The 115,343-nt window shown below is 40.6% G+C and carries 99 protein-coding genes and 5 tRNA genes (1 of these 104 running past the window's edge); 52 read left to right on the top strand and 52 right to left on the bottom strand.

Translation table 11 applies throughout. The features are described 5' to 3' along the window. Window positions 1-1,008, bottom strand: partial view of a peptidase associated/transthyretin-like domain-containing protein gene (locus DZC72_RS15435; protein ID WP_125223824.1) — the 5' portion only. 159 nt of this gene lie to the left of the window's left edge; 1,008 of the gene's 1,167 nt are visible here — the first part of the coding sequence; its start codon is at window positions 1,006-1,008; the stop codon falls past the left edge of the window. Between the two features lie 28 nt (window positions 1,009-1,036). Next, window positions 1,037-1,711 carry a hypothetical protein gene (locus tag DZC72_RS15430; protein WP_125223823.1) on the bottom strand — a complete coding sequence of 225 codons (675 nt, stop codon included), beginning with the start codon at window positions 1,709-1,711 and terminating at the stop codon, window positions 1,037-1,039. A 255-nt stretch (window positions 1,712-1,966) separates the two neighbouring features. Between DZC72_RS15430 and DZC72_RS15425 the strand changes: the two genes are divergently transcribed. From DZC72_RS15425 to DZC72_RS15410, 4 genes are all read left to right on the top strand, one after another. After that, window positions 1,967-2,596, top strand: coding sequence for an RNA polymerase sigma factor (locus DZC72_RS15425; protein ID WP_243641760.1), 630 nt, complete (start codon window positions 1,967-1,969; stop codon window positions 2,594-2,596). Further along, window positions 2,596-2,784, top strand: coding sequence for a hypothetical protein (locus tag DZC72_RS15420; RefSeq protein ID WP_125223822.1), 189 nt, complete (start codon window positions 2,596-2,598; stop codon window positions 2,782-2,784). The genes DZC72_RS15425 and DZC72_RS15420 overlap by 1 nt, the downstream gene beginning before the upstream one ends. A 7-nt stretch (window positions 2,785-2,791) precedes the next feature. Then, window positions 2,792-3,619 carry a mechanosensitive ion channel family protein gene (locus DZC72_RS15415; protein ID WP_125223821.1) on the top strand — a complete coding sequence of 276 codons (828 nt, stop codon included), beginning with the start codon at window positions 2,792-2,794 and terminating at the stop codon, window positions 3,617-3,619. A gap of 84 nt (window positions 3,620-3,703) precedes the next feature. Further along, a complete protein-coding gene (locus DZC72_RS15410; RefSeq protein ID WP_125223820.1) occupies window positions 3,704-4,252 on the top strand; it encodes a ClpP family protease in 549 nt (182 codons plus the stop codon). A gap of 73 nt (window positions 4,253-4,325) precedes the next feature. Here the strand turns inward: DZC72_RS15410 and DZC72_RS15405 are convergent, their stop codons facing one another. The 7 genes from DZC72_RS15405 to DZC72_RS15375 form a co-directional block, all read right to left on the bottom strand. Further along, window positions 4,326-6,272: an OmpA family protein gene (locus tag DZC72_RS15405; RefSeq protein WP_125223819.1), complete on the bottom strand. Its 1,947-nt coding sequence runs from the start codon at window positions 6,270-6,272 to the stop codon at window positions 4,326-4,328. 28 nt (window positions 6,273-6,300) lie between these two features. After that, the gene (locus DZC72_RS15400) at window positions 6,301-7,206 is read right to left on the bottom strand and encodes a PorP/SprF family type IX secretion system membrane protein (protein ID WP_125223818.1); all 906 of its coding nucleotides are present in this window, start codon (window positions 7,204-7,206) and stop codon (window positions 6,301-6,303) included. Window positions 7,207-7,449: 243 nt separating this feature from the next. Then, on the bottom strand, window positions 7,450-18,435 hold the full coding sequence (locus tag DZC72_RS15395; protein ID WP_125223817.1) for a Calx-beta domain-containing protein: 10,986 nt from the start codon (window positions 18,433-18,435) through the stop codon (window positions 7,450-7,452). A 534-nt stretch (window positions 18,436-18,969) separates the two neighbouring features. Further along, a complete protein-coding gene (locus DZC72_RS15390) occupies window positions 18,970-20,541 on the bottom strand; it encodes a cryptochrome/photolyase family protein (protein WP_125223816.1) in 1,572 nt (523 codons plus the stop codon). A 115-nt stretch (window positions 20,542-20,656) separates the two neighbouring features. Beyond that, window positions 20,657-21,958 carry a DASH family cryptochrome gene (locus tag DZC72_RS15385; protein WP_125223815.1) on the bottom strand — a complete coding sequence of 434 codons (1,302 nt, stop codon included), beginning with the start codon at window positions 21,956-21,958 and terminating at the stop codon, window positions 20,657-20,659. Continuing rightward, the gene (locus tag DZC72_RS15380) at window positions 21,951-22,100 is read right to left on the bottom strand and encodes a DUF2256 domain-containing protein (protein WP_125223814.1); all 150 of its coding nucleotides are present in this window, start codon (window positions 22,098-22,100) and stop codon (window positions 21,951-21,953) included. Before DZC72_RS15380 ends, DZC72_RS15385 begins: the two co-directional genes overlap by 8 nt. Next, window positions 22,101-22,730, bottom strand: coding sequence for a flavin reductase family protein (locus tag DZC72_RS15375; RefSeq protein ID WP_125223813.1), 630 nt, complete (start codon window positions 22,728-22,730; stop codon window positions 22,101-22,103). It abuts the gene before it with no gap. Window positions 22,731-22,860: 130 nt separating this feature from the next. Here DZC72_RS15375 and DZC72_RS15370 point away from each other — a divergent pair, with 130 nt between their 5' ends. Beyond that, window positions 22,861-24,216 carry an FAD-dependent oxidoreductase gene (locus tag DZC72_RS15370; protein ID WP_125223812.1) on the top strand — a complete coding sequence of 452 codons (1,356 nt, stop codon included), beginning with the start codon at window positions 22,861-22,863 and terminating at the stop codon, window positions 24,214-24,216. Here DZC72_RS15370 and DZC72_RS15365 read toward each other — a convergent pair. The 3 genes from DZC72_RS15365 to DZC72_RS15355 form a co-directional block, all read right to left on the bottom strand. Next, the gene (locus DZC72_RS15365) at window positions 24,210-24,623 is read right to left on the bottom strand and encodes a DUF4174 domain-containing protein (RefSeq protein WP_125223811.1); all 414 of its coding nucleotides are present in this window, start codon (window positions 24,621-24,623) and stop codon (window positions 24,210-24,212) included. The two genes, DZC72_RS15370 and DZC72_RS15365, sit on opposite strands and share 7 nt — an antisense overlap. A 70-nt stretch (window positions 24,624-24,693) precedes the next feature. Next, on the bottom strand, window positions 24,694-25,473 hold the full coding sequence (locus tag DZC72_RS15360; protein ID WP_099545754.1) for a zinc ribbon domain-containing protein: 780 nt from the start codon (window positions 25,471-25,473) through the stop codon (window positions 24,694-24,696). A 2-nt stretch (window positions 25,474-25,475) separates the two neighbouring features. After that, window positions 25,476-26,570, bottom strand: coding sequence for a Nif3-like dinuclear metal center hexameric protein (locus DZC72_RS15355; protein WP_125223810.1), 1,095 nt, complete (start codon window positions 26,568-26,570; stop codon window positions 25,476-25,478). A gap of 51 nt (window positions 26,571-26,621) precedes the next feature. On the opposite strand from DZC72_RS15355, the gene lpxK reads away from it, so the two are divergent. After that, the gene (lpxK, locus tag DZC72_RS15350) at window positions 26,622-27,629 is read left to right on the top strand and encodes a tetraacyldisaccharide 4'-kinase (protein WP_125223809.1); all 1,008 of its coding nucleotides are present in this window, start codon (window positions 26,622-26,624) and stop codon (window positions 27,627-27,629) included. Here lpxK and DZC72_RS15345 read toward each other — a convergent pair. From DZC72_RS15345 to DZC72_RS15305, 9 genes are all read right to left on the bottom strand, one after another. Further along, window positions 27,610-29,760 carry a hybrid sensor histidine kinase/response regulator gene (locus DZC72_RS15345; protein WP_317127164.1) on the bottom strand — a complete coding sequence of 717 codons (2,151 nt, stop codon included), beginning with the start codon at window positions 29,758-29,760 and terminating at the stop codon, window positions 27,610-27,612. The two genes, lpxK and DZC72_RS15345, sit on opposite strands and share 20 nt — an antisense overlap. 65 nt (window positions 29,761-29,825) lie before the next feature. After that, a complete protein-coding gene (gene gap, locus DZC72_RS15340; protein WP_125223808.1) occupies window positions 29,826-30,836 on the bottom strand; it encodes a type I glyceraldehyde-3-phosphate dehydrogenase in 1,011 nt (336 codons plus the stop codon). Between the two features lie 59 nt (window positions 30,837-30,895). Then, on the bottom strand, window positions 30,896-31,771 hold the full coding sequence (gene lipA / locus DZC72_RS15335) for a lipoyl synthase (RefSeq protein ID WP_125223807.1): 876 nt from the start codon (window positions 31,769-31,771) through the stop codon (window positions 30,896-30,898). Between the two features lie 103 nt (window positions 31,772-31,874). Then, window positions 31,875-32,426 carry an RNA polymerase sigma factor gene (locus DZC72_RS15330; RefSeq protein WP_125223806.1) on the bottom strand — a complete coding sequence of 184 codons (552 nt, stop codon included), beginning with the start codon at window positions 32,424-32,426 and terminating at the stop codon, window positions 31,875-31,877. Window positions 32,427-32,452: 26 nt separating this feature from the next. Then, entirely contained in the window at window positions 32,453-32,656 is a 204-nt protein-coding gene (locus DZC72_RS15325; protein WP_125223805.1) for a membrane or secreted protein, read from the bottom strand. 148 nt (window positions 32,657-32,804) lie between these two features. Further along, window positions 32,805-33,563, bottom strand: coding sequence for an anti-sigma factor (locus DZC72_RS15320; protein ID WP_125223804.1), 759 nt, complete (start codon window positions 33,561-33,563; stop codon window positions 32,805-32,807). Window positions 33,564-33,678: 115 nt separating this feature from the next. After that, window positions 33,679-34,239, bottom strand: a complete 561-nt coding sequence (locus DZC72_RS15315) for an RNA polymerase sigma factor (protein WP_125223803.1) — start codon at window positions 34,237-34,239, stop codon at window positions 33,679-33,681. Window positions 34,240-34,443: 204 nt separating this feature from the next. Next, entirely contained in the window at window positions 34,444-35,460 is a 1,017-nt protein-coding gene (gene murB / locus DZC72_RS15310) for a UDP-N-acetylmuramate dehydrogenase (RefSeq protein WP_125223802.1), read from the bottom strand. Continuing rightward, a complete protein-coding gene (locus tag DZC72_RS15305; protein ID WP_125223801.1) occupies window positions 35,460-36,650 on the bottom strand; it encodes a pyridoxal phosphate-dependent aminotransferase in 1,191 nt (396 codons plus the stop codon). Before DZC72_RS15305 ends, murB begins: the two co-directional genes overlap by 1 nt. A 149-nt stretch (window positions 36,651-36,799) precedes the next feature. On the opposite strand from DZC72_RS15305, the gene DZC72_RS15300 reads away from it, so the two are divergent. After that, window positions 36,800-38,131 (top strand): aspartyl protease family protein, encoded by a 1,332-nt coding sequence (locus tag DZC72_RS15300; RefSeq protein WP_125223800.1) that lies wholly within the window; start codon window positions 36,800-36,802, stop codon window positions 38,129-38,131. Window positions 38,132-38,179: 48 nt separating this feature from the next. Here DZC72_RS15300 and DZC72_RS15295 read toward each other — a convergent pair whose 3' ends face one another. Beyond that, a complete protein-coding gene (locus DZC72_RS15295) occupies window positions 38,180-38,572 on the bottom strand; it encodes a DUF1573 domain-containing protein (RefSeq protein WP_099545765.1) in 393 nt (130 codons plus the stop codon). Window positions 38,573-38,754: 182 nt separating this feature from the next. On the opposite strand from DZC72_RS15295, the gene DZC72_RS15290 reads away from it, so the two are divergent. From DZC72_RS15290 to DZC72_RS15280, 3 genes are all read left to right on the top strand, one after another. Next, complete coding sequence (locus DZC72_RS15290) at window positions 38,755-41,385, top strand: valine--tRNA ligase (protein WP_125223799.1); 2,631 nt, start codon at window positions 38,755-38,757, stop codon at window positions 41,383-41,385. A 105-nt stretch (window positions 41,386-41,490) separates the two neighbouring features. Next, window positions 41,491-41,658 carry a lmo0937 family membrane protein gene (locus DZC72_RS15285; RefSeq protein ID WP_123803448.1) on the top strand — a complete coding sequence of 56 codons (168 nt, stop codon included), beginning with the start codon at window positions 41,491-41,493 and terminating at the stop codon, window positions 41,656-41,658. 131 nt (window positions 41,659-41,789) lie between these two features. Beyond that, entirely contained in the window at window positions 41,790-42,380 is a 591-nt protein-coding gene (locus DZC72_RS15280; RefSeq protein WP_125223798.1) for a hypothetical protein, read from the top strand. Here the strand turns inward: DZC72_RS15280 and DZC72_RS15275 are convergent, their stop codons facing one another. Further along, window positions 42,381-42,866 carry a hypothetical protein gene (locus tag DZC72_RS15275; RefSeq protein ID WP_207891763.1) on the bottom strand — a complete coding sequence of 162 codons (486 nt, stop codon included), beginning with the start codon at window positions 42,864-42,866 and terminating at the stop codon, window positions 42,381-42,383. Between the two features lie 25 nt (window positions 42,867-42,891). Further along, a complete protein-coding gene (locus DZC72_RS15270; RefSeq protein ID WP_125223797.1) occupies window positions 42,892-44,025 on the bottom strand; it encodes a transporter family protein in 1,134 nt (377 codons plus the stop codon). 263 nt (window positions 44,026-44,288) lie between these two features. On the opposite strand from DZC72_RS15270, the gene DZC72_RS15265 reads away from it, so the two are divergent. The 4 genes from DZC72_RS15265 (at window position 44,289) to DZC72_RS15250 (ending at window position 48,336) form a co-directional block, all read left to right on the top strand. Then, entirely contained in the window at window positions 44,289-45,554 is a 1,266-nt protein-coding gene (locus tag DZC72_RS15265; RefSeq protein WP_125223796.1) for a sensor histidine kinase, read from the top strand. Further along, on the top strand, window positions 45,551-46,252 hold the full coding sequence (locus DZC72_RS15260; RefSeq protein ID WP_125223795.1) for a response regulator transcription factor: 702 nt from the start codon (window positions 45,551-45,553) through the stop codon (window positions 46,250-46,252). The genes DZC72_RS15265 and DZC72_RS15260 overlap by 4 nt, the downstream gene beginning before the upstream one ends. Before the next feature lie 63 nt (window positions 46,253-46,315). Beyond that, window positions 46,316-47,575: a sterol desaturase family protein gene (locus DZC72_RS15255; protein WP_125223794.1), complete on the top strand. Its 1,260-nt coding sequence runs from the start codon at window positions 46,316-46,318 to the stop codon at window positions 47,573-47,575. After that, entirely contained in the window at window positions 47,572-48,336 is a 765-nt protein-coding gene (locus DZC72_RS15250; RefSeq protein ID WP_207891762.1) for a creatininase family protein, read from the top strand. Before DZC72_RS15255 ends, DZC72_RS15250 begins: the two co-directional genes overlap by 4 nt. Before the next feature lie 29 nt (window positions 48,337-48,365). Here the strand turns inward: DZC72_RS15250 and DZC72_RS15245 are convergent, their stop codons facing one another. The 6 genes from DZC72_RS15245 to rsfS all read right to left on the bottom strand — a co-directional run bounded on the left by DZC72_RS15245 (window position 48,366) and on the right by rsfS (window position 53,235). Further along, a complete protein-coding gene (locus DZC72_RS15245) occupies window positions 48,366-48,626 on the bottom strand; it encodes an acyl-CoA-binding protein (protein WP_125223793.1) in 261 nt (86 codons plus the stop codon). After that, window positions 48,601-49,284, bottom strand: a complete 684-nt coding sequence (locus tag DZC72_RS15240; protein WP_125223792.1) for a phosphatidylserine decarboxylase family protein — start codon at window positions 49,282-49,284, stop codon at window positions 48,601-48,603. Before DZC72_RS15240 ends, DZC72_RS15245 begins: the two co-directional genes overlap by 26 nt. Next, on the bottom strand, window positions 49,274-50,077 hold the full coding sequence (locus DZC72_RS15235; RefSeq protein WP_125223791.1) for a phosphatidate cytidylyltransferase: 804 nt from the start codon (window positions 50,075-50,077) through the stop codon (window positions 49,274-49,276). Before DZC72_RS15235 ends, DZC72_RS15240 begins: the two co-directional genes overlap by 11 nt. Before the next feature lie 93 nt (window positions 50,078-50,170). Beyond that, on the bottom strand, window positions 50,171-50,782 hold the full coding sequence (locus DZC72_RS15230) for an LUD domain-containing protein (protein WP_125223790.1): 612 nt from the start codon (window positions 50,780-50,782) through the stop codon (window positions 50,171-50,173). Window positions 50,783-50,844: 62 nt separating this feature from the next. Further along, window positions 50,845-52,848, bottom strand: coding sequence for an ATP-dependent zinc metalloprotease FtsH (gene ftsH / locus DZC72_RS15225; RefSeq protein ID WP_125223789.1), 2,004 nt, complete (start codon window positions 52,846-52,848; stop codon window positions 50,845-50,847). Window positions 52,849-52,857: 9 nt separating this feature from the next. Next, window positions 52,858-53,235: a ribosome silencing factor gene (gene rsfS / locus DZC72_RS15220; RefSeq protein WP_099545777.1), complete on the bottom strand. Its 378-nt coding sequence runs from the start codon at window positions 53,233-53,235 to the stop codon at window positions 52,858-52,860. Window positions 53,236-53,328: 93 nt separating this feature from the next. Here rsfS and DZC72_RS15215 point away from each other — a divergent pair, with 93 nt between their 5' ends. Continuing rightward, window positions 53,329-54,060, top strand: coding sequence for a biotin--[acetyl-CoA-carboxylase] ligase (locus tag DZC72_RS15215; protein ID WP_125223788.1), 732 nt, complete (start codon window positions 53,329-53,331; stop codon window positions 54,058-54,060). Here the strand turns inward: DZC72_RS15215 and DZC72_RS15210 are convergent. Both DZC72_RS15210 and pyrE read right to left on the bottom strand, forming a co-directional pair. Continuing rightward, the gene (locus tag DZC72_RS15210; protein ID WP_125223787.1) at window positions 54,057-54,449 is read right to left on the bottom strand and encodes an SRPBCC family protein; all 393 of its coding nucleotides are present in this window, start codon (window positions 54,447-54,449) and stop codon (window positions 54,057-54,059) included. The genes DZC72_RS15215 and DZC72_RS15210 overlap by 4 nt on opposite strands. Before the next feature lie 3 nt (window positions 54,450-54,452). After that, window positions 54,453-55,094: an orotate phosphoribosyltransferase gene (gene pyrE / locus DZC72_RS15205; RefSeq protein WP_125223786.1), complete on the bottom strand. Its 642-nt coding sequence runs from the start codon at window positions 55,092-55,094 to the stop codon at window positions 54,453-54,455. Window positions 55,095-55,101: 7 nt separating this feature from the next. On the opposite strand from pyrE, the gene DZC72_RS15200 reads away from it, so the two are divergent. Next, window positions 55,102-55,692, top strand: coding sequence for an NUDIX hydrolase (locus tag DZC72_RS15200; RefSeq protein ID WP_099545835.1), 591 nt, complete (start codon window positions 55,102-55,104; stop codon window positions 55,690-55,692). Between the two features lie 33 nt (window positions 55,693-55,725). Here the strand turns inward: DZC72_RS15200 and DZC72_RS15195 are convergent, their stop codons facing one another. From DZC72_RS15195 to DZC72_RS15175, 5 genes are all read right to left on the bottom strand, one after another. Continuing rightward, window positions 55,726-57,480 carry a M14 family metallopeptidase gene (locus DZC72_RS15195; RefSeq protein ID WP_125223785.1) on the bottom strand — a complete coding sequence of 585 codons (1,755 nt, stop codon included), beginning with the start codon at window positions 57,478-57,480 and terminating at the stop codon, window positions 55,726-55,728. A gap of 78 nt (window positions 57,481-57,558) precedes the next feature. Further along, window positions 57,559-57,963: a response regulator gene (locus tag DZC72_RS15190; RefSeq protein WP_125223784.1), complete on the bottom strand. Its 405-nt coding sequence runs from the start codon at window positions 57,961-57,963 to the stop codon at window positions 57,559-57,561. Further along, window positions 57,950-59,800 (bottom strand): PAS domain S-box protein, encoded by a 1,851-nt coding sequence (locus DZC72_RS15185; protein WP_125223783.1) that lies wholly within the window; start codon window positions 59,798-59,800, stop codon window positions 57,950-57,952. The genes DZC72_RS15190 and DZC72_RS15185 overlap by 14 nt, the downstream gene beginning before the upstream one ends. Window positions 59,801-59,974: 174 nt before the next feature. Then, window positions 59,975-60,433, bottom strand: coding sequence for a pantetheine-phosphate adenylyltransferase (coaD, locus tag DZC72_RS15180; protein WP_125223782.1), 459 nt, complete (start codon window positions 60,431-60,433; stop codon window positions 59,975-59,977). A 36-nt stretch (window positions 60,434-60,469) separates the two neighbouring features. Next, window positions 60,470-61,444 (bottom strand): D-alanine--D-alanine ligase, encoded by a 975-nt coding sequence (locus DZC72_RS15175; protein ID WP_125223781.1) that lies wholly within the window; start codon window positions 61,442-61,444, stop codon window positions 60,470-60,472. A 157-nt stretch (window positions 61,445-61,601) separates the two neighbouring features. Between DZC72_RS15175 and DZC72_RS15170 the strand changes: the two genes are divergently transcribed. The 4 genes from DZC72_RS15170 (at window position 61,602) to DZC72_RS15155 (ending at window position 64,518) form a co-directional block, all read left to right on the top strand. After that, the gene (locus DZC72_RS15170; RefSeq protein ID WP_125223780.1) at window positions 61,602-62,189 is read left to right on the top strand and encodes a PASTA domain-containing protein; all 588 of its coding nucleotides are present in this window, start codon (window positions 61,602-61,604) and stop codon (window positions 62,187-62,189) included. Between the two features lie 13 nt (window positions 62,190-62,202). After that, window positions 62,203-63,219, top strand: coding sequence for an RluA family pseudouridine synthase (locus DZC72_RS15165; RefSeq protein WP_125223779.1), 1,017 nt, complete (start codon window positions 62,203-62,205; stop codon window positions 63,217-63,219). Between the two features lie 115 nt (window positions 63,220-63,334). Next, window positions 63,335-64,096, top strand: a complete 762-nt coding sequence (gene yaaA, locus DZC72_RS15160) for a peroxide stress protein YaaA (protein ID WP_125223778.1) — start codon at window positions 63,335-63,337, stop codon at window positions 64,094-64,096. Window positions 64,097-64,152: 56 nt separating this feature from the next. After that, window positions 64,153-64,518, top strand: coding sequence for a hypothetical protein (locus DZC72_RS15155; RefSeq protein WP_125223777.1), 366 nt, complete (start codon window positions 64,153-64,155; stop codon window positions 64,516-64,518). A gap of 2 nt (window positions 64,519-64,520) precedes the next feature. Here the strand turns inward: DZC72_RS15155 and DZC72_RS15150 are convergent, their stop codons facing one another. Next, window positions 64,521-64,649, bottom strand: coding sequence for a 30S ribosomal protein THX (locus tag DZC72_RS15150; protein ID WP_125223776.1), 129 nt, complete (start codon window positions 64,647-64,649; stop codon window positions 64,521-64,523). 184 nt (window positions 64,650-64,833) lie between these two features. On the opposite strand from DZC72_RS15150, the gene DZC72_RS15145 reads away from it, so the two are divergent. Next, entirely contained in the window at window positions 64,834-65,493 is a 660-nt protein-coding gene (locus tag DZC72_RS15145; RefSeq protein ID WP_125223775.1) for a uracil-DNA glycosylase family protein, read from the top strand. Between the two features lie 276 nt (window positions 65,494-65,769). Next, window positions 65,770-68,316, top strand: a complete 2,547-nt coding sequence (locus tag DZC72_RS15140; protein ID WP_125223774.1) for a phosphoenolpyruvate carboxylase — start codon at window positions 65,770-65,772, stop codon at window positions 68,314-68,316. 67 nt (window positions 68,317-68,383) lie between these two features. Here the strand turns inward: DZC72_RS15140 and DZC72_RS17845 are convergent, their stop codons facing one another. The 13 genes from DZC72_RS17845 to DZC72_RS15080 all read right to left on the bottom strand — a co-directional run bounded on the left by DZC72_RS17845 (window position 68,384) and on the right by DZC72_RS15080 (window position 78,857). Then, entirely contained in the window at window positions 68,384-68,527 is a 144-nt protein-coding gene (locus DZC72_RS17845; RefSeq protein WP_165869340.1) for a hypothetical protein, read from the bottom strand. A 96-nt stretch (window positions 68,528-68,623) separates the two neighbouring features. After that, window positions 68,624-70,126: a M20/M25/M40 family metallo-hydrolase gene (locus DZC72_RS15135; RefSeq protein WP_125223773.1), complete on the bottom strand. Its 1,503-nt coding sequence runs from the start codon at window positions 70,124-70,126 to the stop codon at window positions 68,624-68,626. A 154-nt stretch (window positions 70,127-70,280) separates the two neighbouring features. Beyond that, window positions 70,281-70,496, bottom strand: a complete 216-nt coding sequence (locus DZC72_RS15130) for a hypothetical protein (RefSeq protein WP_125223772.1) — start codon at window positions 70,494-70,496, stop codon at window positions 70,281-70,283. Further along, on the bottom strand, window positions 70,493-71,254 hold the full coding sequence (gene trpA, locus DZC72_RS15125; protein ID WP_125223771.1) for a tryptophan synthase subunit alpha: 762 nt from the start codon (window positions 71,252-71,254) through the stop codon (window positions 70,493-70,495). Before trpA ends, DZC72_RS15130 begins: the two co-directional genes overlap by 4 nt. A gap of 2 nt (window positions 71,255-71,256) precedes the next feature. Beyond that, window positions 71,257-72,438, bottom strand: a complete 1,182-nt coding sequence (trpB, locus tag DZC72_RS15120; RefSeq protein WP_125223770.1) for a tryptophan synthase subunit beta — start codon at window positions 72,436-72,438, stop codon at window positions 71,257-71,259. Window positions 72,439-72,450: 12 nt separating this feature from the next. After that, window positions 72,451-73,092, bottom strand: coding sequence for a phosphoribosylanthranilate isomerase (locus tag DZC72_RS15115; RefSeq protein WP_125223769.1), 642 nt, complete (start codon window positions 73,090-73,092; stop codon window positions 72,451-72,453). Window positions 73,093-73,173: 81 nt separating this feature from the next. Next, complete coding sequence (gene trpC, locus DZC72_RS15110; protein WP_125223768.1) at window positions 73,174-73,959, bottom strand: indole-3-glycerol phosphate synthase TrpC; 786 nt, start codon at window positions 73,957-73,959, stop codon at window positions 73,174-73,176. After that, window positions 73,956-74,951, bottom strand: coding sequence for an anthranilate phosphoribosyltransferase (gene trpD / locus DZC72_RS15105; RefSeq protein ID WP_125223767.1), 996 nt, complete (start codon window positions 74,949-74,951; stop codon window positions 73,956-73,958). Before trpD ends, trpC begins: the two co-directional genes overlap by 4 nt. Beyond that, on the bottom strand, window positions 74,948-75,520 hold the full coding sequence (locus DZC72_RS15100) for an anthranilate synthase component II (RefSeq protein ID WP_125223766.1): 573 nt from the start codon (window positions 75,518-75,520) through the stop codon (window positions 74,948-74,950). Before DZC72_RS15100 ends, trpD begins: the two co-directional genes overlap by 4 nt. Next, on the bottom strand, window positions 75,521-76,918 hold the full coding sequence (locus tag DZC72_RS15095; RefSeq protein ID WP_125223765.1) for an anthranilate synthase component I family protein: 1,398 nt from the start codon (window positions 76,916-76,918) through the stop codon (window positions 75,521-75,523). A 238-nt stretch (window positions 76,919-77,156) separates the two neighbouring features. Then, window positions 77,157-77,738, bottom strand: coding sequence for a YceI family protein (locus tag DZC72_RS15090; protein WP_125223764.1), 582 nt, complete (start codon window positions 77,736-77,738; stop codon window positions 77,157-77,159). Between the two features lie 35 nt (window positions 77,739-77,773). Then, window positions 77,774-78,406, bottom strand: a complete 633-nt coding sequence (locus tag DZC72_RS15085; protein WP_125223763.1) for an NAD(P)H-dependent oxidoreductase — start codon at window positions 78,404-78,406, stop codon at window positions 77,774-77,776. 4 nt (window positions 78,407-78,410) lie between these two features. Beyond that, the gene (locus tag DZC72_RS15080) at window positions 78,411-78,857 is read right to left on the bottom strand and encodes a MarR family winged helix-turn-helix transcriptional regulator (protein WP_125223762.1); all 447 of its coding nucleotides are present in this window, start codon (window positions 78,855-78,857) and stop codon (window positions 78,411-78,413) included. A 132-nt stretch (window positions 78,858-78,989) separates the two neighbouring features. On the opposite strand from DZC72_RS15080, the gene DZC72_RS15075 reads away from it, so the two are divergent. The 25 genes from DZC72_RS15075 to DZC72_RS14955 all read left to right on the top strand — a co-directional run bounded on the left by DZC72_RS15075 (window position 78,990) and on the right by DZC72_RS14955 (window position 101,162). Then, a complete protein-coding gene (locus DZC72_RS15075) occupies window positions 78,990-79,301 on the top strand; it encodes a rhodanese-like domain-containing protein (protein WP_125223761.1) in 312 nt (103 codons plus the stop codon). 60 nt (window positions 79,302-79,361) lie between these two features. Then, window positions 79,362-80,642, top strand: a complete 1,281-nt coding sequence (locus tag DZC72_RS15070) for a DUF2851 family protein (protein ID WP_125223760.1) — start codon at window positions 79,362-79,364, stop codon at window positions 80,640-80,642. 9 nt (window positions 80,643-80,651) lie between these two features. Beyond that, a complete protein-coding gene (locus DZC72_RS18005) occupies window positions 80,652-80,879 on the top strand; it encodes a PspC domain-containing protein (protein ID WP_125223759.1) in 228 nt (75 codons plus the stop codon). 2 nt (window positions 80,880-80,881) lie between these two features. Beyond that, entirely contained in the window at window positions 80,882-81,895 is a 1,014-nt protein-coding gene (locus tag DZC72_RS15060) for a potassium channel family protein (protein WP_125223758.1), read from the top strand. Window positions 81,896-81,970: 75 nt separating this feature from the next. Continuing rightward, window positions 81,971-83,644 carry an alanine/glycine:cation symporter family protein gene (locus DZC72_RS15055; protein WP_125223757.1) on the top strand — a complete coding sequence of 558 codons (1,674 nt, stop codon included), beginning with the start codon at window positions 81,971-81,973 and terminating at the stop codon, window positions 83,642-83,644. A 16-nt stretch (window positions 83,645-83,660) separates the two neighbouring features. Then, window positions 83,661-84,536 (top strand): ComEA family DNA-binding protein, encoded by an 876-nt coding sequence (locus tag DZC72_RS15050; RefSeq protein ID WP_243641759.1) that lies wholly within the window; start codon window positions 83,661-83,663, stop codon window positions 84,534-84,536. Window positions 84,537-84,540: 4 nt separating this feature from the next. Further along, window positions 84,541-85,710 carry an acyl-CoA dehydrogenase family protein gene (locus DZC72_RS15045; protein ID WP_125223755.1) on the top strand — a complete coding sequence of 390 codons (1,170 nt, stop codon included), beginning with the start codon at window positions 84,541-84,543 and terminating at the stop codon, window positions 85,708-85,710. Window positions 85,711-85,808: 98 nt separating this feature from the next. Further along, window positions 85,809-86,003: a 30S ribosomal protein S21 gene (gene rpsU, locus DZC72_RS15040; RefSeq protein WP_099545808.1), complete on the top strand. Its 195-nt coding sequence runs from the start codon at window positions 85,809-85,811 to the stop codon at window positions 86,001-86,003. An 87-nt stretch (window positions 86,004-86,090) separates the two neighbouring features. Further along, window positions 86,091-86,984, top strand: a complete 894-nt coding sequence (locus DZC72_RS15035; protein ID WP_125223754.1) for a tyrosine-type recombinase/integrase — start codon at window positions 86,091-86,093, stop codon at window positions 86,982-86,984. 49 nt (window positions 86,985-87,033) lie between these two features. Then, the gene (gene hpf / locus DZC72_RS15030; protein WP_099545810.1) at window positions 87,034-87,336 is read left to right on the top strand and encodes a ribosome hibernation-promoting factor, HPF/YfiA family; all 303 of its coding nucleotides are present in this window, start codon (window positions 87,034-87,036) and stop codon (window positions 87,334-87,336) included. Between the two features lie 102 nt (window positions 87,337-87,438). Beyond that, window positions 87,439-87,512 (top strand) — tRNA-Thr (locus DZC72_RS15025). 143 nt (window positions 87,513-87,655) lie between these two features. Beyond that, window positions 87,656-87,737: transfer RNA gene (locus DZC72_RS15020), tRNA-Tyr, on the top strand. 47 nt (window positions 87,738-87,784) lie between these two features. Continuing rightward, window positions 87,785-87,857: transfer RNA gene (locus DZC72_RS15015), tRNA-Gly, on the top strand. Between the two features lie 74 nt (window positions 87,858-87,931). Next, window positions 87,932-88,003, top strand: a tRNA-Thr gene (locus tag DZC72_RS15010). 56 nt (window positions 88,004-88,059) lie between these two features. Then, window positions 88,060-89,247 (top strand): elongation factor Tu, encoded by a 1,188-nt coding sequence (gene tuf, locus DZC72_RS15005; protein WP_099545811.1) that lies wholly within the window; start codon window positions 88,060-88,062, stop codon window positions 89,245-89,247. Between the two features lie 106 nt (window positions 89,248-89,353). Continuing rightward, a tRNA-Trp gene (locus DZC72_RS15000) sits at window positions 89,354-89,426 on the top strand. A 130-nt stretch (window positions 89,427-89,556) separates the two neighbouring features. Next, window positions 89,557-89,745 (top strand): preprotein translocase subunit SecE, encoded by a 189-nt coding sequence (gene secE / locus DZC72_RS14995; protein WP_099545812.1) that lies wholly within the window; start codon window positions 89,557-89,559, stop codon window positions 89,743-89,745. A 10-nt stretch (window positions 89,746-89,755) separates the two neighbouring features. Further along, complete coding sequence (nusG, locus tag DZC72_RS14990; RefSeq protein WP_125223753.1) at window positions 89,756-90,307, top strand: transcription termination/antitermination protein NusG; 552 nt, start codon at window positions 89,756-89,758, stop codon at window positions 90,305-90,307. Window positions 90,308-90,373: 66 nt separating this feature from the next. Further along, window positions 90,374-90,811, top strand: a complete 438-nt coding sequence (gene rplK / locus DZC72_RS14985) for a 50S ribosomal protein L11 (protein ID WP_125223752.1) — start codon at window positions 90,374-90,376, stop codon at window positions 90,809-90,811. 19 nt (window positions 90,812-90,830) lie between these two features. After that, window positions 90,831-91,520, top strand: a complete 690-nt coding sequence (rplA, locus tag DZC72_RS14980; RefSeq protein WP_125223751.1) for a 50S ribosomal protein L1 — start codon at window positions 90,831-90,833, stop codon at window positions 91,518-91,520. A 25-nt stretch (window positions 91,521-91,545) separates the two neighbouring features. Continuing rightward, window positions 91,546-92,061 (top strand): 50S ribosomal protein L10, encoded by a 516-nt coding sequence (gene rplJ, locus DZC72_RS14975; RefSeq protein WP_094997913.1) that lies wholly within the window; start codon window positions 91,546-91,548, stop codon window positions 92,059-92,061. Window positions 92,062-92,111: 50 nt separating this feature from the next. Further along, entirely contained in the window at window positions 92,112-92,492 is a 381-nt protein-coding gene (rplL, locus tag DZC72_RS14970; RefSeq protein ID WP_099545816.1) for a 50S ribosomal protein L7/L12, read from the top strand. 132 nt (window positions 92,493-92,624) lie between these two features. After that, entirely contained in the window at window positions 92,625-96,434 is a 3,810-nt protein-coding gene (rpoB, locus tag DZC72_RS14965; protein ID WP_125223750.1) for a DNA-directed RNA polymerase subunit beta, read from the top strand. A 57-nt stretch (window positions 96,435-96,491) separates the two neighbouring features. Next, window positions 96,492-100,790 (top strand): DNA-directed RNA polymerase subunit beta', encoded by a 4,299-nt coding sequence (rpoC, locus tag DZC72_RS14960; protein ID WP_125223749.1) that lies wholly within the window; start codon window positions 96,492-96,494, stop codon window positions 100,788-100,790. Between the two features lie 57 nt (window positions 100,791-100,847). Further along, window positions 100,848-101,162: a DUF3467 domain-containing protein gene (locus DZC72_RS14955; protein ID WP_094997917.1), complete on the top strand. Its 315-nt coding sequence runs from the start codon at window positions 100,848-100,850 to the stop codon at window positions 101,160-101,162. Window positions 101,163-101,195: 33 nt separating this feature from the next. Here DZC72_RS14955 and DZC72_RS14950 read toward each other — a convergent pair whose 3' ends face one another. Next, window positions 101,196-102,785 (bottom strand): peptide chain release factor 3, encoded by a 1,590-nt coding sequence (locus DZC72_RS14950; protein ID WP_125223748.1) that lies wholly within the window; start codon window positions 102,783-102,785, stop codon window positions 101,196-101,198. Window positions 102,786-103,091: 306 nt separating this feature from the next. On the opposite strand from DZC72_RS14950, the gene DZC72_RS14945 reads away from it, so the two are divergent. From DZC72_RS14945 to DZC72_RS14925, 5 genes are all read left to right on the top strand, one after another. Then, window positions 103,092-106,964, top strand: a complete 3,873-nt coding sequence (locus DZC72_RS14945) for an Ig-like domain-containing protein (protein ID WP_125223747.1) — start codon at window positions 103,092-103,094, stop codon at window positions 106,962-106,964. A gap of 12 nt (window positions 106,965-106,976) precedes the next feature. Next, on the top strand, window positions 106,977-107,930 hold the full coding sequence (locus tag DZC72_RS14940) for a PorP/SprF family type IX secretion system membrane protein (RefSeq protein WP_125223746.1): 954 nt from the start codon (window positions 106,977-106,979) through the stop codon (window positions 107,928-107,930). Between the two features lie 3 nt (window positions 107,931-107,933). Further along, entirely contained in the window at window positions 107,934-109,886 is a 1,953-nt protein-coding gene (locus tag DZC72_RS14935) for an OmpA family protein (protein WP_125223745.1), read from the top strand. 187 nt (window positions 109,887-110,073) lie between these two features. Further along, window positions 110,074-114,552, top strand: coding sequence for a beta strand repeat-containing protein (locus tag DZC72_RS14930; protein ID WP_125223744.1), 4,479 nt, complete (start codon window positions 110,074-110,076; stop codon window positions 114,550-114,552). A 330-nt stretch (window positions 114,553-114,882) separates the two neighbouring features. Then, a partial coding sequence (locus tag DZC72_RS14925; RefSeq protein ID WP_133306767.1) for a hypothetical protein occupies window positions 114,883-115,343 on the top strand: 461 nt, incomplete at its 3' end.

Genomic DNA, 115,343 nt, shown 5'->3' with positions numbered 1-115,343 from the left:
GTTGCTTTTTATTTTTTCATTGCCAAAACTTTCCGGGGTGTATAAGGTAATTTCCATTTCATAAACATCTGGTTTTGGATGTTTTTCTGTTTTAACCTCTAAGGAAAACGTACGTTTTGCCCTATGCAGATAATAAAGCCCTTTTTCCACATCTTCCTTAAAGTACATGGAGGAACCACCTTTTAAAACATGGGTATATTTCTCCAAATCTGTTTTAGAAGTTTTTTGAGCCCCTTTGAGAAATAATTCAAAAGATAAGATGGCATTATCCTCTTCATTTATAATGTAGTGCCCAGTGGCGCTACTGCCATCCTCTGTTGGTAGCGAATTGAATTCTACCCTAATTTCTTCACTGTTTTCATAGGGCTTTTCAATAACGTCGAATTCTGGACCCATGGCGTTCAACCGCATGAATTCGCCAAAAATATTGTACAGCGAAGGTAGCTCAAAGTTAACGCCATATACATCCCTAACAATCCCCAATTGCCGCATTTCCGCTAATTGTACCTGATAATCCTTTTTTTCCATTTCCAAACCATTGCCGTAAATGGAGGTTTTACGTAGTAGCGTACCTGTCATATCCTGTAGCCGAACCAGGGTGTCGTTTTTTCTGAGCAACGCCCGTATAAAAAACGTTTCTGTATGCGGGGTCAATAAATAATTGGAATTTATTGAATCCTTGATTTTCTGAAGAATCTTTTTGGCGTTGGTGACCACCACCTCGTCCAAGGCCACTACATTTTTTTCTAGGTAAATAGTATCCTTTAAGGATGCTCTTGTGAGCTCTTTTTTTTCGTACCCGTTTCTAAAAAATAGGATGGTATCCAAGGAGGTTCTTAATAGGAACCTACCATCGGTATTGCTTATGGTGCTATGCTTCCTGTTGAATATATGCACGAATTCCAAGGGGATTTTTTCATCGGCATCCATTATGACACCACCAACTTCCGATTGGCCGTGCACAACCACCCCATATAAACAAAAAGTTAGTAGTAGGTACTTTCCCATGGTCCCCATAATTCAATGGAAATTTTGTTTACTCCACTTCAATCCCCGTGAAGTACAATTGGAAATTGCCTTCCCCCATTTTGTGCATGGTGGCGATGTTGAGGCCATCCATTTTTTTGTAGTCCTCCCAACTGGTTATCATTTTGGGTTCCTCTTGGTTGCCTCTTCTAAAGACCCATTCCTTAATGATATAATCGTCCCCAAAATAAAAGTCATAGGCATCCCCGGGGGTGTAGCCACCTTCGTTTCCGTACACAATTGTCAGTTGTTGCATGGTGTCCTTGCTCATGGGGGCCTGTACAGAGTCGGTAAGCGAGTATTGAAAGCTATTTTGGTCCCAGACCAATTGGTAGGGGGCCAGCATCCAATATTTGTCGTTGATGAAACCGGCATCGGTTTTTGCTATCACACTGTCCATTTCCTTACGGTTGTAACGGAGCGTATCTTCATGGGTCATAAAAACGACATCGTTGGTTTTTGGATGCCATTGCCACGTGCGTTCAAAATGCGACGAATCCCTATCCACATTGAACGTGAATTTGATGCGCTCTATATTTTTCCAATTTTCGTAGCCATTGGCATCGGCTATTTTCTCCAATACGGTTCTTTCTCTTTCAATGGTTTCTTCCTGCTTTTTCTCGTTGTTTTTGCAACTTCCAAGTAAAACCAAAAAAAGCATCGGCACAAATAAGCAATTTTTCATAGTGGGTATCATTTAGGTAACAAGATACTATGAAGTAGTTTATACTTTTTCAAATTGGCTAAAAAATCGCACAAATTCACCCATATTTTATCTTTTTCTCACTTCGTAGCCAGCTATGAAGCTCAAAAAAGCCTTCATTTGGGCACAATGCTTTCTCCCAATAGCTATCGGGATTCGCTTCAATTCAAAAAGTTTAAACCACTTCAATAACGGAAACTTTAACCTATTTTTGTTTTTCATAATATCTTTTTGGAGGTGACCTTCTTACGCAAATTGTGTCTTATCATCGTAGGCAACCAATTCAGGACAGAATTGGGTGCCAACGACCCTTACAAGGATATTACCGATGAAGATCTTGTAATGGAAATAGTGGCTAAGAAGGATTCCATGTTGTTTGGTATCCTTTATGATCGCTATGCCAAAATGGTATACAACAAGTGTTACGGTTTTGCCAAATCACAGAAGGAGGCGGAGGACCTTACGCAGGATGTCTTTTTAATGGTATTCGTAAAATTGGCTTCCTTTAAGGGTAAATCAAAATTTTCAACATGGCTTTATTCCTTCACGTACAATTTTTGTGTTAATTATGTCAATAGGGATAAAGGAAGAAAAATAAGTGAGAAATCCAATGAAATAAGTGAAGAGGAATACAGATTGTCCCAAGAAGTGACGGATGAACATTTATTGGAATTGCAAGTAGAGAAACTGAAAAAAGCCTTGGAAATGATTCCCGGGGAGGACAAGACTATCTTAATGCTAAAATACCAGGATGGTGTTTCCATTTCGGAATTGGAATCTACCCTGGAATTAGGTACGAGTGCCGTAAAAATGAGATTAAAAAGAGCCAAAGCTAAAGTGATAGAAGCTTATAATACGTTACCCTAATGTTTGAGCAGGATCAAAATCCATTTAAGCGAATGCAGGGAGACCTTAAGGACGTCCCTCAAGAGTTACGTCAGAAGGTGATGAACGACGTGGCCATGGCCAAACTAATTATGGAAATGGCAACTCTTTTTACTTCCAACTATGGCAGTCTTATAGAAAGCTTATTAAAAACCAAGAAAACTAAATAACTGAACTATGAAAACACTTAATGAACTTAAAGATACCTTGTCGGACAGTTTTGGTAGTTTACTCAAGTCCGCCGCTGAAATGATACCCCAAATCGTGGTGGGAATTATAGGCTTGATTGTAGCTTGGTTGATTATCAAAATCATTCTTTTCATCCTGAAACGGGTTCTGAAAGCGGCCAAGATTGATGTGCTATCCCAGCGCGTCGCCGATGCAAAATTGTTTGGGGACAGGCAACTTAAAATCGATTTGCTCAAGGTAACCTTATCCGCTACAAAAATTCTTTTGATTTTAATGTTTACGGTGGTACTTGCCCAGATGTTAAAATTGAATGCCATTTCCGATGCCATTTATTCCCTATTGGGCTATTTGCCAACCTTTATTAGCGCGTTGTTAATACTTATAGGGGGGCTTTATTTGGCCACGGTAATAAAACAGGCAACGTTAAAACTATTTGAATCTATGGGTGTGGGTGGATCTAAAATGGTAAGTGGCACCCTTTTTTATTTGATCACTTTTTTTGTTTCAATAACCGCTTTGAACCAGGCCGGTGTTGAGACCCAGATCATAACCAGTAATTTTACCTTGGTTTTAGGCGCCTTTTTATTGGCGTTCGCCCTGGCTTTGGGTCTTGGTGCCAGAGAGGTCGTTGGCGATCTTCTACGCACTTTCTACTCAAGAAAAATATACGAGGTAGGGGACCAGGTCAAAATTGGTAAAATTGAGGGAAAGGTAGAAGCCATTGACAACATTTCCATGGTCGTGAAGACCAAATCGGGCAAGTTGGTCGTACCCATCAAGAAAATTGTGGAAAGTACCGTGGAGGTAAGTGACTAATTTTGAACGATTTTTTGCGTGTATCAAAATAAGAGGGATTCATAATTTATTCCTTAATTTTGAAGCTGATTAAAAATAATACATATGAGTTCTAAAAAAGGAAAAATACAGGAAGTTATAGATGAGAAAATGTTGGCCGAAAGAAAGGTCTTTCTTTGGGGACAGGTAGATGATGATTCCGCCAAACATGTGATAGATAGACTTCTGTATTTGGATATGCAAAACCATAAGGAAATACAATTGTATATCAATAGTCCTGGCGGATATGTAACTTCAGGATTTGCTATGTACGATACCATAAAATCGCTTAAAAGCCCGGTTTCTACCATTTGTACAGGTTTGGCAGCCTCCATGGGCTCTATTTTGCTGTCTGTGGGAAAAAAAGGAAGACGGTTCATACAGCCTCATGCCCAAGTAATGATACATCAGCCAAGTGGCGGTGCAAGGGGGCAGGCGTCCAATATTGAAATTCAGGCTAGGGAAATTATCAAGACCAAGGAATTGAGCGCAAAAATACTGGCGGACAATTGTGGTCAGTCCTTTGATAGGGTATTAAGGGACTTTGATAGGGATTATTGGATGAATGCCGAGGAATCCATCGAATATGGCATTGTTGATGGTATCCTTGAGTAGGTACAGGAAATATCATAAGAAATGAATAAACCCCGCTTTTAGGCGGGGTTTTTTGTTAAAAGTCATAAAAGGGTTATTTAGCCAATTGTTTTCCCTTTTTTATCTGTAAAATAGGGAATTCCGTTCTTCGGTTGAGCTCCAAGTCCTCCGGACTACAATCCTGGAAACTGGTACAATCGTTGACCGGTCTTCGTTTTCCAAAACCTTTATAGGATACAATTCGGTTTTTTTCAATACCGTTGTCTATGAGGTACTTATAGGTAGAATAAGCCCTTCTTTCCGATAGGTCGTCGTTATATTCGTGGGTTCCCATTGGGTCCGTATGGGATTCCAGGGCAATGATCATATCCGGATAGAGATCGTTCATTACATGGATTACCTTGTCCAATTCCACGGCCGCATCCGGTCGGATATTGCTCATATCAAAATCAAAGTAAATCTTTTTAAGCCCTGCCAAAAGTTTCAAGTCCAGAACGGGATCCAATACGATATCCTGCCTAAGGGTCTTTTGACTAAAAGAAGCCCTTGAGGTATCAAAGAACACGTTCTTGTGTGGGTGCGTACTACGAACCGCTTCGATCATGTAAGGCGTTTTTCGCTGCAAGGGAAATTTGTAGTATCCTTTTTCATCCGAAAAGGTTTGGGCAATGATAGTATTGGTCTTTTGGTCGAACAAGGTCAACTGTACACTGTCCAAAGGTTTTAGGTTGATACCGTCCGTCACGTAGCCTTCCACCTCAAGGGCAGGAGAGAACCTAAATCGGTAGATATCATCTGATCCCACCCCGCCCTCTCTGTTAGAGCTAACATAGCCGTCTATCCCATTAGGGAAGCCATAGTAGGCAAAATCGTCCGCTGGGCTGTTTATTGGCGTTCCCAGATTAATAACATCCACAAATTCGCCCTCCTCGTCCGTAATGGTGGAGAATACGTCCAACTGTCCAAAACCTACATGGCCTTCCGAGCTGAAGAACAATTGTCCTTCCTCGTTTATGAACGGGAACATTTCGTTTCCTTCGGTATTTATTACCGGTCCCAGGTTAACGGGTTTACCGATGCCTCCCCGTTCGTGAATTTCTGAATAATAAATATCGGTTCCACCATATCCACCAGGCATATCGGAGGTATAATAAATTCTTGTCCTTTCTTTATTTACCGTGGGGTGCCCGGTTGAATAATAGTCGCTGTTGATGGGCAAGCTTCTATCCTCCATCCATTTACCGTCTTTCCTTTTGGCACTGTATATCTTCAGGTTTATCTCGTTCTCCGCGCCGTAAGCCGCTTTTTTGTCAAAGTAATTGTTCCTTGTAAAATAGATGATGGTATCCTTTGCATAGTCCGTTGAATAGACCGGCGAGCTTTCATGGAACTTGGAATTTACGTTCCCCTCCAAAGGCTCGGGATCGTAAAACGGGATGTCGTCATAGACCCAGAAAATGTCCAACCAAGGTTCGTTGTTCCAACCATAATTGCCCTTGGTCAAGTGATTTGTTCTACCTGAGGCAAAATATAGCTTGCCTTGGTGTAAATAGGCGCCAAAATCACTGTGTTCCGAGTTAAAAGTTACGATGTCCAATTGATACCGTTCCTGACTGTTGAAAACGATGGAGGCCAGGTTTCCTTCCTTCAGGAACCTATTGACCCTGGAGTCGTTCTTGTTGTACTTTTTGTATTTTTTAAGCCATTCCTCCGATGCTTCCAATTGGCCATCGCTGTAAAGAGCCATGGCATATTTGAAGTACTGATCCTTGGAAATGGCATCACTATGGATTATGGCCTCAAAATGGGGAATGGATTTTTTAAAGTCCCTCAAAAGCAAATAGCACTCCGCCAATTGCTGATGGGCATAACTGGTGTTAACACCTCCATTGAGCATGAGTTCATATTCTGGAATGGCCTTGGCGTAGGAAAATTTACTGAAGTAATAATCCCCACGTTGCTGGGCCCCATATTGGGCACTGACCAAGGAGCAACCAATCAATAGTGCAAACAAGGCGATGTATGCTTTTGTAGGTTTCATTTTTGATAAGATTAAGCGGGTGTTTTTATTAGAAATATCTGGGAGATTTTATACCTCCGGGTTTTCTTTTGAACACTTCGTATATTAGAATAATTTCATGGGTACCTCCCGTATAGGGCCTCACCGTTGAAGTAGGTAGGTCATAGGCATAGCCCAAACGAAAGTCCCTGGATACCTGGTAGTCCATCATGGCCCCAAAATTGGAGGCATCGTTGATCCTGTAGGAGGCCCCTATCCAAAACTTTTCATTGAAAAGTAAGTTGGCCGTAAAGTCATATGTAGCGGGTGCACCGTTCGTAATCTTGGCAATGGAGGTAGGCTTGAACTTAATGCTGGGGGAGATGTCCACGACCACGCCACCAATGGCGTAATAGCTGTTTCGTTCCAATGCCTCAAACTCCCCGTCGTTGAGGTCCGTATTGGATATCCTTGGCGATGAAATACCAAGATACCACCTGTTGGAGCCTACATAGATACCCGCCCCGAAATTTGGTTTCCATGCATTGAAGTTGGCATTGAAAAAAGGATCGTTGGGATCTGGATTGTTTAGATTATAGTTGGTAAACCCAGCCTTGAGCCCAAAGGACATCTTTACCTTGGGATTCAATAGTACGGAATAAGAAAAGTCCCCATACACGTAGTTTGTGCTTTCATCGCCCAACCTGTCATTTATATAAGATACTCCTACACCTATCCGGTTATTTCGAAGCGGTGAGTGTACCGATAGTGTATTGGTCCTTGGGTTTCCTTCCAAGCCTGCCCACTGGTTCCTGTGCAATAGGGTCACGTTCAAGGTTTCCCTGCTACCCGCATAGGCCGGATTCACGGAAATGGTATTGTACATGTATTGCGTAAACTGCGGTAGCTGTTGCGCGCTAACAAACGTAGTCAGCAGCAATGCCAATAGGGATAGGTATTTCGTGTAAACGTTCATGGTTTGGGGTTTAAACGTTTTTACTAAAAAATAAGTAGGTTTATCAAATGCAAAGTTAAATTAGTAATACCCCTATTTGGAATTAAATCGTTTAACATCGATTTATTCTCGATTTTAAAATATTTCGTCGTTCAATAACAATTTTTATAGACGACGGTAAGTTCCTTTTAATCCCTTGATTCATCCAAAGTACCATCAATCCAATACCTTGGATGAATAGGGTTCAGGACCTTTTTGTTTTTTTTATTGTGTTCCGATATAAATATATCCATTGATCTGTTCGGTTTTTTCGCCTATTACGTTGATAATGTAATAGTAGGTACCCGTTGGCAAGAATCCGGATTGTCCAAGGGCATTGTCAGGAGCATATCCTCCCCAGTCGTTCTGGTAATCAGTAGCCTCGAAGACCTTGTTCCCCCATCTATTGAAGACCATCACATCGAAGGTACTTTCACAGAACTCCGCACCCCTGATTTCGAACAGATCGTTGATGTTGTCCCCATTGGCGGTAATGGCCTTGGAAATGGTGAAATCATCTACATTACAGGGTACGCAGTCATTGTTCACCGTTATGGTGAAGTCCACGAAGTACTTACAGTCGCCAGCAGTGGAGCTGTATTCCACAAGGTATTCCTGTAACTGGTGTACCATTGGGTCGAATACGCTACCGTTTAGTACCGCACCCTCAGTTATCGCGGTAAAGGTACCATTGGTATCAAAGCCGACAGGCAGATAGTCCGCAAGGTCAATGGGCGCGTCCTCGATACAGATATCGATGGCGACTTCCTCGAGTTGTGGCTGCATCACGAACACGATCTGTTCAAAGATGGCGTTGTTGCCGCAGGCATCGGTGACGTTCCAGGTCCTAATGATCATATAATCATCGGAATCCGATGCATCCTGCCTCATCTCGTCGTAAACCACCGTGTAGTTTCCGCATCCGCCTATAAAGGTCAGTTCCGGGGCAGGTGGCAGTTCATCGCCACACATGATGGTCATCTGCTCTTGGTATGGACTGGGCATAATATCGTTGTCAGTAATGGTACCGATACCGTTGCCATCGAGCATGTTCACACCCATTGGTGGAACCGCGTCAAATCCGAGGCTAATGGTTAGGTCTTCAGTTGTTTCCGCAATCATATCGTCCACGATGCTGATGGTCACCACCTGGGTATCGCCGTTGGTGGTAGCGGCAGGGAAGGTGACCGTACCGGTCATGGTAGCTGTATAATCGTCCGGGCTTGTAGCGGAACCGTCCGTCACCGTGAAGTTGACGTTGAAGGCATCCTGAACGGTGTTCCCGGTGTAGGATATTACGAAGTCCACGGTGCCCACACTTTCATCGACGGTAAAGTCGGTCACGGAGATACCCTCCAAAGGACCGTTTCCGTCGTTATCCGTAATGGTACCTACTCCATTACCGTCCAACATATTGATGGCCGGGATGGAGATGTTGGACAAGGTGACGTTCAGGTTTTCCGCACCTTCTAGTATCATATCGTCCACTATGTTTACGGTTACTATCTGTGTATCGCCGTTGGCGGTACCTGCGGGGAAAGTCACGGAAACACCCACCGTTGCCACGGAGAAATCGTCCGGATCAATGGCCGTACCGTCCGTGATAACGAAATCAACCGTAAAACTACTGGCCACTGTAGGACCGGTATAGGTAATGACAAAATCCGCCGTACCCACACTCTCGTCCACTGTAAAGTCAGCCACGGAGATACCCTCTCCGGGCCCGGAACCGTCGTTGTCCGTAATCGTTCCTATACCATCGCCATCCATCATGTTGATGGCCGGGATGGAGATGTTGGACAGGGTAATGTTCAAAACCTCCGAACTTTCGATGATCATATCGTCCACGATGTTGACGGTGACCACTTGGGTATCGCCATTGGCGGTACCGGCAGGGAAGGTCACTTGCGTGCCTACTGTTGCTACGGAGTAATCGTCCGGATTTAAGGCCGTACCATCGGTGACAATAAAGTCCACTGTAAAGCTGCTCGCCACTGTAGGACCGGTATAGGTAATGATGAAATCTGCTGTACCTACGCTCTCGTCCACGGTAAAGTCCGCCACGGAGATTCCCTCGCCCGGACCTGAACCGTCATTATCGGTTATGGTACCGATACCGTCACCATCCACCAAATTGATGGCCGGGATGGAGATGTTGGACAATGTAATGTTCAAGTCCTCGCTACCTTCGATGATCATATCGTCCACGATGTTGACGGTCACTACTTGGGTATCACCGTCCATGGTCCCCGCAGGGAAGGTCACGGAAACGCCCATCGTTGCCACGGAATAATCATCGGGGTCGATGGCCGTGCCATCTGTCACCAAGAAGTCCACGGTAAAGGCATCCTGTACGGTTGGACCGGTATAGGTAATGACGAAATCCGCCGTACCTTCGCCCTCGTCCACGGTAAAGTCGGCCACCGAGATTCCCTCGCCAGGCCCCGAACCGTCATTGTCGGTAATCGTTCCGATACCATCGCCATCCACCATGTTGATCACAGGGATGGAGATGTTGGACAATGTAATGTTTAAATCCTCCGTGCTTTCGATGATCATGTCGTCCACGATGTTCACGGTCACCACTTGGGTATCGCCATTGGCGGTACCGGCAGGGAAGGTTACTTGTGTACCTACCGTTGCCAAGGTATAATCGTCCGGATCAATGGCAGAACCATCGGTCACGCTGAAGTCCACGGTAAAGCTACTTGCAACTGTCGGACCGGTGTAGGTGATGACGAAATCCGCCGTACCTACGCTCTCGTCCACGGTAAAGTCGGCCACTGAGATTCCCTCTCCGGGCCCGGAACCGTCGTTGTCCGTTATGGTTCCTATACCATCACCATCGACCATGTTGATGGTTGGGATGGAGATGTTGGACAGGGTTATGTTGAGATCTTCGCTTGGTTCGATGATTAGATCGTCCATGATGTTGATACTTACCAACTGCATATCACCATCGGCGGTGCCCGCCGGGAAGGTCACGGAAACACCCACCGTCGCTACGGAGTAATCATCCGGGTCGATGGCAGAACCATCGGTCACGGAGAAATCTACCGTAAAGGCGTTCTGAACGGTAGGACCCGTATAGGTAATTACAAAATCGGTGATGCCCACGCCTTCATCGACTGTGAAGTCGGTCACGGAAATCCCTTCTCCAGGTCCCGAACCGTCATTGTCGGTAATGGTACCTATACCGTCTCCATCAACAACGGCAATGCCAGGATTCGAGATATTGGACAGGGTGATATTCAAGTCTTCGCTACCTTCGATGATCGTATCGTCCACTATGCTGATGGTCACCACCTGAGTATCGCCATTGGCTGTACCGGCAGGGAAGGTCACTTGGATACCCACCGTCGCTACGGTATAGTCGTCTGGATTAATGGCAGAACCATCGGTTACGCTGAAGTCCACAGTAAAACTGCTCGCTACGGTAGGACCTGTATAGGTAATGACAAAGTCCGCCGTACCAACACTTTCGTCCACAGTAAAGTCCGCCACAGAGATCCCCTCTCCGGGACCGGAGCCGTCATTGTCGGTAATGGTACCAATTGCGGTATCACTGATATCGCCGGCAAAGTCATTACCATTGGTCATACCAAAGGTAAAGGACTCTGTTGGCTCTATGATCGCATCGTCCAGTGCGGGCACGTTTATGGTCACCGAAATGGCATTTGCCGGAAGGGTACCATTGGCTATGGCCGAATAATCCGAAGCCGTGGTGGAAATATCGATATAGGTCAGATCAAAAGTGATGTCCTGATTTACCACGTGCGATGGGGTGATGACAAAGGCCAGGTTTCCACCTTCTACTGCCGTTACATCCTCCACGCTCAAGTTTGGTCGTACAAAAAGGTCTGCAGAAGCACTGGTGTATGTATCGCAATTGTTATCGGAAGAGGTTATCACCAATCGATAGTCGTTGTCGTGTTCGGGAATTCCTACTCCTATCAAGGTTAGACTGTTGGTGTCCGTACCGGAATAGATACCTGCGTTTGCAATATCGTTCCAAGTGGCACCATTGTTCGTACTTTCCTGCCATTGGTAGGAAAGTGTCGCACCACCGGAAGCCGCAGCAGTAAAGGTCACGTTACCGCCAATATTCGCTATTTGGTCGCTTGGTTGGGTATTGATGACCACAGGTACAAACGCAGTGGTCACATTGGTATTGGTGCCCGTATACCCACCTTGGCCTGTAACCTGTCCGGCGTTGTCAACCGTCACGGGCGAGTTGCCCAAGATGCCATCGTTGTCACCATCTGTATGGCCGGCCTCAACGGTATCGAAACAGCCGTCGTTGTCGCTATCCAAATCAAGATAGTCAGGAATGTTATCATAATCTGAATCTGGACAAAAGGAAAAAGTAAAACGTCCTGAATTTACACTATCGGTTGCACTGAAGCTTGCTTCGTGATATACGATAATACCTTCTGAGGTACCTACTGTAACTATATCAAATTCTGCATATGGACTATTGCCAAGATTTCCAGAATTTGTATCACCTTCAATCGTTAATACGTTGGATGCAATGGTAATGTTGGCCGCAAAGCTTGAGATCACTCTCCATTGAAAATCTGGTGAAGGGTTAATAGGTGTTATTACAAATCTATCGGATTGATTAATATTGGAATTACCAAGGGTGTTATTAGCCCCAAACCTGAATGAGGAAGGCTGGGAAAATGTTAGATCAACTGAATAACCGGTTCCGGCTATTACTTCGCCAGAATCTTCAAATCGAAGTATAGATCCACCGTTTTCCGAAAACACCCGAGAATCATTGGCTCCATTTTCTTGTATATTACCAACGCTAAGTGTAAGAGGAAGCGGGCTACCGGTTGTATAACTTGAAAAACTAGTAGCAGGGTCACCTAGTAAAATGGCATTTCCACTACCTAAAATGGTGCTGAAATCTACAGGTGTAATTGGACACTCGGAAATATCTTGAATTCCATCATTGTCATCATCCAAGTCACAGAAATCACCAATTCCATCACCATCATTGTCCGGATCACCTGAGTTTAATGCTAAATAACAATCGGGGTCTTCACAATCCACAAGTCCGTCACCGTCGTTGTCAACGCCGTCGTTACAGATTTCCGTGTCATTGGCGTTGATGGTAACTGTCCCAGGATTATTTGAGAATACAATATTCTGTGCCAAAGCGTTTGTAAAGGACGGGGGTATGCCGGTATACGTTCCGTTCACGTTAAAATCCTCTGAAGGCTCACTAATACCATCATCTACAATGCTTAAAGTAATGCTTTGGACCTCACCATTATTTCCATTAAAGTTTAGTGTCCCATTGGTATTTCCGTAATCGCCAGGTGCGATAGCAGTATTATCAATGGTCGTGTAATCAATGGAGAATGGGTCCTGGGTAGTACCGGATAGGGTAAAGTCATAGCTGATGGTACCCACATCCTCATTTACCGTTATATCTAGTTGGGTTATCGTTGCCGTGTCGTTATCATGGATCCTTACTATTCCTCCCGGGCCTGCCAGACCAATACCAGATATAGACGGATTGGAAAGACGCTGAATTACTCTTTCTGAGGGTTCAACAATTGCATCATCCAAAATGGTCAGCGGAATAAAAAACTCAGTACCTGCTGGTGAATATGCCGGGAAAGAAATTGTGGCCGTTGTGGAAGTATAGTCGGAACCATCAGTTGCTGGGAAACTAAGTAAATTACTATTTACCGTTACATCTACCGTAAACGCACTTTCTACACCTACTCTTCCACTGCCATCTGAAAGAAATACTCTTAGTTGTACAACACCTACATCTTCCAAAACATCATAGTTAGCCGTAGAAACAGTGGCTTGATCGGTATCTAAAATCGTTCCCCTTCCAGTGTCGTCCGTAATGTTGGCCGTTCCGGAACTTAAGGCAATCGTCAAGTCAAAAGTCTGTGTGTTTTCAAACCAGTCATCGTCCAAAGCTGCCACATTAAAGCTGACGCTTGTACTGTTGGCCGGTAAGGTTACCGTTGAGGGTCCTGAGTAATCGGCAGGTATGGTGGTTATATCTGTGTAGGTCAAGTCAAATACCAGATCTGTAGGGGAAGGCTGACTTGCGGTAATTGTAAAGACTAGATTATCTCCCTCACTGGCCGTTGCATCGTCTATGGTGATACCGGCCAAATCGTTGTCCGTTATGTTCACAGTGGCCTGTGGATCTAAAATGTTTATTGCACCTAATGAAGGATTTGACAGGTTCACCAAAAAGTTTTCAGTGCTTTCTATAATAGCATCGTCCAAAATAGGTATAGTAATGGTCTGTATCTCGCCATTGTTACCTGCAAACGTTAAGCTTCCCGTTGTGGTCACATAGTCCTGAGCGGAAACCGCCGTGTTATTCAAGGTGGTAAAATCCATCGTGAATCCGCCGGGTGCATTTCCATTGAAAATCACCTCCAAAGTAGCCGTCCCTGCAGCCTCGTTCACCGTTATATTATCGTTTACAAAGGTCACGTCACCAGAGGCGGGCGAAGGCGTACTGGCAATGACCACAGAAAGTACATCGCAGAAACAGTTGCTGGTACCCGGTGCAAATTCCACAACAATATTACTGTTGTCCCCGCAATAGGTACTACTGTTGAAAGAAAAGCTTTCTTGGATGCTGACACCCACGGGAATACCCTGACTTAAACTTCCTGTATGGATGGCACTGCCAGTTTTGACCCCGGAGCCATCGGCACAGAATACCTCATAGGTCATGCCCGACGCCAAATCTACGGAACCCGTATTTTCCAGACCTATTTCAATGGAATAGTTCGTATTAGGACCTGCTATGGCATATTCCGCGGTCGCCGTAAACGAAGATTCCTCAAGTACCCCTTTGGTAATGGTCAGTTGGGTACCGGCGTTACCGGTTTCTACTTCAGTATCCCCACATGACACCCCACCACAGGTCAAGCCTGATACGGTTACATAGGTACTCAGATTTATATCATAGGTACCCGCGCAGATGCTCGCCGTACTTTCTATATCAAAGTCATAGGCAATACGTTCCGTGGTTCCCGCGCCTGCTGGAAGGGCGATTTCTATTTCTTCATGGTCTCCCACTACAATAGTGGTGACATAGGTGGCGGTAACCGTTCCGGTGGATACAAAAGATCCCGGTACGTACACTAATCCTGGGGGTAGTACTAACCTGGTATAGTCATTGCTTCCTGTAGTACCATCTACAATATAGGTCTCAACGGATACGGTTTCAGTATCACATCCAAAAATATTGGGGGTACTCACCGCCACGCTGTTCGTACTATACGGTGGCTCCGCACCGGTAATGATTACAGGGTCACTGGCCAAGCGGCTGCCGTTACCCACTGCGGGCGTACCACAGGGATTGTTTCCATACACAACGTATTCCGTTCCCGTATTGGAGCGATAGTTACACTGCGGGTTCAAGGTCATGGTAATGATGGCAATTTGCTCGTCCAAGCCTCCCGCGCCATAGGAACCAGAAATACCGTTTTCAGTATTGATGACCGAATGCTGTAACAGGTCGATGGTAACCGTATTGCCCGTAATGGATGGGGTTATACTTTCAATATTCCCAGAATTCCTTGGATATTCAATTTGTAGGTCCGTAAAGTTAAGACCGGTTATATCCCCGGGAATATCAAAGGTTACCATTGGGTTTACCAAGTCACCTTCTCCCGCGTTTCGTACCTCCAATACCACATCATAATCCGTACAGGTATCCACGGTGGTGGTAGGCTGACTTAAAATGTCCAATTGGATTGCCGCTGGTACCGGTTCCAGACTAAATGTTTGCTCGTGAAAATAAGGTAGTCCAGTATAACTACTGGGATACCCGATACAATCATAGTTTTGTGACACTTTTATATCCTGTGGACCGCAATCGTTAAACGTTCCTTCAAAACGAATGATTTTAGTGTTATCCACATATCCCTCCATGGGGCCGAATTCTATAAAATAGATACCGGCTTCTTCTACAACGTTCAATGGAGACTCAACACCGCCATTTTCTATATACGCTGCAGTGATATTATAACCAGATCCTGCATCAACACGTAGCCAGTTGTGATTAATTGCCTGAACGCTACCATTGCTAACATGGACGGTAAAGCTGGCCAATTCCGAATTGCCAATGACAACAGGTTCTGGGCTGCTTATAGAGTAAGATTTATTATAATAGTTGAATTCTTGTGTCCCTGACTCTGTTATTGAAACAGCATTGTCAGAATACGCATAGTCTATATAGGTAACTGATACACTAGGATTCGATAAAGCTGGAGTTGCACTTGTGGCTATTACCGGGATTTGAATCTGTGGAAAATTATTACTTCCTTGGTCCCAATTTACAAATCTAGTAGTGGGTGTTATGGTCACCATATTTCCTGAAACGGAAAAGTTTAGTCCTCCATTCGATGATGAGGGTTGTTGGTTTTCCGGTTGTATATTGGGGAAGCCCCAAACAACTGCCTGATTATCAAAATACATCCCTGGTGGAATTTCTAAAGTGGCCGATTGGAATAGAATAGGCGGTCTATATTCATCTGGAAATTTATCGCCAACACCGGAAGATGATTCCAAAGTCAAGTACAGCCAGCGAGTATCACAGCCTGTAACAGTGTTGTCATTATGAAGATTTAATCCTACACTATTATCAAAGAAAAATGCACGTTCACTGTAAATCTCGCAGCTCCTTTTGGAGCCTCCACCATCAAAACCATAAAATTCACCTGAAAATTCATAAAACTGATATAACCTGTTTTCTTCAGGGAAGGTGTCCTTAAATCTAAAATGAAGCTCCAATTCAATTTCATCCTGTTCAAAACCCTCTCCATATTGGTAGCTTGGCGATATAATGGATCGATAACTGGAAAGGTCAAAAGTCATTCTATTATCATTGCCCCCAAATGTGTTTATTGTTGGTGCCACGGTTATGGCAGTTGTTTGGGTTCCTGAGGAAAGATCGTTGATGGTTATGGTTCCACTTTCGAAATTGATGATATCGGCCATATTTTGACCAGTATCCGTTACATACCTCATTTCTAAATAGAGATTGTCCTTTACGTCATTGATCATCACAGCAGACGTAGTGACCACCATTTCATCATTGGACATGTAATATTTTGTAGCGTGTATCGATGGGTCCAAAGTAACCTTGGTAGTCATGGTATCATCGGTCCACCCCGCTGTAACCCTATTCGCCTCAAAAGAATTGGTGGTAGGACCTGTACACCCATCTGGACAATGGGTAACCACATCAAAAGTCCCGCAGTGAATCTCACGGCTAAAGCAAGAGCTTTCGTAGAAGGTTGAAAAAGCTATTTGCATGGTTTCAGGTCCACTATACAATGCGCAGTCAATATTCAACGGAAAGCTGATAGGAATGCGCAAGGAATAACTACTTTGAAAGAAGTCGGCCAAGTTGGTCTCAACAAATTCGATTGTATTGCCGGATTGAGAATAGCGAGGGTCCGCAGAAGCATCCAGGGTAACCCCATTGGGTACTACTATCTCTGCTACATACGAGGTACTTAGGTCATTCCCGAACATTTCAACACCATTACAGGTGGGTTCCTCGTAATGACCGTCCAATCTACCCACAAAGTTGAGGTTGAATATCTCTCCGGGTATGGCATCCAGGTCATAGGATTCTGGATTCGACCAGTCGAACAAGGATGGGGCGTTTACTTCACTGGAATTTAAGTTCTGCCGTTTTGTATCCGTGGGATTGGTACATGTATTTACGGACCAAACCTCAATACGCAACTGTTCATTGTTTAAAAAGGTTTTTCCCCATTCATCACAAGCTGGCGTTGCTGGCAGCATAGTCATATCAAAAAGGACATCAAAACTTTCCCCTGGCGCCAAATCATCGTAATAGCCATCCCCGTCCAGATCGTCCAAACCTCCTGGCCCATCTGGGTCAAAAGTCAAAACATTGGAATCCAAAAAGTAAGAACCGGCACCTGTACCTGGTTCAACAGAATGTACCCATCTGGAAGGGGTAAAGGAAGAACCGCCTGCAAACCTAAAATTATCCAGTTGTCTTTGATTGGTTCTGTCATCTCCCCATAGGTAATTAGTTCCTTCTGTTGACCTTTCTCCATACCACCCATAACCAATATTGATATTAATGTCATAGGCGTTTTGTGCCGCGGCATTGTTGGCAACCCTATTGGTGTAAGTAACGGGGGCATCCCATCTTGGAATAGTGGGATAATTAATTCTTTGTAAGGTTAAATCCGGATTTTCTACTATGGTACTGAATGATCCGGAAATTTCTGTTCCAACCTGGCAGTAAGTGCCAGCGGAACATCCCCATCTTGGACTATGATGCGTACTTTTGTTCCATCCACACTCATCCATGGACAATTGCTCCACTAAGGTAATACTCTCATTTTCAAAAAGGTTGTCTCCATCACCTACTTGACCTGCAAATGGTGCACTGTTCAAATCGATGTTGTAAGTATAAATTCCACCTGAAATACTTGCAGGTGTTAGTGGGGTTCCGTTAAAGGATAGTTCATAATTTGGCCTTAAGGAAACATTTACTGTTACTTGGTGGTCGAAGCTCTGAACACTTCCATTACCTGAATTTCTAATAACAATATCTCTGTATTGAACTCCACCGACTATGTCAGAAACATTTGGAATATCATCTACCGCCAAAAATGCTCTAAAAAGATTATAGGAATTAACACTTAAGTCATTGTCGCTGGCAGTTTGGGCTCCTTGATGGTCATTAAACGTAATCGAGTGGGCATCTTTGAACAGACCACCATTATAGGAATATTGTACGGCATCACAGTCGGCCGTTTTTTGATAGGTAAAAGTAACTTGATCGTTGATTTGCCACGGGGCATTTCCTGGTCTTTCCAACCTAAAAATAGGTTGGTTCAGGTTTGTAATATCCACTTCAGAAAAAGTGAAATCCCCTGAACCCGTTTGAACGGTGATCGTTCCAGAACCCGCTTGGTAATAAACACCATCTGGTAAATCAAAGGCTATTTGAAAATCGGTCGTAGTAGCCTGCTTGCTCTGCACGGTTACCGTACTCAGGCCATTGTTGGTGTCGCTACAGGCCTTAAAACTAAGGGAAGAAAGGTCTACACGAATTTTATTGGTATTGATTTGGGCATTTAAAATATGGGTTACACCAAAGACCATAAGTAATAGAAGTACCAATGGTTTTAGCACAGAAACAGAAGAGTATTGTTTCTTCATAGGTTAAGATTTTGAAACATTAGTTCCAAAAACGAAACCCATGGTAGCCATCCTAAGCCGACTTAACCGACCATGTGACCTTCCCGTAGGTTGCGTTTTAAGAATTTGATTTTGAACAGATTTGGGGTCATATTCGCCCGCGAAATTACTTCCAGAAACTATTAAACCACTAATTTTCACGTTTTTAATGTTAGAATAATCGTTGAGTTACCTTAATACGAAATAACGCCAACACTATGTGCTTTATGTAATTATTGTTGTGAGCGCCTTACTTTTTGTGGTTTAAGCGCCCTAATTGTGGCTAAGCCCTTTGGTAACGGGCATTATTTGGGATTCTGGTGCACGTAAAATACGTAGTAAAACGTAAGAAAATACATTGGAATCCTTTGTTTTAAAGGAGTATTTCCAAATAAAAAAGCTCCTTCACAATTTTCTTATGAAGGAGCTTTTTGGATATATAGACGCTTGCGCGGAATAGTCTACTTATCTACATAAAAGATACAATATTTTGTTAACTTCAAGTTTAATTATTTGTTAAAATGTATCTGGATTTTCAATGATTTCGGCCGATTTTTTTCTAATATAATCCATTTCCGAAGCGCTCTTCTTTTCAAGCAAACTCATCATCATGTTCATGCGTTGATTGTCCTTAAAATGTGCTTTTTTGGCATCCAAAAAATTCCAGTAAAGGACATTGAAAGGACAGACATTTTCCCCTTCCTTTTGGGTATGTTTATAATGGCAGGAACCGCAATAATCGCTCATTTTGTTGATATAGTTGGCGCTGCTCACGTAGGGTTTGGTGGCAACGATTCCTCCATCGGCAAATTGGCTCATACCCCTTGTGTTGGTAATTTCCACCCACTCGATGGCATCTATATATACGCCCAAATACCATTGGTCCACTTCATCAGGATTCAATTGGGCCAACAAGGCAAAATTCCCTATGACCATAAGTCGTTGAATATGATGTGCGTAGGCATCGGAGAGGCTTTGCCCAATGGCATGCTTTAGGCAGTTCATTTTGGTGTTCCCAGTCCAGAAAAAATCGGGAAGTGGGTTGTGGTTTTCCAGTTTGTTCAATTGAGCATAACCGGGCATTTCCTTCCAATAAATACCACGCATATATTCGCGCCAGCCCAATATTTGCCTTACAAAACCTTCTACTTGTGAAATGTCGATAACTTCCTTGTTTTCATGGAAATGTTCCAGAACCTTATCAATAACTTCCTTCGGACTTATAATTTTGGCGTTCATTGCGAAGGACAATCTTGAATGAAAAAGGTATTTCTCCTCCGTATGCATGGCATCTTGATAATCGCCAAAATGAACCAACAGTTCCTTGCAAAAATAGTTCAGGACCGAGAGGCAATCCGACCTACTTACGGGCCAATTGAACTTTTCCGGGTCAATTTCCCCAAAGTTTTTTACACCGGATTCCTCTATTTCCTTCAGTAAATCGGTGACATCCTTTCTAAATCCCCGCTCGTGAGGAATTTCCGGTGTTCCCTTCCATTTTTTTCTGTTGCTCTGGTCGTAGTTCCATTTTCCGCCATCGGGTTGCCCGTTTTCGACCATGATACCATGCTTCTTCCTCATCATCCTGTAAAAGGATTCCATCAGAAGCTGTTTCTTACCCGAAAAGAAGTTTTTTAGTTCATACCTACTCGTATAGAAATGTTCCGTATCCACCGCATGGGTGTCGATTTTCAGGGATTTCGCAATTTGTTTTAACTGGGCATCCAAGCGGTATTCGTCCGGCAATTGGTATTCAAATCGCACTGCATCGGTAGCATCGCAATACGTTTCTATAATCTTGGCCAGGTCCTGTGGATTGTTCGGGTCACCAATTTTAAGGTAGATGAATTGATGTCCCTTTTCGCTCAGTTCTTCCTTAAAGGTTCGCATGGCAAAGAAGAAGGCCGTTACCTTTTGAATATGATGCTTCACATAGTCCGTCTCCTGGCGCATTTCTGCCATGAGGTAGGTAACATTATCATCTACCGAGTCAAACCAACTGTGTTTTTGGTTTAGCTGATCTCCTAATATCAATCGTAAGGTGGCCCCTCCCGACCTCCCCGAAGGGGAGGAGTTCTCATTAGTCATTTGTTAGGTTTAAATTATTGATAGTCAGATTTCTATTTTTGGTCGTTCCTGGTTTTTTAATCAAGTCCCAATGAAAAATTTGGACATCAGAAAACATAAAAAACGATGCTATTTATTATTGGTCAAATAAACACCCTTGTAACCATTGTTTTTGAAATTTTCCATTTGGGTCATAGCGTTCTGCCTGTAATTTGGTGTTGAATTTTCGGTCCCGTGGGTCGTTGCCTACTCCACTATTGTACATCCAGTTGCCCCAATTGCTGTGCACGTCATAATCGATAAGCATACTCTCAAAATAAGCCGCACCATAGCGCCAGTCCTGCTCCAGTTCCTTAGCCCAAAAGCTCGCTACATTTTGTCGGCCCCTATTACTCATCCATCCCGTTTTTTCCAGTTCCTTCATATTGGCATTAACAAAAGCATCGGGCGTATTCCCTAGCATCCATTGGTCAAGTAGTGATTTGTCCAGTTGCCAGTCGTACTCCTTGTCCAAAATTCCATCTAGCCGAAAGATTTTAGGACCATGTTTAAGGGAAACATATTTGAAAAAATCCCGCCATATCAGCTCAAAAACCAACCAATAGGTATCCTCGTTCTTTTTAATTTCCTTCTCGAATTTTTTTACTTCCCAATAAATGGTACGTGCCGAAATACTTCCATTTGCTAACCAAGCCGAAAGTTTGGAGCTATAATCGGTACCCAACAGCCCGTTTCTTGTTTTTTTATAAAACGCCAATTTTTTGGTTTCCCAGAAATAGTTTTCAATCCTTTTTGCGGCCTGAATCTCTCCGCCCTTAAAAGGAAAGGCGGTCCTACTGTCTGGTATCGGCTCCGATAATCCCAAATCGGTCAATGAAGGTATCTTCGTATGGTTTTCCACATAGTTTGTCATAGGAAAATGCTTTTCAAAGGTAACTTCAGGACGAACCTTACAGTATTTTTCGCACTTTTTCCTGAATTCGGTAAAAACCTTTGGGATATCTTCAAATTCCGAGTAAGGAATATCCTCAGGATGAAAAAGAAACTGGTCGTAGCACTCCTTAAACTGTGCGGCTTCGCCCACCTCCCTTTTTACCGAATCCGATATAAAAACCTCGTCGCGCGTCCATTCTTTTTGAAGATAAATCGTATCAATTTCATGTTTCTTTACAAGCTGTGCTATATGCTCCGATGATTTCCCCACATAGACGAATAACGGGATATTGAATTTTTTCAGATTTTCCCGTAATTCCTTTACGGATTCAATCAAAAACTTGGCCCGGAAACTTTCTGTTTTTTTAAAACCGAATTCTCCCTTTTCAAAATAAAGGGTGTCAAAACAATACACTCCAATAACTTTTTCAGCCTTACTGGCTTTTAGAAGTGAGATATTGTCCTGTACCCTTAAATCGTTCCTGAACCAAACTAAACTAGTCATGTACATTGTTTTTGTTTCTCCTACACTTTTCACTGCAATATTTTACATCATCCCAATACCTTTCCCATTTTTTTCTCCAAGCAAAGGAAAGTCCACAAACAGGACAAATTTTTGAAGGGAGATGTAGTTTTTTATGGCCCATTTATTTTTCGGTCGTATTCTCGATTGGCCGGGCATAGGCGAACCTTTTCAATAGTTTTGGTAGGGCATATCCGTCCAGGCCAATATTGGCGATGCTCTTGGCAGTTTCTAGGTTGATGGTGCCATCCTCGAACAGGGCATCGTCTGGAACGTACAAATGATTTATGGCCCCAATGACCAGCACGCAGCCGTTTTCTTCAATAGTGTATTCGTTTATATAGGAACAGCCCAATTTTATAGAACTTTCCTTTACATAAGGTGCGTGGAATCCATCCAGGTACTCTTCTGTCAGGCCTGTTTTAATAAATTCCGATTCATTATCCCCGTATTTTGCGGAAGTTTGATGACTTTGTTCAAGTATGGAAGCGTTTACGTGGTTTACGGTAAAAAGGCCGGTTGCCTTTATATTGTCATAAGTATCCCTTCGGACCGTAAGCGGTCTTAAAACGAAACCGAGCATGGCAGGTTCGCTTCCAATATGTGAAATGGAGTTGAATACGGCCAGATTTGTAACGCCCTGATCCGATTTTGTACCTAAAAGGTTGCTAGGTCTGTACCCTGTGGAACTATTGATTAAATTTGCCCTGAATCTATTGGGGAGGTTTTTTAAGTCCGAAAGATTAAAATGCATTCCTTCTATATTTATTGTTTAATAAAATTAATTATTGACTAAACAAAAAGAGTTAATATTAAACTAAAACCTAAATTAATTTCTATTTTACCTTCCCAAATACTTTTCAAATAGACCAAGCAAACCGTTTATGACCCAGACAAAAAAGAATGTTGCCATTATAGGATCAGGGCTCGTGGGCTCTTTATTAGCCATTTACCTAAAGAAGTATGGGCATACGATTACCGTTTTTGATCGAAGACCCGATATCCGCCAGGTCGAGTTTTCCGGAAGGTCCATTAATCTTGCCATGAGTAATAGGGGGTGGAAGGCCTTAAGGGAAGTTGGCATTGATACCGAAATACGGAAAATAGGCATTCCTTTGGATAAAAGGGCCATTCATGTAATAGGAAAACCAGAATATTTTCAAAAATACGGGAAGGACGGAGAGGCTATTTGGTCTATTTCAAGAGGGGTGCTCAATAAAAAAATGATCGACTTGGCAGAGCAAGCCGGAGTGGAATTCAGGTTTGAAGAAAAGGTATGGGACGTAGATTTGCCAAATGCACAGGTATTTACCGGAGAAACTGAAAAAGGTGCGTGGACGGCCTATGATTTTGATCTGGTGTTTGGTTGTGATGGTGCTTTTTCCAGGGTACGCCATAAAATGCAGCGAAGGAGTCGGTTTGATTACTCCCAAGATTTTATCGATGTAGGCTACAAAGAGTTAACGATACCGCCCAATGCCGATGGTTCGCACAAACTGGACAAAAACTCCTTCCATATTTGGCCTAGGGGCCAATTTATGTTCATTGCCATGCCCAACTTGGACGGAAGTTTTACCTGCACACTGTTCATGCCTTTTGAGGGTGCCGTTTCCTTTGAAAGCATAAGGACCAAAGAGGATGCCGTACAATTTTTCAGCACCTATTTTCCCAATGTAAGGAAGGACATAGAAAATCTGACCCATGATTTTTTCAAGAACCCTACCAGTGCCATGGTGACCATGAAATGCTTTCCTTGGACGTATTGGGACAAGGTGGCCCTTGTAGGCGACTCCGCCCATGCCATTGTCCCATTCTATGGACAGGGTATGAATGCCGGTTTTGAGGATATTTATGTCTTAAATGAGCTCATACGGACGCACGGTGACGATTGGGAGACCATTTTCAGGAACTATCAGGAAATGCGCAAGCCAAATGCCGATGCCATAGCGGAATTGAGTTACCGAAATTTTATGGAAATGAGCAGCAAGACAGCGGACCCCCTGTTTTTATTACAGAAAAAAATAGAGAAACGCTTTGCTGAAAAGCATCCCGAAAAATGGATTCCGGCATATAGTAGGGTGACTTTCTCAGACCGACCCTATGCAGAGGCGTTGGCAGAGGGAGATTTTCAAGAGAAAATTATGAAAGACGTAATGGCAATGCCCAATATTGAGACTATTTGGGATAGCCAAAAAGTTGAGGACAAAATATTGGAAGCCTTGAAAGATTCGGTTCATTGATTTCTTTCCTTCATTTCCGACCTTCTCATGGGCATGCCATCAATACAATCAAAGACCTTTTTTGGAATCAAGGGATATTTTTCATTTATCTTGATTCTCCCATCCTTACCTATCAACAGGTAGCCGTTGAATTTATCAGGAAGTTCCATCACGTATTTTATTTTTTCATCCTCCAAGGTCGTCAATACTTTGTTCGCCAAAAATAACACGACTACATCCCTTTCTTTCCAGGCATCTATCTGCGATGTAACTTGCTCGAATGCCAATTTGGAATCCCTTCTATCCACGCCAGCATCCGAAAGAATCAAAACCCTGTTTTGCCATTGATAATCGGAAAGGTCTTGGGAATGGGACATTTGTATGTTCATTAAAAGGATACTTGCAATTATTTGGACCAATTTCTTCATCTATTGATAAATTAAACAAAAAAAGGCCATCTTCAAAAGATGGCCTTTTTTCTGTAATTTTCTTTGCGAATTATAATTTGGCGAAGAGTTTTTCCATTTTTTCCTGCTCTTCGTCCGCAAGAGCAGGGTCTACCAAAATCCTACCGCTATGCTCATCGGTGATGATCTTTTTTCTGGAAGCGATTTCAACCTGTACTTGTGGTGGTATCGTAAAGAAGGAACCGCCAGAAGCTCCCCTTTCAATGGGTACAACCGCAAGTCCGTTTTTAACGTTGCTTCTGATTCGGGCGTAGGCCTTCACCAATCGTTCCTCAATTAAATCCTGATATTTCAAGGATTCTTCAAGCAGGGCTTTTTCTTCTTTTTCGGTCTCGGCCAAAATGGCGTCCAACTCACCCTTTTTGTGTTTTAGATGCGTTTCGCGTTCCGTCAACTTCTCCTTCGTTTCGGCAATAACTTCCTTCTTCTGCTCAATCTGTGCCTTGTATTCCTTGATATTTTTTTCGGCAAGTTGAATTTCCAGTTCTTGAAATTCCAATTCCTTGCTTATGGAATTGAATTCACGGCTGTTCCTTACGTTCTTCTGTTGCTCCGTATATTTTTTTATCAAGGCCTTTGCCTCCTCGATAAGGTTTTTCTTGGCCCCTATTTCGTAATTTATAGTTTCCAAATCGGTCTTAAGCTTATCCATTCTTGTTTTAAGGCCAAGCACATCATCCTCTAAATCCTCCACTTCCAAGGGTAGTTCTCCACGTACATTTCTTATTTCATCTACTCTGGAATCAATCAATTGAAGGTCATACAGCGCCCTTAACTTTGCTTCTACAGACGAATCTTCTTTTTTTGCCATATTTAAAAATACTTGATAGGATTTGTTATACTTTCCGATAAATGGATTGCAAAATTAGGAATTTTTTTCGTAAGATAATCAACTAAAAGGTTTTTTGTAAATTGCTCAGTTTCAAAGTGTCCAATGTCCGCAATCACCATTTCATTTTCGGCTTCATAAAACTGATGGTATTTAACGTCGGCGGTCACGAAAACATCGGCTCCTGCAGCTTTCGCCGCTCCAATGGCAAATGCCCCACTACCTCCTAAAACCGCTACTTTTTTAACGGGTTTGTTCCGTAGTACCGAATGCCTTACAACCTGGGCGCCCATTGTCTTTTTTAAATGCCTTAAAAAGGATAATTCCGGTATGGCTTCATTCAACTCACCTATCATTCCCATGCCAATATTTTGGTTTTGGTTTTCCAAGGAATACACTTCATAGGCTATTTCTTCGTAGGGATGGTGTTTCATTAGGGCATTCAAAACATTATTTTCCGAAGACTTAAGATAGGTCACATTGATCATGGTTTCCTTCTCAAAGTGGGTCTTTCCTATTTCCCCTATCGTAGGATTACTGTGTTCGCCTGCTTTGTAACTGCCGGTCCCCTCAAGCGCGAAGCTGCAATTACTATAGTTTCCAATGTTTCCAGCTCCGGCCTTGAAAAGTTTTTCTTTGAGATTGTCCGCTTCCGCGGATGGGATATAGGTGGTAAGTTTTCTGATCGTATCTTTTTTGGGTATCAGTATCTTGGTGCTGCCAAGACCCAAGACCTCACAAATCTTTGCATTGACACCGTTAAAAGTATTATCCAGGGCCGTGTGGATGGCATAAATTGCAATATTGTTTTGAATCGCTTTTATAACGGTGCGTTCCACATAGTTTTTGCCGGTAATCTTTTTTAATCCGCTAAAAATAATCGGATGAAAACTAACAATGAGATTGCAATGGTTTGCAATCGCCTCGTCCACTACAGATTCCAAAGTATCTAAGGTCACTAAAATTCCGCTAATCTCCATGGCACTGTCGCCCACCAAAAGGCCTACATTGTCAAAATCCTCCGCGTGTTCCAAAGGGGCTAGTTCTTCTAGGATTTGGGCAACCGATTTAACCGTCATTTTCAATAAATTATAAGGTTTTCAAAGATAAATTATTATAATTTCGTTCTGATGCAACTTTTAAGAAAACTTCTGTTTCCATTTTCTTTGGTCTACGCCCTTGTGGTTTACTTGCGGAACTTCCTGTATGACATTGGTCTTTTTTCCTCCCAAAAATTTGATGTGCCCATTGTGTGCATTGGTAATTTAAGTGTTGGTGGTACTGGAAAAACCCCTATGACCGAGTTCTTATTGGAGCTATTGAAGCCTCATTATAAAATAGCGGTTTTGAGTAGGGGCTATAAGCGCAAATCCAAGGGGTTTTTAATCGCTGACGCCAATGTTACTGTCGAAAATCTTGGGGATGAACCTTATCAGATACATCAAAAATTCGCGGATGTTACCGTCGCAGTAGATGCAAATAGGAGGGAGGGAATCCGCTTATTGACCAATAGCGTAAAACCGGAACTCATTGTTTTGGACGATGCTTTCCAACACAGAAAAGTAACACCTCATGTTTCCGTTTTATTGACATCCTATGGGGATCTGTATGTGGATGATTGGTATTTGCCCACTGGTAATCTGAGGGATAGCAAAAATGCCGCGCAACGGGCCAATTTTATAATTGTGACCAAATGTCCTCCAAATTTAAATGAGGAAGAACAAAATCATATTGCACAGAAACTGAAACATGGAATTGACCAAAAAGTACTCTTTAGCTGCTTGGCATATGATGGGATTTTATATGGTCTGTCAAACCAAATAAAAATGGATGCGCTGAAAGATAAAAAATTCACATTGGTCACAGGAATCGCCAATCCTGCTCCACTAATACTACATTTAAAGTCCCAAGGATTTACTTTTGAGCATTTGGCCTTTAAGGACCATCACTTTTTTACCCAAAAGGAAATCGGTTTTCTCAGTAAAAAGGAATTGATAGTCACCACTGAAAAGGACTATATGCGATTGAAAGGTCATCTATCCAACCTTTCTTATTTGCGCGTAAGCCATCGGTTTATTGGAGATGGCAAGAAAATTATTTTTGATGCCTTATCACAATTTATGACAGCGAGGTCCTAATCTTTTTATCAAAAATATTTTCCCCTATTTTTTGATAGAAAATCTCCGGTTTAAAGGGTTTTGTTACCACATCGTTACAACCCGCGGCATAGAAGCTTTCTACGCTATCGTCCAAAGAGATGGCTGTTAAAGCTATTATGGGGGTTGTTTGGTCGAACGTTCTAATTTGTATTGTTGCCTCTTCACCGCTAATTCCTGGCATATGGATATCCATCAATATGGCATCATATGTGTTTTCTTTGGCCAACATTACCGCCTCTTCGCCACTACTTGCAATGTCGCAAGTAATTTCCTTTTTGTTGAGCATTTTCTTGGTTATTACCTGATTGATCTTATTATCCTCAACAACCATGATGTGAAGCCCCTTGAAATCATATTCCCCTTTTGTAATTTCAAAGACTACCTCGTCCATGAGTTCCTCCTTACTTTTCATATCGATTTCAAAAATGAAGGAACTGCCTTCGCCTAGGGTACTTTGTAATTCTATTTTACTTTCAAAGAGACCTAATAGGCTTTTTACAATGGTAAGGCCCAGTCCGGTTCCACCATATTCTCTATTGATTTGTATGGAGCCTTGCTCAAAACCATCAAAAATGCTTTGCTGTTTTTCCTTGGAAATACCAATTCCGTTGTCCTTTACCTCAAAATAAATGGTAACATCTTCCCCGTTCTTTTCCTTTAGTTTACAAATTACCTCAACGATTCCACCCCTAGTAAACTTAATCGCGTTACCAATGAGGTTCATAAAGACTTGGGAAAGTTTTAATGGGTCGCTCATCAAATGTTTTGGAATTTCATTGTCGTAATCCAAAATCAATTTGGTCTTGTTTTCCTTGGCACTTTGCTGTAGGGAATCCATCACTTCATTAATGACCTTTTTAAGGTTGAACTCCATATTCAGTGGCTCCAGTTTATTGGCATCGATTTTATTGATATGAAGAATATCATTGATAAAGTTCAAAAGATAATCCCCAGAAAACTTCAAGGCTTTTAAATGTTCTTTTTGATGATCGGATGGATTTTCTTCCAAAAGTAGGTGGGTGAGTCCCGTTACGGCATATAGGGGAGTTCTTAATTCATGGCTCACAGTGGAAAGAAAGTTCGTCTTTGCCTCCATGGCCTGTACCGCCCCATCCCTGGCGACTTGTAACTCCCTGTTTTTTGTCTGTAAAAGATCGTTTGTCTTTAATTTAATCTGGTTGTTTCTATACAGGGAAACTGCCAATAGTGAAATTATAATTAGAAAGGCCGATGTTAAAATAGCTGTTAATTCTGACCTATTTTGGGACTCTTTCAGTTCTTGGATTGTATTGTCCTGTCTTGCAATCAGTTCAGTCTTGTAGTCATCCCTTATTTTATCGGCTGTTTTGGCTTCTACCTTTACCTTGTCAATGGTAAATAAGGAGTCTTGGATGTCCAATAAATTCTGGCTATTGGCCCATGCCTTTTGGTAGGCTCCCAATTTACTGTACACTTTTGATAAAAGTTCATTTGCCTGCCTTACCTCCAAAAAGAATCCATTGTTGTTGGCCAGGGCCAAAGCCTCTTCCCCATGTTTGGCACTCTCCTCAAAACTTTCCTTTTGGTAATTTAATTCGGATAAGCCTAAATGAGCCCGGGTGGATAAATAGTCCTTTTCGTAAATATCTGAGTTGACTATCAAGGAATTGAGGTTTTTGGCGGCGCTTTCATATTTTTCCAACTTCATATATACCATTGCTTCGGTAAGTAAAATATTGTTGAAAAAATTTCTGTCGTTGTTCAACTGTTTCGCTTCGTTCAACATAAACAAGGCCTGGTAGCTTTGATCTGCCTGAAAGAGCAGAATTGCCTCAATGTATTTATGAATGGCATCCCCGTAGGGATAAGCTATATCCGAAAGTAAAACACTGGCACGATCCCAATAGAATTGGGTATCACTTTCTTTATCCAATTTAAGATAGAGCAGGGCCAGCTCGTGATAACAATCGATCAATCCTTTTACATCTTCATCTTTTTCTGCCTCTTCCGCGGCTTTGTCCAAGGTCTCTAGGGCCAGGTCGATCTTATTCTGATTTCTGAGTTTTCTGGCCTCATCAAAATAGGGGTCCATATTACGAACGGGAACTGAATCTTGAGAATAGAGGGACACTCCCACTATTAGAAAAAGAAAAAGCGGGAAAAAATTGAAAAGTTTTTTATGAAAGCAAGTCTTTCTCAAATGTACTTTTTCGTTGCCATTAAATGAATAAGGTCGATAATTCTACTGCTATATCCGGTTTCATTGTCATACCAGCCAATTATTTTTACCATTCGCCCAATAACCGAGGTCATTAGAGAATCAAACGTACAAGAATAAGAACTATTGTTTATATCCACAGATACAATAGGGTCTTCCGTGTAATAAAGAATGTTTTTTAGTTCATTTTTTGACACTTTTTCAAAAGTATCATTAATTTCCTGTATTGTGGTATTTCTTTTAACATTGAAAGTAATATCTGTCAATGAGCCATTTGGTACAGGTACTCGTATTCCGCAACCGCCAATGACCTCTTCCAATTCTGGAAAGATCCTGGTCAAGGCTTTTGCCGCTCCTGTAGTTGTGGGCACTATAGATTGGCCCGCGGCCCTTGCCCTTCTTAAATCCTTGTGGGGTTGGTCGTGCAAGCTCTGGTCTGAAGTATAGGAATGGATAGTTGTAATATAGGCTTGTTCAATACCGCAGAGGTCATTGATAACCTTTATCATGGGCGCGGCATTGTTCGTAGTACAGGATGCATTGGAAATAATATGGTCCTCTTTTGTTAAGATGGACTCGTTTATTCCATATACGATCATTTTGATATCCTGCTCTAAGGGGGGTACGGAAAGGATAACTTTTTTTGCACCATTTTTAATATGGTGTTCCAAAACCTCCAAGGTTTTGAATTTTCCGGTACTTTCAATTACTATGTCGACTAGATCATTACCCCAATCAATATCTTTTGGATGCGACTGGTTGGAAAGTTGCACTTTTTTACCATGTATCATCAAATGGTTTTCGCCATGATGGACCGAACCCTTGAAAATACCATGGATACTATCATACTTTAGAAGGTGGGCCAATGTTTGCGCATTGGCTAAATCATTTATGGCTACCACTTCTAAATCTGGGTGGGCTTGAACCAACCTAAGAAATGTCCTGCCAATTCTTCCAAATCCGTTGATTCCTATTCTAATTTTTTCCATTGAAGAGACAATCAAACCATAATCCTCATAAGTCGCAATTTATATAAGGAAATCATGATTTAATCAATGTGTTTATGTGCCTTGTAGGAAGATCGTACCAAGGCACCACTTTCTACATGTCTAAATCCCATTTCAAGACCTATTTCCTCGTATTTTTTGAACTGTTCCGGGGTAATGAATTCTTTTACGGGAAGATGTTTTTTTGATGGCTGTAAATACTGTCCTATGGTAACCACGTCCACATTTGCATCCCTTAGATCTCGCATTGTTTGAATTACCTCTTCCTCAAGTTCGCCAAGACCTAGCATTATGCCGGACTTTGTCCTGTTGACGCCATTGGCGCGCAAATAACGCAATACCTCCAAGCTACGTTCATATTTTGCCTGTATTCGTACTTCCCTTGTTAATCGTTTAACGGTTTCCATATTGTGGGAGACCACTTCTGGGGAAACTTGAATGATTCTGTCTAAGTGCTTTTCTACACCTTGAAAATCGGGAATAAGGGTCTCTAAAGTGGTATTGGGGTTCATTCTTCGAATGGCTTTGACCGTTTCCGCCCAAATGATGGACCCCATATCCTTGAGGTCGTCTCGATCTACGGAGGTAATTACCGCATGCTTAATCCCCATGATTTTAATGGAACGGGCCACTTTCTCGGGTTCGGCCCAATCCACATGTTCCGGACGTCCCGTTTTGACTCCACAGAAACCACAGGATCTAGTACAAATATTACCCAGAATCATGAAAGTAGCAGTGCCCTCTCCCCAACATTCACCCATGTTTGGGCAACTACCCGATGTACATATCGTATGCAAATCATACTTGTCCACCAAACTTCTAAGTTGGGTATACTTCTTACCCGTTGGAAGTTTTACCCTTAACCATTTAGGTTTTCCCTTAGGGGGAGCTACATTTTCTTTTACTGCTATGGACATGCCTAATTTTTTTACAAATATACGAAGTAAATAGTGTATTATTCAATCGTCGAAATCGATGCTCATAATGCCAATTTGTAGCAGAGCTAAAGGTATGGGGGAACTATCTTTTGTCTCTAATAACTTCGGCCAGGAGCTTTTTGGCCCGAAGAATCTTGACCTTGATATTGTTAATGGGTTCGTTCAGTTTTTCTGCGATATCTGCATAGCTGAGCTCATTGAAATATCTAAGATTTATTACTTCTTGATAATGGGGTTTTAAACTTTTGATATCACGTAACAAATCTGCTAGATTCTGTTCTTGGATAAGTTGGTCCTCCATGGATGGGGCATCGTCATGGACACCTTTTATGGCATCATCGTTTCTTCGGGAATCCAAAAGGTTTTTCTTTCTTTTTCTCACCAAATCAATGTGAATGTTTTTTGATATTGTAATCAACCAAGTCTTAAATGTGAACTGATCATCGAAGGTGTCGATTTTATCAAAAGCCTTGGAAAAGGTTTGAATGGTAATATCCTCCGCATCATTTTCGTTTTCAGTACGTTTTAACTGAAAACCATAAACATCGTTCCAAAACCTGTCCAGTAACCTACTAAATGCTATCTGATTACCTTCTTTGGCCTTGATGATAATGTCATTGATTTCGTCTGTCAATAGTTCTTGGATTATTTAAAAATCCCTTACATGGAGGTGGCTTCTTGTTTGCAGTCCTGTTCTTCGGGCAATTTACCGCACATGCTGCACGCTTGTCCGTCCTTATTAAGATACGGACTCTGGCTGGCACAGGTTCCTGCAAATTTTCCGTCTTTTTTGGCCCATATTTTTATGGCTATTCCAGAGAAAGCCAATGCCAAAAGTCCAACTGTGAGGAGTATAAGTTTCATTTTGTATTTTTTGTTCTGCTATATGAAATGGGTTTCTTAAACCCAAGTTGTAAAATGTGGGTAATAGACCGCTCTTCCCAATAAGGATACAAAGGTAAAAAAATAAAGCCCCAATTTGGGGCTTTAAGACTACTTTATAATTTATCGACTAATAGGCAATATTTGCTACAATATTGTCAACCGTAGGGATTTGATTACCACCTTTAGGTTCTATGGTAATATAACCCATTGCATTTTCAGCATAAGGAAGTGCCAACAGTTTTTGACTGTCACCCGCCTCTTCGATAATGCCCAAATTCAACATTTCGCCATTAACCTCTGCCCACATCTGAAAACATTGGTCTTCTGGTAAATGGGGAAGGTTGCTTACGTTGATATAGGATAACTTCTTAACGGGGTTAATGTAGGCCACGGCTTTCAATTCCTTAGCCTTTTTGTTGCCGTTTACATTGTATTTTCTAGTGCTTGGATTGTTAAGAACGATGAATTGGTTTCTAACATCTTCCAATTGTTGTTTCATATCCGCTTCAAGCAATTTAATCTTGTTGCTGACCATGGAATTTTCCTCCTGTAAATTCTGGTTTTGGTCCCAATAGAAGTAAGACGATCCTGCGAATATCATTGCCACGATACTTGCAGCGATGGCAAACCTGAAGAATTTCTTTCTTCCTACCTGTTCTGATTTTATGCGCGCCGTAATCTTTTCCTTTAGGCCTTCAGGAGATTTAATGGCGTGCAGTTTGGCGAAAATTTCCAAGCTTTTCTGCAATTCATTATAAGCTTCACGTACCTCTGGATACATAGCTATGTATTGTTCCACCTTCATGGTTTCCATTTCCGTAGTGGTACCCAGTAGATAGCTCTCCAATAAATCGCCCTCCAAGAAATTTTTAATTTTATCTTTCATCTGTTTATTTTTTGTATTTCATAGGCCATACCTTGGTTTCGTTCAGCATAGGTATGCTTATTGCCAATCCCCAAATTTCTTACTACATCAAGATTTCTATAGACTTATTTCATAGTTACACGATATTCAATAGAAGCAAAAGTACCGCAGGCCCGTAGACTTTCCTTAATTCACGTAAGCCAATTTTTAACCTGGATTTAATCGTTCCCAAAGGAATGTCCAATTCTTCGCTTGCCTCCTGCTGCGTCATTCCTTGGAAAAACAAAGCATCTAAAACGATTTGATACTTTTCCTCAATTTTATCCAGATGTTCTTGAACGTCCATGAATTCCGGTCTTGTACTTTCAACACCTAAATTATATACGTCAGAAACGTCTATTTGGATTTCCTTATCCGATTTTGTGTTCAAACTTCTCAATTTATCAATGGCCGTATTCCTGGTAATACGGAACAACCATGTAAAAAGCTTAGCCTTCGTGGGATCGTAGGAGTCGGCCTTTTTCCAAATTTTCACGAAGCTCTCCTGCAAAACATCTTGGGCAAGTTCCTCGTTTCTAAGGACCTTGTTGGCAACTCCCAGAAGTGTATCCCCATAGTTGTCATAAAGAAGGGAAATTGCTTTATCGTTCCGCTCCTGCAATAGTTCAACAATATGTTTTTCCAGTAGTATGCTCATAGCGATTAGAGGATGCTTATTTTATTTTGATTTGCAAGATCCAAGGAAAGGTTTCAGTCCGTATATCCATAAACGCTAATTTATAAAATTGATTGCTAAAGCGGCGTTATCTAAAAAATTATGTTATAAGTGAGCAGCTGGTAACTGCCACTTAGTTTTTGGTTAGTTTGGTTTGGTATAACCCCTAGGATTTTATTCTAGGGGTTATTTTATTAGATTAACCTCGGGTTGAATGGTAATGCCGAATTTAGACTTCACATCCGCAATAATTTTATGGGCCAAATTTAAAATATCAAGCCCTTTAGCATTGCCATAATTCACCAAAACCAACGCTTGTTTCTTGTGTACCCCGGCATCTCCGAACCGTTTGCCCTTATAGCCACTTTGTTCAATGAGCCAACCTGCAGGAATTTTAAATTCTTCTTCCGAAACTTTATAAAAGGGAGCTTCAGGGTTTTTAGCGATGAAATCCTCAAATACTTCCTTGGATATGACAGGATTCTTAAAAAAGCTTCCGCTATTGCCCAATTCCTTTGGGTTGGGCAATTTACTGTTTCTAATAGTTATGACAGCGTTCGAGATGTCGACTATACTTGGGTCCATGTTGTTGTTCCTTGCCAATTCCTCGCTAATGGCACCGTAGTTCGTATTTAGTACGTGGTTCTTTTTGGTAAGCTTTAATGTTACCGAAGTAATCACGTACTGATCCTTTCCTTCGTTCTTAAAAAAGGAATCCCTGTACCCAAATTGGCACTCTTCCTTTGTAAAATGTACCAACTTTTGGTCTGCCATTCGTATGGCCTCGCAACTTACAAAAACATCCTTTAGCTCCACTCCATAGGCACCAATGTTCTGAATGGGTGCGGTACCCGTATTTCCTGGTATCAAAGACATATTTTCAAGACCTCCAAAATTATTTTCAAGGGTCCATAACACCATTTCATGCCAGTTTTCACCGGCCATTACCTTAATTTTTACAAAGTCCTCATCCTCATTTTGAATATGAATCCCTTTTATGTTGACATAGATGACCAAGGCATCTATATCCTGTGTGATTAGCATATTGCTTCCACCACCCAAGATAAATTTATTTTGATAAGTGTCATCGGCCAGAATGTCCTGGAGTTCTTGAACCGAGTTTATTTCAATAAAGAATTTTGCCTTGGCATCAATACCAAAGGTATTGTAGTCCTTTAGGGAATAATTCTTGTATATTTCCATCAACCGATGTAGGTTTTAAGTGCCTCGCCCAGAATGTGAACGGCCCTTTTAAGGGTGGGACGGTCGAGAACGTAGGCAATCCGTATTTGGTTCTTGCCAAGTCCTTCCGTGGCATAAAACCCCGCAGCGGGAGCTACCATGACAGTTTCATTATCAACCCTAAAATCCTCCAATAACCATTGGGCAAAATCGTCCGCATCCTCAATGGGAAGTTCCGCGATGCAATAAAAGGCTCCTTGTGGTTTGGCCACCACTACGCCGTCCAGTTTTTCAAGTTCGGAAATCAGCAGGTTCCTTCTGGACTCATATTCCGTTTTTACCTCGTCAAAATAACTTTGGGGTGTTTCCAAAGCAGCTTCGCTCGCTATTTGGGCATAGGTTGGGGGGGAAAGTCTTGCCTGTGCAAATTTTATGGCCGTTGAGATTACCTCTTGGTTCTTTGATACCAGGAAGCCAATACGGGCTCCGCACATACTATATCTTTTGGAGACTGAATCCACTATGATCCCATGATTCGCCAAAGATGGTTCCTGTAGAATGGAATAGTGCTGCCTGTCGTCGTACACGAACTCTCTGTATACCTCATCGGCAATAAGAAATAAATCATGCTCTACTACGATTTTTGCCAGCTTTTTGATTTCCTCCTCGCTATACAGGTAGCCTGTGGGATTGCCAGGATTGCAAATGAGAATTGCCTTTGTTTTGGCTGTAATCAATTTTTCAAAATCCTCTATGGGCGGCAGTGCAAAGTTATTCTCGATTTTGGATACAACCGGAACCACCTTAATACCGCTTGCCGTGGCAAAACCATTGTAGTTGGCATAGAATGGTTCTGGAATGATAACTTCATCATCCGTATCCGCTATACTTCCCATGGCAAAGGAAAGTGCTTCGGAACCGCCAGTGGTAACTATAATATCATTGGCCGTAACCTCGATTTGATTCTTATGGTAGTAGGCCGCTATTTTCTCCCTGTAACTTTCAGAACCCTCCGTCCTGCTGTACTCCAACACCTTAATATTGTTTTTTTTAACCGCATCCAAGGCAATTTGAGGGGTCCTAATATCAGGTTGTCCAATATTCAGATGGATCACGGTTGCACCTTTTTTTTTGGCACTTTCCGCAAAGGGAACCAATTTTCTAATGGGGGATTGCGGCATGGCCAGCCCTTTTTGGGAAATCTTAGGCATACAAATTACTTTTTGGCAAAATTGGTGAATGATTGGGTAATCTACAATTTATGGACGGTTTATTTCCGGTTTTTTTAGGAATGTTAAAATTCAGGTGGGTGAAATAATAATTTTGTATCTTGATGAATGTCAATCAATTGTAAACGAATATGTTAGCAGAAATCAAACATTTTTTTCTTATTCTGTTACTGGTACTGCCAATCTACGGCGTTGCACAGGGCTATTTCCTTCCCGATAATCAAAGGTTTGAGAAAATCAGGTTTGAGTTGATAAACAACCTGATTGTTATTCCAATCGATGTCAATGGAACCCAATTGTCCTTTGTCTTGGATTCTGGTGTAAGCACCCCAATATTGTTCAATCTTGCCAACAAAGACTCCTTGGAATTAAAGAATGTATCTGAAATCACCATTAACGGGCTGGGCGAAGGGGAACCCATAAGTGCGTTGAGCTCGCAGGGAAATTACTTTAAGTTGGGGAATGTTCGGAATTTTTCTCAAAAACTATATGTTGTGCTGGATGCAGGAATCAATTTTTCCCCAAGTTTGGGAGTTCCCATTCATGGAATAATAGGGTATGATCTATTTAGGGATTTTCTAGTCGATATCAATTATTCCGGCAAGACAATCAAGTTCTATAACCCCGAAAGTGCGGGACCAAAATTGGGAAACCGCTTTGAAACGCTCCAAGTGGATATTATCAACAGAAAGGCTTATATGAATGCCCATGTTTCCTTAAAGGGAGCCAAGGATATTCCCATTAAGATGTTATTGGATACAGGTAGTAGTGATGCAATTTGGCTCTTTGAGGATGAACGGATAAAATTGCCCAAGGATTATTATGAGGATTATTTGGGAAAGGGTCTGGCTGGTGATATTTTTGGCAAGAGAACCAAGGTGGAAGCAATCAGAATTGGTGATTTTGATCTATCCGATGCAAAAGCAGCTTTTCCTGATATGCTCTCTTATAGTAGCATTAAGGATTTGGGAAATAGAAACGGTAGTTTTGGCGGTGAAATGCTAAAGCGATTTAATATTGTTTTTGATTATCCTAACGGCAAAATCAGTCTTCGAAAAAATTCAAACTTCAAAAAACCATTTCATTACAATGTAAGCGGCATTGACCTACAACATGCCGGGGTACGATATGTATCCGAAAGAATAGCCGATGTGAATGGAATCGTGGAAAGCGACCATCGCTCTTATGGGAACGTACAAATTTTGCTGGAAGGCGCAACCCGATTAAGTCTTGTGCCTGAAATTGTGGTTTCCGGTATTCGATCCGGTAGTCCGGCGCATTCGGCAGGATTACAGGAAGGGGATATAATTTTGGCGGTCAATGGGAAAAGAATACACCGGTATAGGATTCAGGAAATTATGGAAATGTTAAATGAAAAGGAAGGCAAAAGGGTAAAAGTACTTGTGGAAAGGGCCAATAGCAATTTGTTGTTCAGTTTTGTCCTGAAAGACCTCTTCAAATAAAAAGCCCTCACGTATTGGGAGGGCTTTGAATTCTTTTGGAATTAGGGGTTACTTGGTTCCACTTGTGGCTTTTACTTCCCCTTTAATCTTTAAAATCTTTGTTGGGGTATCCGCATTAGAAGTTACGGTAATCGCCTTTCTTATGGGTCCAACACGATTGGTATCATATTTTACCTGGATTTCACCGGTTTTGCCTGGCATGATTGGGTCTTCCGGTTTTTTAGGAATCGTACATCCACAGCTAGAACGTACATCACTTATAATCAAAGGGGCACTTCCTGTATTAGTGAATTCAAACACACGAACACCGTCCGTACCTTTTTCGATTTCACCGTAATCCACGGTTTCCGATTTAAACTCAATTTTTGCCGCGTTATCTTGGGCCTTTAAGCTCATTGTAACCAATCCGACAAACAATACAAGTACAATTTTTTTCATCATTTTTAATTTAGGATGAACTTCAAAATTAATTCTTTTCAGAACAACTCCAAAATCCTTTTGTTATACTCTAACGTTACTTATTTTTGTTTCGTATTTTATTTTGGAAAAAACGGTACGGATATAATAAATATCTATTCCGTTTTGTTTTTTCCTCCCAACTCAATTCAAAAACTGTTCCAAAAATGGAAATTCCATCAAAATATGAGCCAATTCAGGTAGAAAATCGTTGGTACGATTACTGGATGCAACATAATTACTTTCATTCCACTCCCGATGAAAGAGAAGCCTATACCATTGTAATTCCGCCTCCCAATGTGACAGGGGTGCTTCACATGGGGCACATGCTGAATAATACGATACAGGATGTATTGATAAGAAGGGCCCGCTTGAAGGGAAAAAATGCTTGTTGGGTACCTGGAACTGACCATGCATCCATTGCAACCGAAGCCAAGGTTGTGGCCAAGCTTAAAGAACAGGGAATCCATAAAAGCGAGATTTCTAGGGAGGAATTTCTTAAACATGCTTGGGATTGGACGCATGAATACGGTGGTGTTATCCTTGAACAGCTCAAAAAGTTAGGTTGTTCCTGTGATTGGGACAGAACGGCCTTTACCATGGATAAAGTGCGCTATGAAAGCGTTATCAAAGTATTCGTTGATCTTTATGAAAAGGGACTTATTTACAGGGGATACAGAATGGTCAATTGGGACCCAGAGGCCAAGACCACTTTATCCGATGAGGAGGTAATCTATGAAGAGAAACAAGGCTTGTTATATTATTTGGAGTATTCCATTGAGGGGTCAGACAAAAAAGTAACGATAGCAACTACCAGACCGGAAACGATCCTTGGGGATACGGCCATTTGTATCAATCCCAACGACGAACGCTACGCCCATTTAAAGGGAAAAAAGGCCATTGTGCCTCTGTGCAATAGGGTAATACCCATTATAGAGGATGATTACGTGGATATTGAATTTGGAACAGGTTGTTTAAAAGTAACTCCGGCCCACGATGTGAACGACAAGGCTTTGGGGGAGAAGCACAACTTGGAAACCGTTGATATTTTTAATGACGATGCAACGCTAAATTCCTTTGGTCTGCACTATGAGGGCAAGGACCGTTTTGTCGTACGAAAGGAAATAGCCAAGGAATTGGAGGAAAAGGGGTTTTTGGTAAAAACGGAACAACATCTCAATAAAGTAGGGACCTCAGAACGCACAAAAGCAGTGATAGAGCCCCGGTTGTCCGATCAGTGGTTCTTAAAAATGGAGGAATTGGTAAAACCTGCCATAAGGGCAGTTTTAGAATCGGAGGAAATTAAGTTTTTCCCAAAAAGGTTCGATAATACCTACCGACATTGGATGGAAAATATTCGGGATTGGAACATTTCACGACAGCTTTGGTGGGGACAACGCATTCCGGCCTACTATTTTGGTGATGGTCAGGAAGATTTCGTGGTGGCTATGGATGAGGAAGATGCATTGGCAAGGGCCAAGAAAAAATCTGGAAACAAAAATCTGGCCTTGACAGATTTAAAACAGGACGCAGATGTTCTGGACACCTGGTTTTCTTCGTGGTTATGGCCCATAAGTGTGTTCAATGGAATTTTGGAACCGGAAAATGACGAGGTAAATTATTATTATCCTACCAATGACCTGGTCACAGGACCTGATATTATTTTCTTTTGGGTGGCACGTATGATCATTGCCGGTTATGAATACCGGGATTCCAGACCGTTTGAAAACGTTTATTTCACTGGTTTGGTACGGGATAAGCAGCGCCGTAAAATGTCCAAGCAACTGGGAAACTCCCCAGATGCCTTACAATTAATCAAGGAGTATGGTGCAGATGGAGTTAGGGTGGGATTGTTGCTAAGTTCCGCCGCCGGCAACGATTTAATGTTCGATGAAGATCTGTGTCAGCAAGGAAAGAATTTCGCCAATAAGATTTGGAACGGGTTCCGTCTTTTGAAAGGGTGGGAAGTAGCGGATCTGCCACAACCGGATGCATCCAAACTAGGAATCGAATGGTACAAGGCAAAGTTCAACCAAACCTTGAAGGAAATCGAGGACCATTTTGGGAAGTATCGTATTTCCGATGCCTTAATGGCCATTTACAAGTTGGTTTGGGACGATTATAGCTCTTGGTTGCTAGAAATTATCAAGCCCGCATACCAGCAACCCATCGATAGGAAATCCTTTGAGGAAGTCATCCATATTTTTGAACAAAACCTAAAGTTATTACATCCCTTTATGCCATTTTTAACAGAAGAGGTATGGCAGCATATTTCGGAAAGAGATCCTTCCCAAGCTTTGATCATATCCAATTGGCCTGAACTTTATGCTGCGGATGATACCCTTGTAGGCCATTTTGAATTTACCACTGAAGTGGTAGCCGGAATAAGGACCATTAGAAAGGAAAAGAACATTCCCATGAAAGAATCTTTGGAACTTTTGGTGTTGAACGAGGAAAATAGGGTTGCTGATTGGGATTGTATTATAGGTAAATTGACAAATCTTTCCTCAATCTCCTATGTGGGCGATACGGTAGATGGTGCCTTGTCCTTTCGGGTAAAATCCAATGAGTATTTTATTCCAATGGGTGGTGCCATTGATGTGGATGCCGAAAAAGCCAAAATAGAGGATGAATTGAAATATATCAAAGGATTTTTAATTTCGGTAAAGAAAAAGCTTTCCAACGAAAGATTTGTAAACAACGCCCCGGAACAGGTCATTGAAATGGAACGAAAAAAACAGGCCGATGCCGAGGCTAAAATTGAAACCTTGGAGAAAAGCCTTGCCAACTTGGGATAATAGGGAGTCATTGGATATCCAAATGGGTTAATAATCAAAGTGTTTAAGTTCGATAGTTGAATCATTATCAGCTAATTTACCATCGAATCAAAAACACTGAAAATTATGAAAAGTCTATTATGGTTAGTTGCGGTAATTTGTATTATCATTTGGTTATTGGGTATGTTAGGTGTAGTGCCAGGCCTGGCAACGGGTAGTTTGCTTCACATTTTATTGGTTATTGCCGTTATCGTTATTCTTTACAATATTATATCGGGACGTAAGCCGCTTTAAAAAATTTAAACCATTTGATGGACCAATCCTAAAGTAGGATTGGTTTTTTGTTTTAGGCCATTGGGCATCGTTTCGGACTACGAAATTTGAACACATTATTTTGTATCTTGAAAGGATAAAATCGACCTATTATGAAATATATAGTAGTATGCCTTGCACTTTTTTCTTTTGCAGGGCTATTTTCCCAAGACGGAACAGGAAAAATTTTACCAAAGGAAATTCAGATTAAAACGGCCATTTTACCGGTACCCAAAGGCAGCAGTACGGATACCATGGTTTATGGCTACAATGAGAATGGGGGCTTGGTAGTTCTTCGTGAGGGTACAAGCAATATGGTCTGTTTGGCCGATGATCCCAATAAGGAAGGAATCAGTGTTTCCTGTTACTCTAAAAAATTGGAACCATTTATGAAAAGGGGACGGGAGCTCCGGTCCCAAGGAAAGGATGTTATGGAAATACGGGAAATTAGGGGAAACGAGATATCCCAGGGAACTTTGGATATGCCCAGGGAACCTAGTATGATGTACGTATATTATGGCACGGATGCCGATTATGACGCAACTACCGGGGAGCTGGCAAACGGACAGTTCAGATATGTCATCTATATTCCTTATGCTACAACGGAATCCACAGGGCTGCCCGATAAACCCCATGCCAAAGGGATGCCATGGTTGATGGATCCGGGCACCCATAGGGCGCACATCATGGTGGGACCTAATTGATTATCTGAATCTAAAGATTCTTCTTAGGGACAATTCCGGATCAATATTTTCCTCTTTTGTTTTTTCGATAGGGGTCTCTTCCTCTATCGTTTCCATCCAAAGCACACCCAAAGCTCCCATGATTATCAGGTTTTTGATGATATATTGCCCTAAGAGCGTAAGGGTCAATAAACCTTCATTAAAAATAAGTTCCGGGAAGTAAAGCAGTGGTGTAAACGTAAGAAGCATGTGTACCATCGCTAACCGAACCGTACCCCTTTTTTGAAGGTTAAAAAGAAAAAATACTCCTACTAGGACTTCCCAGAAGGCCAAAAGCAGTATTGAAATATTGGAAGGTATCAATGAAAAGGTGAGTTCGTCAATGGTGTTTATGGCCAGTTCTTCTGCCGGACTAAGATTAGGAAAGAATTTAAGTCCCCCGAACCATAAGTAAACAAGTCCTATGGATATTTGTAAATAACGTTTTTTGATGTTTTGAATTTTCATTTGGCAGGTATTTAGACTGGTTAATTTATTTAAAACTGTCTTGAAGTTCTGGCGCTATTTTTACTTTGCTATTGGCAAAACGATAGGAAACCCCTAGGTTTATCACATAATCGGAAAAGGCGGCATCCCCGTTCCTTGGGGTGCCCGTAAGCTGTTGGCTCTGTAAGTCCGTGATACTTTGTGGCCGTTCCCTGCGAACCGCAAAAGGCACATTGAGGTTGATTACAAAATTACTTTTCATAAAACTTACCCCGGGATCCACGGAGAGTACATTCCCAGGCCTTCTGAACCCTTCGTTCCCGCCGAATAAATCCTTAACCGGGACACAATCAAATCGGGCACCTAAGGAAGATGAAAAGGTTGGAGAGATGTTGTAGCTCAGGCCGGCTCTCAGCGAATATTGGTCCGGTACGGCCATAATGGCCTCGTTTTGCAGAATGGGGCTCAGCGTTTCCCTGAAGGTCCTTACCCCATTGGTTTCCCTAGGGTTGATGAGATAAAATCCGCTTGCATAGCTAAAAACATTTGTGGTTATTTTTTGATAGAATTGAAAGTCGATTGTAACGCCAAAACCTCCATCACCGGGTTGAATGGACTGGTCCACAGGCCTTGTTTGAGGTTCCCCATTGGGTCCTACATTATAAAAAATATCCGATGCGTTGTAGTTACCCGTTGGGAGTTTTACGCCCAAACCCAAGGCCAGATTTCCGTTCGGAGATTTTTCCATATCAAATAACCAATAGCCAAAACCAAACCTAATATCTGCCAGCCCCCTAGAAAAAGTTACGTTCCTTTCGTTGCGCCCGTGTTCATATAGCGAGGACCGTGTATTGATAACCTTTGGAATCGTAATACTGGCGTATACCCTTTCACTGATACCATATGTCGCAAAAAAGTCCCAAGCATGGGAATGGTTAATTACTTCCGTATTGTTGGCGAGTCTATCAGGTTCTTCCTCAGTACCCCTAAAATGTCTAAAGGATTTAAAATAACGGTAGTTGACTCCAATTTGTAAATCTCCGGTATTCAACAAGTTGTTCTCAAGATTACTGCCCACACAGGAAGAAAAATGCCGTATGGCGACACAGCCTTGGGCATTTATGTACTTTAACGGATAACATAAGAATAGAAGAACGATGAAGTATTGATTTCTTTGCATGATTGAAATTATATTTAGTTGGTTGTTAGGAATAGCGGAGGTAAAAAGCCAACTCCACGCTACAAGGAGTTGGCCTTTAAAACAATATGTAATAAACAATAACTAAACTCAAGATTAATTTCTTAACATTGACAAACTTAGTGGATTTGGGAGCCCATAAGGATTAAGTGCAGGGTAAAGAGGTTTAAGAAAAGGTTAATGCGATTAATGGAATATTAATTTTCAATAATAAGCATAATTATTTAGGTTAATTCGTAAGGATTTTGAAGAAGAGATATATTTATATAGCGTTGTTTTTGGTATCAATCGTAGGTTTAACAATTGTTCAATATAAATATTTACGGATTGGTCTTAGTCTGGCGAAAGTACAGTTTGGGACTAAGATTGAGAAGGTCGCAGAGGTGGTGAAGGAAGGTTTAAGGGAACATAATAGGCTCACGTTTTTAATGGGCAGTGCCATGGAAAGAGATACTTCTTTTTTTAGGGTTTCCGTAGATAGCCTTGAAAAAGTTTCCAATATGTTCCTAGAGGACTTTATAAGGGAACAATTGAAGTATCAGGAAATTGAATCTGAATTTTCTTATACCCTTTTTTCCAAGGATAGCGTTTATATTATAAATTCATCAAATGAACTCGAATTGGGCGAAAGCGCAGTCTCTTATCCGATTGAATTGGAAGGTTATTTTCCCGAGTTGTTGGGGAAACCCATCGTATTGGATCTTAAATTCGAAAATCTTCATCAGTATTTTTTAGCTAAATTAAATGGATTAACATTTCCCAGTATATTATTCCTGATAGGTATTTGTGTGACTATTTTCTGGGTTTTGCGCACCTATTATTGGCAAAGTAGTGTCATAACCACGACCAATGAGTTCATTAATAATCTTACCCATGAATTAAAGACCCCTGTATTCTCTATTGGTTTGGCGACCAAAATCCTGGATGAGACCGCCACCGAAAAACAGAAGCCCGTGTTGGGAATTATCAGGCAACAGGTGAACCGTTTGTCCGGCCACATAGAAAAGGTTTTGGAGCTGGCCAGTTTAGAATCTGGTAAAAGTGTGATTACCTTAACAAAAGTAGACTTCAAACCATATTTGGAGACCCTATGTTCTGAATTCAGAACATTGGTAGCCATAGAGAACGGATCGTTTACATATGATTTAGAAGGAAAGGAATATATGGTAAATGCTGAAGTCTTTCATTTGGAGAATGCGATCAATAACATTTTGGACAATGCGAAAAAATATTCTTCCAAACCTGAAATATCTTTGAACGCCTATCAAGATGGCAATCGGCTGATTATAGAAGTGACCGATAATGGGATAGGGATTTCAAAGGACGATGCGCATAGGGTGTTTCGCAAGTTTTATCGAGTGACGAATGGCGATCTTCATAATGTAAAAGGGTATGGCCTTGGGCTTAGTTATGTGAAAAAAGTAATAAAAAAACATGGGGGGCGGGTACACATCGCTAGTAAGGAGATGAAAGGAACAAAAGTCAGTATAACAATTCCAATGTTGAAATGATGGCAGAAAAAAAAAGAATTTTATTGGTCGAGGATGACGATGCCGTAGGGTATTTATTAACTGAATATTTGAGTATGAAGGGTTTCGATGTTTCCTGGGCAAAACATGGAAAGGACGCCTTGGTAAAATTGGACCAAACCAAATATGACTTGGCCGTATTGGATGTAATGATGCCCCAAATGGACGGTTTTACCTTGGCAGAACGGATAAATGAAAATTTTTCTGAATTACCCTTCATTTTCCTAACGGCAAAGTCCCTAAAAGTAGACGTACTTAAAGGGTTTTATTTGGGTGCGGTGGATTATCTCAAAAAGCCAATAGATGAAGAGGAATTGGTCATACGGATCGAAAACCTTTTGTCAAGATTGGAGAAACCGGTCAATACAGGAAAAGCTATTGAAGTATTTACAATTGGTAAATATGAATTCAACTCCTTAAACCAGGAATTAATGGTAGAAGGCCAAAAGATAAAACTAACCGTTAAGGAAAGCGAACTGCTTAAATATTTGGTGGATAAAAGAAATCAGTTGTGCCCTCACAAGGATATTCTCATCAAGATTTGGGGTAAAAATGATTACTTCAACAAGAAGAGTCTAAACGTTTTTATCACTCGATTGAGAAAATTTTTGGAAAGGGATGGCAATATTAAAATCGAGAATGTTCATAGCAAAGGTTATATTCTACGATATGAACCTTAAGAACAGTTTGTATATTGGATTTAATATAGGAGTTCGTATCTTTTAATTATCAATTTTAAAGTCTTGGAAACCTACGCAACCGCATTGTTATACGCCATACCTTTTTTTATGCTCCTTATGGTACTGGAAATGGTTTATGGTCATTTTGTAAAAGACCAAAAGTATACGGTTTTGGATACTGTTTCCAGTATAAGCTCCGGACTGACCAATATAATAAAAGACTCCTTAGGCATTGTATTGGTTTTGATATCCTATCCATTTTTACTGGAGCATCTAGCCATTGCAAAAATTGAAACTACCTGGTTAACATGGGTTATTGGATTTATAGCCATAGATTTTGCAGGGTATTGGAACCATAGATTGAGCCATAAGGTCAATTTTTTCTGGAATCAGCATGTGATTCATCATAGCAGTGAAAGATTTAACTTGGCCTGTGCCTTAAGACAATCCGTTTCCAATTTATTGGGCTATTTCCCTTTTTTATTAATACCTGCGGCCCTGCTAGGTGTCCCCAACAAGGTAATAGCCATTTTAGCCCCCATTCAACTTTTTGCCCAATTTTGGTACCATACGCAACACATAGGTAAAATGGGTTGGTTGGAATATATTTTCGTAACCCCATCACAGCACAGGGTGCACCATGCCATAAATCCTGAATATATAGACAAGAATTTGGGACAGGTTTTTTGTATTTGGGACCGGATGTTCGGAACGTTTCAGGAAGAATTGCCCCATGTGCCCCCGCAATATGGAATTTTGAAACCTGCAAGAACTTGGAACCCGATCCGCATTAATTTTCAGCATCTTTGGAGATTATGCTTGGATGCTTGGAGAACCCGGAATTTTTGGGATAAAATCAGGATTTGGTTCATGCCAACTGGTTGGAGGCCCAAGGACGTAAAGGAAAAATTTCCCATGGCGGTTATCACCGATGTCTACCAATTTGAGCGCTATAGTACACCAACGACCAAAATGTTCAACGCCTATTTAATTTTCCAATTGGTCCTATCCCTGATACTGTTGTTGTTTATGTTCGGAAATTTTGGTAACCTTTCAGGTGTCGAGTTGTTGGTGTATGGAGGCTTAATCTTTCTGGGTATTTATGGATATACCTCTTTAATGGATGGCGATCCGTATGCCATGTGGATTGAAGTTTTTAGGTCCCTAGCGGGTTGTGTGCTCATTTTTTTGACTCGGGATTGGTTTGGGTTGAATGCCCTTTTTCCTTTTGGAAAAACATTGATTTTCATATACTTTTTATCTACCATTGCAGGCGGTATTTATTTTTCAAATTCGTTTAAAAAGAAAAGAATATTGGCATGATCAGACCTTATATTTTGGCCGAAACCAATTGGAAACATCTGAAGGATGAACAATTTCAATTGGCCGTTTTACCCTGGGGCGCTACAGAGGCCCATAATTACCACCTCCCTTATGCAACGGATAATTATCAAGCGGAGTCCATAGTTTCAGAATCGGCAAGGATGGCGTGGGAGCATGGGGACAAAGTAGTTGTCTTGCCCACAATTCCATTTGGAGTGAATACCGGTCAAAAGGATATCTATTTGGACATCAACCTAAATCCAAGTACCCAATTCGCTATACTGAAGGATATAATTACCGTTTTGAATGAGCAGGGTATATATAAATTACTAATATTCAACGGGCACGGCGGAAATGATTTTAAACCCTTAATACGCGAGTTAGGATTGTTGTTTCCAAAGATGTTCATCAGTTTTTGTTTTTTTCCACAGATGTTGGATAAATACCAATATTTTGAAAATAAAGGGGATCATGCCGATGAAATGGAGACAAGCCTAATGCTATATCTACGAAATGATTTGGTCCTACCCAAGGGAAGCTGGGGCAGTGGCGACCATAAAAAATTCAAAATAAAGGCCTTTTCCGACGGCGGTGTATGGGCGGAACGTGAGTGGTCCAAGATAACACTTGATACAGGTACCGGAAATCCTGAATTGGCCACCAAGGAAAAAGGGGAAAGATTTTTCAAGGATGTTTGCGCCAAAGTAAGCAAACTTTTTACGGACTTATGCCATGCCAATTTGGATGATCTATACGAGTAGACGACTCCTAGAGGGGTATTTGTTTTTAATTAGGATTTTAATTCCTTATCCACCAATTTTATATATTCCTTCATGGCATCCTCCATATTGATATTTTGTGCCTGTATTAGGGCGTTCGCCTTAAAGGCATTGATTAAAGGTGTCTTACTTCCCGGATTGTTGTAATTTTTATTGGCCACTTTATAATAGGCATAAAGTTTAAGCAAAATATCCGCAGGTATCGGAAACTCGTACTTGTTTACAAAGACAACGGCCTCTTGAAATTCAGTATGTAGATTCTTCTTGCTCATTTGGATCAACATAGGATGCGATACAGGTCATTGCCCCTTTGACTTTTTGTCCTAAGGTTACGTTTATTTGGCAGTTTAAAGGGAGAAAAACGTCAACACGTGATCCAAACTTGATAAAACCTGAATCTTCCCCTTGTTGCACACTTTCGCCTACTTCAGCATAATTTACGATTCGCCTTGCCATGGCCCCAGCGATTTGTCTGAATAGGATATCCCCAAATTTTGGTGTCCCAATTACTACTGTAGTCCGTTCATTTTCCTCACTAGATTTTGGATGCCACGCAACTAAATATTTTCCCGGGTGATATTTTGAATATTTTACCCTTCCGCTGGCCGGATACCTTGTAACATGTACATTGATAGGGGACATAAAAATGGAAACCTGTTTACGCTTCCCATGAAAATATTCCATCTCCTCAACTTCTTCGATAACCACTACTTTTCCATCAACAGGAGCTAATATTTCGTCAAATGTTTTGTTCGCACGTCTTTTAGGATTCCTAAAAAATTGTAGAATAAGGATGAGAATAACCAGAGCCGATATTTGAATCCCAAGCTTTAACCAAGAAGTGTAGACATAGAAATGCGCCAATAAAACAGCCATTGCCGTGATAAAGAAAGTTATCAAAATAATTTTCTGGCCTTCTCTATGAAACATAGGTAAAAATGTTTAAAGTTAAATATGCAAAAGGAGCGGCAAAAACCAAACTGTCCAACCTGTCCAACATACCGCCATGCCCTGGCAGTATGGCACCACTATCCTTGACTCCGGCAGCTCTCTTTAATTTGGACTCTATCAGATCTCCTAAACTACCCATAACAACGATTACACTTGCCAAGAGCATCCATTGGATCGGTCCTATAATTTGCTCCTGCGTCCCCATAATGTAAGCTGCACCTAAGGCAAAGATATAACCTCCTACCGTTCCTTCCACCGTTTTTTTTGGAGAAACTATAGGGAATAATTTGGTTCTCCCAATGGTTTTCCCAACAATATAGGCAAAAGAGTCATTAACCCAGATAAGTATAAAAATACCCATTATTAAAAGTTTCGCAAAGGCATCATTTTTATAGGGAATCATTGTAAGAAAGATGCATCCACCTCCAATATAAAATAACCCGATCATAAATTTATAAAAGGTGGAAAATGTTTTTTGATTCTTTGAAAAGAGATAGATCAATAAATATACATCTATGAAAATTGTGATAAACATTAAGATATTTATCAGAATTTGGTCGTGAATCAGGTAAATATAGGCCCACCATAAGGAGAGATAGGCCAAAAAAATGTAATATCCTTTTAATTTTACAAGTCTTTTGTATTCATAAAGACAAGCAAGTCCGAATACCATAAAAAGAAAATCGAAAGCGTCTGAGCTAAGAAAAACAGCGGATAATAATAGTATTATATACACTGCACCCGTAAGTGATCTTCTTAAAACCTCTTTCATCTGATTCTATTTAATCTTATTAATAAGTCAGATGTGATGCTCGAATTATCAAGAACGGTGGAATTGAAATATGCTACTAATAGGCATTTCATACTATAAATCTTCCAGCAATAAAAGATAAAGATTTTTAGTACTACTTCCGTATGTTAGAAAATCGTCTGAATTTTCTTCGGTGGCTTTGAAATGTTTAAGTGTAGTAATATTCGCAGGAATAGAAGGACCATATTTCTTTTTTATGGTTTTGAGACCTTCCCCAATGGATTCTACCAATTGACTTGTTGTGGCGTAAACGATAACGTTACTGGGCAGTTCATTTACTTTCTTCTCAATCAACTGATTGGAACAGACCAATATACTGCCATTTTGGGCAATCAAGTGTTCACAAGTAGTCAAAAAAACTTCGCTCTCCTTTGTATTATCTGTAAATGAAAGATTTTCCCTGGAAAACTTTTTTACCAATTGGGGGTTCATGGCGAAGAATGGGTGGTCTTCCCAACCATTTTCCTCAATTATATTGGAAATGGCCTTTAATACTTCTTGTTCAGATATGCAATAGATAAACTTGCCGCCATTTTTTTTAAAATGGATAGTGAATTTTTCGTCTACTGGGAGAGACAGATCTGGCATATGTTCACCACGTGTTTCCGCAGTTTCCTTAGAAATATTCTTTTTTCCTCCACCAAATAAGATATCTAAAAGCCCCATTTAAAACATTGATCTAACAATAACCCTTTTGCTCCTTTGATTACATTGAACGATTTACATAGTTAGCTATTTTCAGCTACTTTTTCGTCTTCTTCAGCATTTTTTTTGGACTCAGAGGCTTCCCGTTCATTTTTTTCAGCTTCCTGGATGTCCTTATCAAAAGTTCTTTTGCCAAATATTTTTTCCAAATCCTCTTTAAAGATAACTTCTTTTTCCAATAGTCTTTGGGCCAAAGTGGTAAGTTTATCTTTATTATCGGTCAAGACCTTTATGGCCCTTTGATATTGGGCCTCAATGATTTTGGATATTTCCTCGTCGATTTTCCTAGCGGTCTCCTCACTATAGGGTTTGGAGAAACCATAGGAATCTTGGCCTGAGGAATCATAATAGGTTAAATTACCAATGGTATCGTTCAAACCGTAGATTGTGACCATGGCCTTCGCCTGTTTGGTTACTTTTTCCAAATCACTCAAGGCACCTGTTGAAATCTTGTCAAATATAACTTTCTCAGCAGCTCTACCTCCCATTGTTGCACACATCTCGTCCAGCATCTGTTCCGGCCTTACAATAAGTCTTTCTTCGGGTAAATACCAGGCGGCACCTAAGGATTGTCCCCTAGGTACAATGGTTACCTTTACCAAAGGAGCAGCATGCTCTAGCATCCAGCTAACGGTTGCATGACCTGCTTCATGGTAAGCAATGGTTTCTTTCTCACCGGGAGTTATAATTTTGTTTTTCTTTTCCAGACCTCCTACTATTCTATCAACGGCATCCAGGAAATCCTGTTTATTTACGGCCTTTTGTTCTTTTCTAGCGGCAATCAGTGCGGCCTCGTTACAAACATTTGCAATATCGGCACCGGAAAATCCGGGAGTTTGTCTGGCTAGGAAATCCAAATCCAATGTTTCGGCCGTTTTTATTGGTCTTAAGTGTACTTCAAAAATCTCCTTTCGTTCTCGGATATCTGGAAGGTCCACATAAATTTGTCTATCGAATCTCCCTGCACGCATTAAGGCCTTATCGAGAACATCGGCACGGTTGGTTGCCGCCAATACGATAACATTGGTGTTAGTTCCAAATCCATCCATCTCGGTAAGAAGCTGATTCAGGGTGTTTTCCCTTTCATCATTAGATCCTGTAAAATTATTTTTGCCCCTTGCCCTACCAATGGTATCGATTTCATCAATAAAAATAATCGCTGGGGATTTGTCCTTGGCCTGTTTGAAAAGGTCCCTAACCCTTGAGGCACCTACTCCCACGAACATTTCCACAAAATCTGATCCTGATAGTGAGAAAAAAGGAACTTTTGCCTCTCCTGCAACGGCCTTGGCCAATAGGGTTTTACCTGTACCTGGAGGTCCTACTAGCAACGCCCCTTTTGGAATTTTTCCTCCAAGAGATGTGTATTTGTCTGGATTTCTTAGAAACTCTACAATTTCCTCAACCTCTTCTTTGGCACCTTCCAATCCCGCAACATCTTTAAACGAAGTTCTGGTATCCGTTTTTTCATCAAATAGTTTTGCCTTGGATTTTCCAATGTTGAAAATTTGGCCTCCGGCTCCACCGCCTCCGCCTCCAGACATCCTTCTCATTAGGTAAATCCATATACCAATGATAAGAACAAATGGTAACAATGAAAGTAAAAAGTCTAAAATGGCAGTGGATTCTTTACCAAATTCAATGATGGTATCAAGGTTGTTATCCTTTTTTATCTCGGTGATTTCATTTTGAAAAATCTGTAGATCTCCATAATCCAAGGTGTATTGGGGCACAGTGCCCGAAGTGGGTAAAAACGATTTTTCAGAAACGTCCTTATGAACCTCCTTGGTCATCGCCTCATCCGTAAGAAATACCTTTGCCTGATTGGTATTGGTAATAATCAATATTTTCTTAACATCCCCATTTCTTAGATATTCCTGTAATTCTGATGTAGTCGTTTTTTTGGTACTTGCCAAATCGTCGCTACTGAACAATTGAAATCCAATAAGCAATACTGCTACCAAACCATAGATCCACCAAGAGCTGAATTTTGGCTTTTTGGGACTCGTACTATTCTCTTTTGCCATTATTTTTTATTAATTATTAACGCTACTTTCTATGGTAGTGAATTTGGCATCACCCCATAGGCCTTCAATATCGTAAAATTCCCTGATGTGCTTTTGGAAAACATGGACAACTATATTTACGTAGTCCATTAAGACCCACTCGGCGTTATCCGTACCTTCCACATGCCAAGGTTTATCCTTACTTGCCTTACTTACTGTTTTTTGGATGGAACCAACGATTGCATTTACATGCGTGTTGGAAGTACCATTACAAATAATAAAGTAGTCGCAAACAGTATTTTCAATATCTCTTAGGTCAAGTAAATTTATGTTTTGTCCTTTTACTTCTTCTATTCCCTGTAAAATCAATGCAATTAACTCATCTGCACTAGTTTTCCTTTTCTGCATTCAAAAGTTTTAGTTTTTGCAAAGTTATTGTTTTTTTGCTCTTTAAGGCTTAGTTTTTAACAATTGATTAAAGATTGGCCCAAACAAATTTCTATGAAAATAATCAAACTTGATGCCACGGAGTCCACAAATACCTTTTTAAAGGACTTGTCAAGGACGGATATTGTTGATGATTATACCGTTGTATGGGCCAAGCATCAGACCAAAGGGAGGGGCCAGATGAATGGTAGTTGGCAGACTGAACCGGGTAAAAACCTAACTTTCAGTGTATTAAAGAAGATATCAGGATTTCAATTGGATCAACATTTCATGCTCAATATGATTGTATCCATAGCTGTTTTTAGAACTTTGGCAGAATTTCAAATCCCAAAGATTAAGGTTAAGTGGCCTAACGACATAATGTCAGGTTCCAAGAAGATTTGTGGTATATTGATAGAAAATAACCTTGTGGGGGCAGCATTGAAGTCTTTGGTCATTGGAATTGGGTTGAACGTAAACCAGACCGTTTTTCCGGGTAACCCCAAAGCTTCTTCCTTATTCAATCAAACCGGACAGATGTATGATTTGGAGACAGTATTACAGAGGCTATTACAAAATTTAAAATTGGGATTTGCCCAATTTGAAACAGGACCTTCAGAGGATGTATTTAAGGAATATCAATCTTTACTGTTCAGAAAAGGTATTGCCAGTACGTTCCAATCTGGGAATGGAAAAATGTTCAGTGGAATCATTCAAGGTGTGTCTGACGACGGAAGATTAAGGGTTCAGTTGGAGGATGATTGCCTTGCCGAGTTTGATATAAAGGAAATTACCCTACTTTACTAGATTTTCTCCAAATTAGAAGACAAGGTTTTCATGAAATTGGTGATGGGCGATTTTATCATCATTGCCATCATGGCATTGAACTCTCCAGAGAAACTTAGCGTTACTTCACTTTTAGTTTCCTCCAATTCGTTAATATCTGCCGTAAGGGTAAATGGGAGCTTCTCACTGGCCGCGCCCAAAACAAGTTTGGAAGGGGGTATTTGATCCTTTTTTTCCAGAACTATTTCAGGCATTCCTTTTAACGAGAATAGGAACCTGTTTTCATTCAACACTTCAAACTTATCAATATTTTCAGGCATCAATTTTTCAAAATTGGATAGGTCGTTCAAGAAATTGAAGGTTTCCTCCTTACTTTTTGATACTATTGATTTAGGCGATTCTATAAACATATATTATTGTAACCATTTCGAAGGATCTTTCCTCCATTCCATTAATGTATTTAGTTGCTCCTCCTTGATATAGTTCGTTTCCGATGCCTGTTCGATCAAATACTCGTAACTGCTCAAGGTGTGAAGTTCCACTTTTTTTTCTTCAAAATTGAGGTTGGCCGTTTCAAAACCGTAGGTAAAGATGGCCAACATACCCTTAATCTTGGCCTGTTGAGCCTGTAATGCCGCCACGGCGTTTAAACTGCTTTTTCCCGTGCTTATCAGATCCTCTATGACCACCACCGTTTGATGCGGTTCCAAATAGCCTTCAATTTGATTTTGCCTACCATGTGACTTGGGTTCTGGTCTCACATATATAAAGGGCAGTCCAAGGGAATCGGCCACTAAAGCTCCCATTCCTATGGCACCGGTTGCCACACCTGCAATAACATCGGGCTTGCCATATATGGACTCAACTTGTTTTGCCATTTCTTCCTTTATATAGTTCCGTATAATGGGGTACGAAAGTAAAATTCTATTGTCGCAATAAATAGGGGATTTCCATCCTGAGGCCCAAGTAAAAGGATTTTCGGGTTTCAATTTTATTGCATTAATTTGCAGCAGAAGCTCAGCTGTTTTTTTAGCCGTGTTTTTGTTTAAAACCATGTCGCAAATGTATAAAGTTTTTGTCAATGAACTGCCTCTGATTTTAACAAATAAACTCTCCGAAACAGCTGGTGGCGAGTATTTTCTTCTGAATCAAGAATCTATCAACAGTGCAATAAAGGCATTAAAAAAGAAAAAGCTCACCGAAGCGTATATCTACCATCCCAATTCAGAAGAAATCCTAAAAAAATTCACACAGGAAATTCCCTTGGTCGTTGCGGCCGGGGGTGTGGTCACGAATCCATTGGGAAAGGTCTTGTTTATTTACAGGAACGATAAATGGGATTTGCCCAAGGGGAAGCTTGATAAAGGTGAATCCATAGAGGACTGTGCCGTTAGGGAGGTTATGGAGGAGACAGGTGTCAAAGGGATAAGGGTCGAGAATTTTCTTAGGACAACATATCATATATTTAAAAATAACGGTATCATTACCTTAAAACAGGTACATTGGTACGCTATGAAGACCGATTATTCAGGAAAGCTCAAACCTGAGAAAAAGGAGGGAATTGTAAAGGTGAAATGGAAAGGGCCCAAAAAGATTCAAAAGGCACTTCAAAACTCCTATGCGAACATTAAAATTTTGTTCGAGGGCGATTAGGCCAGATTCTCTTCCCTATAAAATCCAACTACCTCAATCCCAATTTTCCAACACCCGATAAATAGGATACTGATTATGGGCTTTTTCATACAGTTCCGATCGCTTGAACAACCAGTCTAGCTGGGCGTACCAATTTTCCGAAAATTCGGTATCATTCTGTTTTTTTGACTCAAATTCTTGCCTTAAAACCGAATCGTTTTGAAGCATTGCAAGTGCGGTATCCTCAAAAACGTATGGGGAAAAACCCTCTTTCTGTTGTAAGATAGTATCGAAAAAATTCCAGTTAAAGAAGGAATCCACTGCCCCGGGTTCCAAAGTTTCCAATAAATACCTAATTCCTTCTTGATGTGCGGGCACCAGAATATCCCCGGCCTCGATTGGAATGCTTTCCATTGCGGATGATACCTTGGTATCGTAATGGGGATAGTGCCCCTCATAAGGTCTGTTGGCCGTTTTAAAACTTTCTATAGTATATGATTCAACGTTTTTAAGGGTGTTCTTTTCAAAAGCCTTGAATTTTATACCGTTAATGGTCAAAAGGTCTATTACTTCCTGCCATTGTTTTTTTATTATGTAGGCTTCGGGAATTTTAATGGAGTCCGTTGCCTTGAAATAATCGTAATAGCTAACCTCTTTCATAATAGGTTTTTCCCGATTGAACTTTAAACGCTCAAATCCTGTTACCTCACTTACTATAGTATCCACCTGAAACCCTTTGAATGTAATATTGGAAGCTTTTGTGCTATCAACTTTCCACTGGATAGGATAATATTCCATTTCTAAAAGGTCCATGGTGGATTTACTCCTCAATTCCTTGATTTTACTACCTTCTTTTTCTGAAAGGCTTATCATTACTTTCATCAACTCGTAAGTGCCTTCTACTCTATTCTTGTAAGGTTTAAGCATGTGTGTTTCCACCATCATTCCCAAAGTATTCCAGAGTGTGGTATATCCTGTGGAGTATCTTGGGTGATCCAAAAATTGGGAAAAACCAACTTCTGGGGGTTTGTTGAAAACGTTCACATAAGGTGTAATATCCCAATTGTTGGCAGTCAAGGAATCTACCAGTGCGGGCATGAACGTTTCATGGAGATAGGGTCCCAATTCGCCACCAAGTTTATTGTGCTGGGTAAATAAATGGGTCAAGGTGTATTGGTAGTCCGCTCCATTGCTTACATGGTTGTCAATAAATAAGTCGGGTTTAACTAAATGGAAAATCTGGGCAAAGGTCCTTGCGTTTTTTGTATCGGACTTAATAAAATCCCTATTTAAGTCATAATTAAGGGCATTTCCACGAAAACCATATTCCCTGGGTCCATTTTGATTTGCCCTTGAAGTGGAATTTCTGTTCAAGGAGCCACCAACATTGTAAATAGGAATGGTAACTAGTACGGTATTTTTGGGAGGAGATAGTTTACCACTTGCCAAATCCCGGTATAATAACATTGTGGCATCTATACCATCACTTTCCCCCGGATGGATACCGTTGTTTATAAATAAGACCGTTTTTTCCTTGTTTATTTTATTGAAATTAAAGTCCCGATCACCATTGTAGGTAACCAAATGTAACGGTAGGCCACTGTCCGTTTTACCAATGGTCTGGATATTAATTTCCGAAAATTCTTTTGCCAACTTCAAATAAAAATCAATGGCCTCTTGGTAAGTAGCGGTTTCTTTACCATTGGAAGTTTCAAAAGTAGTTGGGAAATCCAGTGCAACGTCTTCCGTTGTGTTCTCACAAGCGAGTAAGACCAAGATTAAAGATAGGGATAAACAAAACTTTTTCATGGCAACAAACTTCATCGGATAATAGTGCAATTATGAGGTGTTCGTTGCAAAAGTAGCCAAAAACACCAAACACCCTATTTAGGCAACCTTGGTTATTTCTGCGATATCCTGTTTGTTGATAGGTTTATTGTTGAAAGTTACCAAATGGTGTGTCTTATTTTTATAAAACTCCCACTTTTTTTTATCGAAAGGATCTATGGACGAGGTTACTATATTAATTCGTATCCTCTTTTTTATGGGAAGTTTAAGGAACTCCTCCAAAAACTGCCACCCGTCCATTATGGGCATATTGATATCCAAGAAAAGTACCTGGGGTATGTCCTCATTGTCCATAAACTTTTTATTAAGGGCCTCATAGGCTATCTTACCGTTTTTATAGGCCTCAATACACTCACACTCCACTACCTGGTTCAGCATTTTCCGTATACCAAAAACGGTTATTGGATCATCATCTACTATCCCGATACATCTAATTTTCCTCATTAAAAAAAATCTTAAAAGTGGTACCTACTCCAACTTTACTTTCAACTTCAACTTTACCACCCATGGCCTCAATTTGATTTTTTGTGATGTAAAGGCCCATTCCCCGGGCATTTTCGTGGGAATGAAAGGTTTTGTACATGCCAAAAAGCTTATTGCCGTATTTCTTTAAATCGATTCCCAAGCCATTATCCTCAATTATCAAAACACTTTGATTTTCTTTTTGTAATAGATCAAGCGAAATCTTGGGTTGTCTATTGGGATGTTTATATTTTATTCCATTTGTGATAAAGTTTATCAAAATACTGTCAAGGTATTGTGGTATGACCTTTAAAGTCCGGTCTTCAAAAATGTTATTTATAATGTGGGCATTATTTTCGGTGATAAACTCTTCCAGATTTTGAGCTACGTTATTTACCTTGTCATGTAGATTGATTACTTTTTTTTCCAAATTGACGTTGGTATTGATAGCGAGGACTTCATTGAGATTTTCTATTGTTTCCAATAGACTTCCTGATGCACAGTTAAGCATCCTCAGCAATTTGGTCTTCTCCTCTTCGTTCTCCTCGTGCTGTAAAAAGTCCAATAACATAGAAAAATTAGCGGTGTGGGAACGAAGGTTATGTGAGACTATATGGGCAAAATTAATGAGCTTCTTATTTTGTAGGGAAGTAACATCAATCAGGTTTCGTAACTCTTTCTCCTTCTGTTTTATGTTGGTGATATCGACACTGATACCTATGAGGCCGTTGGCTTTCCCCCTTTCGTCGAGTAAAGGAATTTTGGAAGTAAGAAATGTTGTTTCCATTCCTTTTTTATTTAAGCTGACTACCTCTTCCCCCAATATTGGTTCCAAACTGGACATTACCTTTATATCCTGCTCCGTTAACTTTTTGGCGGTCTCATAATCATAAATATCAAAATTGTCCTTACCTAGAAGTTCTGATTCGTTTTTGGAGCCCAAATAAAGGCACTCGGCTTTATTGACCAATACTTTTTTAGAATTGGTATCCTTTACATAGACATTCAAAGGCAGGTTGTCTATCAATGTCCTTAAAAGCTTTTCACTCTTTTTTATTTCGATATTGGCAAGAACTTGTTCATCGATGTCCTGAAATGTTCCTGTAAAACCAATTAGTTTCCTCTTCTCGTAAATAGGTTTGCCGGCCGCCAGGACCCACTTTTCTTTTCCCGATGCCGTAATGATCTGTAGTTTTAAACTCCAAGGTGTTCCTTTTTCCTGTGCCTCGAAAATCGCCATGGAAATGGCATTTCTGCTATAACCTTCCTTATAAAATTGAATGCTGGTATCCAATTTGGGAACATAGTCCTGATTTACTTCATGGATGGCCTTGGTAGTTTCGCACCATTCCACGGTATCATTTATAATATTATATTCCCATCTTCCAGTTTTGGAAATCTCTGATTGTTGCTTTAACTGTAGTTTGGTTTTTTCAAGCTCTAGTTCATTTTCTATTGCTTCGGTTACATCTATGATTTGAATGATTGCCCCAATTATATTCTCGCCTTCATCGTACCAACAGTTATTGGACCATTCGTACCACTTTTCTTTTTGAAAGGTATCCCTAAATTTCTGTACCCCCATGGGGTTGGATTTCCCATTAAAACATTCTTTCAGAACTGATTGCCATTTAATACTTAAATCCGGGAATATCTCAAAAAGGTTTCGTCCAAATATTGCGTTACTACTTTCTCCAAATGTAGACAACCATTTGTCCGAAGCATGGATAATTCTAAAGTCACAATCAATAAAAACAGTTAGTGTTGGTAACTGCTTTATTAAATATGAAGTAGATCTAATTTGAGGGCCTAGCAGCATATATATGTAATTTCTTACAAAGATAGAAGAGGACTACAATTTAAGATAAACTTTGTTGTGAACCATCAAATATTTGTGGTAATTAATTAAATGGGAATCGAAAATCCAAGATATTCGCTCTGTATGAAAATAAGTATCGGTATTAAATGGATTTGATTTTAATCAAGAATAATATTAGTGCGAGACTCTTACAGATTCTGGTACAAGCCCTGTATAATCCCCACCATTTCTAATGACGTCCCTTACAATGGAAGAACTTATGTAAGACTTTCCTGAGGATGTGAGCAGAAAAACGGTTTCTATTTCAGAAAGTTTACGATTGGTGTGGGCAATGGCCTTTTCAAATTCAAAATCTGCCGGGTTCCTAAGGCCTCTTAAAATATAATTGGCGTTGACTTTCTTGCAAAAATCCACCGTTAGTCCTTCATAGGTAAGGACCTTAATTTTAGGTTCTTTGGCGAAGGCCTTTTTGATGAACGACATTCGTTCGTCTAGCGTGAACATATATTTTTTTTCGGCGTTTTTCCCAATGGCTATAATAAGTTCATCGAATAGGGTAATACCGCGCATGATAATGTCATGATGACCTAGGGTAAGGGGATCAAAGGATCCTGGGAAGATGGCTCGCCTCATAAATGCAAATGTAGATACCCTTTAAAAATAGTCATTTTAAGTCAGAACTTCATATATGGCATTTTCAAAAAGGGAGCCAAGACTTATACCGGCCTGTTGTGCTTGTTTTGGTAATATACTTTCTTTGGTCAATCCTGGGGTCGTATTTACTTCCAAAAGGAAGGGCTCATCGCCAACGAAGATGAATTCGCTTCTGGAGAAACCTTTCATTTTTAAGACCTCATAAATTTTCTTAGCCAAAGCGCTCACATTTTCTTCTTGTCTTTTTGAAATTCTTGCAGGGGTAATTTCTTGCGACTTTCCTTCATATTTTGCCTCATAATCAAAAAAATCATTTTCTGAAACAATTTCTGTTATAGGTAGAACTTTTGTTTTTCCCTGGTAGGTGATGACACCAACGGAAACTTCTGTTCCGTCCAAAAATCCTTCAATAATTATCTCATCATCTTCCTTGTAGGCCAATTCGATAGCTGTTTTAAGGTCTTCCCTTTGGTATACTTTAGAAATACCATAACTGCTTCCAGATTTATTGGCCTTTACAAAACAGGGAAGTTTAACTTTTTCTATAATTTCCGCTTCATTGACTTCATCTCCCTTGTTTAAGAAAAACGAAGTTGCCGTTTTAATCCCGTAAGGTTTTAAAACACTCAACAAATCCCTTTTATTAAATGTTAGTGCTGCTTGATAAAAATCGCATGAAGTCTGGGGAATCTTCAATAATTCAAAATAGGCCTGTAATAGCCCATTTTCCCCCGGAGATCCGTGAATAGCGTTAAAAACACAATCAAAGTTGATTTTCTTACCGTTGATTTCTATGGAAAAATCATGTCTGTTTACAGGGGTCTCATTTTCGTGCCCATCTACAAACACCCACTTTGTCTTGGAAATATGAATTGGAAAACAGTTGAACTTTTCCTTGTCCAAATAATCAAAGACTACCTTACCGCTTTTCAATGAAATATTGTACTCGCTGGAAAAGCCCCCCATTATGATCGCTATATTTTTCTTCATGAATTAAACTAGAGGTTTATAACACAAAGATGGATTATTCCCGTTAAAGAAAAAAGAGGAGAATTGTTGATCGAAGATTTATACCTCATTCGACCGATTATTAAACCGGATTTTTGTAAAATGGCATTTACTATATTTGTACCAATCAAAGATTTAGATGAGAAATTTTTTTAGGTTTTTAAAGAGTAAAACTTTCCTGATACAAATTGGTCTGGCCGTAGTGGTTTTAACGGTATTGATTTTCTTGGTCTTCAGGTGGTTGAACAGCTCCACCAATCATGGCGAGTTTGTTGAGGTACCGGACTTTTCCAAACTTTCAGTAATGGAAATGCGACAAAAGGTTGAAAACGCTGGACTTCGTTATGAAGTGGTGGATTCCGCAAATTACAATCCGGAGTACCCAAGATTTTCAATAATAGAACAGAATCCGTCCGCTGGCACGAAAGTTAAGACCAATAGGAAGATTTACTTTACGGTAAACCCGTCCGGGTATAAAAAGGTTACGGTGCCAAAAATCATTCAGGTAACCAAGCGAAATGCTTCTTCCATGTTGAAGGCAGTTGGATTGGATGTTCAAAAGGTTACCTATATCGATCAACTTGGCAAGGACATGGTGTATTACACTAAATACAAGGGTAAGGACATTAAGCCGGGGGATAAACTTCCCAAAACTTCTAAAATAGAATTGATCTGTGGTAACGGCAATGTGCCTGGAGGAGCCATCATACAAGAAGATTTCGAATAATATGACTTCTACCATGAATTTGGAGCAAGAGGATAATGATGATCTTTTTGAACATTACAGATTTGTAGCCTCCAAGGGACAAGACCCTCTGAGGGTGGACAAATTTTTGATGAACTTCGTTGAAAATGCCACGCGTAACAAGATTCAGCAAGCTGCAAAAGATGGGCATGTTTGGGTAAACGATGCCATTGTCAAAAGTAACTACAAGGTCAAGGCAGGGGATGAGGTCAAGGTGCTTTTTGAACACCCGCCCCATGAACATTTATTGGTTCCGGAGAATATTCCATTGGACATCGACTATGAGGATGATACTCTTTTGGTAGTGAACAAGCCTGCGGGTATGGTGGTGCATCCTGGGCATGGAAATTATTCTGCCACACTGATAAATGCCTTGATCTATCATTTTGAAAATTTACCCACCAATAGTAGTGAACGGCCTGGTCTGGTCCATAGGATAGACAAGGATACTTCCGGACTGTTGGTAATTGCCAAGACGGAAGCGGCCATGACGCACTTGGCCAAACAGTTTTTTGATAAAACCTCTGAGCGGGAGTATGTTGCTTTGGTCTGGGGAAATGTTGAGGAGGATGAAGGTACTATCATCGGTAATATTGGGAGAAACCCCAAAAACCGACTTCAAATGCATGTTTTTCCGGAAGGGGAGGATGGAAAGGAAGCAATTACCCATTATAAAGTTTTGGAACGCCTGGGATATGTCACCTTGGTGTCCTGTAAATTGGAGACCGGCAGAACGCACCAAATAAGGGTACATATGAAGTACATAGGTCACACACTTTTTAATGACGAACGGTACGGAGGTGACAAAATTCTAAAAGGTACCACCTTTACAAAATACAAGCAGTTTGTTGAAAATGCTTTTAAGGTCTTGCCAAGACAGGCCTTACATGCCAAGACCCTAGGTTTTATCCACCCGGTATCAGGCCATAAAATGAGGTTCGATTCCGAAATGCCGCAGGATATGCAATCCTGTATAGAAAAGTGGCGGAATTACTCCCTAACCGGTTTATAGAAGAAGTTGATAGGACTATCAGAACTCTTTTTTGCCATCCGTTTTGCATCGGACAAAAAACATATATTTTTGATATTGAGAATAGGATGTACGCCATCGGAATTAATAGAAAGAAATGAAAATTGTAATATCTCCTGCAAAATCCCTTGATTTTGAAAGCACTCTGCCCACCGATAGATTTTCGCAACCCGAATTTTTAAAACAGGCCGAGACGCTTAACAAGGTCCTTGTCAAGAAAAAACCCAAGGTACTTTCAGAATTGATGTCCATTTCTGATAATCTGGCTCAATTGAATTGGGAACGCAACCAAATGTTCTCTGTTCCCTTTACCAAGGAAAATGCCAGACCGGCGATATATGCTTTCAATGGCGATGTATATCAAGGTCTGGATGCATATTCTATTACGGAAGATAAACTGGATAATCTGCAAAATACATTGCGCATCCTATCCGGACTCTACGGAATCCTTAAACCATTGGATTTGATACAGCCCTATAGACTGGAAATGGGTACGTCCTTAAAGGTAGGAAGGAAAAAAAACTTGTATGAATTCTGGAAAAAGGAGCTGACAGACCATCTTAACAAGGAATTGCAAGAAGGAGAGTTGTTCGTGAATTTGGCCAGCAACGAATATTTTAGCGCCCTTGACCAAAAGAAATTGAAAGTTCCTGTAATCACTCCGATATTTAAGGATTGGAAAAACGATACCTTAAAGGTCATAAGTTTTTTTGCCAAAAAGGCCCGTGGCTCCATGGTACGCTACATTTTGGATTCCAACGCATCAAGTTTGGACGATATCAAAGGATTTGAATTGGATGATTATCAGTTCAGTCAGGAACATACCCTTAAGGAAAACGAGCCCGTATTTATTCGGTAATAATATATTTTCCTTCTTTTCGTTCTGCTAGTATAGTTTATCCTAACATAAAAAGAATGAAAAGGTTCTTACATGTATTCGTAATTTTTTCAGTAGTTCTGTTATCCTGTACCGATCGTGACGATGAAGTGGATATGGTGAATATCCGTATTAGGAATAATACAGATTTTAATTTTAACGAGGTGAGAGTCAACGAAAAGGATACGGTATATGAAAACATTCCGGCCGGGGAATTCTCAGAATATTATGAATTTGAATCAGCTCCAGAAGAAATAGGATTGACCATAATTTCTGATTCTGCCAGCTTTGAGTACATTCCAAGGGTTTTGGCCATAGATTCCTTGCCAATAGGTTTTTATACCTATGAGTTGGGTCTGGATGAGGAAAACCAGGTGGAATTCAACTTTAGGATAGATTATTAGTTCTATTTTTTCTTCCCGACTTTTACTTTCTCCTCAACAGTAAGTTTTCGTTTTATTTTTCTAGGCCTTCTGGCCCCATAGGAGTTATTGGTAATTTTACCGCGCTTTGTTTTTTTGTCCCCTTTTCCCATATCATTTTCAGTTTAAATCGACAATCCAGATGTAATTGCAACGAGGGCAGCTTCGAAAACAAACATTTGTTCCTTGCAACAACCCAGCTAGATGTTCTCATTTTGTTTATTTCTTAAAGTTACGAAATTGGAGTTAAACACCTATTTCAATAGATTTGATACTGTTTAATCAATTCTTTTCGGTTTGTTCTTGCACACCCATCCTTATAATCCGTTTCTTTTTAAAGGCGTTACAAAACTGATCGTAGGTACCCTGCCACCGCCTAGATTCACTACAGGAGCCTTAAAAGAGGGAGATGTAAATTTTTGTTATGGCAGTAGGGACGGCCAATTATGGCCCATTTTGAACGAAATTTTTAAGTTGGAACTGCTCTTTGAAACTTCTGAGAAGGCCATTGCGCAGCGAAAGGAATTTTTGATGCAAAAGAAGATTGGAATCTGTGATATTGTTGCTTCCGCGGAACGGGAAAAGGTGGATGCCTCGGATTTGGGAATGCAAAATATCAAACTACGTAACCTACTCTATTATTTGGAGAAATATCCTTCGGTAAAAACGCTATTGTTCACCGGGGGAAATAGCAAGAACGGTCCTGAGTATTTTTTTAGAAGACATCTAAAGGAACATGGATTGCGATTAACCGTGAAGTCCGATCAAGTTCCCAGGATACATGAATTTGTTCACCCAAAAACAGAACTAAGCATTACGACCGTGTCCTTGATCGCACCATCTGGGGCGGCAAACCGGGCAGTTGGGAGCATTCCTGAATACCAAAAACTTAAAACGGCGGACCCCAATTTTAGTACAGTGGATTATAGGGTCATGCAGTACGCCAAGTACTTCTAATGCTGTAAAACTAAAAAGAGCCTTGCTTTTCGGCAAGACTCTTTTACGAGAACACTATATGAAAATGAAAAAATTATTTACTTGATAACAGGGTAAAATTACGCAGGATATTCAGTCTCCTTTAATTATTGTTGTCAAAACTGTTGTTTTTGTGGTAAAGGAAATCTATTTTGTTATTTAAGCATATTCGTGCTTTCCATTTCTATAGAATATCGATCTTTATGGATGAAGGAAGGTGGGAAAGTGATGTTATTAATCGAAAAAAAAATGTGATTTATGCAGCAATCAGAAAGATTGGAAGAATTTAAAAAATCCGTTGAAAATAAATTTAATGTATACAATAGTCTGTTCCTAAATTTACCTTACAGTAATGTAGAAAACGTGGGTATGTTAATTCCTCTTCTTATGGACCAGTCTGAAAAGGGTCTAAAGAATGGCTTAAACCCACGGGAAATTTTGGACATGTTCTTTGAAAAGTTCGTTAGCCTTGAAACGGAAAAGGATAAGATAGACTTTATGTTCCGCGTGATTCAATATGTAGAGCGACAAGTAGTATTGTACGATAGTGTGGAGGATGCCGCGTTTCCAAAATTACATAAACATTCCAGTTCGTTGTCCCTTAAGGATTATTTTCAATTGGTGGAGCGTAACGGTGCCTGGGACCAAATTGGTGAAAAGCTCGATAATTTCAGCGCAAGGATCGTATTAACGGCGCATCCCACTCAATTTTATACGCCTGCCGTTCTTGATATCATTACCAATTTACGAACGCTAATTCTTGAAGACCGCATAGACGAGATCGACGTGGCCCTCCAGCAATTGGGGCTTACCTCCTTAATAAACGCCAAAAAACCTACCCCTTTGGATGAGGCCAAGAACATTATTTACACTTTAAGACATGTGTATTATGATGCCATAGGTGACCTGTACTCATACATTAAGGGTAGTACCGGATCCAAAAAATTTGAAAATCATAACATTGTAAAACTTGGATTTTGGCCTGGGGGCGATCGGGATGGGAATCCATTTGTAACCGCGGACATTACCAAAGATGTTATGAACGAGCTACGCTTAAACTTGATGAAGTGTTATTATAATGACCTTAAGCGGCTACAGTACAAATTGACCTTTAAGGCCGTTCAAGATCCCTTGAACGAATTACGTTCCAATCTATATTCAGCAATGTTCGACAGTACCAAGGATGTTGGGTACGATGAAATCATAAATCCATTGATACAGATACGCGAGGCCTTGATCGATAAATACAATAGCCTGTACTTGAAGGATTTGGATAAATTCATTGACAAGGTGAAAATCTTCAAGACGCATTTTGCAACGATCGATATCCGTCAGGATCATAGCATGCACACCAAAGTCATGACCGAAGTTCTTAAGCATAAGAACTTCATAAAGGAGGATTTGAACGAGTTGACCGAAGATGAACTGGTCAGGATTTTATTGCACGAAAATTTTCAACTATCAGCCAAGGATTTTTCAGAGGATATTGTAAAGGATACCATTGCCAATATTTCGCAATTGAAAACAATCCAGGAAAAAAACGGTGAGGAAGGCTGTAACAGATACATCATCAGTAACTCAGAGGATATATTTAGTATCCTTTTTGTATACGGACTGTTTAGGTGGTGTGGTTGGGCCAATAAAAAAATAACTTTTGATATCGTGCCCTTGTTCGAGACCATGGCGGGCATGGACAATTCTGAAGCCACCATGCAGAGGTTGTTCGGTTTAAAGGAGTACAGGGAACATGTTGCCAACAGGGGCAATAAGCAGACCATTATGCTCGGTTTTTCTGATGGAACCAAGGATGGTGGATATTTGAAGGCAAATTGGTCCATTTTAAAGACCAAGGAAACCCTTTCCGGCGTTTGCGAAAATAACGGGGTTGCTGCCATATTCTTTGATGGTAGGGGAGGACCACCGGCAAGGGGAGGCGGTAAGACACATCGTTTTTACGCCGCTCAGACCAGCAAGGTGGCCAATAATGAGATACAATTGACCATTCAAGGGCAGACCATTACAAGCACCTACGGTACAAAGGAGCAATTTATATATAATAGTGAGCAATTGTTGACTGCCGGACTTTCTAACTCTATATTAGGGAAGGAAATATTAATCTCCGATAAGTCCAGGGCCTTGATAGAGGAACTCTCCGATCTAAGTTTCTCTAAATATGATGCCCTAAAACATCATGAGAAATTCATGCCCTACCTGGAGAACATGAGTACCTTGAAGTACTACACCAAGGCGAATATTGGCAGTAGACCTGGCAAAAGGGGAAATAAGGCAAAACTTGAATTGTCAGATCTGAGGGCGATCTCCTTTGTGGGTTCTTGGAGCCAACTTAAACAAAACGTCCCTGGGTATTTTGGTATTGGTACGGCACTTAAAAAGTTGGAGGATGAAGGCCGATTCGATGAGGCCAAAAAACTTTATGAAGAGGTTCCGTTTTTTCAGGCTTTGATGATGAATAGCATGATGAGTCTCTCCAAGTGTTATTTTGAGCTTACAAGCTACATGAAGGAGGATAAAGAGTACGGGGCTTTTTGGGAGATTCTACTACAAGAATTTGAACTTTCCAAAAAGATGCTCTTACAATTATCAGGAATGGAAGTATTAATGCAAAAGGAAGCTATTTCGAGGGAGTCCATAAAAATACGGGAAGATATTGTGTTGCCCTTGTTGGTCATCCAGCAATATGCATTGCAAAAAATAAGCCAGGGGACTGAACACAAAGAACTGTACGAGAAAATTGTTACCCGTTCACTCTACGGAAACATCAACGCAAGTAGAAATTCGGCATAAGATTATGTTGTTATTAAACTAAAAAAAGCCCGGTTCCAAGAACCGGGCTTTTCAATTATTCAGACAATTATTTTTTGTTCTGCTGGTCTTTTATTGTCTTCTCGTCGATATCAAATTTATTGGTATCGATTCTTGTATTACCAGTCGGATTTGTAGGATTTTCCTGTTCCTTTGTTCTTTTAAACTTTTTTCTATCTTTTATAATTCCCATAATATTTCTTTTTGTTCGTCCTTAAGATAAGGAACAGCTAGTGCAAACTCCGTTAAGGTCGCATTAAACCTTTGTTAGTGGATGTTAAAGTCAAACTTATTTTACGATCGGAGTACTCAACAGCGCATAAAAGGCTTGTATACCATAGGCAATTTGACCGATTTTAAGATTTTCGTTAGGACTGTGTTGGTTGTTATCAGGATTCACCAATGGGACGAGAAATGCCGGGATTTTTAATTCGTTTACAAAAGGGGCAATGGGAACGGTACCTCCCATAATCCTGATCTGCACCACATCCTGTTCAAATTTAGTTTCCAAGGTATTTACAATATGCATTCCGTAAGGATCGCTCAAATCCGTTCGAAAGGCATCTGTTACGGAACCTTCCTTGATCATGATTATTTTTTCATGGTTCAGTCTTTCCTCCTTCGTTGGAATTGTATCTGTACTATAGAAACCTTGTTTTTTTATGAAATCCTTTACCAATTTTTTGAGTCGGTTTCCATCCGATTCCGGTACCAATCTCAGGTCCAATTCGGCTGTTGCAGTTGCGGGAACAATGGTGCGTGCCTCTTCACCGATCCATGCTGAGCCCAATCCCCGTACGTTCAAACTGGGATATTGTAAGGATTCTTGATAGAACGACCCTACTTTATCGGAAGAATTAAATTGGAGCCTTTCCCTAATCTCGACATCGTCATCAGGAACGCTTTTTAAAATAGCTTGGGTGGCATCGTCCAACACAATACCATCGTAGTATCCAGGGATTACTACCCTACCTTCGTTATCCTTGAAAGATGCCAATAATTTGGACAAAATAAAACCTGGGTTTGGGGCATAATTCCCATAATGTCCGCTATGTTGTGGTTTTGCAGCGCCAAATGTAGTCAGTGACAATGAGGTGATACCCCTGCATCCATATACAACGGTAGGTTTGCCCGATGCATGTACGGGCCCATCATTGATAATCAAAAAATCAGCCTTCAAAAGTTCCCTATAGGTTTTCACGGCTTTTGGCAATGGGGCACTGCTTTTCTCCTCCTCACTATCCAATATCACCTTTATGTTAAAAGGTAGGTCAACATCGTTTTCCTTTAATAAATCGATCGTGTTCAGAAACATGACAATAGGCCCTTTATCGTCTGAGGAGGAACGGCCAAAAAGGCGCCATTCATAATTGATATCGGTATCCAGTGCATCAAAGGACTCTTTTTGCCATTGTCCTTCGTTTTCAGACATTAATTCCAAAACATAGGGGTCTTTTTGAATCCATTTGGACGGGTCCACGGATTGACCATCAAAATGCATATAGAAAAGTAGGGTCGGTTTGGTGTCGTCCATGGGCAGTGCTGCAAAAAACAAGGGTAGTCCCTCTGTTTCAAGAATACTTGTGTTAAAGCCACGTTCATTAAATTTATTCCGTAACCAAAGAATATTGTCATCTATGTCATCCGCATTTAGGGCGTCATTTGGAATGGCCACAAAATCCTTCAATTCTTCAATGGTTTTACGCACCTTCGATTTTAAGGACACCACATCTTGACCGGTAACATTGCAAACTGTAGCAATTAAAAGTACAAAGGGTAAAATTCTTTTCATCTGTTTATTTTATTGTTTTTATAGGTCAGATGCAATTCGCCATTAACCATCCCAGTGGGTATCAAGACTAGTTATGGCTCATTTCATAAATGTGTTCTGCCTAATGTATCGACTCAAATTATCTTTAAAGATAGGGCTACGGATTCAAATGAAACTACTTTTTGATCAGGTAAAGAATAATTTTACGAAGTAGCAAGATAAAGGGAAAACCATGCAGAAGGACATCGAACCAATCCATCAAAGCCATTCCTTTGGCCCCACCCACAATCCATCTGATTTTGCCCCAAAGATGCGGTTCAGGGAAAAATGGTGCAAGGCCTAGGGTCAAACAAAGTAGTATAATGATTCGCCAATCGTTGATAAAGCTCATCGTATTTCTTTTATAAAACTAGCGATATTACTTTCCCCATTTTCTGACAAAAATTTTATAAAGGCCGAACCAATAATGGCTCCTTTGGCCCCGCGAGTGGCCTGTTGAAAGGTCTCCGCATCTTTGATTCCAAAGCCCACGATCTGTGGATTTTTCAGTTCCATAGAGGCAATTCGTTCAAAATAGGCCTCTTGCTCGTTTCCAAATCCGGATTTTGAACCCGTAACGCTTGCGGAACTTACCATATAGATAAAACCATTGGAGGCTTTATCAATTTGGCGGATTCTTTCGTCACCGGTTTGCGGGGTAATGAGAAACGTATTCAACAATCCGTATTTTTCAAAAATCGCTTTGTATTCGGACTCGTAGACATCCAAAGGTAAATCGGGCAATATGAGTCCGTCGATACCAATTTCCTGGCATTTCGCGCAAAATGCCTCAACGCCATATTGAAGCACGGGATTAAAATACCCCATGATGATAAGAGGAATGGAAACCGACTCACGGATATCCTTTAATTGATCAAACAGAAAATCCGAGGTCATTCCATTTTTTAAAGCGGCAGTAGAACTTTCCTGTATAGTAGGTCCGTCAGCCAAAGGGTCACTGAAAGGTAGACCAATTTCTATCATATCCACGCCGTTCCTTTCCAAATCCTTGATAATGCTAACTGTGCTATCTAAAGATGGATATCCTGCCGTAAAATAAATGGACAATAGTTTCTTGTCTTCCTTTAATTTCTGTTGTATTCTATTCATCCTTATAACTTAAAATAATCTATGTATGTCTGTAAATCTTTATCGCCCCTTCCAGATAAGCTCATTACTATCACATCGTCTGGTTTAAATTTTTTGTGGTGAAAAATGGCAAAGGCGTGACCGGATTCAATCGCCGGAATAATGCCTTCCAATTGGGAGAGTTCCAGACCTGCCGTCATGGCCTCATCATCGGTGGCGGAATAAAATTCGGCTCTGCCCGATGCATAAAGGTGTGAGTGCATAGGTCCAACGCCCGGGTAATCCAAACCTGCCGAAATGGAGTAGGGTTCCGTAATCTGGCCATCAGGTGTTTGCATCAACATGGTTTTACAACCATGGATGATTCCAATTTTACCTAATGCGGATGTAGCGGCACTTTCCCCGGAATCAATTCCCTTTCCGGCTGCTTCCACTGCGATGATGCCCACTTCCGGCTGGTCCAAAAAGTGGTAATAAGTACCGGCCGCGTTACTTCCGCCACCTATACAGGCCACCACATAATCCGGGTTTTCACGTCCTTCCTTTTCCTTTAACTGCCATTTTATTTCTTCCGATATGACCGATTGAAAACGGGTTACCATATCAGGGTAGGGGTGTGGTCCAATGGCCGAACCAATTATGTAATGGGTGTCCACAGGGTTGTTGATCCAATCCCTAATGGCCTCGTTTGTTGCATCTTTCAAGGTTTTGCTACCTGATGTGGCGGGTCTAACTTCCGCACCCAGCATTTTCATACGGGCAACATTGGGAGCTTGCCGTGCGATATCGATTTCACCCATATAAACGATACATTGCATTCCCATGAGGGCGCACACGGTTGCCGTGGCCACACCGTGCTGCCCTGCCCCTGTTTCCGCTATTATCCTTGTTTTGCCTAGTCTTTTGGCCATCAATATCTGACCAATTGTATTGTTCACTTTATGGGCACCCGTATGGTTGAGGTCTTCCCGCTTTAGGTAGATTTTTGCACCATGTTTCTGCGAAAGTCTTTTTGCAAAGTATAATGGCGATGGCCGCCCCACATAATCTTTTAAGAGCTGATGGAATTCTTTTTGAAAGGATTCCTCATTCATGATTTTTAAATATTTCTGGCGCAGCTCTTCTACATTGGGGTACAACATTTCAGGGATGAACGCTCCGCCAAATTCCCCATAATATCCTTTTTCATCAACATGATATCTCATAATCATAACGTATTAAATGCTTAAATGCAATTTAAATTCAATAAGGTTCTCTATATTTTTTAACCCCGGTCGGTCCTCAAATTTGCTGTTGACGTCAAGGGCATGGCAATATTTTGACCCGGCTGTTTGCAGGAACTTTTTAATTTCTTCAACATTTTCCAGTCCAATCCCTCCGCTTAAGAAATAGGGCTTGGAAGATGGGTAGTTTTTTAAAATTGACCAATCAAAAACGTAGCCGTTGCCGCCTGGAAGTTTGCCCTTTGTATCGAACAAGAAATAGTCACAGACATTTTCGTATGCTTTAAGTATATTAAAATCGAATTTATCCTTTATCGAAAATACCTTAATAGACCTTACAGGTTTTGAAGACCAGCCAGGACTTCCTGTTAACTCTAAAAGTTCTTTACAATATTCCGGGGTCTCATTTCCATGCAATTGTACACCTTGGAGGTCATATTTTTCAATATGTTCCCGCACATAGGATATATCGGCATCTACAAACACCCCAATTTTTTCTATGTCCGATGGTAATGCTGCGATTTCCCCATCAAAATACCTAGCAGAGGGTTCCCAAAATATAAATCCCAAATAATCGGGTCGCAAGACCGCAACCTCCTTGGGATTGTATTTCATACCGCAGATTTTAAGTTTCATAAGACTCTATTTGTCATTCTAAAATGAGCAACGCTATAGAGAAATCTATTTTTGACTTCTCGCGTTCGCTCGAAATGACATTTATTTTTTTAGTTGATCTATAAACATTTTGGCACTTTCACCTGGATTAACCGACTTCATAAAATTTTCACCAATTAGAAAACCTTTATAACCAAATATTTTTAAAGCCTCAATGGCTTCAATAGAGCTTATTCCACTTTCTGAAACCTTTACAAAATCATTTGGGATGAGCTGGGATAATTCCTTGCTGGTATCCAAGCTGACATCGAATGTCTTTAGATTCCGGTTATTGACGCCCAACATATCCAAACTTGGCATGGTGGATTTTTTAAGTTCTTCCTCATTGTGAACCTCTAGTAGCACGTCAAGATCTAACGACTGGGCAAGTTCAGATAGATTTTTGATTTCAATTCGTGTCAGTACCGCCGCTATCAAAAGAATCACATCGGCACCATGGGCCTTTGCTTCCAAAAGTTGGTATTCATCAATTATGAATTCCTTTCTCAAAAGCGGGATATCTACCGATGCCCTTGCCAACAATAGATCCTCCAAGGATCCTCCAAAATATTTAATGTCGGTTAAAATGCTTATGCCACAAACCCCTGCCTTATTATAGCCTTGGGCGACCTGACCCACATTGATATTTTGGTTGATGATGGATTTCGATGGTGAACGCCTTTTATGTTCCGCTATAATACCAGTTTCACTCTTTCTTAAAGCTTCTGCCAAAGAGTTTCTATCCCGCCCAAAAAGAACTGATTTTTCCCATTGTGATGCAGGAATTATGGATTTTTTTAAGGCGACTTCTTTTCTCTTGTCGGCAACTATTTTGTCTAAAATATTCATGATGCACTAATGGCTTGTAATTTCTTTAGAGCGGCTAGTCCCTTACCACTTTTTAGGGACTCCATGGCCAAATCAAATCCTTCTTTGGGACCAATACCTTTTACAGTGCTGATGGCAATTCCTGCATTGGCACAGACGACATTGTTTTGAGCCTCCGTTCCCCTGCCGTTCAGTACGTTCATAAATATTTGGGCAGATTCAGGTATATCATCGCCACCTAGGATAGTATCAGCGGAAATGGGGGAAATACCAAAATCCGAAGGTCTTAGGATGGATTCGGACCCATTGGAAATCGTTTTTGTATCTCCTGTTAAACTGATTTCATCATAGCCGTCCAGAGCGTGTAAAACCGTAAAGTTCTTATCAGTATTTTGATATAGATAGCCATACATTCTTGCCAATTCCAAATTGAAAACCCCCACCATTTGATTTTTTGGAAATGCAGGGTTTACCATAGGTCCCAACATATTAAAGAAAGTCTTTACAGCCAATTCCCTTCTTATAGGGGCCACGTTTTTCATGGCTGGATGAAAAAGTGGTGCATGCAGTACACAAATGCCCGCTTCCTCAATGGATTTTTTAAGGAAATCCGCCTCATTGCTAAACTTGATACCCAGAAATTCCATCACGTTACTACTCCCGCATTTTGATGAAACTCCGTAATTACCGTGTTTGGTAACTTTTATACCGGCACCAGCCGTAACGAAGGAGGCCAAAGTAGAAATGTTGAAAGTGTCCTTACCATCACCGCCTGTACCACATAAATCAATTGGATTGTATTCCGATAGATCAACTGCCAAACATAAATCCAACAAGGCATCCCGGAACCCCTCAAGTTCTTCTATGGTAATGCTCCTCATCATATAAACTGTTAAGAAAGCAGCGATTTGGCTGGTGTTGTAATCTCCCTTGGCAATGTTGACCAAAATCTGTTTCGCATCCTCTTTTTCAAGGATTTCGTGGTTAATGAGTCTATTAAGTGTCTCTTTCATTTTTTTTGTTTTAACCAGTTTTGCAACATTTTTTTTCCTTCTGGGGTTAGTACGGATTCTGGGTGGAACTGTACGCCCCTAACATCGTAGTCCCTGTGCCTAAGTGACATAATCTGTCCGTTTTCATCTAGGGAAGTCGCCTCCAGGCAATCTGGCAAATTGGGGTCTACAACCCAAGAATGGTATCTGCCTATTTCCAATTCCGTCTCAAGACCATCAAAAATATAGTCATCGACGGAAACTCTTATTTTGGTCGCAACCCCGTGGTAAACTTGGTCCAAATTGACCAAGGACCCCCCAAAGACCTCTGCAATGGCCTGTTGTCCCAGACAGACTCCAAAAATACGCTTGGTTGGAGCATACTTTTCAATAATGGGTTTTAATAATCCGGCCTCGTCCGGAATTCCGGGTCCTGGGGAAAGCACAATTTCATCATAATCATCTACGTCTTCCAAATGTAACTGGTCGTTTCGTTTTACGATTACTTCGCAATCCAAATCCTCGAGATAGTGAACCAAATTATAGGTGAAACTATCGTAATTGTCTATCATTAATACCTTTCTTGCCATTTAGATAGTTTCTGCAATTTCCAGAGCCTTGTTCAAGGCCCCCAATTTATTATACGTTTCCTGTAGCTCGTCTTCGGCAATTGACGCCGCGACTAGTCCGGCACCGGCCTGAAAATGAAGTTCATGGTTTTTGCTTAAAAAAGTTCTGATCATTATGGCATGGTTAAAATTGCCGTTAAAATCCATAAACCCAATTGCTCCTCCGTAATAACTACGGCTCGTTTTTTCATATTTTTCAATGAGCTGCATGGCCATGTGCTTGGGCGCTCCACTCAAGGTTCCTGCGGGAAAGGTATCCGCCACAATTTTTAGGGTAGGGATGTCCGGTTTTTTCATTCCCGTAACTTTGGAGACCAAATGGATCACATGGGAGAAATACTGTACCTCCCTATAGGTGTCCACATTGACCAAATTACCGTTTCGGCTTAAATCGTTTCTGGCCAAATCTACAAGCATCACATGCTCGCTGTTTTCCTTATCGTCCAAGGCCAATTTTTTAGCCAGTTCGGCATCTTTTTCGTCATTTCCAGTACGTTTGTAGGTGCCTGCAATGGGATGGATTTCCGCCTTACCGTTTTTAACGATCAGCTGTGCTTCGGGTGAACTTCCAAAAATTTTAAAATCGCCATAATCAAAAAAGAAAAGGTACGGGGAAGGATTTATGGAACGTAATGCCCTATAGACATTGAATTCGTCCCCCTTAAACTTTTGGGAAAACCTTCTGGACAATACCAATTGAAAGACATCACCGCGTTGACAGTGCTTTTTTGCCAAATCCACATGCTCCTTGTATTCCTCGTCCAGTAAATTTGTTTTGACTTCTCCCTCTTTGGAGAAATTGTAGGAAGCAAATGTCCTAACGTTCAACAATCGTTCTATATCGGAAATATTATTCCCCGAATCATAACAGTGCGCAAAAATATAGGCTTCGTTCTTAAAATGGTTTATGGCGATCACGTTTTGGTAGACGGCATAATAGATATCCGGAATTTCGACCGAATTCGGTTTTTGGGAGATTTTAACATCCTCAAAATAACGAACGGCATCATAGGCCATGAACCCAAAAAGTCCGTTGGTTATAAATTTATAGTCCTGTTCTGTTATCTTGAAACTTTTGGCAAAATTGTCAATTTCAGAAATTACATCAGTTTTTTCCGAAATGTCAATAGATTGCTTTTTGGCATCGGGAAATTCCTTTAAAATCCTTTCATCCTGAATTTTTATGGATGCAATGGGATTGCAACAGATATAGGAGAAACTGTTGTCATTGGCATGGTAATCGCTGCTTTCCAGCAAAATGCTATTGGGGAACTTATCCCTAATTTTTAAATACACACTGACGGGCGTTATAGTGTCTGCCAGTATTTTTTTTGAGAATGTCTTTAATGTGTAGGACATGATAAACGTTATAAATTAAAAAAGGCCTGTCGTGATGACAAGCCTCTATATTTTTTACATGGAGTACTAGCTCACGAATGCTGTCGTAAGTTATTCCACCACCAAGTTTTTTTCATTGTTTTCATTGGCGTAAATATAGAAAGGAAATTGAAATGCACCAATTTTATATATAAAAAAATAAAGACCCCTAGGTAAATTCCCTAGAGGTCTTTTATAAAAGTAATTTAGAAGTAGAATGTTAGATGGCCAAATCTACGACCAAATCAAATTCGTCATAGATTGTTTTGTCTCCTAGGTTATCAAAGAAACTTCCAGAGCCGTATCGTACATCATACTTTGCTCTATCTACCTTGAGAGTGGCAGTAGCTTTATTCTCATAAATGGATACAACAAAAGTTACCGGATTAGTCTTTCCTTTGATAGTTAAGTCACCTTTTACAGAATATGAATTCTTGTTCATGGATTCTGCGGATGTAATTACCAATTTGGCGGTAGGGTAATTTTCAACTCCAAAAAAGTCGTCGGATTTTAAATGCCCTTCCAGTTTTTCCTTTCCTTCTCCAGAGGCCATGTCCAAGTTGGTGATCGAAGTCATGTCCACAACGAACTCACCTCCAGTTAATTTGTTGCCATCCATTACCAAATGGCCGGATTTAAGATTTATTGTTCCTTCATGTGATCCCGTTACTTTATAACCTTTCCATGTAACTTTGCTTTCACTGACGTTTACTTCTTTTTTTTCTCCATCAATAGGAGCGTTGGCGGTTGCTGAAAATCCGAATACTAGAGCCAATGCAATGCTTAAAACTGATTTTTTCATGTTTTTAATTTAATTGTTTGAATACTAATTTTTGTTTATAAATGGGTGAATAATCTTTCTTTTGGGTAACGTACCTTTGACAGGTGCTGGGTTTCATCGGATGACGCCCTGTAGCCGATGGCCAATACGACCGAAGCATTTAGGTTTGATTCCTTCAGCCCCAATATTTCATTGTACTTTTCATTCTCAAAACCTTCAATGGGGCAAGTATCAATTTTCATGGAGGCGGCCACGGTCATTAAATTACCAAGGGCCAAATATACCTGCCTGGCCGTCCAGCTATTTTTGTGTTCATTGGGGAGTCCCATTAGTTTCGACTTCATAAAATCCGAATACCCTTTAACGGCTTCATGGGTAATGCCCCGGGTCTGGACCACATTGTCCAAATAGTCGTCTACCAAATCCTCACCAAAAGAATTTTTGTTGGCAAACACTATGACATGGGAGGCATCCGTTATTTGCGATTGGTTCCATGTGACAGGTTTTAGTTTTTCCCTGAGTTCTTTATTTTCAATCACAAAAATATGGTAAGGTTGGAGGCCATAGGATGAGGCGCTCAATCTAGTTGCTTCCAAGAGTGTTTCCAAATCCTCCGAATTAACCTTCTTTGTCGTATCGAATTTTTTGGTGGCGTAGCGCCAATTCAAATCATGTATTATGTCCTTCATTCCATTAAAATTTATCCAATAAACTATTTAGTTCTTTTAATTCAGTGACGGAAAAGTTCTTGACGATGTTCTTTTCCATTTCAAATTTTATGCCATCGATTTCATTTAAAACATCCAAACCCTTTGTAGTGATTTTGATTTCTACTTTCCTTCTGTTCTGCGGACATATTTTTCTGATGACATAATCTTTGGCCAACAATTTGTCAACCAACCTTGTAGTATTGCTCATTTTCGTGACCATCCTTTCATTTATGGTGGATAGGTTGGCAGGTTTATTTTCCTGGCCCCTTAATATGCGCAACACATTGAACTGTTGAATGGAAATTCCAAAGGGTTTTAACGAGGCCGACATCATTTCATTGATCTTGTTGGTAACCAATGTCAAATGAATGATGGTTCTCGCTTCCAAGGGAATTTCTTTTTTTGTTTTTATGATTTCCTCAACGTTCATGTACAAACAATATTTGTATATACAAATTTATGTCGGTTCAAAGGAATTATCCTAATCCAACCGATTTAATTTTTTGTTAAAATTATTTTTAACTGATTTCAAATAGATCCGCTATTTTTGAAAAAAACTATTATGGCAGACTTATCGCAAGAGGAATGGGCCTCTAGGCTAGCGCAGGACGACAATGCAATCATTTTGGATGTTCGAACGGATACCGAAGTCGAGGAAGGGTTTATACCCAATTCGGTCAATATCGATATTTACAAAGGTCAAGGTTTTATAGATGAACTTGAAAAGATGGACAAATCAAAGAACTATTACGTTTATTGCAGGTCCGGCAATAGATCTGGTCAGGCATGTGCCATCATGAACAGTCTTGGTTTTGAAAACGCCTTTAATCTGGAAGGAGGATTTATGAACTGGGAAGGTGAGGTAGCCGAATAAATTGAATTTAAATACTTAAATTGGAGACCCGCCTTGTGCGGGTCTTTTTAATTCTGCCACATGCGGGAAGACTTGTTGCACTACATCTGGAATTACAAAAAGTATCCTAGCCTGGGGTTGAAGACTTCCGGTGGGGAGAATCTTATGATTCTTAACGCAGGCTCCCACAATCTTTTGAGCGGCCCAGATTTTTTTAATGCCCAAGTACGCATAGGGAACCAACTTTGGGCCGGGAATGTGGAAATTCATATAAATGCTTCGGACTGGTACGTACATCATCATGAACAGGACAGTAGTTATGACAATGTAATACTTCATGTGGTTTGGAACGATGATGTATCGGTTTATAGAAAAGACGGGTCGGAAATACCTGCTCTTGAATTAAAAAACTTGATAGATTCCCGTTTGTTGGATGGATATCAAAAATTGATGAAGGGAAATTCCGGTCAGTTTATCAATTGCGGGAAGGATATTAATGAAGTTTCTGGATTCGATTTCAAGAACTGGCAAGATCGCTTGTATTTGGAGCGGTTGGAAGACAAGTCCAAGGTCATCTTGAATCTCTTGGAGAAATTTGGCAATGACTGGGAAAAGGTTTTGTTTACACTTTTGTTAAAGAACTTTGGATCAAAAATCAACGGAGAGGCATTTTTCAGCCTGGGAAAGAATTTGAATTTTTCCCAAGTGAGGCACTTGGTAGGGAAACCTTTTGAATTGGAATGTCTATTATTCGGTATGTCAGGATTGTTGGAGTCCGAGGATATTTTGGATGCATATTATATAGAACTGAAAAAAACTTTTGGATACTTAAAATCCAAATACGAACTGGATTTGACAAGCGTGGCCAAAGTTTCATTTTTTAAATTGAGGCCACCCAACTTTCCAACCATTCGACTTTCTCAGTTCGCCATGTTATATGCATCCTCAAATAATTTATTCCGCGATTTGGTACATTGTTCAAAAGAAGAAATATATGGGCTTTTTAAAATAAGGGCGAGTTCCTATTGGGACACACATTTTAATTTTGGAAAGGAATCAAAAAAATCGCCAAAGAGTATTTCCAAGAAATTTGTTGACCTTTTGATTATTAATACGATAATTCCCGTTAGATACTGTTATTTGAGAAATAAGGGGATCTACAATTCGGACTCCCTACTTTCCCTGATTCAAAATATTGATGAAGAAAAGAATAGTATTATCGATAATTTTAAGCATTTGGATATTCCTGTGAATTCCGCTTTTGAAAGCCAGTCCCTATTACAATTATACAATAACTATTGTACGAGGAATAAATGCTTGCAGTGCGCCGTTGGGACCAAATTATTGAATTTAAAATCCTAATTTTATCCTATGAACATTTTATATAATTTGTTGCATTATCTTCAGAAGCGAGGATTTGAAGTTTGTAGGAGAATTGCTGACCGGCTTGGAATCAGGGCCAGGGTTGTGAGGACTTCCTTTATCTATCTAACTTTCGTTACCCTGGGATTTGGATTTGCCCTATATCTGTTTTTGGCATTTTGGTTAAAAATCAAGGATTTGATCTATACCAAAAGAACATCTGTATTTGATTTATAGTTATGGTTAAGCTCTTTCGTTCCAAACTCTATGTGGCTTTACTATTAATGATAGTGGTGCTGTTTTTTGGGATTTTGGGCTATCGTTATATTGAGGATTATTCTTGGATGGATGCCCTTTATATGACTATCATAACGGTTACGACCGTAGGTTTTTCTGAAGTACGCCCCATGGATATACAAGGGAAAATGTTTACTGTCGTTTTGATAGTGACCAGTGTATTTATCTTTGGTTTTGCCATTTCCGTTATCACGGAATACCTTTTGAATAGAAACAGTCCGCAAATATTAAAATTGAAGAAAGTGAAAAATAGGATCGATAAATTATCAAATCATGTAGTAGTGTGTGGTTTTGGTCGAAACGGGATGCAGGCGGCAGAAAGGCTTAAAGCGTATAAAAAGCCTTTTGTGGTAATTGAAAGGGACAAGGAGCTTTTGGAAAAATATGATGATGAGATACTGTTTATGGAGGGTGATGCCAATGAAGATGAGGTATTGCTAGCTGCCGGAATCGAGAGGGCCAAATACTTGATCGTTACATTGCCAGATGATGCGGCCAATCTATTTGTAGTACTATCCGCACGCCAATTGAATGCGAACCTATTTATCATCAGTAGGGCTTCGCAGGTTACTTCCCAACATAAATTGCAGCTGGCGGGTGCCAATAAAGTGATTATGCCCGATAAAATAGGTGGTGACCATATGGCCTCATTGGTCGTAATGCCCGACCTTATAACCTTTATGGACAAACTATCGGTGGAAGGGGAGCATACTACCAATCTGGAAGAAGTGGCCATCGAGGACTTCTCGAATCAAGTAGATTGCAATTCTTTGCGAGATCTGGACCTACGAAGAAAAACCGGTTGTACGATAATAGGTTATATTGCACCGGATGGCGAATACATAATTAATCCTGAAGCGGACCTTCAATTGCAGCCTAAGAGTAAGGTAATAGTTCTAGGTAGACCGGAACAAATAAAAAAGTTGAATGAAATGTTCCATATTGACTTGAGTTAATTCAACGTTATAATTTGATTGGGTTCATTTTTTTTGTGATATTGCCAAACTAACTAACTAAAAATCAAAAAAAGTATGAAGTATAAACTTCTAAGTCTTTGTTCCTTCATGTTCCCTTTTTTGTCCATGGCCCAAGAGGCCGGTGAAATGGGGATAGATGAAAAAATCGATAAAGTTTTCGGAGACCTAACAGGGTGGTTCGTGGAGTTTATTTTTTACCAGATACCTTTTTCAGAGAATATAAAAATATATTGGGTATTGTTCCCATTGATATTGGGGGCAGGGTTCTTTACCATCTATTTCCGTTTTATAAATTTTACTGGGGTATGGACAGCCTTAAAAGTTGTAATGGGCAAGTATGAGGACATTGAGAAATATGGGGCCAAGGAGCTTTATGGGGAAGATGGAATTGCGGCCGGAGTGGATTTGAACAAGGTGGAAAGCCTTGATAAGCATTTGGCGGATAACAAGGACGAGATTGTAGTCGATGGTGATATTTTGGATACCATAAGGGATGAAAGTTCCAACGGGGAGGTATCCCACTTTCAGGCACTTACGGCAGCGCTATCCGCAACTGTTGGACTGGGGAATATTGCTGGTGTAGCCGTAGCGGTCTCCATTGGTGGGGCGGGCGCTACATTTTGGATGATCATTGCCGGATTTTTGGGAATGGCCTCTAAATTCGTGGAATGTACCCTAGGAGTAAAATACAGGGACGTAGGCAAGGATGGAACTATTTTTGGAGGGCCCATGTATTATTTGAACAAGGGGCTTAAGAACAAGAGCTTAGGGAGGATATTGGCCGGAGCATTTGCTGTTATGTGTATCGGCGGTTCTTTTGGAGGCGGTAATATGTTCCAGGTAAACCAAGCCGTGCAGCTTTTTGAAAATATGACAGGTGGAACCGAGTCCTTTCTTTATGGTTACCGATGGGTTTTTGGTTTGGTCATGGCGGTTTTGGTTGGAATAGTAATCATTGGTGGTATTAAATCCATTGCCAAGGTTACGGATAAGATAGTTCCTTTTATGGTCGTGATTTATGTAGGCGCCTCCCTTTTTGTGCTGATAGCCAAGTTTGATATGATTGGTTGGGCCTTCAATGAGATTATTCAAGGTGCTTTCGCACCTGTGGGAATCGTTGGTGGTGCCGTTGGGGTCATGATTCAAGGGTTTAGAAGGGCGGCCTTTTCAAATGAGGCCGGTGTTGGATCTGCTTCCATCGCCCACTCTGCAGTAAGAACAAAGTACCCTGCTTCAGAAGGTTTGGTAGCTCTATTGGAACCCTTTATAGATACCGTGGTGGTATGTACAATGACAGCGTTGGTACTAATTATAACAGGTAATGTTGACCCAGGAAACGCTGGTCTGAATGATGCCGATGCCATCTTGTTGACTTCAGGTGCATTTGGTTCGGTAATTAGCTGGTTCCCATACGTCTTAACGGTAGCCGTGGTTCTTTTCGCTTTCAGTACCCAAATTTCTTGGTCCTATTACGGTTATCAGGCTTGGGCATATCTTTTTGGAAGAACAAAGAAAACGGAGTATACCTATAAGATTATTTTCTGTCTATTCGTGATTGTAGGAGCCTCTGCGAGTATGGGTTCCGTAATCGGATTTTCAGACGCAATGATTTTTGGTATGATGGTCCCAAATATGATCGGGATTGTGATCTTGGCACCCAAGGTAAAGGGAGAGCTTAAAAAATATATGGATGCCATCAAACTTAAGGTAAAAGCCGTTACTGAATAGTTTTAATCTGATATCATTGAAAAAATCCCACTTCAAGTTTACAAAACAGGAGCGAAGTGGGATTTTCTTTTTGCTTTTACTAATCGTACTGGTGCAAGCCTCTTTTTGGTTGTATAATCATTTTTCAAATGTATATTTTGAGCCCATCGTTTTGGACAAGGAAATGCAAGAAAAAATTGATAACATAAAAGAGGAAAGTAAAAAAAGCGATTCGCTGAAACTCCACCCTTTCAACCCAAATTTCATATCGGATTTCAAAGGATATACATTGGGTCTTTCAGTAGATGAAATCGATCGTCTTCACCGGTTCAGGGATAGAGACCTGTACGTCAACTCCAAGGAAGAATTTCAAGAAGTGACCGGCGTCTCTGATTCTTTGCTGAATTTCATATCGCCCTTTTTTAAATTTCCTGAATGGGCCAATAGTCAAACAAGGACTTTGAAGGATGCAACCAACCTGGAGAAAAGCACTAAACCTATATCTGTTCGAATAAAGGATTTGAACGGAGTGACACTTGAAGAACTTCAAGACATTTATGGGGTAGGGAATGTACTTTCCGAAAGAATATTAAAGTTTAGGGATAGATTGGGCGGTTTTTTATTGGACAACCAGTTATATGACGTATATGGTTTGGAGCCTGCTGTTGCAGAGCGTATCCTTGAGAAATACAGGGTGTTGAACATACCTGAAATTCAAAAGATAGATATCAATACCGCAACGGTAGGGGAACTGTCCAAAATAGTGTACATATCCAGGAGTGTTGCGGAAGGAATTGTAAGTTATCGGGTTAAAAACGGTGAAATCCTGTCCTTTAGTGAATTGACTCAAATCGAGAATTTTCCTGCCGACCGTATTGATAGATTTCCTTTATATTTGTCCCTCAAAAAATAAAGCTATGAACAATATTTACTTCACTGAAGAACATCTTTTGTTTAGGCAAAGCCTAAAGGATTTTTTGCAGAAGGAAGTAGTGCCCCATATAGAGAGATGGGAGGAGACCGGTACCATCGAAAGATTTATTTGGGAAAAGTTTGGTGAGATGGGATATTTTGGTCTTGCCACACCAGAGGAAGATGGCGGTTTAGGTCTGGACTTGTTTTACACCGTTATTTTTTTGGAGGAATTGCAAAAAATAAATTCCGGTGGTTTTGCAGCCGCAATGTGGGCACATGCTTACTTGGCCATGACCTATTTGAACAAGAGGGCCAAAGGGGATATAAGGAAAAAATATCTAGAGCCTAGTGCCTATGGTAAATTAATCGGCTGTCTTGGTGTTACGGAACCTTATGGAGGAAGTGATGTTGCTGGTATGAGAACTACTGCCATACAAAAGGGTGACATGTATATAATTAATGGTTCAAAAACCTTTATTACGAATGGCGTATATGGAGATTATATCATCTTAGCAGCTAAGACAGATAGTACCGCAGGAAATAAAGGAATCAGCATTTTTGTAGTTGATAGAAATGCAAAGGGTGTATCTGCAAATAAATTAAACAAACTAGGGTGGAGGGCTTCGGATACCGCTGAGCTTGCATTTGACAATGTTGAAATTCCCTCAGAGAATTTATTGGGAGAGGAAGGTATGGGATTTTCTTATATAATGGAGGCATTTGCTCTTGAACGCCTTGTAATGGGAATTAATGCGCATGCTAGAGCGGAATATGCTTTGGATTATGCGATGCAGTATATGTCGGAACGTGAAGCGTTTGGAAAAACGATAAATCAATTTCAGGCATTGCGTCATCGAATCGTGGATCTCCACGCGGACATTGAAATTTGTAAGCAGTACAATTATTACGTAGCAAGTAGATTGGACAAAGGTGAGTATGTAGTGAAAGAAGCTACTATTTCCAAACTTAAATCCACCAAAATGGCTGATGAGGTCGCTTACGAATGCCTACAGTTTTTAGGAGGTTATGGATACATTGAAGACTACCCCATGGCACGATTGCTGCGCGATAGCAGATTGGGACCTATTGGTGGAGGAACCTCGGAAATACTCAGGGAAATAATCGCAAAGATTATCATTGATAAAAAGGAATACCGTCCCGCAACCAATTAATGAAGGAATTTTGCTTCAAAAAGAGAAATATTGTTGCCCATATTAAATTAGTTTTTATCTTTGCGGCCTTAATCACAAAAGAAAGGAGGTTGTAGCCCATGTTAATTATACCAGTAAAAGAAGGAGAAAACATAGATAGAGCTTTAAAACGTTTCAAGAGAAAGTTTGATAAGACAGGTACAATGAGGCAGTTGAGAAAACGTCAACAGTTTACTAAGCCTTCAGTAGAGCGAAGAGCTCAAATACAAAAAGCACAATACATTCAAAGTCTAAGGGACCAAGAGGAATTTTAGAAGTTGATATTATATAAGCTAAATCCCGCATCTTGCGGGATTTTTTGTTATTGGTGTTTTCTCCAAAGCAATTCCTAACTTTGGTTCATGCTTTTAGATCAATTCACGGACTACCTTGCCTTGGAGAAAAAATATTCCGGCCACACGGTTAGGGCGTATTGCAAAGATCTTTTGGAGTTTAAGAATTTTTGCCAATCTCAATTTGTGATAGGGAACATTGACACTATTGCCTACACCATAATTAGGAGTTGGATAGTGGCCTTGTCAGACACAGGTATTTCCAATAGGACGATAAACAGGAAAATAGCTTCCCTTAAGGCATACTATAAATTTCTTCAAAAGATTGAATCTATTACAACGAATCCTCTGTCAAAGCATAGGGCCTTGAAAACCCCAAAAAAATTGGAAACTCCGTTTTCTGAGATGGAAATGGAACATGTACTGAACACAATAAGTTATTCCGATGATTTTGAAGGCACGAGGGATATGCTTGTGATACATATATTATATGCTACCGGAATTAGAAGGGCTGAGTTGGTTAACCTTAAGCTTAAAGATGTGGACCTTGAGGAAAAAACCATAAAGGTTTTGGGAAAAAGGAACAAGGAGCGAATCATTCCTTTGATGCGGGAGACCATAACACTCTTAAAGGACTATTTATTAGTAAGAAACACCATGACATTGGCTGAAAATTCAGAGTTTTTATTATTGACGGATAAAGGCAATAAAATATACGAAACCCTTGTTTATAGAATTATAAATAAGTATTTTAGAAAGGTGTCCGTCAAGGTTAAGAAAAGCCCTCATATATTGAGGCATACCTTTGCAACGCATCTCTTGAATAAAGGTGCTGATTTGAATTCTGTCAAGGAGTTGCTAGGCCATTCAAGTTTGGCATCCACGCAGGTTTATACGCATAACAGTATAGCTGAACTTAAAAAAATACATGCTTCTTCCCACCCTAGAGGGAAAAACAAATAGATTGTTTAATTCCGTCCCTAAATAGCAAAGGGGCATAAAATTCCAGCTTATGAAAGTAAACGCACAATCCGTTAATTTTAATGCAGATGTCAAATTGATAAATTTTCTGCAAAACCGTTTGGATAAATTGGAAACTTTTTATGATAAGGTGATTAGTTCCGATGTTTATTTGAAGGTAGAGAATACCAGTTCCAAAGAAAACAAGATTGTGGAAATTAAGTTGAATGTCCCAAAGAATAATTTCATGGTCAAAAAGCAATGTAAATCGTTTGAAGAGGCAGTGGATACGGCATGTAATTCTTTGGAAAGAAAATTGATTAAGAGAAAGCAAAAATTAAGAGCCAACGCATGATGAAAATTTTTTGAAATTTGTTTTGAAAAAACAAATAAATCTATACATTTGCAGTCCGTTAGAAATAGCGGACTTTTTTGTGCTAAAAAAAGCGCTAAAAGTGCCGATGTAGCTCAGCTGGCTAGAGCAGCTGATTTGTAATCAGCAGGTCGTGGGTTCGAGTCCCTCCATCGGCTCCTGGAATAGTGAAAAAGCATTGGGGTGCAGACAAAAAGTAAATAAAAAATACTTGGTGTTTGTTGGGACGAGAAGTTTATCCTGAGCGTGGTCGAAGGGAGTCCCTCCATCGGCTCCTAAGTTCTTAAAATACTGATAAAGCGGGGAGATACTCAAGCGGCCAACGAGGGCAGACTGTAAATCTGCTGACTATGTCTTCGCAGGTTCGAATCCTGCTCTCCCCACATAGCTTTGTCTATCAGTATTGAAGTGAAATTTTGAAAATTTATAAGCGGGAGTAGCTCAGTTGGTAGAGCGTCAGCCTTCCAAGCTGAATGTCGCCGGTTCGAACCCGGTCTCCCGCTCTATTTTCTTGACTTTATAGTCGTTCCTGCGAAGGCAGGAGTCTGCCATATCGCAGGTGGATTCAACACTTTACGCCGGTGTAGCTCAGGGGTAGAGCGTTTCCTTGGTAAGGAAGAGGTCACGAGTTCAAATCTCGTCATTGGCTCAATTAAGGTATAAATTTGTACACTAATATAAACTAAGAATAAAAATTAAATAAACATGGCAAAGGCAACTTTCGATCGTTCCAAACCACACTTAAATATTGGTACCATTGGACACGTGGATCACGGTAAAACTACATTGACTGCAGCTATTACAGAGGTTCTGTCAAACGCAGGTCTTTCTGAAAAGAGAAGTTTCGATTCTATCGACAACGCTCCAGAGGAAAAGGAAAGAGGTATTACAATAAATACATCGCACGTTGAGTACCAAACAGCTAACCGTCACTATGCGCACGTTGACTGTCCAGGTCACGCGGATTACGTAAAAAACATGGTTACCGGTGCTGCTCAGATGGACGGTGCAATTTTGGTTGTTGCCGCTACAGATGGACCTATGCCACAAACTCGTGAGCACATCCTATTGGGTCGCCAAGTAGGTATCCCTAGAATCGTTGTTTTCTTGAACAAGGTGGATATGGTTGATGATGAGGAGTTGTTGGAGCTTGTTGAAATGGAGGTAAGGGAATTGCTTTCTTTTTATGAGTACGATGGTGATAATGGACCTGTAATTTCTGGTTCTGCCTTAGGTGCTTTGAACGGTGAACAAAAATGGGTTGATACTGTTATGCAATTGATGGACGCTGTTGATAGTTGGATCGAATTGCCAGAAAGAGATGTGGATAAGCCATTCTTGATGCCCGTTGAAGACGTATTTACTATCACAGGTCGTGGTACTGTGGCGACTGGTAGAATTGAAACTGGTATCGCAAACACTGGTGACGCCGTAGATATTATTGGAATGGGGGCTGAAAAATTATCTTCAACTATTACTGGTGTTGAAATGTTCCGTAAAATTTTGGACAGAGGTGAAGCAGGAGATAATGTTGGAATCTTGTTAAGAGGTATTGAGAAATCTCAAATTAGCCGTGGAATGGTTATCTGTAAGCCAGGTTCTGTAAAGCCGCATGCTAAATTTGAAGCTGAGGTGTATATTTTGAAAAAGGAAGAAGGTGGTCGTCACACTCCTTTCCATAACAATTATCGTCCGCAGTTCTATGTAAGGACAACAGACGTAACCGGTAATATTTCCCTTCCGTCAGGTGTAGAAATGGTAATGCCAGGTGATAACCTTACAATTACCGTTGAATTAATTCAACCAATTGCACTTAGCGTAGGTCTTCGTTTTGCTATCCGTGAAGGAGGTAGAACTGTAGGTGCTGGTCAGGTTACTAAGATTTTGGATTAATCCAATTATTTATAAATAATATACTTTAAGGGTGTCCGTCTTTTAGGCGGATACCTTTAAATGTAAATACATATTTGTGTCACTTTTATTTATGTGATGCACACATACGGGTGTAGCTCAGTTGGTAGAGCACTGGTCTCCAAAACCAGGTGTCGGGAGTTCGAGTCTCTCCTCCCGTGCTGAAAAATTGGCAACGCAAAGAAACGAGAAGTTTATCCGTGGGCATAATCAAGGGGAATCTCATTTAATGCAAAATTTGCAATTGGGGAAGTTACATTCCTAGATTTTTTTGAACTTAATACAGTAGAGATGTTGACATATATTAAAGAATCCGTTGAAGAACTCAGGAATAATGTTACCCTTCCATCCAGGGCAGAGGCCTCAAACTTAATGGTAGTGGTCGCTGTTTTTTCCATCATTTTCGCTTTGGCGACTTGGGGAGTGGATACGGTATTCAGCAAAGTAGTTCAACTGTATTTTGATTACGTTTTAAATTAATTTGAGCTCTATGTCAGAAGTATTGGAAAAGAAATGGTATGTGGTTAGGGCTGTAAGTGGTCAGGAGAACAAGATTAAGGGGTATATCCAAAGTGAGGTCGATAGGCATGGTTTTTCTGATTATTTGGAAGAGGTTTTGGTTCCAACGGAAAAGGTAATTCAAATTAGGAACGGAAAAAAAATCAATAAGGAAAGAGTTTACTTTCCGGGCTATATTATGGTGAAGGCCAATTTAGGTGGTGAAATGGTGCATATAATACGCTCCATTACTAATGTAATTGGCTTTTTAGGGGAAACTAAAGGAGGTGATCCTGTACCTCTTAGGAAATCTGAGGTTAACAGGATGTTAGGTAAAGTAGATGAGTTGACCGTAAATACGGATAGTGTTGCAATACCTTTCGTTTTTGGGGAAACTGTAAAGGTTATTGATGGACCTTTCAATGGGTTTAACGGTACCGTTGAAAAAATAAATGAAGAAAAGCGTAAGCTTGAGGTAATGGTAAAGATTTTCGGTAGAAAAACGCCATTGGAATTAAGCTACATGCAAGTAGAAAAGATTTAAGATAATTGTTACATATTTAAAAGTAGTGTTGCTTCCATTAACACACTTTCAATTTAATTTTAAACAATGGCAAAAGAAGTAGGTAAAGTAGTTAAACTACAAGTTAGGGGAGGTGCAGCGAATCCATCGCCACCGGTTGGACCCGCCTTAGGTGCTGCCGGTGTTAACATTATGGAGTTCTGTAAGCAGTTCAATGCTCGAACGCAGGACAAGCAAGGTAAGGTTTTACCAGTTGTTATCACCGTGTATAAAGACAAGTCGTTTGACTTTGTCGTGAAAACACCACCAGCGGCAGTTCAGCTATTGGAAGCGGCTAAGATTAAAAAGGGATCTGGCGAGCCTAACAGAGTAAAATTGGGTAGTGTAACCTGGGATCAAATCAAGGCGATTGCCGAAGATAAGATGGTAGACCTTAATGCATTTACGATTGAAGCGGCAATGAGCATGATTGCAGGGACCGCTCGTTCAATGGGTATGAAGGTTGCAGGTAAAAGACCTTTTTAAAATCTTAAAAAGCAATTAAATGGCAAAATTGACAAAAAAGCAAAAGGAAGCCCACTCTAAAATCGAAAAGGACAAATTGTATTCCTTAGAAGAGGCTTCTGCTTTAGTAAAAGAGATAACAAGCACAAAGTTTGATGCGTCCGTAGATATTGCCGTGCGTTTGGGTGTAGATCCACGTAAGGCGAATCAAATGGTACGTGGGGTGGTAACACTTCCTCATGGAACCGGTAAGGATGTGAAAGTTTTGGCTTTGGTTACACCAGATAAGGAAGCCGAAGCAAGGGAAGCAGGTGCTGACTATATTGGATTGGACGAATATTTGGATAAAATTAAAAACGGTTGGACAGATGTTGATGTAATTATCACTATGCCAAGTGTTATGGGTAAACTGGGCCCTTTAGGACGTGTTCTTGGACCAAGAGGATTAATGCCCAATCCAAAAACAGGTACAGTGACAATGGATATTGCCAAGGCCGTATCTGAGGTGAAAGCTGGTAAAATTGATTTTAAAGTTGACAAGACGGGTATAGTACATGCCGCAATAGGGAAAGTTTCTTTCTCTCCCGATAAAATTGCAGGCAATGCTAAGGAGCTCTTGGAGACATTGAACAAGATGAAACCAACTGCCGCTAAAGGTGTTTACATGAAAAGTATTTTCCTGTCAAGCACCATGAGCCCAAGTGTTCAATTGGACCCAAAGTCAGTTTAAGCACTGCTAGTTAAAAATATCAATTATGACAAGAGAAGAAAAAGCAACGGTTATACAGGATTTAACTACGCAGTTGGGTGAGAATTCCATTATTTACCTAGCGGATATTTCTGGAATGGACGCTGGAACAACCTCTGATTTAAGAAGGGCTTGTTTTAAGGCAAATATCAAACTGGCAGTAGTTAAGAATACATTGCTTGCAAAGGCAATGGAAGCTTCCGAAAAGGAATTTGGTGAACTACCTGAAGTGTTGAAGGGGAATACCTCTTTAATGTTCTCTGAAGTTGGCAACGCTCCGGCAAAGCTTATCAAGAATTTCAGGAAAAAATCAAATAAGCCCTTATTAAAAGGTGCCTTTGTTGAAGAAGCAGTTTATATAGGTGATGAAACTTTGGATGCTTTAGTTAGCATTAAGTCCAAGGAAGAAATGATAGGGGAAATTATTGGATTGTTACAATCCCCAGCTAAAAATGTTATTTCCGGACTTAAATCTGGTGGAGGTAAACTTGCCGGTATCCTTAAAACATTATCTGAAAAATAAGTACGCACTAAAAACTAAGTATATTTTAAAATTTTATTAAACGATAGAAAATGGCAGATTTAAAAGATTTCGCAGAACAATTGGTTAACCTTACAGTAAAGGAAGTAAATGAGTTGGCCGCTATATTAAAAGATGAGTATGGTATCGAGCCTGCTGCAGCTGCAGTAGCCGTTGCTGCTGGTGGTGGTGCCGCTGATGCTGGTGAAGCCGTAGAGGAAAAATCAGAATTCGATGTAATATTGAAATCTGCAGGAGCTTCTAAGCTAGCAGTGGTTAAATTGGTTAAGGAATTGACAGGTTTAGGATTGAAAGATGCTAAGGATATCGTTGATAGCGCACCAAAGGCTGTTAAGGAAGGTATCTCCAAAGATGAAGCAGAAGGTATCAAAAAATCATTGGAAGAAGCAGGAGCGGAAGTTGAGCTTAAATAATAGCTTTAACCATATTGAATTTGGTTTAGGTCTTTTCGCATTCTGCGGTTAGACCTAAGCCTTTTTATAGAATTAGGTATATAAAGAGGTATACCACCCAAATAGTACTCACGATCAAAACACTGTCCGTAGATGTTCACAAATCAGACTGAAAGAATAAATTTTGCATCCGCTAAGAATACTCCGCACTATCCGGATTTCTTGGATATTCAGATCAAATCTTTTCAAGATTTTTTCCAGCTTGAAACCAAATCTGATCAAAGAGGTGATGAAGGATTGTACAATACCTTCATGGAGAACTTTCCAATTACTGATACAAGAAATCAGTTCGTACTGGAATTTTTAGATTATTTTATCGATCCGCCAAGATACTCTATCCAAGAGTGTATAGAGCGCGGTCTTACCTATAGCGTTCCATTAAAGGCGAGGTTAAAACTATATTGTACAGATCCAGAACACGAAGATTTCGAAACAATAGTACAGGATGTTTATTTAGGGACCATTCCTTACATGACGCCAAGTGGTACATTTGTAATAAATGGAGCTGAAAGAGTGGTTGTTTCCCAATTGCACCGATCTCCAGGCGTTTTCTTTGGACAATCTTTTCACGCCAACGGAACCAAGTTATATTCTGCCAGGGTGATTCCTTTTAAAGGTTCTTGGATAGAATTTGCAACAGATATCAATGGTGTCATGTATGCCTATATCGACAGAAAGAAAAAATTACCCGTTACTACCTTATTTAGGGCAATCGGGTTTGAAAGGGATAAGGATATTTTGGAAATTTTTGATCTTTCGGAGGAAGTAAAAGTTTCCAATGCCGGACTCAAAAAAGTTCTTGGTCGCAAATTGGCGGCAAGGGTCTTGAACACTTGGCATGAGGATTTTGTGGATGAGGATACAGGCGAGGTAGTTTCAATCGAGAGAAACGAAATTGTCTTAGATCGAGATACGATTCTGGAAAAGGAGCATATTGCCGAAATTTTGGAGGCTGACGTTAAGACTATTCTTTTACACAAGGAGAACAATGCGCAGTCTGATTATGCCATCATTCATAACACACTTCAAAAGGACCCAACGAATTCTGAAAAAGAGGCTGTTGAGCATATTTACAGGCAATTGCGTAATGCCGAGCCGCCCGATGAAGAAACGGCACGGGGTATTATCGATAAATTGTTCTTTTCCGATCAGCGCTACAACTTAGGTGAAGTGGGTCGTTACAGAATGAACAAAAAATTGGGTCTTGATATTGGAATGGACAAACAAGTCTTGACCAAGGAAGATATCATAACCATTATAAAATATTTAATAGAGTTAATTAACTCGAAAGCGGAGATTGATGATATTGACCACCTTTCAAACCGTCGCGTACGTACGGTAGGTGAGCAATTGTCACAACAGTTTGGTGTGGGTCTTGCCCGTATGGCAAGAACGATTCGTGAGCGTATGAACGTACGTGATAACGAGGTGTTTACCCCGATCGATTTGATCAATGCGAAGACCTTATCTTCGGTAATCAATTCCTTCTTCGGTACCAACCAGCTGTCTCAGTTCATGGATCAAACGAATCCATTGGCGGAGATAACACATAAAAGAAGGTTATCAGCACTTGGGCCAGGGGGTCTTTCTAGGGAAAGGGCCGGTTTTGAGGTACGTGACGTGCACTATACTCATTATGGACGTTTATGTCCTATAGAAACACCTGAAGGTCCAAACATTGGTTTGATATCATCCCTTTCGGTATTCGCCAAGGTAAACCCAATGGGCTTCTTGGAAACTCCATATAGAAAAGTTGAGAATTCCAAAGTAGATTTGGAGAATTACGTCTATCTAAGTGCCGAGGAAGAAGAAGGAATGAAGATTGCACAGGCAAACATTCCTCTTAAGGAAAATGGCCAGATTGATACCGATAAGGTTATTGCTAGGGAAGAAGGTGATTTCCCAGTAGTTGATCCTGCTGAAATTCACTATACCGATGTTGCACCAAACCAGATTGCATCTATTTCTGCATCCCTGATTCCTTTCTTGGAGCATGATGATGCGAACCGTGCCTTGATGGGATCGAACATGATGCGTCAAGCAGTCCCACTTCTAAAACCACAATCCCCAATTGTTGGTACCGGTCTAGAAAGGCAGGTAGCTTCAGATTCAAGGGTATTGATCAATGCGGAAGGTGATGGTACAATCGAATATGTGGATGCTGAAAAAATTACTATAAAGTACGATCGAACGGACGAAGAAAGATTGATTTCCTTTGATGAAGATGAAAAGACATATTTCTTGGTTAAATTTAGAAAGACGAACCAAGGTACTAGCATAAACCTGAAGCCAATCGTAAAGAAAGGGGATAGGGTTAAAAAAGGCCAGGTATTGTGCGAAGGGTATGCGACTGAGAAAGGAGAATTGGCGTTGGGTAGAAACCTTACCGTAGCTTTCATGCCTTGGAAGGGATATAACTTTGAGGATGCTATCGTTATTTCTGAAAAAGTGGTGAGAGAAGATATATTTACTTCCATCCACGTAGATGAATATTCTTTGGAGGTCCGTGATACTAAATTAGGTGCTGAAGAGCTTACACACGATATTCCAAACGTTTCGGAAGAAGCAACAAAGGATTTGGATGAAAACGGTATGATCCGTATTGGTGCCGAAGTGAAACCTGGCGACATATTAATAGGTAAGATTACTCCAAAAGGAGAATCAGATCCTACGCCAGAGGAGAAATTATTGCGTGCCATCTTCGGTGATAAGGCCGGTGATGTAAAGGATGCCTCCTTGAAAGCTTCACCATCCCTAAGAGGTGTCGTTATAGATAAGAAACTTTTCTCTAGATCTGTAAAGGATAAGAGAAGGCGTTCTGAGGATAAGGAGGAACTATCCAAATTGGAATTGGAATATGAAGTTAAGTTCCAAGAATTAAAGGATATCTTGATTGAAAAACTGTTTACGCTGGTAAATGGTAAAACTTCTCAAGGTGTATTGAATGATCTAGGTGAGGAAGTATTGCCAAAAGGTAAGAAATACACTATGAAAATGTTAAACTCTGTTGATGACTTTGCCCACTTGGTGGGTGGAAGTTGGACTACGGATGCCGATACAAATAATTCTGTGGCAGACTTGCTTCATAATTATAAAATCAAATTGAACGACCTTCAGGGTAACCTGAGAAGGGATAAGTTTACGATTTCCGTTGGTGATGAATTACCTGCAGGAATTATGAAATTGGCCAAAGTTTACATAGCCAAGAAGCGTAAGCTTAAAGTAGGTGATAAAATGGCCGGTCGTCATGGTAACAAGGGTATCGTTTCCAGAATAGTACGTCAAGAAGATATGCCGTTCCTGGAAGATGGAACGCCTGTGGACATTGTGTTGAACCCACTTGGTGTACCTTCCCGTATGAACATTGGTCAGATTTATGAGACCGTATTGGGTTGGGCCGGACTAAAATTAGGTAGAAAGTTCGCTACGCCTATTTTCGATGGTGCATCTTTGGATGAAATAAACAAATATACCGATGACGCCGGTATCCCAAGATTTGGACACACCTATTTATTTGACGGTGGTACGGGACAGCGTTTTGATCAACCTGCTACTGTGGGAGTCATCTATATGTTGAAACTAGGTCACATGGTAGATGATAAGATGCACGCGCGTTCTATAGGACCATACTCTTTAATTACGCAGCAACCATTGGGTGGTAAAGCCCAGTTTGGTGGTCAGAGATTTGGAGAAATGGAGGTTTGGGCCTTGGAGGCCTACGGTGCTTCTGCAACCTTGCGGGAAATATTGACCGTTAAGTCGGATGATGTTATCGGTAGGGCGAAGACCTATGAGTCCATCGTGAAAGGTGAGACGATGCCAGAACCTGGTTTACCAGAATCTTTCAATGTATTGATGCACGAACTTAAGGGATTAGGTTTGGATATTCGATTGGAAGAATAAGCGATGGTCTTTTGGGGCTATTTTAAACACAATTAAAATCATTATCAGTACGCTATTATGGCTAGAATAAAAGATAATAACCAAGTAAAAAGGTTTGATAAAATTTCAATCGGATTGGCTTCGCCAGAAGCAATTTTGGCAGAGTCAAGGGGTGAGGTTTTAAAGCCTGAAACAATTAACTATAGAACCCACAAACCAGAACGTGACGGATTGTTCTGTGAGCGTATATTCGGACCCGTAAAGGATTACGAATGTGCCTGTGGAAAGTATAAGAGAATCCGTTACCGAGGTATTGTTTGTGACCGTTGTGGTGTTGAGGTTACCGAGAAAAAGGTACGTAGGGATAGGGTTGGTCACATCAATTTGGTAGTGCCTGTTGCACACATTTGGTACTTCCGGTCATTGCCAAACAAAATTGGTTATTTGTTAGGCCTTCCTTCCAAGAAATTGGACATGATTATTTACTACGAGAGATACGTAGTAATTCAGCCTGGTATCGCCAAAGGACCTGAAGGTGAGGAAATTAAAAAAATGGATTTCTTGACCGAAGAGGAGTATTTGAACATTTTGGAATCCATTCCCCAAGAGAATCAATACTTGGAGGATACCGATCCTAACAAGTTCATTGCGAAGATGGGTGCAGAGTGTTTGATCGATCTTTTGGGCAGAATCAATTTGAAAGAACTTTCTTTTGAATTAAGACATAAGGCAAATACGGAGACTTCAAAACAAAGAAAGACCGAAGCTTTGAAAAGACTTCAGGTTGTTGAGGCTTTGAGGGAATCCCAGGATAACCGTGAAAACCTTCCAGAGTGGATGATTATGAAAGTAATTCCGGTAATTCCGCCAGAATTGCGTCCATTGGTTCCTTTGGATGGTGGTCGTTTTGCGACTTCGGATTTGAACGATTTGTATAGAAGGGTAATCATCAGAAATAACCGCCTAAAAAGGTTGGTAGAGATCAAAGCTCCTGAGGTCATTCTGAGAAATGAGAAACGTATGCTTCAAGAAGCGGTCGATTCACTTTTTGATAATACCAGAAAGGCATCGGCAGTAAAAACCGAGTCTAACCGACCCTTGAAATCGCTTTCTGATTCCTTGAAAGGTAAGCAAGGACGATTCCGTCAAAACCTATTGGGTAAACGTGTGGATTATTCGGCACGTTCGGTTATCGTTGTTGGACCAGAAATGAAATTGTTCGAATGTGGCCTTCCAAAGGATATGGCTGCCGAGCTATATAAGCCTTTTGTCATTAGGAAATTGATTGAACGGGGTATAGTTAAGACCGTTAAGTCTGCCAAAAAGATTATAGATAAGAAAGAACCTGTTGTTTGGGATATTCTTGAAAATGTATTGAAAGGACACCCCGTATTACTGAACCGTGCACCTACGTTGCACCGTTTGGGTATTCAGGCATTCCAGCCTAAATTAATAGAAGGTAAGGCGATTCGCCTACATCCATTGGTATGTACCGCCTTCAACGCGGATTTTGACGGTGACCAGATGGCCGTTCACTTGCCATTGGGCCCAGAGGCCATTTTGGAAGCTCAATTGTTGATGCTGGCTTCCCATAATATCTTGAACCCGGCTAATGGTTCTCCAATTACCGTACCTTCACAAGATATGGTTTTGGGTCTGTATTATATGACCAAAGAGCGTATATCCACACCAGAGGTACCAGTAAAAGGAGAAGGTTTGACATTCTATTCTGCGGAAGAGGTTGAAATTGCTTTCAATGAAGGTAAAGTGGCCTTGAATGCGGGAATTAAGGTAAGGGCCAAAGATTTCAATGAAGACGGGGAACTGGTATACCAGATTATCCAAACTACTGTAGGTAGGGTATTGTTCAACATGGAAGTACCTGAAGCGGCTGGATATATTAACAAAGTATTGAACAAGAAATCCTTAAGGGACATTATTGGGGATATTTTATCCGTTACCGATGTGCCTACTACAGCTGATTTCTTAGATAAGATTAAAACTATGGGATACGATTTCGCCTTTAGGGGAGGATTGTCCTTTAGTTTAGGTGATATTATCATTCCGGAAGAAAAGCATGAAATGATTGCCGATGCCAATGGACAGGTCGATAATATTATGGCTAATTATAACATGGGTCTGATAACCAACAACGAGCGCTATAATCAGGTAATTGATGTTTGGACTTCTACAAACGCCATGTTGACCGAATTGGCCATGAAACGTATACGGGAGGACCAACAAGGATTCAACTCGGTTTATATGATGTTGGATTCCGGTGCGAGGGGCTCTAAAGAGCAGATTCGTCAGTTGACAGGTATGCGTGGATTGATGGCAAAACCAAAAAAATCTACGGCCGGTGGTGGTGAAATTATTGAAAACCCTATTCTTTCCAACTTTAAGGAAGGTCTTTCAATCCTTGAATACTTTATCTCTACGCACGGTGCACGTAAAGGACTAGCGGATACGGCCCTTAAAACGGCGGATGCAGGTTACCTAACACGTCGTTTGGTGGATGTATCCCAAGATGTTATCATCAACATAGAAGATTGTGAGACGTTAAGAGGTGTTGAAGTTCAAGCACTAAAAAAGAACGAGGAAATTGTTGAAACTTTAGGAGAACGTATTCTAGGGCGTGTCTCGTTACATGATGTATATGATCCAATTACAGAGGAGTTATTATTGACTGCCGGTCAGGAAATTATGGAGTCCGATGTGAAGAAAATTGAGGCGTCTCCTGTAGAAACCGTAGAGGTAAGATCTGCATTGACTTGTGAGGCACAACAGGGAATCTGTGCCAAATGTTATGGTAGAAACCTTTCTACCAATAAAATGGTTCAAAGAGGTGAAGCTGTTGGTGTTGTGGCTGCACAGTCCATTGGTGAGCCTGGTACTCAGTTGACCTTGCGTACCTTCCACGTGGGCGGTATTGCTGGTAACATATCTGAGGATAACAAACTTGAAGCTAAATTCTCCGGTATCGCCGAAATAGAAGATTTGAGAATCGTTAAGGGTGAGAATTCAGAAGGTAAGCCTGTAAATATCGTTATTTCCAGAACTACCGAAATTAAAGTGGTGGATGCCAAAACGGGCATTACCCTAAGTACGAATAATATCCCATATGGTTCGCAACTTTTCATTGAAGACGGTGCTAAGGTCCAGAAAGGTGATTTAATTTGTTCTTGGGATCCATATAACGGAGTTATCGTTTCTGAATTCCCTGGAAAGATTGCGTACGAAAACATTGAGCAGGGTGTTACCTACCAAGTCGAGATTGACGAACAGACCGGTTTCCAAGAAAAGGTGATTTCTGAATCTAGAAACAAAAGGTTGATTCCAACGCTTCTTATTCAGGACAATAAAGGAGAAACATTACGTTCTTATAATCTTCCTGTTGGTTCCCATATAATGGTGGACGACGGAGATAAGATCAAAGAAGGTAAAATCTTGGTCAAGATACCTCGTAAGTCCGCTAAGGCAGGGGATATTACCGGTGGTCTTCCAAGGGTAACCGAATTGTTCGAGGCTCGTAATCCTTCCAACCCAGCGGTTGTATCCGAGATTGATGGTGTTGTTTCTTTTGGTAAAATTAAAAGAGGTAACCGAGAAATCATAATCGAATCCAAACTCGGAGAAATTAAGAAATACCTGGTAAAGCTTTCCAACCAGATTCTAGTTCAGGAAAATGACTACGTAAGGGCGGGAATGCCACTTTCTGATGGCTCTATTACTCCAGAGGATATATTAGCGATAAAAGGTCCATCAGCTGTACAACAATACTTGGTTAACGAGGTACAGGAGGTATACCGTTTACAAGGTGTGAAGATTAACGATAAGCACTTTGAGGTTGTTGTAAGACAGATGATGCGTAAAGTAAGAATTGAAGATCCGGGAGATACTATTTTCTTGGAAAACCAACTTATTCATAAAGATGACTTCATTATCGAAAATGATGAGATTTTTGGTAAGAAAGTCGTTATGGAAGCAGGTGATTCTGAGAACCTTAAACCAGGTCAAATCGTTACTTTAAGGGAGCTAAGAGATGAAAATTCTGTTCTTAAACGAAATGATAAGGCATTGGTAGAGGCTAGGGATGCAGTTGCTGCCACAGCAACTCCTATACTCCAAGGTATTACTCGAGCTTCGTTACAAACCAAGTCGTTTATATCAGCGGCCTCCTTCCAGGAGACAACCAAGGTCTTGAACGAGGCAGCCGTTAGTGGTAAAGTGGATACCTTGGAAGGTCTGAAAGAAAATGTAATCGTGGGACATAAAATACCGGCAGGTACCGGTATGAGGGACTATGAAAACATAATCGTAGGATCTAAGGAAGAATATGATGAAATCATGGCTAGAAAAGAGGCCTTAAGATTCTAATATTAAAGCCCTCATAAGTGAGGGCTTTTTCTTTTTTAATTATCATTTGTACATAGTATGAGCGAAAATAAAAATCAAAATCAGAAACAAATCAATATAGAGTTGGATGAAAAAACGGCTGAAGGTATTTACTCGAATTTGGCCATTATAAATCACTCAGTTTCAGAATTTGTAGTTGATTTTATTAGTATGATGCCCGGTGCTCCAAAGGCAAAGGTCAAAAGTAGAATTATATTGACGCCCCAGCACGCCAAGAAATTTTTAAAGGCATTAAACGATAATGTACAACGGTTTGAAAAGGCCCATGGTACCATTAAGGATTATGAACAACCGACCATACCCTTAAATTTTGGTCCTACAGGCGAGGCCTAAAAAAGTAAAGTCCCGCTTTCAAGCGGGACTTTTTTATTCCAGTTCAGAAGTAAAATAAAGTTTTACGGAAGGATATTTTTGCTGTGTCATCTGCAGGGAGAATTGGGAATCGGCCAAAAACACCAACTGATTCCTTTTGTCCTTGGCCAGAAACTTTTGCTTTACGCGGATAAACTCCTTGTATTCATCGCTTTTAGTATTATCCGTACCCACCCAACAGGCTTTATAAACAGGAAAATTTTCATAACTACATTTTGCACCATACTCGTGTTCCAAACGGTATTGGATTACTTCAAACTGTAAGGCCCCAACAGTTCCAATTACTTTTCGGCCATTCATTTCCAAGGTAAATAGCTGAGCAACCCCTTCATCCATTAATTGGTCAATCCCTTTATATAGCTGTTTGGACTTCATGGGATCTGCATTGTTTATGTACCTAAAGTGCTCGGGCGAAAAACTGGGAATGCCTTTATAGTGCAGAACTTCACCTTCCGTTAGGGTGTCTCCAATTTTAAAATTTCCAGTATCGTGTAGCCCCACGATATCCCCGGGATAGGAAACATCAACAATTTCCTTTTTCTCCGCAAAAAATGCATTGGGACTGGAAAATTTCAAATTCTTGTCCAGCCGGACATGATGATAAGGCTTGTTTCGTTCAAATGTACCGGACACCACCTTTACGAATGCCAAACGGTCCCTATGTTTGGGGTCCATATTCGCATGTATTTTAAATACAAACCCGGTTAGGTTTTTTTCATCAGCCTTTACCAAGCGTTCTTCGGCCATTTTATCTTTTGGGGAAGGAGCAATTTCTATAAAGCAATCCAATAATTCCCTTACCCCAAAATTATTCAATGCAGAACCAAAAAATACCGGTTGTTGTTCCCCTTTTAAATAAAGTTCCTTATTAAAGTCAGGATAGACACCCCAAACAAGGTCTAGATTTTCTCTGAGATTCTCGGCCGCTTTTGTACCGATGATCTTTTCCAATTCTGGACTTTCAATGTCATCAAAGGCAATAGTTTCCTCTATATTCTTTTTGCTGTCACCGCTAAATAAATTTATATTTTTTTCATAAATATTGTATATGCCCTTAAAATCGTATCCCATACCAATGGGAAAACTAAGTGGGGTCACTGAAAGACCTAGTTTTTGTTCCAGCTCATCCATTAGGTCGAAAGCATCCTGTCCTTCCCGGTCCAGTTTGTTTATAAAGACCAACATGGGTATTTTGCGCATACGGCACACTTCTACCAATTTCTCGGTTTGTTCCTCCACACCTTTTGCAACATCAATGACAACGATAACGCTATCCACCGCGGTCAAGGTTCTAAAAGTATCTTCGGCAAAATCTTTGTGTCCTGGAGTATCTAGAATATTTATTTTTTTATCCTTATAAATAAAGGCCAGTACGGAAGTAGCCACGGAAATTCCTCGCTGGCGTTCAATTTCCATAAAGTCGCTAGTGGCAGTTTTCTTAATTTTATTGTTTTTAACTGCGCCTGCTTCTTGAATGGCTCCCCCAAATAATAGTAATTTTTCGGTTAGCGTCGTTTTACCTGCATCCGGATGCGAAATAATACCAAAAGTCCTTCTTCTTTCAATCTCTTTTTTGAAACTCATTCGGTCAAAATTTGCCGCAAAAGTAAGCTAAATTGAACACTTTGTAAATGGGATGTATTTGTTTGTTAATTTAGTTAAACAGGATGGTTACTTTTATAGTTAAAACATGTCTAAAGGACTATAAATAGGGAAAATGTAAGTATTTTTTCACAGTTTAAAGAGATTTATTAACAACTTATCCGAATTAAACAATACTTGAATTTTAAGAATGTATCTTGCGCATAATTTTCGTTAGGGAAAGCCCAAATCCTACCTTACTACACGTACATGTCATGGTGATTGTTTTAATAAACTATCATTATGGAAATGAAAAGTTATACGACTGGTTTTAATACCAGACCTTTTAGATACTTTTTCCTAGTATTAATTGGCTTTTTAATTTATTGCTCCCTACAGGCAAATACCGTTATTAACAATGCATTCGTCTTTACGGACTACGATGGAGATGGTGTGTACGACCATGAAGATATTGACGATGATGGTGATGGAATTGTGGATTTGGTAGAAGATAAGAACCTCGATGGGGATAATAACCCCGCAACCAATCCTACGGACACTGACGGTGATGGAGTTCCAGATTATTTAGATTTGGATTCGGACAATGATGGTATTTTAGATAATTTGGAAGGCCAAAACTTCCATACTTACAGACCAAAATCCGGAATTGATTCGGATGGAAATGGTTTGGATGATACTTACGAATCTTATCCTGGAGCTGGTGAAGGAGTAGCAGTTAACGACAGGGACAATGATGGATATCCTAACCATTTAGATATAGATACTGATAACGATGGCATTCCAGACAATGTGGAGGCCCAGACGACTTTAGGCTACATTGCTCCAAATAATGATGACCCTGCTACTTATTTTTCAAATCAAGGTGTTAATAGTGCATATATTGGTGGCTTGACACCAGTTAATACCGATGGCACCCCGCCACCCAATAAACCGGATTATCAAGATTTTGATAGTGATGACGATTTGGTACCGGACAACAACGAAGGGAATGACTTTAACTTCGACGGCATTCCGGACCAATCATTTACAGGCATCGATACCGATGGCGACGGATTGGACGATGGTTACGAGGGAAGTGATGTCAACGATGGTTTTGACGTGAACGACGAGATTGACGACCCAGGCAATGATCTCCCAAATACAGATGGTGCTGATGATGTTAATTTTAGGGATTTTGATGATGATAATGACGGTTTGACGACACCTGAGGAAGACATTAATGGCAACAACGACCCTACCGATGACGATACTGATGATGATGGCAGACCTAACTATTTGGACGTGGATAATAATCAAGGTCCTGACACGGACGGTGATGGGGTTCCGGATAGTTCCGATCTGGACGACGACAACGATGGGATATTGGATACGGTGGAGGATCCCAACCTAGACGGTGACAACGACCCTTTGACAAATCCATTGGATACCGATGGTGACGGATATCCCAACCATTTGGATATCGACAGCGACAACGACGGCATCCCGGACAATGTGGAGGCCCAGACCACAGATGGTTATATAGCACCGAACGATGACGATGAGGCAACCTATCTAAGCAATGATGGAGTTAACAGTGCCTATCCCGGCGGACTCACCCCTGTCAATACGGACGGTGTGGACGAAGTGGATTACCTAGACGATGACACGGATAACGATTTGGTACCGGACAACAACGAAGGGAATGACTTTAACTTCGACGGCATCCCGGACCAATCATTTACAGGCATCGATACCGATGGTGACGGACTGGACGATGGTTACGAGGGAAGTGACGTTAACGACGGTTTTGACGTAAACGATGAGATTGATGACCCTGCGAATGATTTACCGGATACGGACGGAACCGAGGACGTGAACTATCGCGATTTAGATGACGATGGGGATGGCATCGACACGCCCGACGAGGACCCCGACGGTGATGGCGACCCAACGAACGACGATACCGATGGCGATGGGACGCCCGATTTCCTAGATCCCGACTCTCCAGGAACGGACACGGACGGTGATGGGGTTCCGGATAGTTCCGATCTGGACGACGACAACGATGGGATTTTAGATACGGTCGAAGACCCCAACCTAGACGGTGACAACGACCCTTTGACAGATCCATTGGATACCGATGGTGACGGATATCCCAACCATTTGGATATCGACAGCGACAACGACGGCATCCCGGACAACGTAGAGGCCCAGACGACATCGGGTTACATTGCACCTAATGACGATGATGCCACTACGTACGCAAGCAACGACGGTGTGAACAGTGCATACCCTAATGGTATTACACCTGTGAACACGGATGGTACTGACGAGTTGGATTATTTGGACGATGATTCCGACAATGATCTGGTACCGGACAACAACGAAGGGAACGACTTTAACTTCGACGGCATCCCGGACCAGACCTTTACAGGCATAGATACCGACGGCGACGGATTGGACGATGGTTACGAGGGAAGTGACGTTAACGACGGTTTTGACGTAAACGATGAAATCGATGATCCTGCAAACGACCTACCGGATACGGATGGAACCGAGGACGTGAACTATCGCGATTTGGATGACGATGGGGATGGCATCGACACGCCCGACGAGGACCCCAACGGTGATGGGGACCCAACCAACGATGATACGGACAACGACGGGACTCCTGATTATTTAGATCCAACGACAGACATTGTTGACGTTGTGGACGACGAGTTCTCTATTCCTGAGGACACTACAACGGAAATAGACGTATTGGAGAATGATATGAATATCCCTTTGGATGGAGAACTTACTGTGACGCAACCAACCAATGGAACAGTGGAAATTAACGATGGCGGAACACCGAACGACATCACGGATGATGTTCTAATTTATACCCCTGAGGATGGCTTCAACGGAACGGACACTTTCGAGTATACCGTTTGTGATACCGAAGGAAACTGTGATACGGCCACAGTCACAATAACTGTTGGGACACCCCCAGTATTGGACGTAGTCGACGATGAGATTGCTACACCTCAGGATACGGCAACGGAAATAGATGTATTGGCAAACGACACGGGAATTCCCTCGGATGGGGAGTTGACCGTAACCGAACCAAGCAATGGAACCGTAGGAATTGACGATGGGGGAAGCCCGGACGATATCACGGATGATATACTAATCTACACCCCGGATGCCGGCTTCAACGGAACGGACAGTTTTGAGTACACAGTTTGTGATAACGAAGGAAACTGTGATACTGCAACAGTTATCATTATGGTGGGTACACCACAGATGTTGGATGTAGTCGATGACGAGGTTACTACACCGCAAGACACAGTAACGGATATTGATGTTTTGGCAAATGATGTGGGGATACCAGCAGATGGCGAACTTTCGGTAACCGAGACAACCAATGGAACCGTAGCCATAGACGATGGTGGTACCCCAGACGATATCACGGATTATATTCTAATCTACACCCCGGATGCCGGCTTCAACGGAACTGACACTTTCGAGTATACTGTTTGTGATAGCGAGGGCAATTGTGATACGGCTACCGTAACTATTATTGTAGGAACATCACCAACTTTGGATGTGGTTGACGATGAGGTATCTACGCAACAGGGTACGTCCATTGAAATTGATATTTTAAACAATGATTTGGGGATACCTATGGATGGAGAATTAACGGTAACTGACCCTTCAAATGGAACAGTTGAGATAAACGATGGCGGAACCCTGGACGATATTTCAGATGATACGGTAACCTATACTCCACGTGAAGGATTTAACGGAACGGATAGTTTTGAGTATACGGTTTGTGATACAGAAGGTATCTGTGATACGGCAACAGTAAGTGTTTTAGTAGAAAAAATTATTAACCTAAAGGTTGAGGTAAATCAATTGTTGACACCCAATGGCGATGGTAAAAATGATTTTCTATTTATCCGAGGTACGGATAATATAAGACAAAGTACCTTGAAAATTTTTAACAGATGGGGAGTTTCGGTTTACGAAGGGGAAAACTATAATAACCAAAATAATGTTTTTGATGGCCGTTCAAGGGGCCGATCTACCCTGAGCGTGGAAGATTATTTACCTTCAGGTGTATACTTTTACATATTTAACTACACTACCTTGGACGGGGAAAATGTTGTGGATAGTGAGTATATTTACATCAGCAGATAAAAGCATAACTATATGAATATCAGATACAGGATACTAACTTTTTTAGCTATTACTTTTATCTTTTTAGAGGAGGCAAGTTCGCAGCAAGATGCGCAGTACACCCAATATATGTATAATACGATGACCGTAAATCCTGGGTATGTGGGATCAAGGGGGCAATTAAGTATGGCAGGATTATACCGTTCTCAATGGATTGGATTGGAAGGTGCGCCAAGTACTTTTACCTTAAACTTACATTCCCCTATAAGAAATAGCAAATTGGGCTATGGGGTGTCTATTGTCAATGACGAAATTGGAGATGGAACTGTACAAGAGACTTATTTGGATGCAATGGTATCCTATACTATAGATGTTTCTAGAGAAGCAAAACTTTCATTTGGACTTAAAGCGGGTGGCAATATTCTGAGCCTAGATTTTAATAAACTAAGAAATTTTGATGCAGAACCTGTTAGTACGGATAATATCGAAAATAGGTTTTCACCAAATTTTGGATTGGGGATGTACTATCATACCAATAATTTCTATCTAGGTTTATCCGCTCCAAATCTTTTGCAGACGGAACACTTTGATAATTCCCAAACTGATGCAAATGCCTTGGAATTTTTATCGAAAGAAAGAATCAATTTTTATTTCATTACCGGTTATGTGTTTGACCTGAACGGAAATTTAAAATTCAAACCTGCACTATTGACCAAGGTGGTTGGAGGGGCTCCTTTACAGGTAGACCTGTCTGCCAATTTCATGTTCAATGACAAATTTACCTTTGGTGCGGCATACAGATGGGACGCTGCAGCAAGTGCATTGGTCGGTTTTCAAATATCCGAACAGTTTATGTTGGGATTGGCTTATGATAGGGAAACCACAGAACTTGGTGGAACCCAGTTCAATGATGGCTCTTTTGAAGTCTTTTTAAGGTTTGAGTTGGTCAGATCTTTTCAACGTTTGGTATCACCTCGATTCTTCTAAAATATGCACAAGTTCAAAAAAGTACATATCCTTTTTCTAATAATAACCACCCAATTGGTTATGGGAATTTCTTTTGCCCAGGAACGGTTTTTAAAAAAGGGAAATGAAAAGTACGAAGAGTATTCATTTAGTCCGGCCATCGATATTTATAAAAAGGTTTTGGATAAAGGTTATGTGTCGGCAGATTTGCTACGAAAACTGGGAAATTCTTACTACTATAATGCCGATTATAAGGAAGCAGGAGAAACCTTTGATAGACTGGTAAATGAGTTTCAATCGGAAGTAACCGCGGAAGATTATTTCAAATATGCACAAACACTAAAATCTTTGAAGGATTATGATAGGGCAAGTGAAATAATGGACAAGTTTTCCCAAATGACATCGAATGATGCCCGAGCCCAACAATATAAAAGTGCAGAAGATTATCTGGCAGACATCAAAAGGAATTCTGGCAGATATGAAATAAAAAACTTTCCATATAATTCGGCATATTCAGATTTTGCTCCGTCTTTTTATGAACAGGGACTTATTTTTTCTTCCGATAGGGACACAGGGAACTTTGCCAGAAATAGGCATACTTGGAACGGGAAGGATTTTTTGGATTTATATAAAGTAAATGCCGATAGCGCATCCCTGAACAAGGTCATCAAGTTGGACGACTATGTAAATACACGTCTACATGAATCTACCTCCATAACAACCAAGGATGGCCAAACCCTATATTTTACAAGGAATAACATTATTGAGGGTAAATATAAAAAAGATGAGCAAGGCATCATTAGACTGAAGATATTTAGGGCACAAATGATGGAAGATGGTACTTGGGGAGAGGTAGAGGAACTTCCCTTCAATAGTGATTCATATTCGGTGGCGCACCCTGCCTTGAGTCCAGATGAGAAGACCTTGTATTTTGCTTCTGACATGCCCGGAACTATGGGGGCTTCAGACATTTTTATGGTAGAAATTAACAAGGACCGCACTTTTGGTCCCCCCGTCAATCTGGGAAGTAATATCAACACGGAAGCACGTGAAACATTTCCTTTTGTAACGCAAGAAGAAATTCTATATTTTTCATCGGATGGTCATCCAGGCCTAGGTGGTTTGGACATCTTTGGAACAAAGATAAAACGTAAGGATTTCAGTGGAAATATCATGAACGTGGGCGAACCCGTGAATAGCGTTAAGGACGATTTTACTTTTATTTTTAACGAGGAGAGTAGAGTGGGCTATTTTGCGTCCAATAGGGAGACTGGAATGGGATATGATGACATCTATGCCTTTGTTGAAAATGAACCCTTGGTTTTTGATTGTATTCAACAAGTAACGGGAACGGTGAGGGATAAGATTTCCAATCAAGTATTGGTTGGTGCCACGATCAAAGTAATCAATGAGGACAATGAAGAGCTCTTATCGACTATTACCGATTCTAAGGGAACCTATAGTTTGGTTTTGGATTGCAATCAAGGGAATTTTGTAAGAGCCTTAATGGAAGGATATACGCCTCATGAAGAGTATATTGGAGTATCTGATGGAAAACCAAAAATTATAGACTTTTACTTGGAAAGGGATAGGATAACGGCTGGTTATGGGGATGATCTGGCAAAATTGTTGCAATTGAGCACCATTTATTTTGATTTTGATAAATACAATATCAGAAAGGACTCAGAAGTCGAAATCGAAAAGGTAATTGCTGCTATGGAAAAATATCCCAGCCTAAAAATAAAGGTCAATTCCCATACGGATAGTAGAGGACCTGCTGCCTATAATTTATGGTTATCCCAAAAAAGGGCGGAGTCCACGGTGAATTATATGATTAAGAAAGGAATATCCCAAGAGCGTCTGTTAAGTGAAGGTTTTGGGGAAACAAAACTGTTGAATGAATGTGCTGATGGAGTACCATGTACTGCTGCCAAACACGATGTCAACAGAAGATCGGAATTTATCATCTTTGAATAATTAATGACAAAAGTTTCAAAATGAAAAGACAGCTAAATGGGCTGTCTTTTCTTATTATGGGTGACTTCATGTAAAACTCAATAACGTTTTTTAAGGGCTACACTTCATCGATTAACCCTTTCACAACAATTGTTTATTGATACTTTCCCCAAGTGTTAACTTCGTTTATTAATCTGGTTGAATTAAAATGAAGTTCTTTCGATTGTTCATAATTCTTGTCTTGACCTTGGCTTGTCAAATCACTATTGGGCAGGACACCTATAGAGACAATTTCAATTCTGTTTCCTATTCTAATAATGACGGTAACCAGAATTTTAGTACCAATTGGATTGAAATTGGCGACACGGATTTGGGGCCTAGTAGTCAATACATTCAAATTAGTAGTAACCGTTTGGAGTTCTACTATATTTGGGGGGAGAACATAATCAGGTCTGCGGATCTCTCCGGTGCTTCTTCGGCAACTTTAAGTTTTGATTGGCAAGCCATAAGTTTAGGGGGTAGTCGCCAATTGGCGGTCCAAATTTCCAATAATGGGGGTGGAAGCTATACAACTATTGGTACTATTTCCGGTAATAATAATTCTGGGAGTTTTAATCAGGATATTACAGCGTATATATCGGCCAATACTACAGTTAGATTCTTAAAATCGAATAGTAATTGGCGGAATGACGACTATGCGTTTATTGATAATTTTCAAATTTCCACTACTACCTTAGCGCCAAGACCGATTATGGAGGTAGATGATATTACCGTTGATGAAGATGCAGGTACGCTAACATTTACAGTGACCCATACAGGCAATGATGCTTCGGGGCCATTTAATGTCACCTATCAAACTAGTAACGTTACCGCTTCGGCTGGGTCTGATTATAATTCAAATTCTGGAACGCTCAATTTTAATGGGAATTCAGGCAGAACTCGAACTGTAACCATTACAATTACTGACGATACATTAGTAGAAAATGCAGAAACGTTTACTTTGAACATTATATCCGTATCAGACCCAGATGTTGACATAACCGATGTAGGTATAGGAACCATAAACGATGATGATTCCATAACCATGACAAACGGTACCACGGTAAATGAATGTGGAAAGGTTTTTTTAGATCCTGGAGGATTATCGGATTATGGTAATAATCAGAATATGGTCTATACCATATGTCCTGATGTTGCAGATACATACATTAGTATTGATTTTACTTCTTTCGATGTAAGATCAGGCGATATTCTTTACATATATGAAGGAACCAATACATCGGGTACACTTATTGGTCAATACGATAATAACAATATTCCATCAACAGTTAATTCTAATCATACCTCTGGATGTTTAACTTTTAGGTTTACTTCTAATAATAATACCACTGGAGCTGGATGGGAAGCACCCATCAGCTGTATTCCTGATGGTCCGGAAATTATAATCGATGATATAACTTTTGATGAGGATATCGGAAACGCAATATTTACCGTGAGGTCTACCAGAGCTCCCCACGGTAGAAATATTTTTCTTTTTGGTTTTGTAGAAACACCTTTTACAGTAGATTTTCAAACGGTCGACGGAAGTGCCTTGGCAGGTAGCGACTACACAGCTACCTCTGGAACGTTGACTTTTAATGGAGAAGTGGGCAATGTTCAAACCATATCGATCCCAATCGTCAATGATGGTATACCAGAAATTTCAGAAAGCTTTTCAATAGAGTTCACGGGCGCTAATGCACCGGACGTTCCGGTTAATTATTCGGATACAGGCACTGGGACTATAAACTCTCAAATTTTAGCAAATGACCCATTGACGCTTTTTCAAGAGTTTGATGGTTATTATGATTATTCAACCACGGGTGGATCACTCAGAACAATGCAAAATGGTCAGCCTGGTGAGGCATGTTTAATTACCACAAGTTCCTCCAATCAGTTGATTTCCCCTATTCCTGCAACAGCAACTATAGAAAAGGCTTATTTATATTGGGCACACTCTAGCGGAGTAATGGACCAACAAGTGACTTTTGAGGGACAAACTGTTAATGCAGGTTATATATATCAAACGACGCTGACTACAAGAAACTTTTATGGATATGTAAGTGATGTAACCAGTATAGTTCAAGGGGTACCCAATCCATCTACCAATGTATTTGACTTTTCGGATTTGACGATAGACAATTCATCTACTTATTGTAGTTCCGAAACGGTTTTAGGCGGTTGGACCTTAATGGTATTCTATGAGGACAAATCTTTACCGGCAGTAAATATCAACTTGTATCAAGGTTTTGATGGTTTTAGCAATGCAGGTACTTCTTTTACCCTAGATTCTTTTTATGCGATAGCAGGTTCGGGAGCCAAAGCAACCTTTTTGTCTTGGGAAGGTGACGCTACCTTAGATGGTTCGCATCCAAGTTCAACGAATCCCGAGGAATTATCTATAACCAATCAGGCGAATACGACTTTTGTACTTTCTGGTGATGGGGGTCAACCGGGAAACAATGCATACAACTCAACAATTTATGATAATACGGTGGGGCCAGTCTTCAACTCTTCGACATCCTATGGGGTAGATCTGGATACTTATGACATTTCCTCCTATATTTCACCAGGGGATAGTCAGGTAACTGCGAATGTAGATGCTGGTCAGGATTTCGTGATATCGGCAGCGGTGGTACTCAAAGTGCCAACCAACCTTATAGCAGGAACGGTTTTCGAGGATATTAACTACCCGGGAGGTCAAGGGCGTGACCATCTTACTTCCTCTGGTATAGGTATTCAAGGTTCAATAGTAGAATTGTTCGATTCCTCTGGTAATTTTGTCCAGAGAAAAACTACTGATGTCAATGGTAACTATTCCTTTGGAGGTATGGCTGATGGGGATTACAGCATTAAAGTGGTTAATGGTACGGTAAGATCAACACGAGGTGGAGGAAATAACTGTTCATCTTGTTATCCTGTACAGACTTTTAGAGTATTCGGATCTGCTGGGGCATTAACGGACGTTGTTAATGAAGTAGGAGGAAAAGCTCCAGCGGCCAACCAAGATGTTGCCTTAGGTGTTTTGGTCGGGGCCCAAAGTGTTTCAGATGTTTCGGTGGCTGGAAATGGTGTAGCCGGAATAGACTTTGGGTTTAATTTCAATACTATTGTTAATACAAATGAAGATGGACAAGGATCTTTAGAGCAATTTATAATCAACTCTAATAATCTAAATGAAGCGGGCTTAGATGTAGAGCCCAATGTATTGTTTGATCCTAATGCGGGAGAGGATATATCTATCTTTATGATTCCTCCTAGTGGAGACACTCTTGGAAGATCTCCAGATGCCAATTACTCGGGAGGCTTTTTTGATATAAATATTTCCAATGGAAATCCAATGACTACAATTACTGATAATAATACAGTAATTGATGGTAGAACACAAACAGCATACTCAGGGGATTCCAATAGTGGAAATATTGGTTCGGGAGGTATTAATGTGGGTGTATCGGCAATTACCTTACCAAATTATTCACTACCAGAGGTACAGGTCCATAGGGATAATGGCGATGTATTCAAATCTTCAGGAAGTAATGTCACCATAAGAAATTTGGCAATTTTCGCCAATAACAATACCGGTGTTCGTATTGACGGAGGTAGTATTGATATTCAAAATAATCTATTGGGTTTAAATGCTTCCGGTATAAATGCGGGAAATATTGACATAGCTATTGAGAATCTAGCAGGAAGCATGTTGGTGGATTCCAATTATATAGCTACCAACACGGATAGCGGAATAGTAATTAGCGGCGGGTCGTCCAGCATTGTTCAGAATAATCATATTACATCTAATGGAGATGCGGCCTGTGATGACAACATACTCATAAGCGGAGGAAGTGGTATTGTAATTCAACAAAACCTAATTGAGAATGCGGCCTCCCTAGGAATCGATGCGGCCTCATCCTCGGGCGATCTTATTATTTTGGAAAATACGATAACGGGATCAGGTCAGGATGGAGGCAATTGTGGAGGTGGTCCAGAGGATATGGGTATAGACTTGGCTGGTAGCAACTCTCAAATATCCAATAATGTTATCCACAGCAATGGAGGTGCGGGAATCGCCTTAATTGGGTCCGGGAACGGTAATTTAATAAGTCAGAACTCATTTTATGCAAATGGTACCAACGCACCTGCTTTGGGCATTGATATTTCGAGCGATGGAGTGACCATAAACGACTTAAACGATACCGATGGTGGACCTAACGGCAGCCTCAATTTCCCTATCATATCAGGTGTATATGGAAGTGCTACTTCATTAACAGTGGAAGGTTGGTCACGACCTGGAGCGACCCTGGAATTTTTTATGACCGATATTAACGAAGGTACTGCCAGTGCCGGGGATAATCAATTGGGTCTTTTAAGGGACTATGGGGAAGGTCAGGTGTATATTTCAACCTTGGTCGAAGGCAGCGGGTTGGATCTGGATTCAAAAATATTACCATATACTGATACTGATGGAAATACGGATAATACCAACAAATTTAAGTTTACCTTTCCCTTACCCCCAGGAGTAACCATTGGGGAATATATTACGGCTACCGCAACAATTGGAAATAGCACTTCAGAATTTTCACCTCAGAGTGAAATCAGGGCAAACACCTTGATTACGAATAAGAGGATTACCTACCGGATAAAGAAGAACTGATCTTCCCAATAAATGATGTTAAAATCTAGTTTTTAGACTACAAGCACACCTTTGAAAGCTACTGTAAATAGTGGGTTAATCGATAAAGTGTCTCTGATTTTTTGAAATATTTTAAAGGTGGTAACCTCATTTTTTAGGACGTAGACCGTGCGAAATTCCACTTACACAACAATTATTTCTCTAGCCTAGGTGTAAGGCTAATTTTGTAAAGAATTAACATGCCGTGGTGTATCTACGCATGAAACCGAGTACCGACCAACTATGAATATGAACAACAATATTAACAGGGTCAATCATAAAATGACAAAGTATTTAAGTAAACATAAAGCGATGGATAAAAGAATTTTATGGATATTTTTATTACTATCCGGAATCACGTTCGCACAAACGACAGTAACACTTGAAGATCAGTGTAACTGCGAGGTATTACAGGGTACGGCAGTCACCACTGCGGGATCCGTAACTCCCAGTGGTGCCGATTTGGGAGATTTGTACGTGAATACCAATACGGGTACCATCTTTTTTTGGGACGGTAATTCCTGGGAATTGACCTCAAGTGATAATAATACTACAAATGCTAGTTTTACAGAGAACGGTACGGACCTGATATTGACCGATTCTGACGGTAATACGGTCACGATAGCCCTTGCGGACATTGCCGCGTCAATAGACACCAATACCACCAATAATGCCTTTTTGGTGATGGGAACGGATTTGGTTATGGTAGATTCTGATGGTAATATGGTAGGTATTCCCTTAGCTCAAATCGCGGCATTGACGGACACGAACAC

Origin of the sequence: Maribacter algicola, assembly GCF_003933245.1 — a bacterium.
Classification (GTDB): domain Bacteria; phylum Bacteroidota; class Bacteroidia; order Flavobacteriales; family Flavobacteriaceae; genus Maribacter; species Maribacter algicola.
The sequence above is the reverse complement of the archived record's forward strand: the minus strand, read 5'-3'. Positions and strand labels throughout refer to the sequence as shown.

Excerpts from the sequence above, each read along its gene's own strand:
- DZC72_RS15430 (WP_125223823.1), bottom strand. The coding sequence starts at position 1,711 with ATGAAAAATTGCTTATTTGTGCCGATGCTTTTTTTGGTTTTACTTGGA.
- DZC72_RS15420 (WP_125223822.1), top strand. The coding sequence starts at position 2,596 with ATGTTTGAGCAGGATCAAAATCCATTTAAGCGAATGCAGGGAGACCTT.
- DZC72_RS15415 (WP_125223821.1), top strand. The coding sequence starts at position 2,792 with ATGAAAACACTTAATGAACTTAAAGATACCTTGTCGGACAGTTTTGGT.
- DZC72_RS15410 (WP_125223820.1), top strand. The coding sequence starts at position 3,704 with ATGAGTTCTAAAAAAGGAAAAATACAGGAAGTTATAGATGAGAAAATG.
- DZC72_RS15405 (WP_125223819.1), bottom strand. The coding sequence starts at position 6,272 with ATGAAACCTACAAAAGCATACATCGCCTTGTTTGCACTATTGATTGGT.
- DZC72_RS15400 (WP_125223818.1), bottom strand. The coding sequence starts at position 7,206 with ATGAACGTTTACACGAAATACCTATCCCTATTGGCATTGCTGCTGACT.
- DZC72_RS15395 (WP_125223817.1), bottom strand. The coding sequence starts at position 18,435 with ATGAAGAAACAATACTCTTCTGTTTCTGTGCTAAAACCATTGGTACTT.
- DZC72_RS15390 (WP_125223816.1), bottom strand. The coding sequence starts at position 20,541 with ATGACTAATGAGAACTCCTCCCCTTCGGGGAGGTCGGGAGGGGCCACC.
- DZC72_RS15385 (WP_125223815.1), bottom strand. The coding sequence starts at position 21,958 with ATGACTAGTTTAGTTTGGTTCAGGAACGATTTAAGGGTACAGGACAAT.
- DZC72_RS15380 (WP_125223814.1), bottom strand. The coding sequence starts at position 22,100 with ATGGGCCATAAAAAACTACATCTCCCTTCAAAAATTTGTCCTGTTTGT.
- DZC72_RS15375 (WP_125223813.1), bottom strand. The coding sequence starts at position 22,730 with ATGCATTTTAATCTTTCGGACTTAAAAAACCTCCCCAATAGATTCAGG.
- DZC72_RS15370 (WP_125223812.1), top strand. The coding sequence starts at position 22,861 with ATGACCCAGACAAAAAAGAATGTTGCCATTATAGGATCAGGGCTCGTG.
- DZC72_RS15365 (WP_125223811.1), bottom strand. The coding sequence starts at position 24,623 with ATGAAGAAATTGGTCCAAATAATTGCAAGTATCCTTTTAATGAACATA.
- DZC72_RS15360 (WP_099545754.1), bottom strand. The coding sequence starts at position 25,473 with ATGGCAAAAAAAGAAGATTCGTCTGTAGAAGCAAAGTTAAGGGCGCTG.
- DZC72_RS15355 (WP_125223810.1), bottom strand. The coding sequence starts at position 26,570 with ATGACGGTTAAATCGGTTGCCCAAATCCTAGAAGAACTAGCCCCTTTG.
- lpxK (WP_125223809.1), top strand. The coding sequence starts at position 26,622 with ATGCAACTTTTAAGAAAACTTCTGTTTCCATTTTCTTTGGTCTACGCC.
- gap (WP_125223808.1), bottom strand. The coding sequence starts at position 30,836 with ATGGAAAAAATTAGAATAGGAATCAACGGATTTGGAAGAATTGGCAGG.
- lipA (WP_125223807.1), bottom strand. The coding sequence starts at position 31,771 with ATGTCCATAGCAGTAAAAGAAAATGTAGCTCCCCCTAAGGGAAAACCT.
- DZC72_RS15325 (WP_125223805.1), bottom strand. The coding sequence starts at position 32,656 with ATGAAACTTATACTCCTCACAGTTGGACTTTTGGCATTGGCTTTCTCT.
- DZC72_RS15320 (WP_125223804.1), bottom strand. The coding sequence starts at position 33,563 with ATGAAAGATAAAATTAAAAATTTCTTGGAGGGCGATTTATTGGAGAGC.
- DZC72_RS15315 (WP_125223803.1), bottom strand. The coding sequence starts at position 34,239 with ATGAGCATACTACTGGAAAAACATATTGTTGAACTATTGCAGGAGCGG.
- murB (WP_125223802.1), bottom strand. The coding sequence starts at position 35,460 with ATGGAAATATACAAGAATTATTCCCTAAAGGACTACAATACCTTTGGT.
- DZC72_RS15305 (WP_125223801.1), bottom strand. The coding sequence starts at position 36,650 with ATGCCTAAGATTTCCCAAAAAGGGCTGGCCATGCCGCAATCCCCCATT.
- DZC72_RS15300 (WP_125223800.1), top strand. The coding sequence starts at position 36,800 with ATGTTAGCAGAAATCAAACATTTTTTTCTTATTCTGTTACTGGTACTG.
- DZC72_RS15295 (WP_099545765.1), bottom strand. The coding sequence starts at position 38,572 with ATGATGAAAAAAATTGTACTTGTATTGTTTGTCGGATTGGTTACAATG.
- DZC72_RS15290 (WP_125223799.1), top strand. The coding sequence starts at position 38,755 with ATGGAAATTCCATCAAAATATGAGCCAATTCAGGTAGAAAATCGTTGG.
- DZC72_RS15285 (WP_123803448.1), top strand. The coding sequence starts at position 41,491 with ATGAAAAGTCTATTATGGTTAGTTGCGGTAATTTGTATTATCATTTGG.
- DZC72_RS15280 (WP_125223798.1), top strand. The coding sequence starts at position 41,790 with ATGAAATATATAGTAGTATGCCTTGCACTTTTTTCTTTTGCAGGGCTA.
- DZC72_RS15275 (WP_207891763.1), bottom strand. The coding sequence starts at position 42,866 with ATGAAAATTCAAAACATCAAAAAACGTTATTTACAAATATCCATAGGA.
- DZC72_RS15270 (WP_125223797.1), bottom strand. The coding sequence starts at position 44,025 with ATGCAAAGAAATCAATACTTCATCGTTCTTCTATTCTTATGTTATCCG.
- DZC72_RS15260 (WP_125223795.1), top strand. The coding sequence starts at position 45,551 with ATGATGGCAGAAAAAAAAAGAATTTTATTGGTCGAGGATGACGATGCC.
- DZC72_RS15250 (WP_207891762.1), top strand. The coding sequence starts at position 47,572 with ATGATCAGACCTTATATTTTGGCCGAAACCAATTGGAAACATCTGAAG.
- DZC72_RS15245 (WP_125223793.1), bottom strand. The coding sequence starts at position 48,626 with ATGAGCAAGAAGAATCTACATACTGAATTTCAAGAGGCCGTTGTCTTT.
- DZC72_RS15240 (WP_125223792.1), bottom strand. The coding sequence starts at position 49,284 with ATGTTTCATAGAGAAGGCCAGAAAATTATTTTGATAACTTTCTTTATC.
- DZC72_RS15235 (WP_125223791.1), bottom strand. The coding sequence starts at position 50,077 with ATGAAAGAGGTTTTAAGAAGATCACTTACGGGTGCAGTGTATATAATA.
- DZC72_RS15230 (WP_125223790.1), bottom strand. The coding sequence starts at position 50,782 with ATGGGGCTTTTAGATATCTTATTTGGTGGAGGAAAAAAGAATATTTCT.
- ftsH (WP_125223789.1), bottom strand. The coding sequence starts at position 52,848 with ATGGCAAAAGAGAATAGTACGAGTCCCAAAAAGCCAAAATTCAGCTCT.
- rsfS (WP_099545777.1), bottom strand. The coding sequence starts at position 53,235 with ATGCAGAAAAGGAAAACTAGTGCAGATGAGTTAATTGCATTGATTTTA.
- DZC72_RS15215 (WP_125223788.1), top strand. The coding sequence starts at position 53,329 with ATGAAAATAATCAAACTTGATGCCACGGAGTCCACAAATACCTTTTTA.
- DZC72_RS15210 (WP_125223787.1), bottom strand. The coding sequence starts at position 54,449 with ATGTTTATAGAATCGCCTAAATCAATAGTATCAAAAAGTAAGGAGGAA.
- pyrE (WP_125223786.1), bottom strand. The coding sequence starts at position 55,094 with ATGGTTTTAAACAAAAACACGGCTAAAAAAACAGCTGAGCTTCTGCTG.
- DZC72_RS15200 (WP_099545835.1), top strand. The coding sequence starts at position 55,102 with ATGTATAAAGTTTTTGTCAATGAACTGCCTCTGATTTTAACAAATAAA.
- DZC72_RS15195 (WP_125223785.1), bottom strand. The coding sequence starts at position 57,480 with ATGAAAAAGTTTTGTTTATCCCTATCTTTAATCTTGGTCTTACTCGCT.
- DZC72_RS15190 (WP_125223784.1), bottom strand. The coding sequence starts at position 57,963 with ATGAGGAAAATTAGATGTATCGGGATAGTAGATGATGATCCAATAACC.
- DZC72_RS15185 (WP_125223783.1), bottom strand. The coding sequence starts at position 59,800 with ATGCTGCTAGGCCCTCAAATTAGATCTACTTCATATTTAATAAAGCAG.
- coaD (WP_125223782.1), bottom strand. The coding sequence starts at position 60,433 with ATGAGGCGAGCCATCTTCCCAGGATCCTTTGATCCCCTTACCCTAGGT.
- DZC72_RS15175 (WP_125223781.1), bottom strand. The coding sequence starts at position 61,444 with ATGAAGAAAAATATAGCGATCATAATGGGGGGCTTTTCCAGCGAGTAC.
- DZC72_RS15170 (WP_125223780.1), top strand. The coding sequence starts at position 61,602 with ATGAGAAATTTTTTTAGGTTTTTAAAGAGTAAAACTTTCCTGATACAA.
- DZC72_RS15165 (WP_125223779.1), top strand. The coding sequence starts at position 62,203 with ATGAATTTGGAGCAAGAGGATAATGATGATCTTTTTGAACATTACAGA.
- yaaA (WP_125223778.1), top strand. The coding sequence starts at position 63,335 with ATGAAAATTGTAATATCTCCTGCAAAATCCCTTGATTTTGAAAGCACT.
- DZC72_RS15155 (WP_125223777.1), top strand. The coding sequence starts at position 64,153 with ATGAAAAGGTTCTTACATGTATTCGTAATTTTTTCAGTAGTTCTGTTA.
- DZC72_RS15150 (WP_125223776.1), bottom strand. The coding sequence starts at position 64,649 with ATGGGAAAAGGGGACAAAAAAACAAAGCGCGGTAAAATTACCAATAAC.
- DZC72_RS15140 (WP_125223774.1), top strand. The coding sequence starts at position 65,770 with ATGCAGCAATCAGAAAGATTGGAAGAATTTAAAAAATCCGTTGAAAAT.
- DZC72_RS17845 (WP_165869340.1), bottom strand. The coding sequence starts at position 68,527 with ATGGGAATTATAAAAGATAGAAAAAAGTTTAAAAGAACAAAGGAACAG.
- DZC72_RS15135 (WP_125223773.1), bottom strand. The coding sequence starts at position 70,126 with ATGAAAAGAATTTTACCCTTTGTACTTTTAATTGCTACAGTTTGCAAT.
- DZC72_RS15130 (WP_125223772.1), bottom strand. The coding sequence starts at position 70,496 with ATGAGCTTTATCAACGATTGGCGAATCATTATACTACTTTGTTTGACC.
- trpA (WP_125223771.1), bottom strand. The coding sequence starts at position 71,254 with ATGAATAGAATACAACAGAAATTAAAGGAAGACAAGAAACTATTGTCC.
- trpB (WP_125223770.1), bottom strand. The coding sequence starts at position 72,438 with ATGAGATATCATGTTGATGAAAAAGGATATTATGGGGAATTTGGCGGA.
- DZC72_RS15115 (WP_125223769.1), bottom strand. The coding sequence starts at position 73,092 with ATGAAACTTAAAATCTGCGGTATGAAATACAATCCCAAGGAGGTTGCG.
- trpC (WP_125223768.1), bottom strand. The coding sequence starts at position 73,959 with ATGAATATTTTAGACAAAATAGTTGCCGACAAGAGAAAAGAAGTCGCC.
- trpD (WP_125223767.1), bottom strand. The coding sequence starts at position 74,951 with ATGAAAGAGACACTTAATAGACTCATTAACCACGAAATCCTTGAAAAA.
- DZC72_RS15100 (WP_125223766.1), bottom strand. The coding sequence starts at position 75,520 with ATGGCAAGAAAGGTATTAATGATAGACAATTACGATAGTTTCACCTAT.
- DZC72_RS15095 (WP_125223765.1), bottom strand. The coding sequence starts at position 76,918 with ATGTCCTACACATTAAAGACATTCTCAAAAAAAATACTGGCAGACACT.
- DZC72_RS15090 (WP_125223764.1), bottom strand. The coding sequence starts at position 77,738 with ATGAAAAAATCAGTTTTAAGCATTGCATTGGCTCTAGTATTCGGATTT.
- DZC72_RS15085 (WP_125223763.1), bottom strand. The coding sequence starts at position 78,406 with ATGAAGGACATAATACATGATTTGAATTGGCGCTACGCCACCAAAAAA.
- DZC72_RS15080 (WP_125223762.1), bottom strand. The coding sequence starts at position 78,857 with ATGAACGTTGAGGAAATCATAAAAACAAAAAAAGAAATTCCCTTGGAA.
- DZC72_RS15075 (WP_125223761.1), top strand. The coding sequence starts at position 78,990 with ATGGCAGACTTATCGCAAGAGGAATGGGCCTCTAGGCTAGCGCAGGAC.
- DZC72_RS15070 (WP_125223760.1), top strand. The coding sequence starts at position 79,362 with ATGCGGGAAGACTTGTTGCACTACATCTGGAATTACAAAAAGTATCCT.
- DZC72_RS18005 (WP_125223759.1), top strand. The coding sequence starts at position 80,652 with ATGAACATTTTATATAATTTGTTGCATTATCTTCAGAAGCGAGGATTT.
- DZC72_RS15060 (WP_125223758.1), top strand. The coding sequence starts at position 80,882 with ATGGTTAAGCTCTTTCGTTCCAAACTCTATGTGGCTTTACTATTAATG.
- DZC72_RS15055 (WP_125223757.1), top strand. The coding sequence starts at position 81,971 with ATGAAGTATAAACTTCTAAGTCTTTGTTCCTTCATGTTCCCTTTTTTG.
- DZC72_RS15045 (WP_125223755.1), top strand. The coding sequence starts at position 84,541 with ATGAACAATATTTACTTCACTGAAGAACATCTTTTGTTTAGGCAAAGC.
- rpsU (WP_099545808.1), top strand. The coding sequence starts at position 85,809 with ATGTTAATTATACCAGTAAAAGAAGGAGAAAACATAGATAGAGCTTTA.
- DZC72_RS15035 (WP_125223754.1), top strand. The coding sequence starts at position 86,091 with ATGCTTTTAGATCAATTCACGGACTACCTTGCCTTGGAGAAAAAATAT.
- hpf (WP_099545810.1), top strand. The coding sequence starts at position 87,034 with ATGAAAGTAAACGCACAATCCGTTAATTTTAATGCAGATGTCAAATTG.
- tuf (WP_099545811.1), top strand. The coding sequence starts at position 88,060 with ATGGCAAAGGCAACTTTCGATCGTTCCAAACCACACTTAAATATTGGT.
- secE (WP_099545812.1), top strand. The coding sequence starts at position 89,557 with ATGTTGACATATATTAAAGAATCCGTTGAAGAACTCAGGAATAATGTT.
- nusG (WP_125223753.1), top strand. The coding sequence starts at position 89,756 with ATGTCAGAAGTATTGGAAAAGAAATGGTATGTGGTTAGGGCTGTAAGT.
- rplK (WP_125223752.1), top strand. The coding sequence starts at position 90,374 with ATGGCAAAAGAAGTAGGTAAAGTAGTTAAACTACAAGTTAGGGGAGGT.
- rplA (WP_125223751.1), top strand. The coding sequence starts at position 90,831 with ATGGCAAAATTGACAAAAAAGCAAAAGGAAGCCCACTCTAAAATCGAA.
- rplJ (WP_094997913.1), top strand. The coding sequence starts at position 91,546 with ATGACAAGAGAAGAAAAAGCAACGGTTATACAGGATTTAACTACGCAG.
- rplL (WP_099545816.1), top strand. The coding sequence starts at position 92,112 with ATGGCAGATTTAAAAGATTTCGCAGAACAATTGGTTAACCTTACAGTA.
- rpoB (WP_125223750.1), top strand. The coding sequence starts at position 92,625 with ATGTTCACAAATCAGACTGAAAGAATAAATTTTGCATCCGCTAAGAAT.
- rpoC (WP_125223749.1), top strand. The coding sequence starts at position 96,492 with ATGGCTAGAATAAAAGATAATAACCAAGTAAAAAGGTTTGATAAAATT.
- DZC72_RS14955 (WP_094997917.1), top strand. The coding sequence starts at position 100,848 with ATGAGCGAAAATAAAAATCAAAATCAGAAACAAATCAATATAGAGTTG.
- DZC72_RS14950 (WP_125223748.1), bottom strand. The coding sequence starts at position 102,785 with ATGAGTTTCAAAAAAGAGATTGAAAGAAGAAGGACTTTTGGTATTATT.
- DZC72_RS14945 (WP_125223747.1), top strand. The coding sequence starts at position 103,092 with ATGAAAAGTTATACGACTGGTTTTAATACCAGACCTTTTAGATACTTT.
- DZC72_RS14940 (WP_125223746.1), top strand. The coding sequence starts at position 106,977 with ATGAATATCAGATACAGGATACTAACTTTTTTAGCTATTACTTTTATC.
- DZC72_RS14935 (WP_125223745.1), top strand. The coding sequence starts at position 107,934 with ATGCACAAGTTCAAAAAAGTACATATCCTTTTTCTAATAATAACCACC.
- DZC72_RS14930 (WP_125223744.1), top strand. The coding sequence starts at position 110,074 with ATGAAGTTCTTTCGATTGTTCATAATTCTTGTCTTGACCTTGGCTTGT.